This is a genomic window from Akkermansia muciniphila (genome assembly GCF_018709685.1).
Taxonomy (GTDB): domain Bacteria; phylum Verrucomicrobiota; class Verrucomicrobiia; order Verrucomicrobiales; family Akkermansiaceae; genus Akkermansia; species Akkermansia muciniphila_E.
Window position 1 is genome coordinate 115344 of the sequence record NZ_JABDHQ010000003.1, and the last position, 115075, is coordinate 230418.

At 58.3% G+C, this 115075-nt stretch carries 89 protein-coding genes and 2 tRNA genes (1 of these 91 running past the window's edge); 56 read left to right on the forward strand and 35 right to left on the reverse strand.

Going from position 1 to position 115075, the window contains the following annotated elements:
- Positions 1-444, reverse strand: partial view of a 16S rRNA (adenine(1518)-N(6)/adenine(1519)-N(6))-dimethyltransferase RsmA gene (gene rsmA, locus HHJ06_RS03245; RefSeq protein WP_215427543.1) — the 5' portion only. 909 nt of this gene lie to the left of the window's left edge; the window shows 444 of its 1353 coding nt (coding positions 1-444); it begins with the start codon at positions 442-444; its stop codon lies beyond the left edge, outside the window.
- A gap of 321 nt (positions 445-765) precedes the next feature.
- Here rsmA and galE point away from each other — a divergent pair, with 321 nt between their 5' ends.
- From galE to HHJ06_RS03275, 6 genes are all read left to right on the forward strand, one after another.
- Positions 766-1755, forward strand: a complete 990-nt coding sequence (galE, locus tag HHJ06_RS03250; RefSeq protein ID WP_215427544.1) for a UDP-glucose 4-epimerase GalE — start codon at positions 766-768, stop codon at positions 1753-1755.
- Positions 1756-2098: 343 nt separating this feature from the next.
- On the forward strand, positions 2099-3622 hold the full coding sequence (locus HHJ06_RS03255; RefSeq protein WP_215427545.1) for a prenyltransferase/squalene oxidase repeat-containing protein: 1524 nt from the start codon (positions 2099-2101) through the stop codon (positions 3620-3622).
- 150 nt (positions 3623-3772) lie between these two features.
- Entirely contained in the window at positions 3773-5275 is a 1503-nt protein-coding gene (locus tag HHJ06_RS03260; protein ID WP_215427546.1) for a prenyltransferase/squalene oxidase repeat-containing protein, read from the forward strand.
- A 230-nt stretch (positions 5276-5505) separates the two neighbouring features.
- On the forward strand, positions 5506-7032 hold the full coding sequence (locus HHJ06_RS03265; RefSeq protein ID WP_215427547.1) for a prenyltransferase/squalene oxidase repeat-containing protein: 1527 nt from the start codon (positions 5506-5508) through the stop codon (positions 7030-7032).
- A 155-nt stretch (positions 7033-7187) separates the two neighbouring features.
- Positions 7188-7715, forward strand: a complete 528-nt coding sequence (locus HHJ06_RS03270; RefSeq protein ID WP_180972510.1) for an STAS domain-containing protein — start codon at positions 7188-7190, stop codon at positions 7713-7715.
- A 17-nt stretch (positions 7716-7732) separates the two neighbouring features.
- Positions 7733-9103 (forward strand): DUF2851 family protein, encoded by a 1371-nt coding sequence (locus tag HHJ06_RS03275; RefSeq protein WP_215427548.1) that lies wholly within the window; start codon positions 7733-7735, stop codon positions 9101-9103.
- Between the two features lie 151 nt (positions 9104-9254).
- Here HHJ06_RS03275 and HHJ06_RS03280 read toward each other — a convergent pair whose 3' ends face one another.
- On the reverse strand, positions 9255-11609 hold the full coding sequence (locus HHJ06_RS03280; protein WP_215427549.1) for a glycoside hydrolase family 95 protein: 2355 nt from the start codon (positions 11607-11609) through the stop codon (positions 9255-9257).
- 226 nt (positions 11610-11835) lie between these two features.
- Here HHJ06_RS03280 and HHJ06_RS03285 point away from each other — a divergent pair, with 226 nt between their 5' ends.
- Positions 11836-12993: a hypothetical protein gene (locus HHJ06_RS03285; RefSeq protein ID WP_215427550.1), complete on the forward strand. Its 1158-nt coding sequence runs from the start codon at positions 11836-11838 to the stop codon at positions 12991-12993.
- Positions 12994-13056: 63 nt separating this feature from the next.
- Here HHJ06_RS03285 and HHJ06_RS03290 read toward each other — a convergent pair whose 3' ends face one another.
- Together HHJ06_RS03290 and thiH are read right to left on the reverse strand one after the other, a co-directional pair.
- The gene (locus HHJ06_RS03290) at positions 13057-14841 is read right to left on the reverse strand and encodes an LTA synthase family protein (protein ID WP_215427551.1); all 1785 of its coding nucleotides are present in this window, start codon (positions 14839-14841) and stop codon (positions 13057-13059) included.
- Between the two features lie 208 nt (positions 14842-15049).
- On the reverse strand, positions 15050-16156 hold the full coding sequence (gene thiH / locus HHJ06_RS03295; protein ID WP_251841395.1) for a 2-iminoacetate synthase ThiH: 1107 nt from the start codon (positions 16154-16156) through the stop codon (positions 15050-15052).
- A gap of 238 nt (positions 16157-16394) precedes the next feature.
- Between thiH and HHJ06_RS03300 the strand changes: the two genes are divergently transcribed.
- A complete protein-coding gene (locus tag HHJ06_RS03300; RefSeq protein ID WP_215427554.1) occupies positions 16395-17315 on the forward strand; it encodes a uracil-DNA glycosylase in 921 nt (306 codons plus the stop codon).
- A gap of 305 nt (positions 17316-17620) precedes the next feature.
- Here the strand turns inward: HHJ06_RS03300 and HHJ06_RS03305 are convergent, their stop codons facing one another.
- Both HHJ06_RS03305 and ilvD read right to left on the reverse strand, forming a co-directional pair.
- Entirely contained in the window at positions 17621-20134 is a 2514-nt protein-coding gene (locus HHJ06_RS03305) for an alpha-N-acetylglucosaminidase (protein WP_251841396.1), read from the reverse strand.
- Positions 20135-20385: 251 nt separating this feature from the next.
- Positions 20386-22062, reverse strand: a complete 1677-nt coding sequence (ilvD, locus tag HHJ06_RS03310) for a dihydroxy-acid dehydratase (RefSeq protein ID WP_215427557.1) — start codon at positions 22060-22062, stop codon at positions 20386-20388.
- A gap of 215 nt (positions 22063-22277) precedes the next feature.
- Here ilvD and HHJ06_RS03315 point away from each other — a divergent pair, with 215 nt between their 5' ends.
- Positions 22278-22982, forward strand: a complete 705-nt coding sequence (locus HHJ06_RS03315) for a response regulator transcription factor (protein ID WP_215427559.1) — start codon at positions 22278-22280, stop codon at positions 22980-22982.
- 12 nt (positions 22983-22994) lie between these two features.
- Positions 22995-24221, forward strand: a complete 1227-nt coding sequence (locus HHJ06_RS03320; RefSeq protein ID WP_215427561.1) for a sensor histidine kinase — start codon at positions 22995-22997, stop codon at positions 24219-24221.
- 247 nt (positions 24222-24468) lie between these two features.
- On the opposite strand, the gene HHJ06_RS11905 is transcribed toward HHJ06_RS03320, so the two are convergent.
- From HHJ06_RS11905 to HHJ06_RS03330, 3 genes are all read right to left on the reverse strand, one after another.
- Complete coding sequence (locus HHJ06_RS11905) at positions 24469-24573, reverse strand: hypothetical protein (RefSeq protein WP_012420149.1); 105 nt, start codon at positions 24571-24573, stop codon at positions 24469-24471.
- A gap of 41 nt (positions 24574-24614) precedes the next feature.
- On the reverse strand, positions 24615-25490 hold the full coding sequence (gene hisG, locus HHJ06_RS03325) for an ATP phosphoribosyltransferase (RefSeq protein WP_215427562.1): 876 nt from the start codon (positions 25488-25490) through the stop codon (positions 24615-24617).
- 65 nt (positions 25491-25555) lie between these two features.
- A complete protein-coding gene (locus HHJ06_RS03330) occupies positions 25556-26839 on the reverse strand; it encodes an aminopeptidase P N-terminal domain-containing protein (RefSeq protein ID WP_215427564.1) in 1284 nt (427 codons plus the stop codon).
- 118 nt (positions 26840-26957) lie between these two features.
- Between HHJ06_RS03330 and HHJ06_RS03335 the strand changes: the two genes are divergently transcribed.
- Entirely contained in the window at positions 26958-27659 is a 702-nt protein-coding gene (locus HHJ06_RS03335; protein ID WP_215427566.1) for a hypothetical protein, read from the forward strand.
- A 156-nt stretch (positions 27660-27815) separates the two neighbouring features.
- Positions 27816-28475 (forward strand): DUF3313 family protein, encoded by a 660-nt coding sequence (locus HHJ06_RS03340; RefSeq protein WP_215427568.1) that lies wholly within the window; start codon positions 27816-27818, stop codon positions 28473-28475.
- Here the strand turns inward: HHJ06_RS03340 and lgt are convergent.
- Both lgt and HHJ06_RS03350 read right to left on the reverse strand, forming a co-directional pair.
- A complete protein-coding gene (gene lgt / locus HHJ06_RS03345; protein WP_215427570.1) occupies positions 28472-29530 on the reverse strand; it encodes a prolipoprotein diacylglyceryl transferase in 1059 nt (352 codons plus the stop codon). The genes HHJ06_RS03340 and lgt overlap by 4 nt on opposite strands.
- Before the next feature lie 11 nt (positions 29531-29541).
- Positions 29542-30621, reverse strand: coding sequence for a M42 family metallopeptidase (locus HHJ06_RS03350; RefSeq protein ID WP_215427572.1), 1080 nt, complete (start codon positions 30619-30621; stop codon positions 29542-29544).
- A 182-nt stretch (positions 30622-30803) separates the two neighbouring features.
- Here HHJ06_RS03350 and HHJ06_RS03355 point away from each other — a divergent pair, with 182 nt between their 5' ends.
- From HHJ06_RS03355 to rho, 7 genes are all read left to right on the forward strand, one after another.
- Positions 30804-31523 (forward strand): Amuc_1102 family pilus-like protein, encoded by a 720-nt coding sequence (locus HHJ06_RS03355; RefSeq protein WP_215427575.1) that lies wholly within the window; start codon positions 30804-30806, stop codon positions 31521-31523.
- A gap of 49 nt (positions 31524-31572) precedes the next feature.
- Complete coding sequence (locus HHJ06_RS03360) at positions 31573-33411, forward strand: Amuc_1101 family PilM-like pilus complex protein (RefSeq protein WP_215427577.1); 1839 nt, start codon at positions 31573-31575, stop codon at positions 33409-33411.
- A 29-nt stretch (positions 33412-33440) separates the two neighbouring features.
- A complete protein-coding gene (locus HHJ06_RS03365; RefSeq protein ID WP_215427579.1) occupies positions 33441-34400 on the forward strand; it encodes an Amuc_1100 family pilus-like protein in 960 nt (319 codons plus the stop codon).
- Positions 34401-34433: 33 nt separating this feature from the next.
- Entirely contained in the window at positions 34434-35447 is a 1014-nt protein-coding gene (locus tag HHJ06_RS03370) for an Amuc_1099 family pilus-like system protein (protein WP_215427581.1), read from the forward strand.
- Positions 35448-35566: 119 nt separating this feature from the next.
- Positions 35567-38257, forward strand: coding sequence for an Amuc_1098 family type IV pilus outer membrane protein (locus HHJ06_RS03375; protein WP_343206593.1), 2691 nt, complete (start codon positions 35567-35569; stop codon positions 38255-38257).
- Positions 38258-38349: 92 nt separating this feature from the next.
- On the forward strand, positions 38350-38955 hold the full coding sequence (gene coaE, locus HHJ06_RS03380; RefSeq protein WP_215427585.1) for a dephospho-CoA kinase: 606 nt from the start codon (positions 38350-38352) through the stop codon (positions 38953-38955).
- A complete protein-coding gene (rho, locus tag HHJ06_RS03385) occupies positions 38948-40393 on the forward strand; it encodes a transcription termination factor Rho (RefSeq protein WP_215427587.1) in 1446 nt (481 codons plus the stop codon). The genes coaE and rho overlap by 8 nt, the downstream gene beginning before the upstream one ends.
- A 162-nt stretch (positions 40394-40555) precedes the next feature.
- Here the strand turns inward: rho and HHJ06_RS03390 are convergent, their stop codons facing one another.
- Both HHJ06_RS03390 and HHJ06_RS03395 read right to left on the reverse strand, forming a co-directional pair.
- On the reverse strand, positions 40556-42481 hold the full coding sequence (locus HHJ06_RS03390; protein WP_215427589.1) for a heavy metal translocating P-type ATPase: 1926 nt from the start codon (positions 42479-42481) through the stop codon (positions 40556-40558).
- Positions 42482-42539: 58 nt separating this feature from the next.
- The gene (locus tag HHJ06_RS03395) at positions 42540-43538 is read right to left on the reverse strand and encodes an ROK family protein (RefSeq protein ID WP_215427591.1); all 999 of its coding nucleotides are present in this window, start codon (positions 43536-43538) and stop codon (positions 42540-42542) included.
- Between the two features lie 144 nt (positions 43539-43682).
- On the opposite strand from HHJ06_RS03395, the gene tadA reads away from it, so the two are divergent.
- From tadA to HHJ06_RS03430, 7 genes are all read left to right on the forward strand, one after another.
- Positions 43683-44240, forward strand: coding sequence for a tRNA adenosine(34) deaminase TadA (gene tadA, locus HHJ06_RS03400; protein WP_215427593.1), 558 nt, complete (start codon positions 43683-43685; stop codon positions 44238-44240).
- Between the two features lie 50 nt (positions 44241-44290).
- Entirely contained in the window at positions 44291-45229 is a 939-nt protein-coding gene (lipA, locus tag HHJ06_RS03405; RefSeq protein WP_215427595.1) for a lipoyl synthase, read from the forward strand.
- A gap of 66 nt (positions 45230-45295) precedes the next feature.
- Entirely contained in the window at positions 45296-46675 is a 1380-nt protein-coding gene (locus tag HHJ06_RS03410) for a cytochrome c peroxidase (RefSeq protein ID WP_215427597.1), read from the forward strand.
- 267 nt (positions 46676-46942) lie between these two features.
- Positions 46943-47155: a FeoA family protein gene (locus tag HHJ06_RS03415; RefSeq protein ID WP_215427599.1), complete on the forward strand. Its 213-nt coding sequence runs from the start codon at positions 46943-46945 to the stop codon at positions 47153-47155.
- Positions 47156-47181: 26 nt separating this feature from the next.
- Positions 47182-47412, forward strand: a complete 231-nt coding sequence (locus HHJ06_RS03420) for a FeoA family protein (protein WP_012420130.1) — start codon at positions 47182-47184, stop codon at positions 47410-47412.
- A 76-nt stretch (positions 47413-47488) separates the two neighbouring features.
- A complete protein-coding gene (gene feoB, locus HHJ06_RS03425; protein ID WP_215427601.1) occupies positions 47489-49753 on the forward strand; it encodes a ferrous iron transport protein B in 2265 nt (754 codons plus the stop codon).
- Between the two features lie 37 nt (positions 49754-49790).
- Positions 49791-49967 carry a FeoB-associated Cys-rich membrane protein gene (locus HHJ06_RS03430; protein WP_215427603.1) on the forward strand — a complete coding sequence of 59 codons (177 nt, stop codon included), beginning with the start codon at positions 49791-49793 and terminating at the stop codon, positions 49965-49967.
- Positions 49968-50055: 88 nt separating this feature from the next.
- Here HHJ06_RS03430 and HHJ06_RS03435 read toward each other — a convergent pair whose 3' ends face one another.
- The gene (locus tag HHJ06_RS03435; RefSeq protein WP_215427605.1) at positions 50056-50427 is read right to left on the reverse strand and encodes a hypothetical protein; all 372 of its coding nucleotides are present in this window, start codon (positions 50425-50427) and stop codon (positions 50056-50058) included.
- A gap of 291 nt (positions 50428-50718) precedes the next feature.
- Here HHJ06_RS03435 and HHJ06_RS03440 point away from each other — a divergent pair, with 291 nt between their 5' ends.
- A complete protein-coding gene (locus tag HHJ06_RS03440; protein WP_215427606.1) occupies positions 50719-50904 on the forward strand; it encodes a hypothetical protein in 186 nt (61 codons plus the stop codon).
- 169 nt (positions 50905-51073) lie between these two features.
- Here HHJ06_RS03440 and HHJ06_RS03445 read toward each other — a convergent pair whose 3' ends face one another.
- The 5 genes from HHJ06_RS03445 to rlmB all read right to left on the reverse strand — a co-directional run bounded on the left by HHJ06_RS03445 (position 51074) and on the right by rlmB (position 55261).
- Entirely contained in the window at positions 51074-52393 is a 1320-nt protein-coding gene (locus HHJ06_RS03445) for a carbohydrate porin (RefSeq protein ID WP_215427608.1), read from the reverse strand.
- A gap of 42 nt (positions 52394-52435) precedes the next feature.
- On the reverse strand, positions 52436-52636 hold the full coding sequence (locus HHJ06_RS03450) for a hypothetical protein (protein ID WP_215427610.1): 201 nt from the start codon (positions 52634-52636) through the stop codon (positions 52436-52438).
- 342 nt (positions 52637-52978) lie between these two features.
- Positions 52979-53386: a metal-dependent transcriptional regulator gene (locus HHJ06_RS03455; RefSeq protein WP_215427612.1), complete on the reverse strand. Its 408-nt coding sequence runs from the start codon at positions 53384-53386 to the stop codon at positions 52979-52981.
- Positions 53387-53819: 433 nt separating this feature from the next.
- Positions 53820-54641 carry a metallophosphoesterase gene (locus HHJ06_RS03460; protein WP_215427613.1) on the reverse strand — a complete coding sequence of 274 codons (822 nt, stop codon included), beginning with the start codon at positions 54639-54641 and terminating at the stop codon, positions 53820-53822.
- Positions 54642-54673: 32 nt separating this feature from the next.
- Positions 54674-55261 (reverse strand): 23S rRNA (guanosine(2251)-2'-O)-methyltransferase RlmB, encoded by a 588-nt coding sequence (rlmB, locus tag HHJ06_RS03465; RefSeq protein ID WP_215427615.1) that lies wholly within the window; start codon positions 55259-55261, stop codon positions 54674-54676.
- Between the two features lie 106 nt (positions 55262-55367).
- Here rlmB and nadB point away from each other — a divergent pair, with 106 nt between their 5' ends.
- The 3 genes from nadB (at position 55368) to HHJ06_RS03480 (ending at position 60463) form a co-directional block, all read left to right on the forward strand.
- Positions 55368-56972 carry an L-aspartate oxidase gene (nadB, locus tag HHJ06_RS03470; RefSeq protein WP_215427683.1) on the forward strand — a complete coding sequence of 535 codons (1605 nt, stop codon included), beginning with the start codon at positions 55368-55370 and terminating at the stop codon, positions 56970-56972.
- 74 nt (positions 56973-57046) lie between these two features.
- Positions 57047-57997 (forward strand): hypothetical protein, encoded by a 951-nt coding sequence (locus HHJ06_RS03475; RefSeq protein ID WP_215427617.1) that lies wholly within the window; start codon positions 57047-57049, stop codon positions 57995-57997.
- An 18-nt stretch (positions 57998-58015) separates the two neighbouring features.
- A complete protein-coding gene (locus HHJ06_RS03480; protein ID WP_215427618.1) occupies positions 58016-60463 on the forward strand; it encodes a glycosyltransferase family 4 protein in 2448 nt (815 codons plus the stop codon).
- A gap of 3 nt (positions 60464-60466) precedes the next feature.
- Here HHJ06_RS03480 and HHJ06_RS03485 read toward each other — a convergent pair whose 3' ends face one another.
- A complete protein-coding gene (locus HHJ06_RS03485; protein ID WP_215427620.1) occupies positions 60467-62365 on the reverse strand; it encodes a RecQ family ATP-dependent DNA helicase in 1899 nt (632 codons plus the stop codon).
- 88 nt (positions 62366-62453) lie between these two features.
- Between HHJ06_RS03485 and HHJ06_RS03490 the strand changes: the two genes are divergently transcribed.
- Positions 62454-64112: a sulfatase family protein gene (locus HHJ06_RS03490; protein ID WP_215427622.1), complete on the forward strand. Its 1659-nt coding sequence runs from the start codon at positions 62454-62456 to the stop codon at positions 64110-64112.
- 101 nt (positions 64113-64213) lie between these two features.
- On the opposite strand, the gene HHJ06_RS03495 is transcribed toward HHJ06_RS03490, so the two are convergent.
- From HHJ06_RS03495 to metK, 5 genes are all read right to left on the reverse strand, one after another.
- Positions 64214-65104: a hypothetical protein gene (locus HHJ06_RS03495; protein ID WP_215427623.1), complete on the reverse strand. Its 891-nt coding sequence runs from the start codon at positions 65102-65104 to the stop codon at positions 64214-64216.
- A gap of 321 nt (positions 65105-65425) precedes the next feature.
- The gene (locus HHJ06_RS03500) at positions 65426-66685 is read right to left on the reverse strand and encodes a protoporphyrinogen/coproporphyrinogen oxidase (RefSeq protein ID WP_215427625.1); all 1260 of its coding nucleotides are present in this window, start codon (positions 66683-66685) and stop codon (positions 65426-65428) included.
- A gap of 21 nt (positions 66686-66706) precedes the next feature.
- Positions 66707-67702, reverse strand: coding sequence for a hypothetical protein (locus tag HHJ06_RS03505; protein ID WP_215427627.1), 996 nt, complete (start codon positions 67700-67702; stop codon positions 66707-66709).
- A gap of 500 nt (positions 67703-68202) precedes the next feature.
- Entirely contained in the window at positions 68203-69618 is a 1416-nt protein-coding gene (ahcY, locus tag HHJ06_RS03510) for an adenosylhomocysteinase (RefSeq protein ID WP_215427629.1), read from the reverse strand.
- 22 nt (positions 69619-69640) lie between these two features.
- Positions 69641-70825: a methionine adenosyltransferase gene (metK, locus tag HHJ06_RS03515; RefSeq protein WP_215427631.1), complete on the reverse strand. Its 1185-nt coding sequence runs from the start codon at positions 70823-70825 to the stop codon at positions 69641-69643.
- A 37-nt stretch (positions 70826-70862) separates the two neighbouring features.
- Here metK and HHJ06_RS03520 point away from each other — a divergent pair, with 37 nt between their 5' ends.
- Both HHJ06_RS03520 and HHJ06_RS03525 read left to right on the forward strand, forming a co-directional pair.
- Complete coding sequence (locus HHJ06_RS03520; RefSeq protein ID WP_215427633.1) at positions 70863-71780, forward strand: ArsR/SmtB family transcription factor; 918 nt, start codon at positions 70863-70865, stop codon at positions 71778-71780.
- A 100-nt stretch (positions 71781-71880) separates the two neighbouring features.
- Positions 71881-72639: a tetratricopeptide repeat protein gene (locus tag HHJ06_RS03525; RefSeq protein ID WP_215427635.1), complete on the forward strand. Its 759-nt coding sequence runs from the start codon at positions 71881-71883 to the stop codon at positions 72637-72639.
- Positions 72640-72652: 13 nt separating this feature from the next.
- Here HHJ06_RS03525 and HHJ06_RS03530 read toward each other — a convergent pair whose 3' ends face one another.
- Complete coding sequence (locus HHJ06_RS03530; protein WP_215427637.1) at positions 72653-73228, reverse strand: hypothetical protein; 576 nt, start codon at positions 73226-73228, stop codon at positions 72653-72655.
- A 203-nt stretch (positions 73229-73431) separates the two neighbouring features.
- Here HHJ06_RS03530 and HHJ06_RS03535 point away from each other — a divergent pair, with 203 nt between their 5' ends.
- The 3 genes from HHJ06_RS03535 (at position 73432) to HHJ06_RS03545 (ending at position 76726) form a co-directional block, all read left to right on the forward strand.
- Complete coding sequence (locus HHJ06_RS03535) at positions 73432-74076, forward strand: hypothetical protein (RefSeq protein WP_215427639.1); 645 nt, start codon at positions 73432-73434, stop codon at positions 74074-74076.
- A gap of 121 nt (positions 74077-74197) precedes the next feature.
- On the forward strand, positions 74198-75679 hold the full coding sequence (locus HHJ06_RS03540) for an MFS transporter (protein WP_215427641.1): 1482 nt from the start codon (positions 74198-74200) through the stop codon (positions 75677-75679).
- Between the two features lie 12 nt (positions 75680-75691).
- A complete protein-coding gene (locus HHJ06_RS03545; protein WP_215427644.1) occupies positions 75692-76726 on the forward strand; it encodes an ankyrin repeat domain-containing protein in 1035 nt (344 codons plus the stop codon).
- Between the two features lie 129 nt (positions 76727-76855).
- Here HHJ06_RS03545 and HHJ06_RS11830 read toward each other — a convergent pair whose 3' ends face one another.
- The 4 genes from HHJ06_RS11830 to HHJ06_RS03560 form a co-directional block, all read right to left on the reverse strand.
- Positions 76856-76990: a hypothetical protein gene (locus HHJ06_RS11830; RefSeq protein ID WP_286010581.1), complete on the reverse strand. Its 135-nt coding sequence runs from the start codon at positions 76988-76990 to the stop codon at positions 76856-76858.
- A 97-nt stretch (positions 76991-77087) separates the two neighbouring features.
- Positions 77088-77378, reverse strand: coding sequence for a hypothetical protein (locus tag HHJ06_RS03550; protein ID WP_215427646.1), 291 nt, complete (start codon positions 77376-77378; stop codon positions 77088-77090).
- Positions 77379-77530: 152 nt separating this feature from the next.
- Positions 77531-77914 (reverse strand): hypothetical protein, encoded by a 384-nt coding sequence (locus HHJ06_RS03555; RefSeq protein ID WP_215427647.1) that lies wholly within the window; start codon positions 77912-77914, stop codon positions 77531-77533.
- The gene (locus HHJ06_RS03560; RefSeq protein WP_215427649.1) at positions 77905-83559 is read right to left on the reverse strand and encodes an RHS repeat-associated core domain-containing protein; all 5655 of its coding nucleotides are present in this window, start codon (positions 83557-83559) and stop codon (positions 77905-77907) included. Before HHJ06_RS03560 ends, HHJ06_RS03555 begins: the two co-directional genes overlap by 10 nt.
- 226 nt (positions 83560-83785) lie before the next feature.
- Here HHJ06_RS03560 and HHJ06_RS03565 point away from each other — a divergent pair, with 226 nt between their 5' ends.
- From HHJ06_RS03565 to HHJ06_RS03585, 5 genes are all read left to right on the forward strand, one after another.
- Complete coding sequence (locus HHJ06_RS03565; protein WP_215427651.1) at positions 83786-84214, forward strand: hypothetical protein; 429 nt, start codon at positions 83786-83788, stop codon at positions 84212-84214.
- A gap of 145 nt (positions 84215-84359) precedes the next feature.
- Positions 84360-85649, forward strand: a complete 1290-nt coding sequence (locus HHJ06_RS03570; RefSeq protein WP_215427653.1) for a TolC family protein — start codon at positions 84360-84362, stop codon at positions 85647-85649.
- Between the two features lie 22 nt (positions 85650-85671).
- On the forward strand, positions 85672-87090 hold the full coding sequence (locus HHJ06_RS03575) for an efflux RND transporter periplasmic adaptor subunit (RefSeq protein ID WP_215427655.1): 1419 nt from the start codon (positions 85672-85674) through the stop codon (positions 87088-87090).
- Positions 87091-87138: 48 nt separating this feature from the next.
- Positions 87139-90297 (forward strand): efflux RND transporter permease subunit, encoded by a 3159-nt coding sequence (locus HHJ06_RS03580; protein ID WP_215427657.1) that lies wholly within the window; start codon positions 87139-87141, stop codon positions 90295-90297.
- Positions 90298-90420: 123 nt separating this feature from the next.
- Positions 90421-91047 carry a TetR/AcrR family transcriptional regulator gene (locus tag HHJ06_RS03585; RefSeq protein ID WP_215427659.1) on the forward strand — a complete coding sequence of 209 codons (627 nt, stop codon included), beginning with the start codon at positions 90421-90423 and terminating at the stop codon, positions 91045-91047.
- Between the two features lie 29 nt (positions 91048-91076).
- Here the strand turns inward: HHJ06_RS03585 and HHJ06_RS03590 are convergent, their stop codons facing one another.
- From HHJ06_RS03590 to bamA, 5 genes are all read right to left on the reverse strand, one after another.
- Positions 91077-91346 carry a hypothetical protein gene (locus tag HHJ06_RS03590; RefSeq protein WP_215427661.1) on the reverse strand — a complete coding sequence of 90 codons (270 nt, stop codon included), beginning with the start codon at positions 91344-91346 and terminating at the stop codon, positions 91077-91079.
- Positions 91347-91611: 265 nt separating this feature from the next.
- A complete protein-coding gene (locus HHJ06_RS03595) occupies positions 91612-92349 on the reverse strand; it encodes a tetratricopeptide repeat protein (RefSeq protein ID WP_215427663.1) in 738 nt (245 codons plus the stop codon).
- 53 nt (positions 92350-92402) lie between these two features.
- On the reverse strand, positions 92403-93338 hold the full coding sequence (gene metF, locus HHJ06_RS03600) for a methylenetetrahydrofolate reductase [NAD(P)H] (RefSeq protein ID WP_215427665.1): 936 nt from the start codon (positions 93336-93338) through the stop codon (positions 92403-92405).
- A 35-nt stretch (positions 93339-93373) separates the two neighbouring features.
- The gene (locus tag HHJ06_RS03605) at positions 93374-94123 is read right to left on the reverse strand and encodes a hypothetical protein (RefSeq protein ID WP_215427667.1); all 750 of its coding nucleotides are present in this window, start codon (positions 94121-94123) and stop codon (positions 93374-93376) included.
- A 20-nt stretch (positions 94124-94143) separates the two neighbouring features.
- Positions 94144-96462, reverse strand: coding sequence for an outer membrane protein assembly factor BamA (gene bamA / locus HHJ06_RS03610; protein ID WP_251841402.1), 2319 nt, complete (start codon positions 96460-96462; stop codon positions 94144-94146).
- A gap of 364 nt (positions 96463-96826) precedes the next feature.
- Between bamA and tig the strand changes: the two genes are divergently transcribed.
- From tig to rpoC, 15 genes are all read left to right on the forward strand, one after another.
- A complete protein-coding gene (gene tig / locus HHJ06_RS03615) occupies positions 96827-98137 on the forward strand; it encodes a trigger factor (protein WP_215427671.1) in 1311 nt (436 codons plus the stop codon).
- 125 nt (positions 98138-98262) lie between these two features.
- Positions 98263-98919 carry an ATP-dependent Clp protease proteolytic subunit gene (locus tag HHJ06_RS03620; RefSeq protein WP_286010582.1) on the forward strand — a complete coding sequence of 219 codons (657 nt, stop codon included), beginning with the start codon at positions 98263-98265 and terminating at the stop codon, positions 98917-98919.
- A 36-nt stretch (positions 98920-98955) separates the two neighbouring features.
- Positions 98956-100326, forward strand: a complete 1371-nt coding sequence (gene clpX, locus HHJ06_RS03625; RefSeq protein WP_215427673.1) for an ATP-dependent Clp protease ATP-binding subunit ClpX — start codon at positions 98956-98958, stop codon at positions 100324-100326.
- Between the two features lie 16 nt (positions 100327-100342).
- Positions 100343-101425, forward strand: a complete 1083-nt coding sequence (tsaD, locus tag HHJ06_RS03630; protein WP_215427675.1) for a tRNA (adenosine(37)-N6)-threonylcarbamoyltransferase complex transferase subunit TsaD — start codon at positions 100343-100345, stop codon at positions 101423-101425.
- A 205-nt stretch (positions 101426-101630) separates the two neighbouring features.
- A tRNA-Thr gene (locus HHJ06_RS03635) sits at positions 101631-101705 on the forward strand.
- Between the two features lie 44 nt (positions 101706-101749).
- Positions 101750-102934: an elongation factor Tu gene (gene tuf / locus HHJ06_RS03640; protein WP_215427677.1), complete on the forward strand. Its 1185-nt coding sequence runs from the start codon at positions 101750-101752 to the stop codon at positions 102932-102934.
- Between the two features lie 95 nt (positions 102935-103029).
- A tRNA-Trp gene (locus HHJ06_RS03645) sits at positions 103030-103105 on the forward strand.
- 33 nt (positions 103106-103138) lie between these two features.
- Positions 103139-103366 (forward strand): preprotein translocase subunit SecE, encoded by a 228-nt coding sequence (locus HHJ06_RS03650; protein ID WP_012420088.1) that lies wholly within the window; start codon positions 103139-103141, stop codon positions 103364-103366.
- Between the two features lie 27 nt (positions 103367-103393).
- Positions 103394-103963 (forward strand): transcription termination/antitermination protein NusG, encoded by a 570-nt coding sequence (gene nusG / locus HHJ06_RS03655; protein WP_012420087.1) that lies wholly within the window; start codon positions 103394-103396, stop codon positions 103961-103963.
- A gap of 63 nt (positions 103964-104026) precedes the next feature.
- Positions 104027-104455: a 50S ribosomal protein L11 gene (gene rplK / locus HHJ06_RS03660; RefSeq protein ID WP_102715177.1), complete on the forward strand. Its 429-nt coding sequence runs from the start codon at positions 104027-104029 to the stop codon at positions 104453-104455.
- 50 nt (positions 104456-104505) lie between these two features.
- The gene (rplA, locus tag HHJ06_RS03665; RefSeq protein WP_102715175.1) at positions 104506-105207 is read left to right on the forward strand and encodes a 50S ribosomal protein L1; all 702 of its coding nucleotides are present in this window, start codon (positions 104506-104508) and stop codon (positions 105205-105207) included.
- A gap of 21 nt (positions 105208-105228) precedes the next feature.
- A complete protein-coding gene (gene rplJ, locus HHJ06_RS03670) occupies positions 105229-105732 on the forward strand; it encodes a 50S ribosomal protein L10 (RefSeq protein ID WP_102715173.1) in 504 nt (167 codons plus the stop codon).
- A 158-nt stretch (positions 105733-105890) separates the two neighbouring features.
- Positions 105891-106262, forward strand: a complete 372-nt coding sequence (gene rplL, locus HHJ06_RS03675) for a 50S ribosomal protein L7/L12 (protein ID WP_022396951.1) — start codon at positions 105891-105893, stop codon at positions 106260-106262.
- 202 nt (positions 106263-106464) lie between these two features.
- Complete coding sequence (rpoB, locus tag HHJ06_RS03680) at positions 106465-110403, forward strand: DNA-directed RNA polymerase subunit beta (protein WP_215427679.1); 3939 nt, start codon at positions 106465-106467, stop codon at positions 110401-110403.
- A 74-nt stretch (positions 110404-110477) separates the two neighbouring features.
- Positions 110478-114674, forward strand: coding sequence for a DNA-directed RNA polymerase subunit beta' (rpoC, locus tag HHJ06_RS03685; protein ID WP_215427682.1), 4197 nt, complete (start codon positions 110478-110480; stop codon positions 114672-114674).
- The last annotated feature ends 401 nt before the right edge of the window (positions 114675-115075 follow it).

Here is a 115075-nt window from a genome sequence, read left to right on the forward strand (position 1 = left end):
GAACTCCTTCTGGAGCATCACCACGGCGCGTTCCACCGCGCTGGGGCGGGACAGGAAATTCTGAAGAATGGCGCCTCCCGCGGAATAGGGAAGGTTGCCCAGGAATTTGACGGGAGCCTCCGCAAAGAGTCCCCGGGGGTCCCAGGTGGCGCCGTCCGCATGGTGGACTTCCACATGGGGGTCTCCGGCCCAGCGTTCTTTCTGGTATTCCGCCAGGCGGGAGTCAAATTCCACCAGAATCAACTTGCGGCAGAGGGGCGCGGCATGCTCCGTCAGGGCGCCCGTTCCGGGCCCCACCTCCACCACGCAGTCCTGCGGCTGGATTTCAAGCTGGTCCACAATCCAGCGGGCCACATTTTCATCCGTCAGAAAATTCTGGCCCAGGGATTTGCTGGGGCGCACTTCGTGATCTTCCAGAACATTCCTGATCTCGGATGGTTTCATAGGCCCATGCTCTCAAAAATGCACATCCGGAGCCAGTAAAAAGCGGGGCAGTTTCCGGCATCGGAACGGACGCGCCCCATGCGCCGCCTTGCCGGGAGGGGCCAACCGTGACAGAGCCCCGTTCCATGGCCCGGCGCCCTCCGCCTGCCCGGCGGCAGGCGTATCACAAATTGACAAAAAGGGGAAAACATGTCACTTTTACAGGCGTCTGGAACAGTGACACCGCCTGCCGTGAGCCGGAAGCTTCCGCAGGCCCTGGAACGTGCGGACGCCCTTGCCGGTGAAAAGGCTGAACCGGCCCAACAGCAATTTGATAAGATCATGAAAGTACTTGTAACCGGCGGCGCCGGATATATTGGTTCCCACACGGTGCGCCAGCTCGTCAAAATCGGCGCTGACGTGACCGTGCTGGACAACATGGTGTACGGCCACATCGGGGCCCTGGTGGACCCGGAAGTAAAACTGGTCAAGGGAGACCTGGGAGACGCCTCCGTGGTGTATCCGCTCCTGATGCAGGGCAACTTTGACGCCGTGATCCACTTTGCCGCCTTCATCAACGTGGGTGAATCCGTCCAGAATCCCCTGAAGTATTACATGAACAACATCGCCCGGCCCCTCGTCCTTCTGGGCGCCATGCAGGCCGCGGGCGTCAAGCGCTTCGTCTTCTCCTCCACCTGCGCCACCTACGGCGTCCCCACCCAGATACCGATTCCGGAAACGGAAAAGCAGGACCCCATCAACCCTTACGGCAGCTCCAAGTACATGCTGGAGAAAGTCTGCCAGGACTGCGACCGCGCCTGGGGGCTGAAGAGCGTTTTCCTGCGCTATTTCAACGCTTCCGGCTGTAGTGAAGACGGCCTCATCGGCGAAGACCATGATCCGGAAACCCACCTTATCCCCAACATCCTGCTCACGCTGACCGGGGAAAAGGAATACATTGAAGTTTTCGGCACGGATTACGACACGCCGGACGGCACCTGCATCCGCGACTATATCCACGTCAATGACCTGGCGGACGCCCACCTGAGGGCAGTGGACTACCTGATGAAAGGCGGCTCCACGGAATGCTTCAACCTGGGAACCGGCCTGGGACTTTCCGTCCGGGAAATCCTGGAAACGGCAGAAAAAGTTACCGGGAAGAAAATCCCCGTCCGTTACGGCCCCCGCCGTGAAGGGGACCCGCCCCGCCTGATCGCCAATCCGAAGAAGGCGAAGGAAATCCTCGGCTGGGAAGCCCAGTGCAAAGATGCCGGAGCCATCGTGGAGACGGCCTGGAAATGGATGACCGGTCCGCGCAAGGGCCATTATTGATTCCTGCCCCATAAGAAGAATTGTTCCTTTCCGCCCTGCCATGAAATTCATGGCAGGGCATTTTTTCTTCCGTAAAACGCCGCAGGCAGGGAGCTTCCGGAACCGGCCGTCCCCAAACGTATAGAAAAAACGGGGAGCACACACGGTTGGCAAATGCCTCCCCCTGCCTCCGGAAACGTCCCGTTCCAGCCTGAAGGCCACAACAACGGATGTAATTTACTTACCATGAATTATTCCTCCATCTACCTCTGGTCATCATGCAGGCCACCGGAACAATAAAATCTTTGCACTCGTCCCAACCGGAAAAAACGCTATACTGAGTCAGGAACCTCCTAATTACTGCATGAGCCTGCACATTGAAAGTACAGAAGAAGCCCTTACGGAACTGAAGAAGCAGCGCGTCAAGACGCTGGCCGCCGCCTTCTCCGTCTCCTTCCTCGGCGTTGTCCTCATGGGCCTTCTCCTTTATCTGGTTCACATCATCGTCGCCGTTCCGGAAGATCCGCCCATGGTGGCCTATGCCACCCAGGAAGGCGACAATCCGGACATTGACACCCCGGAAGTGACCCAGACCACCCAGCGCCCCAGCAGTTCCTCCACCGCCGCGCAGGTAAAGGTCATTGCCGCCGTGGCGTCAGCGGATGTGGCCGTCGTCAATCCGGACATTGAAGTGGAGGTCCCCTCGGAAGAGCTCTCCATGGGCATCGACATCGGCGACGGCTTCGGCACCGGCACGGGGGACGGCGACGGAGGCGGCATTCCCGGCATCATCTCCAAGCGGTGCGACCTGAACGACCGCATGAAGCGCATCACGGAAAACGGCGGCACCCCCCAGTGCGAGGAAGCCGTGGTCAAATCCCTCAAGTGGCTCCAGAAGCAGCAGAACAAGGACGGCTCCTGGGGCGGAACTCCGCAGAATTACAAGTGCGCCATGACGGGACTCGCCCTGCTCTCCTACCTGGCCCACTGTGAGACCCCCCTTTCCGAAGACTTTGGCGAAACCGTCCTGAAAGGCATTTCCTTCCTCGTGGACCTGGGCGTGAAAAACCCCGTCCTTTCCCTGGTGCCCCAGAGGAATGAGGTCAGCTATGACCACGCCGTGGCCACCTACGCCCTGTGCGAGGCCTACACCTTCTGCAAGCAGATGGACATTCCTTCCATCACCAACCTGGAAAAAGTCGTCATCAAGGCCGTGGACAAGATTCTGGACAACCAGAACGTGGACGGCGGCTGGGCCTATAATTACAATACCAAGGCAGGAGCCCATACGGACCTTTCCGTCACGGGCTGGAACATCCAGGCGCTCAAGGCGGCGGAGCACGGCGGCATCAAGCCCACCAAGGGTGAAATACGCACCGCCCTGCGCAAGGCGGCCTCCTATTGCCGCAAATGCGGCAAGCCCGACGGCCTGTTCACCTACATGCAGGAAGGCCGGGAAGACGCCACGGCCCGCCCCTCCCTGGTGGGCGTGGGCGTGCTCTCCCTGCAAATGTGCGGCAACGGTTCCGACAGCGCGGCGCGCAAAGGCCTGGACTGGATGCTCAAGAATACCAGCCAGCCCTTTAACTGGAAGGCGAACAACACTTCCTCCAACCTCTACCAGCATTATTACGGAGTGCAGGCGGCCATGAACCGCGGCGGGGACGTGTGGAAGGCTTACAACAGGGCCTTCCGGGATTCCACCCTTGGCGCACAGGCTTCCGACGGCAGTTTTGCCCCGAACGGCTTCCCCGGTCCAGGGGGCCTCGTGAATACCAACGGGGGCAGCATCAATGACAAGATTTACCGCCAGTGCCTGGCTACGCTGATGCTGGAGGTATATTACCGCTTCCTCCCCGGGACGGGAGAAGGCACCAAGAATTCCTAATCTGATTGACATACCGGCGCGTCTGGTTTTAGTATGCTGCCAGCCTCGTGAACAGGCAGGCCAGCAGCATTTACCCGTACCCTGGCAATTCTCCTCCATTTTCAAGAATGCGGGAGCATTGGCAGGTACACCAACCAGACACGTCCCTCTATGAGTCTCCATATTGAAAGTACCGATGAAGCCCTTACGGAACTGAAGAAGCAGCGCGTCAAGACGCTGACCGCCGCCTTCTCCGTCTCCTTTCTCGGCGTTGCCCTCATGGGCCTTCTCCTTTATCTGGTACACATCATCGTCGCCATTCCGGAAGACCCGCCCATGGTGGCCTATGCCACCCAGGAAGGGGACAATCCGGACATTGACACTCCGGAAGTGACCCAGACCACTCAGCGCCCCAGCAGTTCCTCCACCGCCGCGCAGGTGAAGGTCATTGCCGCCGTTGCTACGGCGGATGTGGCCGTCGTCAACCCGGACATTGAAGTGGACGTCCCCTCGGAAGAACTCTCCATGGGCATCGACATCGGCGACGGTTTCGGCACCGGCACGGGGGACGGCGACGGAGGCGGCATTCCCGGCATTCTTTCCAAGCGCTGTGACCTGAACGACCGCATGAAGCGCATTGCGGAAAACGGCGGCACTCCCCAGTGCGAGGAAGCCGTGGTCAAATCCCTCCGCTGGCTTAAAAAGCAGCAGAACAAGGACGGCTCCTGGGGTGAAGGCCAGTTCCGCGCTTCCATGACCGGGATTTCCCTGCTGGCCTACCTGGCCCACTGTGAAACTCCTCTTTCCGAGGAATTCGGGGAAAACGTCCTGAAAGGCATTTCCTTCCTGGTGGACCTGGGAATGAAGAATCCCGTGATTTCCGAAAAACCCGCCTTGAAGGAAATCTGCTATGACCACGCCGTGGCCACCTACGCCCTGTGCGAGGCCTACACCTTCTGCAAGCAGATGGACATTCCCTCCATCGCCAACCTGGAAAAAGTCGTGATCAAGGCCGTGGACAGGATCATAGACGCTCAGTGCCCCAACGGGGGCTGGGGCTACAGCTATAACAACAAGATCAATCCGGACATTGACCTTTCCGTCACGGGCTGGAACGTCCAGGCGCTCAAGGCGGCGGAGCACGGCGGCATCAAGCCCACCAAGGGTGAAATACGCTCCACGCTGCGCAAGGCTTCCAGCTACGTGCGCAAGAACGTGATGCCGGACGGCAAATTCGCTTATAAGGAAAACGGCAACATGCCCCGTGCCTCCCTGGTGGGCGTGGGCGTGCTCTCCCTGCAAATGACCGGCAACGGTTCCGACAGCGCGGCCCGCAAAGGTCTGGACTGGATCAAGAACAACGTCAAAACCCTCCAATGGGGACAGGGTTCCGGCACGGAAAACGTCAAGAGCAACCTTTACATGCACTACTACTGCGTCCAGGCGGCCATGAACCGCGGCGGCGATGTATGGGCCTCCTACAACAAGGCATTCCGTGACGCCGTGCTCAGCGGACAAAATGCGGACGGCAGCTTCAGGAAGAATGATGTAGGGTACGTTTCCGGCCTGACCAACAAGTCGGAAAGCATCTACCGGCAGTGCCTGGCTACGCTGATGCTGGAAACCTACTACCGCTTCCTGCCCGGTACAGGGGAAGGCACCAAGAATTCCTGACGCCATTCACCGGCTTTTTTACAGCCCTCTTTTCCTTCCGGGAAAAGAGGGCTTTTCATTTCCCTGACGCCACGTGCGGAAGGCGGCAGCCCCTCTTCTCCGGCAGCCCGGCGCCTCTTAAGTAACAAATTAATAACAACACACTAAATACAAGCATATTATAAATTTCATACTTGCATCTGCACGCGCCTGGAGGGATGGTGAAATCCTAATCAAACCCCATCCCATCCATGAGCCTGCATATTGAAAGTACGGAAGACGCCCTGGCGGAACTGAAAAGACAGCGCGTTAAAAACCTGGCCGCGGCGGTATCCGTTTCCGTCCTCGGCGCCGCCATGATGAGCCTCCTGCTCTATCTGGCCAATATCATCACCTTCATCCCGGAACCTCCGGCCACGATCGTTTATCCGGCGGTTGTGGAAAAAGGAACGGAGGAACCGGAAAGACCGGAGCTCGTCCAGAAGACCCAGCGCCCCAGCAGTCCCGCCATGGAGCAGCAGGTAAGAGCTATCGCCACGGATGCCGCCCTGGATACGGCCATCAGAATCCCGGACACTGAAATGGACGAACCCTCGGAATCGCTCCTGTCAGGCACCGACATCGGCACTGACTTCGGGCCCGACGACAACGAGGGGCCGGGATCAAACGGCCCGGACATCATCATCCTGTCCAAACGCTGTGATCCGAACGACCGCATGAAGCGCATCACGGAGAACGGCGGCATCCCCCAGTGTGAGGAAGCCGTGGTCAAATCCCTCAAGTGGCTCCAGAAGCAGCAAAACAAGGACGGCTCCTGGGGAGACGGCCCACAGAATTACAAGTGCGCCATGACGGGCCTTGCCCTGCTCTCCTACCTGGCCCACTGTGAAACCCCTCTTTCAGAAGATTTTGGAGACACTGTCCTGAAGGGAATCTCCTTCCTGGTGGACCAGGGGATGAAATCTCCCGTCATTTCCCTGGTTCCGCAAATGAATGAGGTCAGCTATGACCACGCCATCGCCACCTACGCCCTGTGCGAGGCCTACACCTTCTGCAAACAGATGGACATCCCCACCATCGCCAACCTGGAAAAAGTAGCCGTGAAAGCGGTGGACCAGATCATGAAGGGGCAGAACTCCAACGGGGGCTGGGCCTATCATTACAACACGCAGCCCGGCGCCCATACGGACCTTTCCGTCACGGGCTGGAACGTCCAGGCGCTCAAGGCGGCGGAGCACGGCGGCATCCAGCCTACCAGGGGCAAAATACGCACCGCGCTGAACAAGGCGGCCATGTACTGCCGCAAGATGTCCCTTTCAAACGGACTCTTCTCCTACCAGGAGAACGGCAATGAACCCAGGGCCTCCCTGGTGGGCGTAGGGGTGCTTTCCCTTCAGATGTGCGGCAGCGGCTCGGACAACGCGGCGCGCAAAGGTTTGGACTGGATGCTGAGGAACACCAATGAGCCCTTTAACTGGAAAGCCGGAAACACCACGTCCAACCTCTACCAGCATTACTACGGAGTACAGGCGGCCATGAACCGCGGCGGCGACGTATGGAAGGCCTATAACCGCGCCTTCCGTGACGCGGTGCTGAAAGCCCAGTCTTCTGACGGCAGTTTCATGCCCAACGGATTCGGAGGCCCCGGCGGCGTTGTCCAGACCAGCCGGAACCGGCATGCCAACGACCGGATTTACCGCCAGTGCCTGGCTACGCTGATGCTGGAGGTATATTACCGCTTCCTCCCCGGAACGGGGGAGGGCACCAGGAATTCCTGAACTGCCCCGCCCCCTTCCGTGAACAGGAGGCAGCCGCCGGAAGAAGGCCCCGCACGCCGGGAGGACTGGCCTTCTTCCGGACCGGCTGCCTGTAAATCCTGACTTGACCGCAGCTCTTTCTCTTGTTATTCATACGGTTTCCATTTTCCAACGACGTGAATAACAATTCTTCCATTCTTTTCGGCCTTTTTGATGAATTTCTTTGGATCCGGTGTTCCGGACGGGGAAGTTTTGCCAACAGCCCCACCGTCAAATCCCTGGGGGATGACTACATCGCTTCCGGAGGGCGCCTGATCGTCATTGACCTGGAAACCTGTTCCGGGATTGACTCCACCTTCATGGGAACTCTTGCGGGGCTGTCGCGCAGGCTGCTTCCCATCGGCGGAGCCGTGCAGATCGCCTCCCCCAGCGAACGCTGCCTGTGCGCGCTGGAAAGCCTAGGGCTGGACGCCCTGCTCAGCATTGAGCCGCCTACGGCTCCCTGGCGGGGGAAAGTGGACCAGATACGCGCCAGCCTGAGTGCGGAGACCGCCCCCACCGTCCATCTGGACGCGAAGGACCAGACACTGCACGTCCTCAATTCCCACCTGACACTGAGCGAATTGAGTGAAGAGAACGAAGAGAAATTCCGCAACGTGACCGACTGCCTGAAGGAGGAACTGGAACGGCAGAAGGACAAATAATCCTTCCCCCATCCCACATGGACATGCGCTCCATGGCCTCCCTGTACGGGGATGCCCTTTCCGCCGCGGAGAAGGAAGAGCCGGACGCCGTAAGGGAGAACGCCTGTTCCCTCCGTTCCGGACTTCCGGACGAACGAACGCTCCAGCTTCTGCTGCTGGAAGGGAGGTTCGGGACTTCATTTACGGATGATCTGGGCAGGGACATCCGCATTCTGGACTTTGGGGACTGGAACAAATCCGCAGGACCGGATTTCCTGAATGCCCGGATACGGATAGACGGCGCGCCGCAGTCCGGTGACATTGAACTGGACCCGGCCCCGGAAGACTGGGAACGCCACGGGCACGGCTCCAATCCGGCCTTTAACGGGGTCATTCTGCACCTGGCCTGCGCGCCCAGCCGCCGGGAATGGTTCACCCGGAATGCCAGGCATGAACGCATACCCCTGGCCGTCATTCCTCCCGCCGCGCTGGCCCTGGCGGGAACACCGCCGGAAAAAGCGCCGGAACGCTGCTGCCGCCATGCCGGCGCGCTGGACGCCATGGCTCCGGAAGTTCTGGAAATCCTCCTTCAATCAGCGGCGGCCTACCGGTTCCGGAACAAGCACCGCCGCCATGCGGAACGCGCCGGATACGCAGGAGAGGAACAAACCCTTTTTGAAAACCTGGCGGAAACGCTGGGCTACCATGCCAACAAAACCGCCATGCGCCACCTGGCCTTGCGCGCGCCCCTGCGCGCCATCCGGGAATGCCCGGAAGCCCTTCTCTTTGGCGCGGCCGGATTCCTGATTCCCGTTCTGCCGGACTCCTGCACGCCGGAGGCAGTAGCCCACCACAAGAAGCTCTGGACGGAATGGTGGCCTCTCCGGGAACAGTTTGAACTGGCTCCGGACCGCACCTTCCCCTGGACGCTCTCCGGCAGCAGGCCGGCCAACCACCCGCAGAGGCGCGTGGGGGCTCTGGCAGTCATCACCGCAGATTTTGACACCTTCAAGCGGCTTTGCCGCCCCGGCCATGGGGATGGCCTGGCGGACTATCTTTCCTCCCTGACGCATCCTTACTGGAGCACCCATGTAACCCTGCCCTCCGCACCTTCCCCGCGCCCCATGGCCCTGATGGGGCGGGACAGAATCCAGGCCTTGATCGTCAACCACCTCCTGCCCGCGGAGGGCGGGGAACGCGCGTGGGAACATTACCTCTCCCTCAGGGCCGGACAGGCGGGAACAAAGGTGCTGGCCGTCCATCAATCCCTGCTGGGCCGCAGGCCGGACGCAAAGGCTTTTCTTGCGAAAGAATGGCACCACCAGGCGCTGCTTCAAATTCATGAAGACCTGTGCTCCCGCCGTTCGTGCCCCCTCTGCACCCTGACCGGGCGGCTGGAAAAGAAATGAGCGCCCTTTATTTCCCCTTTCCCCGAACCAAACGCCGGTTTTTTGCCGCCACGGCGCCAGCGGAATAAAAAGCTTCCAGCTCCCCAAGAGGAAGCTGGAAGCCGTGAGTGTCTTTCCGCGGGAGATCATCCCGAATAATAAAACCGCTTTTTTACCTGGCCGCAGTCTGCCGCGCTTCCGCAACAGGTTTCAGAGGCAGGGTCTTCACGCGAGTCATTTTTCCATTGACGCGCACGGGCACCACCTTGGGCTGGTCGGAATAAAGCTTCAGGTTGCTCACCTTGCCGTTCTTCCAGGTGAAATCCACGGTGACATTGCCGCGGGCTTTCAGCCCCTTCACGGAGCCTTCCGGCCATGCCTCCACGGGAGAAGGCATGATGTCCAGCCCCCCGGCGTGGGACTGCACCAGCATTTCACAAATGCCGCCCACAATGCCGAAGTTGCCGTCCATCTGCATGGGCGGGTGCGTGGTGAGCATGTTCGGCAGGGTGTTATGCTTCAGAAGCCCCTGCACCATTTCATGAGCCTTGTTCCCGTCCCCCAGGCGGGCCCACAGCGCCGTGCGCCACGGCCACGTCCAGGAACGGCGGCTGTCTCCGGTGGTGCCGCGCCATTCCAGGGAAAGGCGGGCGGCCTCCGCCAGCTTGGGTGTCTTGAGCTTGCTGATCTGGTTGCCGGGGAAGACGGCAAACAGGTGGGACGTGTGGCGGTGGTCCGTCTTGGGAATGCGGTCAATCATCCATTCCTGAAGGTTCCCTTCCTTGCCTATCTTGTTGCCGGCCAGCCTCTTCAGTTTGCCTTCCAGGCTCTTGGCCCAGGAGGCATCCTTGCCCAGAATGCGGGCCGCCTTGATCGTATTGGTAAAGAGTTCCGCAATAAGCTGCTGGTCATGCATCACGCCGTCTTCACGGGGGCCGTGTTCCGGAGACCAGCCGTTGGGGGCCACCAGGGTGCCGGCCTTCACGTCCGCCAGGTCCTTCTTCTCCTCTTCGTTCGGGTCCTTGCCGTTCGTCTTGAATCCTTCGCCCCTGGCGCCCAGTTCCTTCAAATGGTCTTCCCAGAAATGGCAAATCTCCTTCATGAGGGGATATGCCTGCTTTTCCAGATATTTCTTGTCACCGGTGAACGCGTAATGCTCCCAGATATGCAGCGCATACCACGCCGCGCCGGGAATGTTCCACTGCCAGCCGTTGCCGCCGAAAATGTTCTGGGAGGTACGCACCGTCCAGCCGCGCACGGGCTTGCCGTCCTTGGTATTGAATCCCTTGTTGGCCTGGGAAACGTCCCGGCAGCCGGGAGCCATGGCTTCCACATAATCGATCAGCGCCTCATGGCATTCGGACAGGTTGGCGGGTTCCGCGCCCCAGTAAGCCATCTGGACATTGATGTTGTTGTGATAGTCACAGGCCCACGGCGGATTGAGATAAACATTCCAGAGCCCCTGGAGGTTGGCCGGAAGCGTGCCGGGCCGGGAACTGGACAGAAGCAGGTAACGGCCATACTGGAAAATGGTTTCTTCCAGATCGGGGTCCACCGGATTCTTCTTGTAGGCTTCCAGACGCTTCGGAATGGGCAGTTTGGCCACGTCCGCATCCGTCTTGCCAAAGTTGACCTTCACCCGGTCAAACATGGACTTGTACTGGGCGATGTGGGCCTGCTTCATGGCGGCATAATCCCCGGCAGCGGCCTTGGCCGCATAACGGTCCAGCTTTTTGGCGGGAGCCTCTCCCTTCCAGTCCTTTTTATAATCCATCAGGTAATCCGTCTCCATGGCGACAACCACCATGCAGGAATCCGCGTTCTTCACGGAAATCTTATCATCTGCCGTGGAAAGCGTACCGCCTTTGGGACGCACCAGGACGCGGCCTTCATAGCTCATGCCGTTTTTCAGGGTTCCCTTCCACGTGATGACGGGGCCCTTGGCGGAGATTGCGGATTCAAGCTGGCTGTTGATGGAAAAGTCCGCGCTGAACTGGCCGGGCTTGCTGGCCTTGTACTCCAGCACCAGCACATTGGCGGGCGTGCTGGCAAAGGCCTCCCGGTCATACGTCACGCCGTCCGACTTGTAATTCACCTTGTGAATACCGTCGCGCAGATCCAGGGCGCGAGTAAAATCCTCCACGGAAACGGAAGCTGGCTGGTCCCCCTTCTTGAAATCCACGAACAGGTCCCCGAAAGGCAGGTAATTGCCGAACTGGTTGGTTCCCGCGTTAAGCCCGTAACCGTACCCGCCGCCGGGATTGGCTCCGCCGGACCAGAGGCTGATTTCATTCAGGGCAAACCGCTCGCGGTTGGGCGCGCTGAAAATCATGGCCCCCACCCGTCCGTTGCCGATCGGATACCCTTCAGCTTCCCAGACGGCGGAAGGTTTCTTGTACTTGCCGAAGTTGCCATCAGGGTTCTTGTCCTCCTGCGGATATACTACCACGGCAGGCTGGTCAGACCAGATCAGGTTGGAGGCGGAAGGCTTGTCCAGAGCGCCCCACCCCAGGGAAATGGCGCTCACGGAGAGAGCAGATAAGAAAAGAGATTGGAGATGCATGCTTTGATAAGGATGTCACAAATATACTGCCGCCGCAATCTCTATCTTTCAGCCTTTCCAAACTTATTGGCATGGCATGGCCCCCCTCTCTCTGCCTTTTTTCTCCCCGGCCCGGGGCCTTTTTCACTAATGGTAGCGAGGACAGTAAATTTCCTTGTCTTTAAGGGGGGCGCCTCTACTTTAGACAACCATGTTTAAACGCCTTCTCTCCGCACTTTTTTCCCTGGCTCTTCTGGGAACTGCCTCCGGAATATCCTCTGCCGGGATCACCGTCCCGGACATCCTGAAAGACCGGATTGCCCTGAAAAAGACAGCCCATCAGCTCAACGTCGTGTACTTCCTGGGCAGTGATACGAAGCCCGTACCGGACTACGAACGCCGCCTCAGTGAACTGCTGCTTTATCTTCAGCAGTTTTACGGCAAGGAAATGCAGCGGCACGGCTACGGCGCGCGCTCCTTCGGCCTGGACATGAAATCCCCCGGCCGCGTGAACATCATTGAATACAAGGCCAGGAACCCGGCGGCGCATTATCCGTATGAAAACGGGGGCGGCTGGAAGGCGGCGCAGGAGCTTGACGAGTTTTTCAAGGCCAATCCGGACAGGAAAAAAGGCCAGCACACCCTGGTCATCATGCCCACCTGGAATGATGAAAAAAACGGTCCGGACAATCCCGGCGGCGTTCCCTTCTACGGCATGGGCCGCAACTGCTTTGCCCTGGATTATCCGGCCTTTGACATCAAGCACCTGGGCCAGAAAACCAGGGAAGGACAACTGCTGACCAAATGGTACGGCGGCATGGCCCATGAGCTGGGGCACGGCCTCAATCTGCCCCACAACCACCAGACCGCCTCCGACGGTAAAAAGTACGGCACGGCCCTGATGGGCGCGGGCAACTACACGTTCGGCACCAGCCCCACCTTCCTTACCCCCGCCAGCTGCGCCCTGCTGGACGCCTGCGAAGTATTCTCCGTCACTCCGGCACAGAAATTCTACGAGGGCAAGCTGGAAGTGGAGGTCAAGGACACGGCCATCTCCTTCAAGGGAGACCAGATTCTCATTTCCGGAAGCTACAAAAGCCCCCAGACGGTCAAAGCGCTGAACGTCTATGTGCAGGACCCGCCCTATGCGGTCAACCAGGACTATGACGCCGTTTCCTTCTCCCAGCGCCTGGGAAAAAAGAGCGGCAAGTTTTCCATGAAGATTGACAAGAAGGAACTGGACGGGCTGACCAACAACGAATTCCGTATTTCCCTCATGTTCATCCTCGCCAACGGACTGCACATGCAGAAGCATGTCACGTTCCACTGGGACGCCCTTCAGGACTACAGGGACGAACCCAAATCCTGAACCGGATTCCCCTTCCATGGGCGGATGCCGCAGAAGCGCCGGCATCCGCATTCCATGAGGCCCTTATTCCTTCAAACTGGTGCGCCAGCCGGAAGCGTGCTGATAATAATAAACCGCCTCCTTTTCCAGCTCCTTCATCCGGTCATCCGGCTTCACAGGTTCTCCGTCACGGAAAAACTCCGCGCCGCGCTGGGGTTTAAGCACCACCATGTCCCTTCCCTTCAAGTAGCCGATGTACTGGTAATTGCTCACAAAATACCGGGACTGGTAGGAGGGTTTCAAGGCGTCCTTTCCGTAAAACGCCGCATCATACGGCCATTTCAACAGGCCGAGCAGGGTGGGCAGCACGTCAATCTGGCTGACGGGCGTCTCAATCCGTGCCGGCTTCAGCAGGGCCGGAGCGTAGAAAATGGAGAAAATGCGGTGCGTTTCCGGATTAAGCGTCTGTTTCCCGGCGCTGCCCGCGCCGTGGTCCGCCACAAACACGAAAAGCGTATGGTCAAACCAAGGTTTGCCCCTGGCTTCCTCCACAAAAGCCCCTACGGCATAATCCGCGTACTTGACGGCGCCCATGCGCCCGGTATGGGAAGGAATGTCTATGCGCCCTTCCGGGTAAGTATAGGGGCGGTGGTTGGACGTGGTAAACACCACCTGTAAAAAAGGAGAGCCGCTTTTGAAGGACTTGTCAGCCTCACGCACGGCACGGCGGAACAAATCCTCGTCACAGACGCCCCAGATGGTGGAATGGGTTACCTCCGAATCATCCATGGAATTGCGGTCCAGAACCTGGAAGCCGTTGTTCCCGAAGAAGTAATTCATGTTGTCAAAATACCCGTACCCTCCGTAAATCCACTTGAGGTCATACCCCTTGTCCCTGAATATGGACCCGATGGTCTGCAAATGCTCGTTCCCTTCCTGGCGGAGAATGGACATGCCGGGCAGCGGGGGCATGGACGTGCTGACAGCTTCCAGCCCGCGCACGGAGCGGGTGCCCGTGGCATAGGTATTCGGGAAGAAAATGCCTTCCCTGCCCAGACGGCTCAGGCACGGAGTGACGTTCGCGCCATCCTCCCGGCACTCATTTAAAAACTCCGCCCCCATGCTCTCCATGACCACGACCACCACGTTAGGACGGAGGGCTTCCCCGGAGGGACGCACCTGCCTCTTCACGCTGCCGGAAGCGGCGTCCGGCACGGACGTGTCGTCCGCCGTGAACTCGCGGGCCAGAAAAGCCGCCGCATCCGCGTCCGGCAGCGTCTTGTAATAGTCGCGGTAATCCAGTTCATTCTTCAGGAAGGCGCTGAACAGGCTGTAAAGGCCGTCCTTGGCCATCTCCGAGTTATAGCGGTTGTTCACGGCGTCCGCATCCTTGATGTCCACCAGCCAGTACCCCCCCGTCATGCACGCCAGCAGGAACAGCACCACGCCGCCCCGCTTCCATCCTGCGGGAGCTTCCCCGCGGCGGGGAATGAGAAACCGCTTCATCCCCCAGACGGCCAGAACGGAGACGGCCAGAACGCCGATGAGAATCGGAATGATGGGGTAGGATTCATAAATGTTCCCGATGACCTCCTTGGTATAAATCAGGTAGTCCACCGCAATGAAATTGAAACTGGCCTCAAACTCATTCCAGAAAAAGGCCTCCGCCACGTCCTCAAACAGGTTGGCGAGCACAAACAGGAAAAACCATGTGCAGGTAATCCACCGGTCCGCCTTTCCACCCACCTTCCCGCGCGGCAGAATCCACAAATACACGGCATAAGGCAGTAGCCAGTAGCACATGGTGATGGAGAACTCCGTTACGAAAATATACGCCGTCTTCAGAAGGGGGATTACCCCGAAATCCATGTTCCGGTATTCAAAAAACACCGTGAACAGATTCTCCAACGCCTCAATACCGAACGCAAACAGAAGGAACGGCCAAAACCTTCCCCAATAATAACGAATCATTGCCCCTGGAAATATGATAGACGGTGCCTGCCGTCAATGCTCCATCATAGCATTACCGCGGTATGGGTGTCATTCCACGTTGCGGCTGCCGGGTACACGGGCGCCTTTACACCACATCCAGGGCGGCGTCCCAGTCTTTCCAGACAGGCTCCAGCCCGGCGTTCCGGATGGCGCCTACCACCTGTTCCGGAGTACGCTGGTCGGAAATCTCAAACTGCTCCGTAGCCTTGCAACGGCCTTTCCTGTCTTCCGGAAGGTCCACCTGGTTGCCCCGCACCGTCAAGTGGGCGGTGGCCGTTCCCACCCCCGTGTAGCCCCCCGGCTCCGTGCGCGCAATGGCGGACATGTGGGTCATGCCCAGATTCATGAGGGCGTTCCTCATGGAAGCGGGTTCACGGGTGCTTACGGACATGCCGATCCTGGGGAAGCAGATGCGGAGGGCGGCCATCAACTGGACAAAGTTCCGGTCATCCAGCATCAGTTCCGGGTCCGGCTCATACTCGTAATTTCCGGCGTAGGGCCGCATGCGCGGGAAGGCCACGGAAAGCGCGGACTTCCAGCAATGCTTCTGCAAATAATCCAGATGGGTGGCCAGCGCCATGGCCTCCCTGCGCCATGGGGACAACCCAAACAGAGCCCCTATCTGGATGCGGCGGAAGCCGCCCTGGTAGGCGCGTTCCGGGCAATCCAGCCTCCAGTTGAAGTTCTTCTTCATGCCCGCCGTGTGCAGGGTTTCGTACACCTCCCGGTTGTAGGTCTCCTGGTACACGGCCAGTTGTTCCGCCCCGTGGTGGACGATCTCCGCATAGCGGTCGTCCGGGAGCGGCCCTATTTCCAGCCCCAGGGACGGAATAAAGGGATGCAGCGCGTCCAGGCATTCCTGCATGTATCCGTCTGAAACGAACTTGGGGTGCTCCCCGGCCACCAGCAGGATGCTGCGCAGCCCCAGCCCGTGCAGGTAGCGGGCTTCCTGCACCACTTCATCCACCGTGAGGGTGGTGCGGATGATGGGATTGTCCCGTGAAAAACCGCAGTACTTGCAGTTGTTAATGCACTCGTTGGACAGGTAAATGGGGGCAAAGAGACGGATGGTCCGGCCAAAATGCAGGCGCGTCAGCCGGCGGCTCTCCTGCGCCATCGCCTCCAGCCGCGCGTCGTCCGCGGGTTCCAGCAATGCCATGAAGCGGCGCACCAGGGGAGAGGGCCGGTCCATCAGACCGTTTAATTCTTCAGAAAAAGACATGGGAGAAATAAGGTAAAAAGTGAGAGAACGGCTGCTGGAAGGCATTACCATGCCTGAACCGGAGGCATTCAATTTGCCCCCTCCTCCGCACGGGATTCCATCTTTTACCGTGTCATTCCCGGGGGAGGCTCTGCGCAGGAAGGAAGGCGTACCCTGCAAATCATCGTGACAGACGGCCTCCCATGGACTAATCTGGCCTTATCCTCCCATGACCGCCACGCCGAAGAGCCTTTTCCGCCATTATCTCGACTCCCTGATTCAACGGGGGACAACGCGCGCCAGCCTGACGGATGAAGCCAGAAATGTTCTGCGGACATGGTACGTAGCCGCCAAACAGGGAGGACGCCCGGCTGTTGCGGCAACACCAGCGGCGGCGGCCGTCACGCCGGCTGTTCCGGAACCGGCGGCACCACCACAGCCTGGCCCGGCGCCCGCGCCTTCCGTAACCGCGGAACTCCTGCCGGAAAACCGGGAACCGGCCTCCACCATCATGCTCCCGGAGGGGACGATGGAAGACAAGCTGCAATACCTCCGGGACCTGGCGCAGAACTGGCAGCCGGCCAGGGAGCTCAACTCCCTGCGGGACACCATGGTCTTTGCTACGGGCAATCCCCATACGGAGCTCATGCTCATCGGGGAAGCTCCCGGCTATTATGAAGAAGTGCAGCAGGAGCCCTTTGTGGGCCGCGCCGGGGAAAAGCTCAACCAGATTTTGAAGGCCATGGGACTCTCCAGGGACATGGTTTACATCTCCAACATCGTCAAATTCCGCCCTGCCCTCCCCAACCAGCGGACCAACAACCGCGCCCCCACGCCGGAAGAAATTGAAGCCTGTCTGCCCATCATCAAGCATGAAATCCAGGTCATCCAGCCGAAGATGATCGTTGCCCTGGGCGGAACCGCCGCCGTGGGTCTGCTGGGCATCCAGGGGTCCGTCAGCTCCATGCGCGGCAGATTCCATGACCTCAACGGCATTCCCGTGCGCGTCACCTACCATCCCAGCTATCTGCTGAGATCAGACAATCCCCGGGAAAAGCGCAAGGTCTGGGAAGACATGCTGGCCGTCATGGAACGGATGGGCATGCCCGTCTCCGAAAAACAGCGCGGCTACTTTCTGCCCAGGGAATAAACCCCGGAGATTCCTGCATGGCAGGAAGCATAAGCACGCCCCGGTGCATTCGGGCTCCATTCTCCCAACGCGGCTATGCGGCCCCTGGCGGGAGCCTCCAACAATCCGCCGGATGAGGGGAACTGCTTGCGGACAAAAAAGGCGTGGTTCTTCATTGCCGTGCGGATACGGCAATGAAGAACCACGGAAAAATGGATATTCCCTTCTGGAAAACCTGCATCGCCCAAGATGCGGCCATGATCCAGCTCCCGGGCCGGAAAGCGCCGGCGAAGGACAGTCCTCAAGAGGTTTCAGGGGCCAGCCGTTTATTCTTTCACCAACTCCAATTTCCCGTTGGAATCTTTTCCTCCCACAGAACGCACCCGGGCTCTGAGGGAACACCCGTTGTTGGCGTGAATTCCTTTGGGAAGAGAGAGCTTGTAGAAAATTCCACGGGAAGGTTTCCCCGCCAATCCGGCATGCTGGTCCCGGACGAGCACTTTGTCGTTTCCCAAGAGCTCGACCCGGTCTATTTCCAGAGCATGGTTTCCGGAAGTGAAGACAAACCGCACCCCGCGGAGCTTCTCAAGATCGGCAGAAGAAACGGGCCATTCCAGGTCACTCCATTCCGTGGATACCGTCGCGGAAGTCCAGTTTCCTATAACTGATTTGGCGGCTTTTCTTTTCAGGGAAGCGGGGAGGGGAGGCGCCTCCCGGACAGCCTGGCGGCAGGCCTTGATAAGGTCCTCAGGCCTGTGTGCGGGACTTATGCCGGTGGAACGAACCCATTTTTCCTCCCATGTGCCCATATCCGGGTTTTTGTCCGAAAGGCGGCTCTGGATAAAATGCTCCCAGCGCGGCAGATAATAGTCACGGATAAGACCGCTCCATATTTTTGCGGCGTAGTCGTCTACGGGAGGGCCCCATCTGCTCACCAGACGCCTGGCGTTTTTTTCATACTCGTCTTTTTCCTTCGTAGAAGCTCCGTGAGACCGGGCGAACGCTATCCAGCGCGACAGCCTCCAGGTAGAGTGCCCTTCCAGAAGGGAATCTGCCTGAAGGGCGTATTTACGGAAATAGTCCATGCACTTTTCCGCGTTTTCCTGATCCTGTTCATCCAGAGCTTCCAGAGCGGCCTGGATAGCTTCATTCATGCGTATCCCTAGGTAATGGACAGCCATCTCGACGGCATCCTGGCGGAACAGGGGAGATTGTTCCAGGCCACGGGTATTGACGAACAGGGCAAGCCCCCGCAGAAAGTCTTCACTTACGTTAACGGAACAACTGCGGGTGCCGGGCTTCATTTGCCAGTTGAAACGGGGATGGTCTTTTAAGTTGGAATAGGCCGTGCGGCGCAGCAGTCCCCAGGCCTCCTTCAAGGTATCCGGATAATTTCCGTACCTGGCCCGGCAATAATTTTCCAGATATTGCTCCACGTCCTCCTGGTGATTCCTCCATGCAGCATCCGTGACCAGTTCGTAAATCACGTCATTGTTTTCTATTCCTTCCGGCGCCATGCCCATCCCTGCGAGACGCCCTTTGGAGGAAGAATTCAAGGCTTCCAGATGACCGTTGGCATAAAAATCCAGTACCCCGGTCATGGCGCATTTGCCGCCCATATTGGGAACTACGCTGTATACCCAGGGCTTGTTGAAAAAGCCCTTAAAAACATCCCAGTTCATGCCGTTGCGCCAAAAGGTTTTGTTATAATCCGCCGCCAGATCCAGAAGGAGCATTTTATTGTCCGGAACTTTGCTGAGCAAAGCCTTCAGGGTATCTGCATTCCAGATGTTGCGCTGGTATCCGAACATCCATCCCTGCATGACCCATACCGCATCCGGATTATTGGAGGAAATGGAACGGTAGATTTGTTCTCCAAGCGAACTGAGCATATTGTCGCGGGCTTCCGCATTCCCTTGGTTCACGGGAAGTTCCATTTCATTGAAGGAATCTGCCAGAAAGTAAGTGTTCTTCCCGAATTCCTTTTGCCATTCCTTCATGTACAGGTTCCCTATCTTGAGAAAAAGAGGCTCCTCCGGAGAAAGAAGATGGGCGTGTTTTTTTTGGGGCCATCCTCCCCACCCCAGGCGGTGAAGCTTTACTTCCGGATAAAGACGGCGTATTCCCTGGGGAACGAAACCGGAAAAAGCCGGGCAGACGGGGGTCATGCCCAGGGATTTCATTCTGTGGAGAATACGGTGCTGCAAGGCGATTTGATCCTTGTGCCAGCTGGCGGGAAGGGTGCCGTCATGATTGACTATGTTTCCCATTCGCTGCCAGGGGAGATGAGCCGGGCCCGTATAAAACTCCTGTATTTCTTTCTCCGTCAGTCCAAGCTGCTTCCATACCCGAACGGCAATCCCCTCCGTGGCGACTAAAGCCAGGGGCATATTGATGCCGTGCAGGGCCATCCAGTCTATTTCCCTTTCCCAGCGTTCCCATGTCCAGTAGGGCATTGTATAACCATAGGTAACCACATTGAAATAATAGTGGTGGCGGAAAGGGGAAACAATGCGGCGCAGCGCAGTATCCGGCAGCTGTTCCGGCCAGCGAATGTCCTTGTTGTCCCAGGATACCATTCCCATATGGTTCTTTTTCAGAAAATCATAGAATCCCCGGCAGAGGGCCGTACCGCTGCTCCCCCGGATCGTCAGGACTTCTCCCGAGGACTTCGTCTCGAAGACATCGTGTCCGTTTTCTTTTTCAATAATTTCCAAATTCAGTTTTTCCGGGGTGCCGGCCAGGGCAGGAACGGCGCGCATCATTACCGCGCGCGCGGCTTCCCGTTCCCTGTTTTTCTCCATATCTCCTGCGAAGGCGTGCAGGCTTGCCAGCAGCATAAGGAATAAAAATTTTGAAAAGGAAAAAATCATAGTTGCGAATATACGCAGGCTAAGGAATTACCCTTTCAGGACATGGAGATATTTATGCCGTGGAATCCGGCAAAGGAAAAGGCCCCTGCATGGTGCAATGCAGGGGCCTTGGCGGGAAAGCTTGATGACTTTTACTCCTCCCTGGGCTCCGCAGCGTTTCTTGCGCGGAGTTTCGGGCCTGGGTGCGGTTTTGTCCTTGGCGTGGAGCAAAGGGGCTCTTATTCCCCCCGCCGGAGGACAGCGCCATTGCTGGCGTTGGTGGCGAGCTGGCGGTAACGGCCCAGCCAGGAGGAGGAAACCTTGTTGTAAGAAGGCTTCCAGTCCGCACGGCGGCGCGCGATCTCATCTTCACTCAGATGGGCGTTCAGCGTACGGTCCGGGATGGAATACTCAATGATGTCCCCGTTCCGCAACAGGCCGATCAGGCCGCCTTCCGCCGCTTCCGGGGAAATATGGCCGATGCAGGCGCCATGGGTGGCGCCGGAAAAACGGCCGTCCGTGATCAGCGCCACTTCCGCGCCGAGGCCCTGCCCCATGATGTAAGAGGTGGGGGCCAGCATCTCCTGCATGCCGGGGCCGCCCTTGGGCCCTTCATTGCGGATGACGACCACGTCCCCGGACTTCACCTTTCCGGCAAGAATGCCTTCGCAGGCTTCCTCCTGGGACTCGAAAATCACGGCGGGGCCGCTGAAGCTCATCATATCCGGATGCACGCCGGCCTTCTTCACCACGGCGCCTTCCCGGGCCAGGTTGCCGAACAGGATAGCCAGGCCGCCGTCACGGGAATAAGCCTTTTCCAGAGGATGGATGACGGTTTCATCCGTAATGCCGCAACCTTCCACGGTTTCACCCAGCGTCTTTCCGCTGACGGTGACGGCATCCAGATGGAGGGCGCCGGGAATGCGGGCGATCTCATGGATGATGGCGCTCACGCCGCCGGCGCGCAGGACGTCCTGCATGTGGAAATGGGAGGAAGGGGCCACCTTGCAGATATTCGGCGTGCGCCGGGAAATATCGTTGATGCGCTGAAGATCATACTCCACCCCCGCTTCCCGGGCGATCGCCAGCGTATGGAGCACGGTGTTGGAACTGCCGCCCATCGCCATGTCGATCGCAAAAGCGTTGTCAATGGCGTCACGGTTCACGATGTCGCGCGGCAGAGGGCCGTCCGCCTTCGCCATTTCCACAGCGCGCCGCGCGGTCAGTTTCCAGAACTCCTTGCGCTCCTCGGACGTAGCCAGCAGGGAGCCGTTGCCGGGGAGGGCCAGGCCGATTACCTCACTCAGGCAATTCATGGAATTGGCCGTAAACATGCCGGAGCAGGAGCCGGCGCCCGGACAGGCGCGGCATTCCAGGGAATGGAGCTCCGCCGCATTGATCTTGCCGGCCTTGAAACGGGCCACGGCTTCAAACACGCTGTTCAGGTCCAGCACGGTGCCGTCCTCCGCCATGCCTGCAGCCATCGGGCCGCCGCTGCAGAAAATGGTGGGAATGTTGCAGCGCAAAGCGCCCATGATCATACCGGGAACAATCTTGTCACAATTCGGAATGCAGATCATGGCGTCAAATGCATGGGCGCTCAACATCGTCTCCACGCTGTCCGCGATCAATTCACGGCTGGGCAGGGAAAACTTCATGCCGCCATGCCCCATGGCAATGCCGTCACAGACGCCGGGCAGGTTGAACTCCACGGGAGTTCCCCCGGCCTTGCGCACTTCCTCCTTGATGAGGGCGGCTACCTTGTTCAGGTGGACGTGGCCCGGAATCACCTCATTAAAGGAATTGCAAATGGCAATGAAAGGACGGCTCAAATCCTCATCCGTCATTCCCGTGGCACGCATCAGACTGCGGTGCGGCGCACGCTCAAAACCTGCTTTAACTCTATCGCTTCGCATAAACAATATATTGTTGCGGACAAGTATATCACATGACGCAGGGAAGAGAAGTTGAATCTAGGCCAGCCTTGCAAAACGGAAACGCCTCCGTTACAGTTTGTTTGCATCAGGAAAGGCCTTATCCGCCCGGGAACGCCCTCCGGACGGGGAAATGTGAACGAATCGTCACATCTAATATCGGGACACGGCCCCTCCCCTCATCGTAAAAAACAGCCATGGCAACCATTCTTATCGCTGAAGACGATCACGCCATCTCAGACCTAGTGGCCTACAACCTGGAACGTGCAGGCCATACGCCCCTGGCGGCTTACGACGGGCTTACCGCGCTGGAAGTGGCGCGCAGGGACAAGCCGGAACTGATCCTGCTGGACCAGATGATGCCCGGCATGGACGGCCACGGCGTGCTGCGGGAACTGCGCCGGGACAGCCGCACGCAGAACATCCCCGTCATCTTCCTGACCGCCAAGGCCCAGGCGGAAGACCGCATCCAGGGATTGGAGCTGGGTGCGGACGACTATGTGACCAAGCCGTTCAGCCCCAAGGAACTTGTACTGCGCGTAGCCAGCGTGCTGAAACGGTGCGAACACACGCCGGGCAGCGTCATTGCGGAATACGGCCCCTTTACCTTTGACAAAAACGCCCTCAAATTCTACATCGACAAGGAGGAAGTGGAACTGACGGCCACGGAATTCAAGCTCATGATCTACATGGTTGAACGGGAAGGCCAGACCCTGAACCGCAACGACCTGCTGAGCTGCGTATGGGGGTACAGCCACCAGGCCCAGAGCCGCACGCTGGACACGCACATGAAACGGCTGCGCCAGAAACTGTCCTCTTATGCGGACTGCATTGAAACCGTCCGCAGCATCGGTTACCGCTTTACTCTGCCGGGGCGCCGACCGCCCAGGGAAAAAGCCTAACGCTCAGGTTCCATGTCGGCCATCGACTACATTCTCATCATTCTGGTTCTGGCCTCCCTGTACCTGAACTGGCATCTGGTCCAGGTATGCCGGTCTGCCATGAAAGCCAGGAAAAAGGCCCTGCGGGACGCACAGCGGCTGCTGAAGCGCGGAGAGGAAGCCCAGGAGCAGGCCATTGCAGATAAACGGCGCTTTCTGGAAGCCCTGGGGGAGGCCTTCCTGCTCATCGGACCTGCCGGACACATTGTGCTGGCCAATACGCTGGCCAGGGAACTCTTTCAGGAAGACCGGCTGGAAGGACGCAAAGCGGACGCCCTGGTCTGCAACCAGGAACTGCTGGGGCACGTTCAGGAAGCCTTTGACACGGACGGCCCCGTCACCAAGGAATTCACGCTGAGCGCCGTCAACTCCCCCGGCGGCGTGCAGAACGGCATCACGGCCTGGCACCTGGACAGCGCCATCACGGACACCCCGATCAGGGAAAAGCGCATCCTGCTGCGCAACGTCACGCAGAACTACCTCACCAACCAGATGCGCCGGGACTTTGTGGCGAACGCCTCCCACGAGCTGCGCACGCCGCTCACCATCATCGTGGGGTATCTGGAAAACCTGATGGAGGACGACCTGGTGGAGGAAAGCCCCGGACTGGCGCGCAAATTCATCGGCGTCATGCACCAGAACAGCCAGCGGCTCATGAACATCATTGAAGACATGCTCATGATCTCCAAACTGGAATCAGGCCACAAGGCCATCCTGAAGGAGCAGTGGTTCCACATCACCTCCTGCGTGGACGACGTCTTCTCCCGCCTGGACTCCATCCGGGAGAAAAAACAGGCCGTCCTTCACATGGACATTCCGCCGGACTGGGAACTCTACGGGGACCCCTTCTACTGGACGCAAGTCCTGTTCAACCTGGTGGAAAACGCCCTCAAGCAAAATACGGCCCCGGACCTCTCCGTCACCGTGGCGGCAGCCAGGACGCCGGAAGCCTGCGTCATCACCGTCACGGACACGGGCGTAGGCATCCCCGCGGAAAGCCTCCCCTTCCTCTTCAACCGCTTTTACCGGGTGGAAACCCACCACTCCTCTGAAATCAAGGGAACGGGCCTGGGCCTTTCCATCGTGAAACGCGCCGTGGAAGCGCACGACGGCGCCATCACCGTCTCCAGCATCCCCCACCGGGAAACCGTCTTCACCATCACCATCCCCCTGAAACGGTTCCGGGAAGAAGCCTCCTGAAATAACGCAGGCGCTAAAACGCCATGGGCATAAACCAGGCTATATTCAGAAGATAAATGATCCGTAGAAATTCCCGGAGCGGATTTAAAACCCTCTTTCATTCCCGTTAATTCGTATTTCCCTTCTTCTCCGGAGTTGCCTTTTAAAAAGGGAAAAAGAAAAACGGCGTCCTTCCATGATTTGGAGGACGCCGGGATTTTCCGGAAATCGGATAGACTGCCAGTTTGAGCAGCGAAGCGCACAAACCTTAGGACTTGTAACGCAAACGCTTCTTGTGACGGTTCTGACGCATGCGCTTGCTGCGCTTATGCTTGTTGATTTTTGCTTTACGGCGTTTTTTGAGCGATCCCATGATTGTGGTTCGTTTGTTGTTTTACTGTGGTGAGAAAAAAGTTAGTAGACCAGCTTGTTGAGCGGGTATTCAATGATGCCTTCCGCGCCCAGGGCCTTGAGCTGGGGAATGATATCCCGCACGACGGATTCGTCAATGACGGTTTCCACGGCCAGCCAGCCTTCTTCCGCCAGATGGGAGATGGTGGGGCGGCGCAGGGACGGCAGGGCTTCCACCAGGCCATTCAGGGAAACCGCGGGGAGGTTCATTTTCAGGCCCACTTTCCGGCGGGCTTCCAGGGCACCCCTGAGCATCATGACCAGGCTTTCCAGCTTCTGCTTCTTCCACTCGTCCTGCATGGTTTCCCGGTTCGCGATGAACTGGGGGTAGGAGGTCATCAGGGTGTCCACGATGCGGAGCTTGTTGGCCTTGATGGAACTGCCCGTTTCCGTGATGTCCACAATGGCGTCCACCAGTTCCGGCACTTTCACTTCCGTGGCGCCCCAGGAGAATTCCACATGGGCCTTGATGCCTTTTTCCTGAAGCCAGCGTTCCGTGATGCCCACGCCTTCCGTGGCGATGCGCTTGCCCTGCAGGTCATCCGCGCAGGTGATGGGGGAGTCTTCCGGAACTACCAGCACCCAGCGGGTGGGCTTGGAGGTGGCTTTGGAGTATTGAAGGTCCGTCAGCACTTCCACGTCCGCGCGGTTTTCATAAATCCAGTCGCGTCCGGTGATGCCGCAGTCGATGAAACCGTCATTGACGTAGCGGCCGATTTCCTGCGCACGGATCAGAAAGAGTTCCAAATCGTCGTCGTCGCAAGTCGGGCGGTATCCGCGGCTGGACACATATACATTGTAGCCGGCCTTGCGGAACAATTCCACGGTGGAGTCCTGCAAACTGCCTTTGGGAAGTGCTATTTTGAGTTTCTTCGACATGATGGGACGGGAATGAAAACCCACGCGGGCCTCATTGTCAAGTTTAGAACCGAATCCGCCCCATTTTACCGGGCCATGAGCCGTTCAATGTCATCGGGCAGCAGGGGCACGTCCCCCAGCAGGTCGATGTTTTCCGTTTCCCCGATCAGGATGTCGTTTTCCAGGCGGATGCCTATGCCTTCTTCCGCAATGTAGATACCCGGCTCAATGGTAAAGACCATGCCCGGGAGCACCACGGGGTTGGGTTCCCCTACGTCGTGCACGTCCAGCCCCAGGAAGTGGGAGCAGCCGTGCATGTAGTATTTCCGGACGATGGGGGGATCAGACGGTTTTTCCGCCACCTGCGCGGGCGTGATGAGCCCCAGCTTGACGAGTTCTCCGGCGGCAAAGACGCGCACCAGCCGTTCGTATTCCGATTTCAGAATGCCGGGCCTCAGGATGCTTTTGGCGTACGTCATCATGTTCAGCACGCTTTCATATACGGCGCGCTGGCGGGGAGTGAATTTTCCGTTCACGGGAACGGTACGGGTCATGTCGGAGTTGTAGTTGCCGTATTCCGTGCCTATGTCCATGAGCACCAGGTCGCCGTCCTCGCACCGCTTGTCATTCTGGATGTAGTGCAGTACGCAGGTGTCCTTTCCGGAGGCGATGATGGGCAGGAAGGAGAATTTGCGCGGTCCCCGGCTGATGAATTCATTCGCCAGAAAACCTTCTATCTGCCATTCCCCCACGCCCGGCTTGATGAAGCCGAGGAGAGCGCGGAAGCCTTCATTGGTGATTTCACAGGCTTTTTTGAGCGCCTTGATTTCTTCCGGCTTTTTGATCTGCCGCATGTCGGACAGAAGTTCATAGACGTTTTTCAGGATCGCGTCCGGGAATTTTTCCTTCAGGTCCTTGGTCATGCGGGCATTGCGCGTTTCCACCGGGCAGGTGCAGCGGGGATGCTGGTTGGCTTCCACAAAGACCATCCTGGCGGCCGGAACCAGGTTGTCCAGCAGCGCATCATATTCCTTGGTCCAGCGCACGTCCCGGATGCTGCTCAATTCTCTCGCCTGGTCCTGCGTGAGGCGGGCACCTTCCCAGATGGCGATTTGTTCATTCGTTTCCCGCAGCAGCAGGATTTCATCCCAGCCGTCTTCCCGGATGGTCATGATCAGGACGGTTTCCTCCTGGTCAATTCCGGTAAGGTAAAAGAGGTTGGCATTCTGGTGCAGGGCAAACGTGCCGTCCGCATTCGTGGGGAATACGTCGTTGGCATGCAGGATCAGCATACTGCCGGCGGGCAGGCGGGAAGCCAGTTCCGCACGATTGCCGGCAAAAAAGGAGGAAGGAAGCGGCTCGTATCTCATACGGACAGCATGCCCCGCTTTTCCATCTTGTCAATCATCCATCCGGACACGGAACGGCCTTCCGGCAGCGCTTGTTAAGTTCTTGCACGCGGGGATTCTTTTGTCCATTCTGGATTTCATGCTCCTCCGTGCAGTTTTTTCCGCCGCGGCCATCCTTTTTCTGGGGGTTTCCTGCTCATCCGGCCCTTACCGTCCCGTTTCACCGCTCATTACACATGCCACGGATATCCAGGAGGTGCACGGCAGCCTCAGCGGCGTCTGGTGCCACCCCTCCGCCGGACAGTTCCTCTGGAAGAAGCAGGAACGGCAGTATGTTTATGTGGCCCCGGTGAATATCCAGGCCGTCCGGCAGCAGTTTCCGGAAGCAGCCCCTTACCTGGCGCGTGAATTCCGGGATTCCATGCAAAAGGAGGTGCGCCTTCTCATTGACCGCAGAAATGCGCAGCCCGGCAACCACCTCCATTGGGTGCTGAGCGACCGCCCGCGCACGCCCGGAGTGAAGATTTCCCTGGCGATCGTCCATCTGAAGCCCACGGACGTGGGCGGAAAAGTAGCGGCCCTGGGCGTGGGCATCGTTTCTCCCATTCCAGGTATTTCCTTTATCATCAACCATCTCGCTTCCGGAGCCGTAGGAGTTGAGGGCAACATTGCTGCCCTGGACAACGGAACTGCCCTGAAGGAGTTTTACGGACGCAACCGGGACCCCATCAATATTTTCTCCTGCAATAGTTTTGAGGAGTTCGCCTGTGACAAGTACAACCTGGACCGCTTTGCCGCGCAGATTGCGGAAATGCTGGCGGAAAACCCGGTAAAGCCCTGATTTTTTCCCTGCCGGAAAAACTCTTGATGACAATCGGGTCATGACTCTAACACCGGGCATCCGGCATCCGTCTTAACCTGCATGTACGGCGCTATTCCAAAGCTCTTGCTGGCATTGGGAACGGGACTGTTTTTTTCCTGTTCCAGCTCCCAGCCCATGCCCACCTCCCCCTTGATTACCCATCCCCTTAAGGCGGATCCCAGGCAGAGCTGTTTTCAAGGCGTCTGGTACAATCCCACGGAACAGTCCATCTGGAATTCCCCACGCCTGAAGGTATACGTAGCGCCCGTCAATATTGATTACATCAAGACCAGGTTTCCGAAGGAAGCTCCGGCCCTGGCGGCACAGTTCAGAACAGAGCTCCAGAAAGACATCCAAAGGGTGCTGGAAGAGAAGGCCAAGCAGACCGGAGGAAAAATCAAGTGGCAATTGGTTGACCGTCCCGCCCCGGGAGGCGTGACCCTTTACATCGCCATGGTGAAGCTGAAGCCCACGGACGTGGGCGGCAATGTCCTGTCAGACCTGGTTTCCCTGGCCTCCCCCCTGCCGGGCACTTCCCTGATCCTGGGCAATTTAATGAGCGGAGACGTGGGCATTGAAGGGCGCCTGTCCGACATGCGCACGGGCGCCAGCATCATGGAGTTCAAGGCTTACAATACGGACCCCATCACCCTGTTTTCCGTGAAGGAGTTTGAACGCTTCGCCTTTGACCAGCGGAACCTGCGGCTTTTCGCCAGCGGGATTTCCTCCATTTTCAAAGGCGGTCCGTCCAGCAGCATTCCCAAGACAGGCAACTTTGACCTGGACCCGTTTTAAGCAGTCTTTCCGGCTGATTCCTCCTTGTTCTTCTTCTCCGGATCATAGAAGGTGCATTCCTGAACCGTCTGCCTTGTTTTAAAGGCATAGATCAAAAAGGCCACGCCCACCAGAACGAGGAAGACGGAGAGGAACTGCCCGCGGGTCAGGCCCATGGAGAAGGGGGAATCCGGCTCCCGGTATTCCTCGCAGACGATTCTACCAATAGCATACAGAATGGCAAAGACGCCGCAGAAGACGCCGTTCCAGGCACGCGGGAATTTCACCCGGATGAACCACAGAACCGCAAAAAGAAGCACCCCTTCCGCAAATGCCTCATATAATTGGGAGGGGTAGCGCGCATGGTCCTGCATCATTTCGCTCACAATTTCCTTGATGGCGGGCGTATCCCTCACCCGGTCAACCACCCAGGCGGCGTTCATGTGCTCCGGAACGGCCACCCCGGAAAGGGAAAGCTTGTCTACCAGGCCGGGCGTTTCATAAATGCGGGAGGCCACGCGGACAAACAGGTCCGGGTCCTGGGAAAGTTCCGCCGGAAAGATCATTCCCTGCGTGGAGCCGGGGGAGACAATGCGCCCATATAGTTCCCCGTTGATAAAGTTGGCCATGCGGCCAAAGAACAACCCCACGGGCGCTACAATAGCCAAGCCGTCCAGCAGGGCCACCCATTTGACGCGGTGCTTCCACGCATAATAGAACGTATATAGCCCCACGCCGATCATTCCCCCGTGGCTGGCCATGCCTCCCTCCCATACCCGCAGGGCCATCAATGGGTCCGCCAGAAACTGGGACCAGCCATGATTGGGTATCTGGTAAAAGAGCACGTATCCCAACCGTCCGCCGATCAGGACGCCGAAGATCGCTACATAGGTGACAAAGTCCGCCAGCTTGTCCTGCGGAACGGGGTACAGCTTCCGGCGGGACAGCCAGGAGAGCAGAAAGTATCCTCCTATGAAGCCCATCAGGTAGGCCAGGCCATACCAGCGCAGGGCGATGGAGTCCGTAACCTGCCAGATGACGGGGTCCAGGTCGTGTACGTAAGCAGTCGGGTTCATAAGCGTTTCTTTCAGGGCAGGTAATGGGTAAGGGCTTCCACGGCTTCATGGTCCAGGGAACGCGCCAGCGCCACCGTCAGTTCCACCGCCGCACGGTAATCCCGCAGGTCCAGCACGCCGTTATGGGCGTGAATGTACCGGGTGGGGATTCCCAGCACAATGCAGGGGACTCCCTTGCCGGAGAGATGAAGGGCGCCCGCATCCGTTCCGCCGGAGCGGCGCACCGTTAACTGGAAGGGAATGCCCGCCTTCACCGCCGCTTCCTCAGCCATGGCGGCCAGCCGCGGGTTGGTGATGGCCGTGGGGTCAAACAGCCTGATCTGCACGCCGCCGCCCAGGACTCCCTGGGAGTCCGGCAATGTAAAGCCGGGGGTATCGTCCGCGGGCGGTCCTTCCAGCACGATGACGCAATCCGGGCGCATGGCGGCTCCGGCCGTCCTGGCGCCCCTGGTCCCCACTTCCTCCTGCACCGTAGCGGCCGCAATCAGGGTATTGGGGTGCCCCTCCCGGCACAGCGTCTTGAACGCTTCTATCATCACGGAAAGCCCGGCGCGGTTGTCAAAGGCCTTGCCCATGACCCGGAAGGGATTTTCCAGAGAGGTGAATTTTACGTCCGGCACCACGGGGTCACCCAGGTGAATGCCGAATTCATTCCGCGCCTGTTCCGCGCTTTCCGCGCCCACGTCCACAAACAAGGCTTCCATGCTCATAACGCTGTTGCGCTGGCCTTCCGGCAGAAAATGGGGAGGTTTGGAACCTATTACCCCCTGAATGCTGCGGCCGGAGCGCGTCTTCACCAAAACACGCTGGCTCAACAAGGTATGCGGCCACCAGCCGCCTATGCCCACCAGTTGCAGAAAGCCGTTCCCGGTAATATTCTGCACCAGGAAGCCAATTTCATCCATGTGGGCGGCCAGCATCACGCGGGGACCGGAATCACCATTGGTGCAGAAGAGGCACCCGGAACCGTCGGTGGAGAATTCCCCGCATCCCGCCAGCTCTCCCGCCACAAGGTTCCGCACTTCATCCTCATGCCCTGAAATGCCATGGGCCTCTGAAAACTTTTCCAGCAGCTCCGAATCAATCGCCATGGGCCGAGCATGTGAAAACACCCCTTCCAGGTCAAGCCCGCAGCCATGCCGCATGATTTTTTCTTGACTGCACCGGGAGAAGCCCCGGACCGCGCCGCACCCGTTCCGGGGAAAGAAACAAGAGATTTTTGCTAGCCACAGTTCGGTTTTTGGTGTAACTAATCAGGGAATCGAATTGTGCTATGAAATCCATCCTTAACACTATCACGGCCATGCTGGCTGCGGTGCTTTTCATTCCTGTGGCATCGGCGCAAACCACCAGCAACCCCAGAATGCAGGTGAAGGTCACGCTGGAGAAGCTGTCCCTGTACATGCGCCAGTCCCCCAACGTCATGACCCAGGACGATCCCCGGCCCCTGCCCAAGCCGAAGAGATGGGCGGATTTTGAGATACCCTTCAAGGTGGACGCCGCACCCGCGCCCAAGTCCGGCTACATTGACTCCCTGACGTTTAAATTTTATATTGCCGTGGTCAATCCGGACCGCGCCCGCCAGTACCTGAAACTTTACAAGGAAGTCAAGTACGTCAACGTTCCCGTAGGGGAAGCCACATATGCCTCCGTCTACCTGTCCCCCTCTTCCGTCAAGCGCATTACCGGTTCCGAAGGCGGCAGGGGCAAATGGGTGAAGTACCAGGGCGTGGTGGTGGAATACAACGGCAAAATAGTCGCTACCTACTCCTCTGAACGCGGCAAGATGGAAAAATGGTGGACCATCCAGTCCCCCAGCATCGTGGAAACCTCCTATTATCCCCTGCTGAACAAGGATGAAACGCCCTTCTCCGTGTACTGGTATGACCGCTATCCGGAAATCATGCGGCCCAACAGCACACAGCCGGCTTCCAGCCCGGCTCCCGCCCCGTTCGGAGCTCCCGCGGAAACCCCGGCGGCGGACGGCGAGTAACGCCTTTCAACATTATTCACCTTTCATTTTTATTTAACAGAAATCACCCATGGCTAATTCACGACAAATCGTCGCATTAAACGTAGGTTCCCAGAGAGTATCCATGGGCGTCTTTTCCAAGACCTCCAAGGACGCCCTCATTCTGGACCGCTATGCTACGCGCCTCGTAGTGCTGGACCCGTCAGCGGAAGGCTTGCGCCTGACGAAAATAGGGGAGGCGATCGCCGACCTCGTCCAGGAACTCAATGTCAAAGGCAGCGTCGCCAACTATTCCGTTTCCGGTCAATCCGTATTCATCCGCTTCGTCAAGCTTCCGGCCCTGGATGATACGGATGTGGAACAGCTCATCCGCTTTGAAGCCCAGCAGCACGTCCCCTTCCCGCTGGATGAAGTGGTGTGGGACTACCACCTTCTTCCGGCCAAGGGCCTGGAACGTGAAGCCGTCCTGGTGGCCATCAAGGCGGAAGACCTGGACACCCTTAATGATGAAATCGTCTCCCACGGCCTTTCCACCGGCAAGGTGGACTGCGCGCTAACTTCCCTGTACAACGCTTATGTGGACAGCTACCCGGAAGAAACGGAGCCGGTGATGCTCATCGACATAGGCGCCAAGTCCACGGACCTCATTTACAGTGAACAGGGCCGCTTCTTCACCCGCAGCATTTCCGCAGGCGGCATTTTCGTCACGTCCGCCATCGCCCGTGAATTCAACGTCCCCTTCATGGAGGCGGAACGCCTGAAGACCACCAGCGGCCTCGTTTCCATGAGCAACGGGCAGACGGAGGGGCTGGACCCCGCCACGGCCAACCTGGCTACCGTCATCCGCACGGCCATGACCCGGCTCGCGTCTGAAATCCAGCGCACCACCAACCATTACCGCGCCCAGATGAACGGAAGCGCGCCCGTCAAGGCCTACCTGTGCGGCGGCGGCGCATCCCTGCCCTACACCAAGGAATTCCTGGAAGACAAGCTCGGCATTCCCATCTCCTTCTTCAACCCCATGCACAACGTGGGCGTGGGCTCCGGCGTGGATGTTAACACCATTTCCCGTGAAGCCTTCATCCTGGGCGGCCTGATCGGCACCGCCGTCAACGCCATCGGCAGGGCTTCCCTCAACATTGACCTGGAACCCACGGCAATTGCCAAAAAGCGGGCCAACCAGAAAAAGATGCCCGCCATTATCGCAGGGGTCGCCATCGCCGTCATCGGCGCCGCGGCCTATGCCGTGACGGGATACATGGGCGTCAAGAAGGCGGAGGAAACCCTGGCAAACGTCCAGCCCACCGTCACTTCCATCAAGTCGGAACAATCCGCCCTGCGCCAGAAGGAGCAGGATCTGAAAAAGCTGGACTCCACCCTGGCTGCCTACCAGCAGCTCACGCTCCAGCGCTACGGTTATGCGGATATTATCAAGCACCTGCTGGAACAGTCGGAACACAAGGATTATCCCTACTGGTTCACGGATTTTGAACCGCTGGCGCACTTCAACCCGGAGGATACTACCCAGATCACGGGCTATTCCGTCATCAAGGACTCCTTCACGTCTGACAAGAACACGTCCCTGGTGGATGACATCAGGACGGAAGCCGCCGCGAATGCCGCCAATGATGACGAGCAAACCGTCTACAGCGTTAACGCCCTGCGCCTGACCGGCTTTGTCCGTCGCAGCCTGGGCGGCCAGAGAATCATCCAGGACCTCCAGGCAAAGATAGACGGGAACAAGGACTCCCTGTTCACCTTCAGGCACGGAGACGTCAAGCTGGAAGCCCGCCAGATCATGGAACTGGGCGCCAAGGACGCCAAGATAGACGCGGCGGCCGGGCCCTTTGTTCCCTTCAAGCTGGTGCTTCCGTTGAAAACGCCCATTCCCGTGCATTTTAACAAATAAGATTACCCAACCCGAACAAGACACATTTTATGAGCAATTGGATTACAGACAACAAGCCCGCCGCCATGGTAGCGGGCGTGGGGCTTCTCTTATTCGTGGGGTTATCCGTGACGGGATACATGGTCAATTCCAAACGCAGTGAGCTGGACAAGAAAATCAGCATCGCCTCCAAGGAAATCAAGTCCGCCAACGCGGCTGAAATCACGCCAAGCCGCGCGTCAAACAACGAGCTGGAAAAGGAATTGAACCGCTATGCCAAGGCAGTCGCCAATCTGGAAACGGCCTACAAGCCCTTCCTGGCTACCTCCGCGCTGGTTCCCACCACGCCCACCGCGTTCCAGAATGAATTGAAAACGTTCAGGGACGCCCTGATCGCGACCTGCAAGAAAAAGAACATCCAGATTACGGATACCTCCTCCTGGCTCGGCTTCCAGGTTTACAGCACCCAGGCCCCCAGCGTGCAGGCAGCCTCCACGCTGGGTTTTGAATTGAAAGCGGTCAACAGCCTCGCCAACAAGCTGACGGATTGCGGACTGACCAAATTCATCAAGGTGTACCGCCCCCAGCTTCCCATTGAAAACCCGGCGAACAACCCGGAAGAGGAAGCTGAGGAGCCCAACCAGGCTCCCTGGTCCCCCATGCCGCTGGAAATCGCCTTCCAGGGTGACCGGGAAAGCGTGCTGAAGGCCATGAACGCCATTACGGACTCCCAGGAGTACCTTTTTACGGTCAACTCCATCAGAATCCGCAATGAACGGATGATGCCCCCCCCCATTGCCGGACCGGCGGCGCCCAAGCCTGCCGCGGCACAGCCTGCGGCGGGAGCGGCGGACCTGAGGCCGGCAGATGAAGCGGCAGCCCAAGCCGCGGCTCCGGCCATCCAGCAAGTCATCAAGCCTTACATGGGCAAGGAGCAGATCTTTGTCCAGGTCTCCCTGAACCTGGTCCACTTCAACCAGCCCAAGGCGCAGGAACCGTCTGAAGATTAATTACGGCAACCAACCGCAGCAAATACTTTCAACATGTCTGAAAAACAAAACTACGACAAAATCCTGCTGGCTTCCGGCATCGTGCTGGGCCTGGGGGTAGCCGCCTACGGTACGCTGACCCTTCTGGGACTGAATGACAAGTACAAGTTCACCACGCAGGTTTCAGAAAAGACGATTGAACCGCCCGCCGGCATTAAAAAGGCCGTGGAGGTCAATCAGGAGCTTTCCGCCTCCCATGAGCTCAAGCCCATTGCACAGGAAACCCAGCAATACGTGGGCTTTGTAGCGCCCAGTCTCTGGATCAAGGAGGGGGGGATGGAACCCTTTGACATCGTCTCCGGTCCTCCCATCCACGGCAATATTCCGAATAAATGGTTCCTGGACAACGGCCTGGAAAATGAATTCGTTTATTCGGACGTCCTCACCCGCGACCCTGACAATGACGGGTTCACGGTGCAGGAGGAATATGAGGCCAAGACTCTTCCCAATGACCCCAACAGCCACCCGCCCCTTGTCAACAAGCTCTTTGTAGATGAAATCAAGCAGTTCGGCTTCTTCCTGGGCTTCACGCAGGCAGACGGCAATGATTTTACTTTCAAGGGATTAAACCGCGCCAGACAGGAGCTCTGGAAAAACGTCGTCCAGGTTAACGGCCAGTTCGGCACCCGGAAAAACACGAAAGACAAGCCCAGGTTTGAGCTTGTCAGCGTCACCAACAAGGAATTCAAGAATCCCAGCCTGGACATGGTGGAAACGGATGAGGAAGCCGTTGTCAAAGACCTGAAGCCGACCAAAAACGGCCAGACCTACACCATCAGGCGCGGCACAAAATACGTCATTCCAATCATTGATAAGAAAGCAAACCTTACTATCGCCGCCGGCCCCGAGAGGGACACCAGCTTCGAAGTGGAAGAAGGAGCCGACTTCCAGATTCCGGGAGACACCAAACAGACCTACACGCTGAAAACCGTTGATAATGCTACGCAGACCGTAACCATTGCCAACAAAACAACTGGAGAACAAACAACACTGAGCAAGAAAAAATAGACCCGGATTTAAACTTTTCTGAAAAAAAAGCTTCACAAATCCGAAAAACATGTAAAAAGAAGAACCTAACTATGGACCACGCACCACTTTATCAACCGAAGCGTTCTCTGATCGCGCTGATGGCCATTGCTGCCTCCTGCCCGTTTGCGCAGGCTGGTGATGGCGGCGCCGTCGGAACCTCCAGTGCTTATGGCTCGTCCTACGCCGGACCGGGGAGTTACTACCAGTCCGATGCAGCGCGCCAAGCCATGGCACGCCGTGAAGCGCAGACCCAGGAAGCCATGCAGCTCCTTGCAGAAGGCCGCAACCTGTACCGCGAAGGCAAGTACAAGGAAGCCCTGGACAAATTCAATGCCGCTTACAACATGCTGCCCGCCGCGCCGATTAATGACCAGCGCAAGGAAGCCATTGCCAACAACATTGGCGACGCCAGCATCGCCGTTGCTCAGGAATACATCAAAGTGGGCCGCTATGACGAAGCTGAGAAGCTTCTTCAGGACGCCATCAAGCTTAATCCCCGGGACGTCAAGCTTGCCAAGCAGACGCTCGAATACATGAAGGACCCGATTCGCACGAATCCGGCGCTCACCCCCGAGCACGTCAAGAACGTGGAAAAGGTGAACACCCTCCTTCACATGGCCTATGGTTACTATGACCTCGGCGACTACGACAAAGCCATCGCCGAATTCAACAAGGTTCTCGTTATTGACCCGTACAACGTGGCAGCCCGCCGCGGACAGGAAACGGTCAACCGCCGCAGGATGGCCTATTACGCCGCCGCCTATGACGAAACCCGCAGCACCATGCTTGCGGAAGTGGACAAGATGTGGGAACGCCCCATTCCGATGGAAGCTCCGACCGGACCCGACGGCCTGGACAACACTCCGATGACCGACGTCAACGGCGCCACCGCCAACCTGATGAAGCTCAAGAGCATCATCATCCCCTCCGTCTCCTTTGAAGACACCACCGTGGAAGACGCCATCGACTACCTGCGCAAGAAGTCCATTGAACTGGACCGCACCGTAGGCCCGAACGGCGAACGCGGCATCAACTTTGTCATCAATGACGCCCAGCCCGCAGCCGTTTCCCCCGCAGCTCCCGCTGCTGAGGACCCCGGCTTCGGCGAAGAATCCACGGAAATTACGGAAGTTGCTCCGGCAGCCGCTCCGCAGGAAAGCATCCGCACCCGCAAGATCGGCCAGCTCAAGCTGACCAACGTTCCCATGCTGGAAGTGCTGCGCTTCATCTGCCGTAACGCGGGTCTGCGCCAGAAGGTGGAAGACTATGCAGTCACCATCCTTCCCGCCGGCGGCAATGACGTGGACCTCTACCAGCGCACCTTCTCCGTGCCTCCGGGCTTCCAGTCCTCCCTCCGCAATACCGTTGGCGACAGCGACGGCGGCGGCACTGAAGATCCCTTCGGCGGTGGCGGTGAAAGCTCCTCCGGCCTCAAGCCCATGCCCTCCATCCGCAGCCTGCTGCAAAAGAGCGGCATCAGCTTCCCGGAAGGCGCCACGGCATTCCTCGTCAACGGCAACTCCTCCCTGGTCGTCCGCAACACTTCCGGCAACCTGGACCTCATCGAAGGCCTCATTGAAAACACCCGCGGTGAATCCCAGCAGGTGCGCATCATGACCAAGTTCGTGGAAGTGACCCAGGAAAACACGGAAGAACTCGGCTTTGACTGGATCGTCACCCCGTTCTCCGTCAGCAACGACCGCAGCACCTTCCTGGGCGGCGGCACGAACTACGGCACCGGCCTCATCCCGGACGACTTCACCCAGTCCCCCGGCGGCGTGAGCGGCTGGCCCGTGAACAACAACAGCTCCAACACGGACGGCAACGGCCTCATCAACGGCCTCGCTACCGGCGGCAACCGCACGGGCGACTATGCCATCTCCAAGAACTCCGTGGACAACCTGCTGAACAGCACCAACCGTTCTGAAGCCACCAAGAAGAACCCGGCTCCCGGCATCATGTCCCTCACGGGCATTTATGACGAAGGCGCCTTCCAGATGCTGATGCGCGGCCTGTCCCAGAAGAAGGGTTCCGACGTTCTCACCGCTCCCAGCGTAACCGCCAAGTCCGGTGAAACCGCCAAGATTGAAATCATCCGCGAATTCTGGTACCCCACCGAATACGAACCCCCGGAACTTCCCAACAACGTGAGCAGCTGGGGCGGCGGCAACTACAACAACCGGAACAACGTTCTGGATGACCTTGTAGGCACCGAAAACCCGGCCCAGGTCACCAGCTTCCCCGTCACTCCCGCCACTCCCGGCGTGTTTGAAATGAAGCCCGTTGGCGTGACCCTGGAAGTTGTGCCCACCATTGGTGACAACAAGTACATCATTGACCTCAACTTCAAGCCCAGCATCGTGGAATTTGAAGGCTTCGTGAACTACGGCAGCCCGATCCAGTCCACCGGCGTTGGTTCCGACGGCAAGCCGATGTCCCTGACTCTGACGGAAAACCGCATTGAGCAGCCCATCTTCTCCAAGCGTTCCGTTGAAACGTCCCTGTTCATCTACGACGGCCACACCGTGGCAATCGGTGGTTTGATCACGGAAAACGTGCAGACGGTGGAAGACAAGGTGCCGATCTTCGGTGACCTGCCTCTCATCGGACGCTTCTTCCGCAGCAACTCTGACAACCATATCAAGAAGAACCTGATGATCTTCGTGACGGGTCAGATCATTGATGCCACCGGCCAGCCCGTACGCGGCAACGCCCTTCCCACCACGGCAAACGCCGCGGCACCGGAAAGCGCCCTGCCTGCTTCCGAAGGCCTGCTGCCCCCCATGTAGGCGGCCTGCATAACGTCCATATTGGAGCGGGTGAAAGGGTGAACCTTTCACCCGCTCTTTTTGTCTCATACATACCCGTTTTCCCTCTCTGCATGAAAACCCTGATCGTGACCGGCGGGATAGCCACCGGAAAATCCACCGCCATTCGCCTGCTGATGGAGGCGGGAGGACCGCGCCTGCGTCTGTTTGACTGTGATGCGGAGGCAGGCAGGCTGCTGGACGGCGGCTGGCTGAAAGAAAGCCTTTCCGCCGCCTTCGGTCCCGCCAGCGTGGATGCCGCCGGACGGGCGGACAGGGGCTTCCTGCGGGAGCTCGTGTTCCGGAACCCGGAAAGCCGCCGGAGGCTGGAGGGAATCATTCATCCCTTGCTGCACCAAGAATGTCTTGCGCAAATGGAAGCGGCGCGTCAGAATGCGGCGGTAGACGGGTTCGTCATTGACGTGCCGCTGTTTTTTGAAACATCGGCATGCTACCGCCAGGACGCCGTATGCGTGGTAGCCGTTTCCCGGGAAACGCAGAAAACCCGCCTGGCTCTCAGGAACGGATTCCGCGAGGATATGATTGAAGCCATTCTGGCGGCCCAGCGTCCTATCATGGAAAAAGTGGCCGCGGCCGATTTCGTTATCTGGAATGAAGGGCCCCCGCCCCTGCTGCGCCGGCAAATCCAAAGACTTCACCAACATTTTTTTCATGACTGAAGAACTCGACAACAAGTCCCTTCCTTCTGGAGAGGACGCACAGGCCGTTCCCCCCAAGGCTCTTCCGGCCCCGGAAGAGGTTTCCGCGGAACAAGCCGCCCCTGCTCCGGAACAGGATGCAGAGGCGCCGGCCTGCGCCCCGGCAACCCAGGACCAGGCCCAGGAATCCGCCGCTCCCGTTCTGGAGCAGATTGACATCAATGAACTGCGTGAACGCCCCCTGAATGACCTTCAGGAGATGGCGGAAGGCCTCCCCATCCGGAACGCGGCCTCCCTCACCAAGTCCCAGTTGATTTTTGAACTGGGGAAACAGCTTCTGGCCAAGGGTCATGAAGTGGTCGTCTCCGGCGTCATGGAACAGGCCAAGGATAACTACGCCATGCTGAGGGACCCCGTCAAAAGCTTCCGCACCTCCCCGGATGACATTTACCTGGGCGGCAACCTCATCAAGCCCATGCGCCTGCGCGTGGGCCAGCAGGTCAAGGTCAGGCTGCGCAAGCTGCGGCCTCATGACAAGTACCTTTCCGCCTCCGCCGTCATCAGCGTGGAAGGCATCCCCGCGGAGGACTACCGGGCAGGCGGCGATTTTGAACGCCTCACCCCCCTGTTCCCGAAGGAACGCCTTCTTCTGGAAAACAAGGAGGTCAATTCCGGCGCCATGCGCGTGCTGGACCTCATGACCCCCTTCGGCAAGGGCCAGCGCGGCCTGATCGTGGCCCCGCCGCGCGGCGGGAAAACCGTTCTGCTGAAAACCATCGCCCGCTCCATCAAGGCCAACTACCCGGATGTGGAGCTGATTGTGCTGCTGCTGGACGAACGCCCGGAAGAAGTGACGGATTTTGAAGAAACTGTGGACGCTCCGGTTTACGCCTCCACCTTTGACGAGCCTTCCCGCCGCCACGCCCAGGTTTCCGACCTGGTGATTGAACGGGCCAAGCGCCTGGTGGAGATGGGCAAGGACGTGGTCATCCTGCTGGATTCCCTGACGCGCCTGGCCCGCGGCTACAATGCCAACCAGACGGGCGGCCGCATCATGTCCGGTGGCCTGGGTTCCAACGCGCTGGAAAAACCGCGCAAGTTCTTTTCCGCCGCGCGCAACGTGGAGGAAGGCGGCAGCCTGACCATCATCGCCACATGCCTGGTGGATACGGAGTCCAGAATGGATGAAGTGATTTTTGAAGAATTCAAGGGAACGGGCAACCTGGAAATCCGCCTGGACCGGGAACTTTCCGAACGGCGCATTTATCCGGCCATCTCCCTTTCCCAGAGCGGCACGCGCAATGACGACAGGCTGTACAATGAACAGGAGTTCGTGAAGATCATGCAGCTCCGCCGCCAACTCGCCATGAAGCCGGGATGGGAAGGACTCCAGGCCCTCCTGCAAAATATCTCCAAGACGCAGAATAATGCGGAACTTCTGCTGACGGGGCTGCGATAGGGATTACTGCTCTTTCCGTTTTCACGCCTCCGTTCCCCTGCCGGGGGGCGGGGGCTTTTTGATGGGAGTAGGCACCGTTATTCATGGCTGGCGCGGCGGGATGATGGGGATGATGGGGATGATGGGCCTCCGGGGCGGAGAAAGGGCGGAGGTATTTTTCCGTTACACGCCCAGCCTTACCCGGAAAATGCGCATGGAGTTGCCCACCGCAAGGAGGCACACGCCCACGTCCGCCATGACGGCGCCCCACATTCCGGCCAGCCCCAGAATGCCCAGCACCATCACCAGAAGCTTGACGCCCAGAATCAGGACGATGTTTTGCACAATGATGCGCTCCGTCGCCCGGGACAGAAGCATTCCCTGCGGAACGGCCACGGGATCGCCCTTCATCACTACCATATCAGCCGCCTGGAGGGCCGTATCAGACCCCACGCCGCCCATGGCTATGCCGATGTCCGCGGCAGCCAGGGAAGGAGCGTCATTCATACCGTCACCCACAAAGGCGAGCAGCCCCGTTTCCGGTTTCAACCTGCGCACATGCTCCAGCTTGTCCGCCGGCATCAGCCCGCTGAACACCTCATCCAGGCCCAGCCTGCGCCCCACCTCCGCCCCGGCGGAAGAGGAGTCCCCCGTCAGCATCACCAGGTTGGAGACGCCCAATTCCCTCAGTTCCCGCACAGCCTGCTCCGCCCCCGGCTTGATCCGGTCGGACAGGCGCAGCCGTCCCAGCAGAACGCCGTCCAGCGCCACGTAAATGGTCACGCCCCGGTCTTCGACATCTCCGGTGCTGATTCCGGCCTCCTGAAGAAAAGCCTTTTTCCCCACCAGTACGGCCTTTCCCTCCACCCGGGCGGAAACGCCGCCTCCGGTCACTTCCACCAGCTCCGCCACGCGGTCCGGGAACAGGCGGCCTTCATACGCTTTCACGATGGAGCGCCCCAGCGGGTGGGAAGCGGAGCTTTCCGCATGCGCCGCCCAGTACAGCAGGTTTTCCGGGGTGATCCCGTCGCAGGGGAGCACTTCATCCACGGTAAAAACACCTTCCGTCAAGGTTCCTGTTTTATCAAACACCACCGTTTTCACCTTCCGCAGGGCATCCAGGTAATTGCTTCCTTTCAGCAGAATCCCCTGCCGCGCCGCCCTTCCTATCCCGGCAAAGAAGCCCAGGGGGATGGACAGCACCAGCGCGCAGGGGCAGGAGATCACCAGCAGCACCAGCGCGCGGAACAGGCCGTCAGACCAGCTTCCGCCCGTCACGAAGGGATAAAGCAGGAACACCAGCACGGCAATGGAGATCACCAGCGGCGTGTAGAGGCGCGAGAACCGGGCCAGCCTTCCCTCCAGCGGGGATTTGCGGCCGGACGCGGCTTCCACCAGCTCCTGGACCCTCGCCAGGGCGGAATGCCGCCAGTCCCGCTCCGTACGAACCTCCAGCACGCCCTGGCCGTTGATGTAGCCCGCCAGCACGGAACTTCCGGCCCCGGTCTCCACCGGCAGGGATTCTCCCGTCATGGCGGAGGTGTCCAGCACGGAATTCCCGCCCGTCACCACGCCGTCCAGAGGAACGCGCTCACCGGGGCGCACCTCAATCAGGGTTCCGGGCCGCACTTCCGCAGGAGGAACGTCACGGATTTCCCCACCCTCTTTCACATGGACAAACTCGGGCCTCAGATTCATCAGTTCACTCACGGACCGGCGGGAACTGCCCACCGCGCGCTCCTGAAGGTATTCCCCCACACGGTAGAAAAGCATCACGCCCACGGCCTCGGAATAATCCCCCAGGAACATCGCGCCCAGGGAGGCAATGCTCATCAGGAAATTTTCATCCATGGCACGGCCGTGCCTCAGCCCCAGAAAAGCCGCCTTCAATACATCCCAGCCTATCAGCAGGTAGGCGCCCGCGTAGGCGGCCCTGCCGCTCCAGGAGTCGCCCCCCAGCACCAGGGCGGCGATGAAAAGGGAAATGCCCAGCACGGCGGGAACCGGCCTGATGGCGTCTCCGGAGCCGCAGCAGCTTCCGGAACAGCACCCTCCGGCGCAGCAGGAAGCCCCTTCTGAAAAATGTTCGTGGGAATGTTCCGTACTCATGACTTGTTCCGCTTGTACGCCTGCCGCCCAGCAATGGCAAGCCCTATGTTAGCCCAATCTAACAAAGAACCCTTGATGTTCCCTGTTTTTTAAAACGTTCCAGAATCCCCAGCCCCATAAGTTCATCCATCGCCATGGCTCCCGCTCCCAGCAGGCCCGCTTCCGCGCCAAACCGGGCGGGCAGGATGTTCATATCCTCCATCAGCAGGGGGAACAACTGCTCCCTGAGGTTCTTCAGCAGGGGCTTCATCAGCAGGTCTCCGGCCTTGGCCACGCCACCGCCAATGATGAAGGCCTCCGGAACCAGGATATACATCAGGTTCATGATCAGGCAGGCAAGCATTTCCGCCGTGTCCTCCCACAATTGGAGGGCTACGGGACACCCCGCGCGGGCGGCTTCATCCAGATGCCTGGGCGTGCATTCGTTCACGGTTTTGACGATTCCGGCCCCGGCATACCTCTTGACCGCTTCCGCCGCCAGTTCGTTGTTGCCGATGTATTCTTCTATAGCCCCCCGGTTGCCGAACGGTCCGGGCTTGCCCTGGTAATGGATGCTCGTCTGGCCCAGCTCCCCGGTGGAAAGCCGCTTTCCGCGCACAATGCGGTCATTCACCACAATGCCGCCGCCAATGCCCGTTCCCATGGTCAGGCACACCAGGCTGGACATGCCGTGCCCGGCGCCCAGCTTCCATTCCGCATACGCCATGCAGTTGGCATCATTGTCCAGCACCACGGGCAGTCCCAGCGCCTGCTCCATCAGCTCCTTCACCGGAACTTCATGGTCCCATACCCGTACATTGGTGAGCTGGTAAAGCACGCCCCGGCGGTAGTCGCACCACCCCGGCATCCCCATGCCCATCACGCAGGCGGTCGGGAATTGCTCGCGCAAGGTGAGCGCCGCCGCAACCATGGCGTCAATGATCGCCTGGGGACTCTCGAACATGGCGGTGGGGATCCGGTCCGCCGTCGCCAGGATGCGGTCCCCCGCCGTCACGCCCATTTTAATGCTGGTTCCGCCAAAGTCCACGGCCAGCGCGCAGGGTTCTGAAAAGCTCATGGTTCATACTTATGCCACGCATCCCCTGGAATCAACGCAAAAACGCATTCACCCCCATTCCTTTTCGCGGCATGCCCTACTTCTTGTATAACTTACAATAAATATCCTCCAGAAAGGGCTTGCCACAGGCGCGCCGTCCGGTCCATGATAACCGGCGTGATGATGGAAATGCCCGGTTCTGACGAGTGGTTCATGCGCCAAGCCATGAAGGAGTCCAGAAAAGCCCTGGTGAAGGGGGAAGTGCCCATTGGGGCCATTGTGGTGAAGGACGGCCGCGTGATTGGCCGGGGATGGAACCAGGTGGAGACCCTCAAGGACGCCACGGCCCATGCGGAGATGATCGCCCTGACGGCGGCCCAGGAGGCGCTGGGGGACTGGCGGCTGGAAGGCTGCACCATGTACGTTACCAAGGAACCGTGCCCCATGTGCGCGGGGGCCATCGTCCATTGCCGTCCGGAACGCGTGGTGTTCGGCTGTCCGGACGCCAAAACCGGAGCTGCGGGCGGCTGGATCAACCTGCTGGATTCCAACCCGCCCCTCAACCACAAATGCGAGGTGCGCCCCGGCGTGCTGGGGGATGAATGCCTGCACCACCTCCAGGAATTTTTCCGGGCGGCGCGGCTGGCGGCCAGGGAACGGAAGAAGCTGTCTGCGGACTCCTCCGCAGCCCCGGATGAAAACGGGGAGGATAGTCCCGAATAAAACACTTTGCATTTGCCAAAGCGGCGGAGTCACGGCAAGCTAGCGGAGCTATGGAACGCCAGAACGACAATGAGACTGCGGAAGGGATGGAACGCAAGCCGTCCTGGATCAAGGTGCGCCTGCCCAACGGCCGGGAATTCTGGGACGTCAAGCAGCTTGTGGAAGGCAAGAACCTCTTCACCGTCTGTGAAGAAGCCCACTGCCCCAACCGCTATGAGTGCTGGAACCAGGGCACGGCCACGTTCATGATTGCCGGGGAACGGTGCACGCGCGCCTGCGGATTCTGCGCCACCCGCACAGCCAGGCCTGATCCCCTGGACCCGGAGGAACCCCGGCACGTGGCGGAAGCCGTCGTGCACATGAAGCTGCGCCACGCCGTCATCACCATGGTCACCCGTGACGACCTTCCGGACGGGGCCGCCGCCCATTTCGCCCAGGTAATCCGGGCCATTAGAAAAGCCAGCCCCTCCACCATCATTGAAGTGCTGGCCTCTGACCTGAATGAAAAGCCCTCCTCCATCCAGACGCTGATGGCGGCGCGGCCGCACATCTTCGGTCATAATCTGGAAACGGTGGAACGCCTTACGCCCATGGTGCGCTTCCGCGCCCAGTACAGGCGTTCCCTGCGCGTCCTCCGGATGGCGCTGGATTGCGTGGACGGCAAGGTGTCCACCAAGAGCGGCATCATGCTGGGCCTGGGGGAAACGGAAGACGAGCTTTTCCGGTCCATGGACGACTTGCTGGAGCACGGCGTCTCCGTGCTGACCCTGGGGCAGTACCTGCGTCCCTCCCGCAAGCACCTGCCGGTGGTCAAGTACATCCACCCGGACGACTTTGCCCGGTATGAGGAAATCGCGCGCGCCAAGGGCTTCAGGCACGTGGCGTCCGGCCCGCTGGTCCGCAGCTCCTACCACGCCGCCAATTTCACCCCGGAAGCGGACGTTCTGGAAGCCATCAATGAAGATTTGAGAAAGGCCGGCGAACTTTAGAATAAATCTTGATTTATTACTCTTCACCTCCTACCATACAGCCAATCCCACGTCATTGAGAATCTCATGAGCAAAACACGTTCCTTCTTTACGGCCGGTGCCATCCTGTGCGGCACGGTCATCGTGACGGCGGCAGTCGCGCCCCTGTTCCTGCCGGACCAGAATGTCAAGCCCCTGACGCCCTCCCAGGCGGCGGAAATCACCGCACAGGCCATGAACTCCAAGTGTGCGGACTGCCACAAGCCCGGCACCCACATTTCCCAACTGGTGAACACCCTTTCCGGCGGCCTGCTCGCGCGCCATATCCGGGACGGCCAGCGCAGCTATAACATGGATGAAGCGCCCACCGCCGTAACCCTTTCCAAGCTGGAACACGTGCTCCAGATCAATTCCATGCCCCCCACCTCCTACACCATGGTGCACTGGGGCAGTACGCTCACCCTCCGGGAGAAGGCCGCCATGCTCCAGTGGATCAAGGATGAACGCCTGAAAATCTTCGGCGACATGGTGGGCAAGGAATACGCCATCACCGCCATCACCCCCATTCCGGACAGCCTCCCCACGGACCCGGCCAAGGTCGCCCTGGGCGACAAGCTGTTCCATGACGTGCGCCTTTCCACGGACAATACCGTTTCCTGCGCCACCTGCCATTCTCTGGAGAAGGCCGGTACGGACAACCTGGCCACTTCCACCGGGGTCCGCGGCCAGAAAGGCGGCATCAACGCCCCCACCGTGTTTAACGCCGCCTTCCACACCAAGCAGTTCTGGGACGGACGCGCCGCCAATCTCCAGGAACAGGCGGGCGGGCCTCCCCTGAACCCGGTGGAAATGGGTTACGAACACCCGGACGACTGGAACCAGATCGCCGCCAAGCTGAACCAGGACACCGCCTTTGCCGCGGAATTCAAGAAGGTCTATCCCCAGGGCTTCACCGGTGAAACCATCACGAACGCCATTGCGGAATATGAAAAGACCCTCATCACGCCGAACAGCCCGTTTGACCGTTATCTGAAGGGTGATGAAAACGCCATCAGCGACAACGCCAAGAAGGGCTACAAGCTCTTCCTGAAGCTCGGCTGCCAGACCTGCCACACCGGCCCCGCCATGGGCGGCCAGTCCTTTGAATACGCCGACCTCAAGGGCGACTTCTTCGCCGGGCGCGCCAAAACCAATGACGACAACGGCCTGATGAACTTCTCCAAGAAGGAATCAGACAGGCACCGTTTCCGCGTTCCCACCCTCCGCAATGTGGAGCTTACCTGGCCGTACATGCATGACGCCTCCGCCCAGACGCTGGAGGAAGCCATTACCAAGATGTACCACTACCAGCTTGGCTACGACAAGCTGGACAAGAAGGAAGTGAGCCTTCTGGTAGCCTTCCTGAAAACCCTGACCGGGGAATACAAGGGCAAGCCCGTCCAGGGCGAAGTCTGCCCCGCTTCCTGAAGTCAGGATAAAATCCTCTTTTCCCCAGCCGCGCCATGGATTCCCATGGCGCGGCTTTTTTGCGTTCCTGCGCCAGGCATCATGAACGGAATGACCGGAAAGCCTTTCCCCTGACCCGCCCCTCTGCGTCATACTTAGATCAAACTAATGCACAATTTATTCATAATGAACAAATACCATTAAAACCAGAAACACAGCCGCATAATATCATTGACTTGTTAGTTTGTTAAAACTAACTTTCTTCCGGACTTGATTCATATATACACCATGCCACTCTCCATGCTCAACATCGGCGACAGCCGTCAGATCAACAACATTCATGGCAAGGATGAAACCCGGCGCTTTCTGGAAAGCCTGGGTTTCGTTTCCGGCAGCACGGTTTCCATCATTTCTGAAAATGGCGGAAACTTCATCGTCAATGTCAAGGGAGCCCGGATCGCGCTCAGCAAGGCGCTTGCCTGCAAGATATTCGTGGCCTGAACCTTTTCATTCACCATCACCAATCTATGACCAAACACCGTACATTAAGAGACGCCCTGATCGGGGAGACCGTCACCGTCGGCAAACTGGCGGGGGAAGGCCCGGTCAGAAGGCGCATCATGGACATGGGAGTCACCAAGGGAACGCAGATCTTTATCCGCAAGGTCGCGCCCCTGGGAGACCCCATTGAAGTCACTGTCCGCGGCTACGAACTCTCCATCCGCAAGTCGGAGGCCGAAAACATCCACATCCACTGATTCCGCCTTTATTACCGCACGTTTCCTGACCTGACAGCAAGACGGCGCACCCATCCATCAAGACAAGGAAACATCCATGAGCAACATCACCATCGCCCTGGCGGGCAATCCCAACTGCGGAAAAACCACACTTTTCAACGCCCTGACGGGCGCCAGCCAGTACGTCGGGAACTGGCCCGGCGTCACCGTGGAAAAAAAGGAAGGCCGCCTGAAAGGCCACAGGAACATCATCATTGAAGACCTTCCGGGCATTTACTCCCTTTCCCCCTACACGCTGGAGGAAGTCGTCAGCCGGAACTACCTGGTCACGGACCATCCGTCCCTCATCCTGAACCTGGTTGACGGCAGCAACCTGGAACGCAACCTTTACCTGACCACCCAGCTTTGCGAGCTGGGCGTTCCGGTCATCATCGCCCTGAACATGATGGACATCGTCCGGAAGCGCGGGGACCGCATTGACACGGAAAAACTTTCACGCGACCTGGGCTGCCAGGTAGTGGAAATAAGTGCCCTGAAAGGAACCGGCGTCCGTGAACTGGTGGATGCCGTGGTAAAAACCGCCGCCGCGGAGGATGCGCAGGCGCCGCGCGCCGTCCACTTCCCTGCCCCCCTGGAAAAAGCCATTGGGGAGATTGGGGAAATCATCACCGGCAAATGCCTGGACCAGCAGAAGAAATGGTTTGCCGTCAAAGTTTTTGAAAGGGACCAGAAGGTCGCGGACCAGCTGGCCCTCACCCCGGACGAGCAATCCCGCATCAGCGGGATTATCGAGTCCATGGAACGGGAGATGGATGACGACAGCGAATCCATCATCACCAACGAACGCTATAATTCCATTTCCCGCATTACCAGGGATTCCGTCGTGAAAGCCCGCGCCGGAAGCCTGACGGGGAGCGACCGGATTGACCGCATCATCACCAGCCGCTGGCTGGGCCTTCCCATCTTCGCCGTGGTCATGTGGGCGGTGTACTACATCTCCATCCAGACGGTGGGCGCGTGGGGAACGGACTGGGCCAATGACACTTTCTTCGGTGAATGGGTTCCGGAATGGGTAGGCGGCCTGCTGGAGAGCGCCAACTGCGCCCCCTGGCTGGAGAGCCTGATCCAGGACGGCGTGATTGCCGGCGTGGGGGCCGTTCTGGGCTTCCTGCCGCAAATGGCGGTGCTGTTCCTCTGCCTGGGGATTCTGGAAGACTGCGGCTACATGGCCCGCGTGGCCTTCATCATGGACCGCGTTTTCCGCAAATTCGGCCTTTCCGGGAAGTCCTTCATCCCCATGCTCGTTTCCATGGGCTGCGGTGTTCCGGGCATCATGGCCACACGCACCATTGAAAATGAAAAGGACAGGCGCATGACCATCATGACCACCACGTTCATTCCGTGCGGGGCAAAGACGCCCATCATCGCCCTGATTGCCGGGGCCTTCTTCCCGGAAAATTCCTGGGTGGCTCCGGGAGCCTATTTCATCGGGGTGGGCGCTATCATCCTTTCCGGCCTTATTCTGAAAAAGACCGCCATGTTCTCCGGGGACCCCTCCCCTTTCGTCATGGAACTGCCCATTTACCACATCCCCGCCTGGAAAAACGTCATCATCCACGCGTGGGACAGGTGCAAGGCCTTCGTGCAAAAGGCCGGGACCGTCATCTTCGTTTCCAGCGCCCTGATCTGGTTCCTTTCCAGCTATAACTGGAAGGCGGATTCCGTGGAGCAGAACGACAGCATGCTGGCCTCCATCGGCAATGTGGCCGCGCCCGTCTTCCAGCCGCTGGGCTGGGGTGAATGGAAACCCGCCATGGCCACCATCACCGGCCTGATCGCCAAGGAGAACGTGGTAAGCACCTTCGGCGTGCTGTATGCGGACGGCGGTTCCGGGGAGGAAGAGGCGGCAGAGGAACCCGCAGCGCCCGCAGACGTGCAGGAGATGTCCGCCGCCGGGCAGGAGCTCCAGGCGTCCCTGGCGGAAACTTCCGGAGAGTCCGCCGCTGAGGCGGAGGAAGAAGAGGATGAAGACGCTGAAATCCGGGAAACCGGAAACCGCCTGGTCCAGGCCGGGGCCTTCACCTTCCTGAGCGCCTTCTCCTTCATGATCTTCAACCTTCTCTGCGCCCCCTGCTTCGCCGCCATGGGCGCCATCAGAAGGGAGATGAACAGCGCCAAATGGACCTTCTTCGCCATCGGCTACATGTGCGCCCTGGCGTACTGCCTGGCCTTCCTGATCTACCAGCTGGGAGCATGGCTTTATGCGGATGCTTCCTTCGGCATCGGGCAGTGGCTCGCCGTACTGCTTCTGATGGGCTTCATTTACCTGGTGGTGAAGAAACCCTCCCGATCCTCCAAATAACCCTCATATCCACCCTTAACCACCCACCTCACTTCATATGGGAACATACATTATTGGCGCCATCCTTTTCCTGGCCCTGGCCTATGCGCTGTATAAAAGCTTCAGCAAGCGCGGCAAGTGCTGCGGCAATTGCGACGGGTGCGGCAACGGCGGCGGAAGCTGCTGCGGCGGCCACGACCACGGCCCGGACGAGGAAAACGAAAAACAGGGCTGACTCCGTCCGCGCCCAATTCCTTCAGAACCTGCACGCCGTCCGCGGTTTGCAGGTTCTTTTTCCTGGCGCATGCAGCGTGCGCGCACCGTTACCCGATCCAGCCGTGCTGGTACGCAGCCATGGCGGCTATTACCATCGCGATGAACAGGAAGATGAACCACATCACATTGTGGCGGTGGCGGTACTCAACGGCCATCAGGGGCTCCCATTCCTTTTCCACAAAGGAGAAGTCATCCCCATCGGCAAAGCGGTCGTACAGCGTTTCCAGTTCCTTGCCCGTCACTCCCTCCGGAGCGGCAAAGACGGGCGGGCAGCATCCCCCCGTCTTGAACACGATCTCACAGTGGTAAACGCCGTCCGCCTCCTTGTAGGACTGGAGGCACGCGCCGTCGCGGGCGCATACCACATGGCCGGTCGTTCCTTCCTGCAAACGGCGCAGAGCAGTATCACGGTCAGTCACTTCATCATTTGAAATTTCCCATTGAACCTTACTCATTCTGTCAGTTTAAGACAGTTCCCATCCAAGTCAACATGGTTTTAAACGTTTCCTGACGCCGGAAATGTCATCCATCGTCATCAATCCCGCAGCGCGCAAGCGGCTGAACTTAACGTCCTTCCCGGTGTTTAATTCACCTAACTTGTTGTTAGTCAAACCAAAGAACTTTCAACGAACGGCCAGGAGTGCTAATCTAACCATCAGCGGCCATAACCAGCCGCACACCATAAGATGATGAACAAGTACACAAGTATCATGATAGGAGCCGCCTGCCTGCTGGCAGCCTCCTGCCATGCGGATACGGTCCGCAGGGAACCGGTGCGGAATACGGCGCCGGCTTCCTCCGTACAGGCCTCTTCCGCAGCGCCCCAGTCCGGTCACCAGAATGACGGGGTTCAGGAACACAGGCGGTTCAAGCGCCTGTCTCTTCCTTTGAGATAAATAAAATAAGCAACGCCGCACCCCCTACCTGATCGAGAATGCGACGTTGCCGCCAGGTCATGCAGACCTCTTCAATGCCCCCCGTACGCAGGATTCCGCTCTCTGCATGCAGAAGGACAGGGAAGACTTGATTGTTATTGCGTTTTCACTGGTACGGAGCTTTTCCCGCCTAGAACGTGACCACGCATTGCACGGAGAGGATATTGGCGGAGTTGACGTCATCCCGCCCGGAAGGATTTTTCACATACTGGTAGGAAGGCTGGATCAGGCAGTACGGCGTAATGGAAAAGCTGTACGTGCATTCCAGAATCATTTCCCGGTCATGCCCGGGCCGCGTTTCCGCCAGCGTGCCGGAATCCGGCTTGCTCACGGAGAAGCCTACGCCCAGAAAGTTGCCGTCCGCCTCTTTCAGGCCGGTCATGATTTCCAGGGGCTTCTTGAAAACCACCCCGGCGGATGCCTGGGCTTCCGCCCCGCAGATGTTGCCTGATTCCGCGCTGCTCCACCCGGCGCGTGCGAACAGGGCGAACGGACTGCTGCCCAAGTCCTGCTCCAGGTTGAACGCCACGCCGCCGTGGTTCCTGCCGTCCGCATGGAACATGAACGGCTGGAGGCGGTACGTGCCCGTGCCGATTCCGAAGGCTTTTTCATGCGTCCAGCCGATTTCACCGAGCAGGTTGAAGGATTTCCCGGTGGTGTTGTGGAACGGGTTGCGGCGCGGTTCATTGTCCATCATGTTGCCGCCCACCTGGATGAACCAGTTATCATTGAACTGGTACTGCCCCACAAACCCGAAGTTGGAGTCCCCCAGCGGAAGCACCTGGTTGTTGACGAAGGGAGCGCTGCCGAACTGCCCGAAGGTGGTGTTGGCGTACGTATTGGCGTCAAAGTAGTTCGTCTGGTTGACCATGCCGCCCATGATGACCAGCCGGCCGTCCATGAATCCCTGGGAAAGGAGCAGTTCCGGCAGGTAGAAATAGCCGTCTTCAAAAACGTCGCAATTGGCGGGGCCGCTCGCGCCCCAGGAATCATCCAGCGTGGTGCGGTGCGTGTGCCTGTTCAGGGCCACGGATCCGGAAAGCTCGCTCTTGATCCAGGTGCCCTGGTTGCGGCTGGATTGGAACAGCTGCAACCCGGCCTGGGCGTGGAACTTGTACCAGCTCTGGCTGGAACCCGCGGTCTCATCGTTCGGGGCGGCATGGTGGCCCCTGGTATACAGGAACGCCTGTTCCACCAGGAACTGGAAACCGGCTTTCTCATAAGCTCCCTTGTGCAGATCCGTCAGGGCCCTGGTCAGCAGGTCGTCCGGAATGGGCGTGCTTTCGTCGCCGTACTCGTCTCCGAACAGGTCGATGTCGTCCAGAATGGAACCTTTGCCTTCAGCCTCTTCCGCGGCCGGAGCGGCGGCGGTAGCGGCTACGGATGCCGTACCGGCCATGCAGAAGCCGGAACAGGCCAGCAGGGCGGGTATCATGTAGCGTTTCTTCATAGTAATGCTGTTTCTTGAGTCTTCCTCGTCAATCGCGGATATTCAGTCCTCCATGGAGGAGCATTCCTGCTCCCGGCCCGCGGGGGGCTGCGTATTCACGGCTTTGCCGCATGCGCCCATACAGAATTCACAGTCTCCGCAAAGCAGGCGGTACCTGGGACGCCGGACGAGCAGCCCGGCCAGTTTCCGGTACCGGGAAACCCGGTGGAAGAAACGGTGAAGTCCTGTATGGGTCAAGTTCATGCAACACGGCAAAGTTAGATAGAACTAACTATTAGGTCAACCTTTTTTCTCCGGGCCCTCCTCTTCTTCCCCAAGCTCCCGCCATGAAGCATGATTTATAGTTTCATTACGATCAATGACTTGAAAAACATCCGGAAATATTTTCCGGCCCAATAAAAAAATTAGTTAAAACTAATTTATCACTCTGAAATCTCGGAAGCACTGCAAAAAAACAGGCGGGAGGGAGGCCATCCGGCTCTTCCGCAAAAGGAGCGGCTGCACACCCCCGGTCCGCTCCTCCAGTAATAACGAAGGGATGGTTCATCCCGCATGAACCATCCCTTCAAAAACGATCCGGCTTTTTTATTGCCCCGCTTTCCGGGACTGCTCCGTGAACAGCTTGAATCTGGAAATTTCTTCCAGCGTCATGATGTGTTCAATGCCGCAGGCCACCTCGTCCGCGCGCTTTTCCTCCATCTTCAGCACCGTAATCAGGAAGTCCTTTACCATGGTGTGGCAGGAGATGACCCGGTCTGCGTAATAACGGCCCTCCCCGGTCAGGACAATGGGAGAATACTGCATATATTCCACCAGCTTCCGTTCCTTCAACTGCTTCATGGCGAGGGAGACCGAGGGCTTCTTCACGTTCAGGGCCTCCGCAATCTCCCCCACGGTGGCGCACCCTTTTTCCAGCTCAATGTTGCGGACGGCCTCAATGTAATCCTCCAGACTGTTGCTCAGTTCCAGGGAGGGAAAGTTTTTGCGTATCATGACTGATGCTTATTAGGTTTAACTAACAAAACAATAACCCAGCCTCAGTCCAAGTCAATCTCTTCCTCAAAAAAATTAGGCTAAACAAACTTTTTTTCTTGCAAATTGAGTTAGTAGATACTAACTTTTACTCATGGTCAGCCCAAACCCGGAAAGAAATCATGAAAGAAAATGCTCCGGCGGCGTTCCCGCCAGAACGGAGTCCTTCTTCTCCCGGTTTTTTTCCTCCTCGCGCCCCTGCCGCTGCCGGGGCTGTGCCCTGAAATGCTCCGGGAAAAACTGTCCCTCCGGCAATAAGGGAAAACAGGCACGACCAAACTCCCTGGGGAACGCGTCCACAAACTGTATGGACTAGTCATCCGGTGCTCTAACACATTATCGCCTAAACACGGGCGCGTTCCCCCACCCCTTTTTTCCGTTCCGCGGAACCTTGTCAGCGGAGATTCTCCTCCGGGCCGTTATAACCCTCCGGGGTATAACTGCGGATGGATACGGCGCCTTCCGCCGTCACGTCCGCCGCATAACATTCCGCATGGCGGAAGCAGGCGCCCAGGTTAACGTACAGCCGTCCGCCCTGTTTTCCGGCAACCGCCCGGCGGTGCAGATGGCCAAAAATGACGACTTTCGCCTCCGGGAAAAAGCGGTCCGTAAATTGCCGCATGCGCCGCATCATCGTCAGCCACGCCAGAAGAATCTGCACGGGCCGCTCCGGCGGCCACGCGGAATGGGCCAGGAAACGCACCAGCTTATTCCCGCTCGTCCCGGAACGCGTATCAATGGGGGGCACCAGCACGCTCATGGCGCGCGCCAGTTCCAGCCGCTGCCGCAAATCCGTGTCCGCCTCCGGAAACGCGGCGATCAGGTTACGGGCGGCCTGCTTGTTCTTCAAATACTCCCAGCCCCACGGGGCCACCTCCTTGAACAGGGCATGGCCGTGCAGGGCGCAAATGCGGCCCCTCTGCAATTTCAGCAGCCCGGCCTCTTCATCCGGATCATGGTTGCCCGCCAGCAGAAGGGGACGGACTCCGGCAGCACGGCACATTTGCAGAAAGCGGGCGCGTTTTTCCAGCCCTTCCTTCCGGTACGGGCTTTCACGGGTTTCACTGAGGTCTCCGCACACCACCAGATGGGTGCACCCTTCCAGCAGGAAGGCCAGTTCCTCCGGCTGCCGGACCAGGGCCTTGGCATGGCCCAAGTGGATGTCTGAAACGAACCGGGCGCGCTCCCCCGGAGCAAGAGCAAGTTCCTGAATCATAAGGGCGGCGGAGGTAGAAAAACAACAGAGCATCAGGAGCGCAGCCGCTGCCGCACCATCTCATACAGGCACACGCCCGTAGCCACGGACACGTTCAGGCACGGAACGCTTCCCCTCATGGGAATCCGCAGCAGGAAGTCACAGTTCTCTTCCGTCAGACGCCTCATGCCTTCCCCTTCCGCGCCCATCACCAGCGCGGCCGGACCCGTGAAATCCGTTTCATACAGGTCGCGGTCCCCCTTGTCCGAGGTGCCGAAAATCCAGATGCCGCGGCTCTGAAGCTGTTTCATGGCGCGCGCCAGGTTGGTCACCTGGATGAAGGGCACTTTTTCCGCGGCCCCCACGGAGACGCGCAGCACGGTTTCCGTAATGCCCACGGACTTGTCCCGGGGGGCAATCACGGCATCCACGCCCGCACCGTCCGCCGTGCGAAGAATGGCCCCCAGGTTGTGGGGGTCCTGCACGCAGTCAAGAATCAGCAGCAGGGGGTTGGGGGCGTTGTCCAGAATCCCGTCCAGAGCGTCTTCTCCCAGCGCCTTGACGGCAATTTTTGCCGGGGCGCTCCGCACGTGCTTGTTCCGCCGCGCCTCCTGTTCGTTCCCTTGGGGTCTCATGCCCATGAATTAGCGTGTTTCACGCCTCTTTTCCAGACAAATATGCCCCGGCGCCCCATCATTGGGCGTGACTTGCGGCCCCCCGGCATGGTACAGTTCCGTACCATTCATGATGAAGACGAGCGACTTTTTAGTCATTGGGGCCGGGGTTGCCGGGTTGAGTTTCGCCCTGAGAGCGGCGGAACACGGCAAGGTTGCAGTCATTACAAAAGGCAAATTTCTGGATTGCAGTTCCGCCAAGGCGCAGGGCGGCATCGCCGCCGTATGGGACCGCAATGATTCCTTTGAAGACCATGTGGCGGACACGCTGGACGCCGGCGCGGGCCTCTGCAATGAGCAGGCCGTACGCACCATCGTGGAGGAAGGCCCCGGCGCCATCCGGGAACTGCTGGAATGGGGCGTGAATTTTGACCCCGGCAACCAGGGGGAGGATTACGAACTGGCCCGGGAGGGCGGCCATACCAAGCGGCGCATCCTGCACGCCAAGGACGCCACCGGGCTGGAGATCACCTCCAAGCTGCTGGAGGCGGCCAAGCTGCACCCCAACATTGAACTGCTGGAAGACCACTTCGCCATCGACCTGATTACGACGACCAAGCTGGGCCTGGTCACGGAAGACCGCGTGCTAGGGGCCTACGTGCTGGACCGCAGCTCCGGGGAAGTGGAAATTTTCCGGTCGGACCGCGTCCTGCTCGCCACGGGCGGCTGCGGGCGGGTGTACCTGTACACCACCAATAATGATTCCGCCACGGGGGACGGCGTAGCCATGGCCTGGCGCGCGGGCGCCACCATTGCCAACATGGAATTCGTGCAGTTCCACCCCACCTGCTTTTTCAACACCCGCGCGGAGGGAGCGGAAGCGCGTTCCTTCCTCATTTCCGAAGCCGTACGCGGCGAAGGCGGTGTGCTGATCGGCGCGGACGGGAAGGAATTCATGCACAAGTACGATCCCCGCAAGTCCCTGGCTCCGCGCGACATCACGGCCCGCGCCGTGGATTCCGAGATGAAGCGGACGGGCAGCATGTGCGTTTACCTGGACATCTCCCACAAGCCGGAGGGCTTCGTCCAGGAACGCTTCCCCCTGATTTACGAGACCTGCAACCGCTACGGCATTGACCCCGCCAGGGAACCCATCCCCGTAGTCCCCGCGGCGCATTTCCAGTGCGGCGGCGTGCTGACGGACGTCAACGGCCAGACGAGCCTGGACGGCCTTTACGCCGCCGGGGAAACCGGCTGCACCGGGCTTCACGGAGCCAACCGCCTGGCCTCCAATTCCCTGCTGGAATGCGTGGTGGTGGCCAAGCGCGCGCTGAACTCCATGCTGGCCCTCCAGCCTCTGCGGAAGGATGCCCCCACTTCCTACGACATCCCCGCGTGGCACCACGGAGACACCGCCCTGCCGGATGAACTTTCCGTCATCTATCACAATTGGGATGAAATCCGCCGCTTGATGTGGGATTATGTTTCCATTGTCCGGACTAACAAAAGGCTGGACCGCGCGGCCACGCGCCTGCGGATGCTGCACCGCGAGGTGAAGGACTTCTACTGGGGGTACCGCATCACGCCGGATATCCTGGAACTCCGCAACCTGGTGGCGGTGGCCTCCCTGATCGTGGACTGCGCCATGCGCCGCAATGAAAGCCGCGGCCTCCACTTCAACACGGATTATCCCGGCAAGCTGGATCACCGCTTCGTCACTCAACTGCACCGATGGTAAACCACTGGCAACGTCAACAGGCATTCCGGAAGGGTTCCCCTGGGAACTCCTTCCTTTCCGCATGCCTGCTTGCCTTGCTGGCGCTGGTCCCCGCGGGGGTTGTCCGGGCGGACATCCAGACAGGCCGGAGCGCCACCCGCGCCCTGGCGGACAGCCCCGCCCGGCCCAAAGGCCCGGTCATCATCACCCCCACGCAGCGGGACCCGCTCCCCAGGGTCATCGTCAAATCCCCCACTACGGCGCCCGGCGGCAAACGCCCCGCTCCCCAGCCCCGCATCCTTCCCCGGACGGCCCCGCAAAGTCCCGGCACCTATCCCTGGCGGCTCAACATCACCGCCACGGTTTTCTGGGTGGGGGAAGATTCCACCGCGCGCAATCCGGTAGCCAACCACAAGAGTTCCTGGGACTCCGCGTGGCGGGAAAACTTCGGCGGATTTGACGATCCCAACCCCGTGTGCCGCACCACGGATTTCCGCCCAAAGACGTTTATCCCCCAGCAGAACCCCTTTTACGTGGCCCTGCCGTACAATGACGTCTCCAAGGGGGAGCACAAGGTGGAGGCCTCACGGGTGATTCCCTGGTTCCGCCGGGAATACACGGAAAAAGGGCAGTCCGTCTGCAAGGGCAGATGGGTGCAGATCGTGTACAATAAGCGCAGCTGCTTTGCCCAATGGGAGGATTGCGGCCCCTTTACCACGGAAGACTGGCCCTACGTCTTTGGAGACAAGCCCCCGGTCAATACCCAGAACAAGGGCGCGGGCATAGACATCTCCCCCGCCGTGCGGGACTACCTGGGCATCACCGGCGGGACGGCCACCGTCCACTGGCGCTTTGTGGAATTTTACCGCATCCCCCGCGGGCCATGGTCCAGGTGGGGGGATAACAACCCCTTTGTCAATCCCGATACGGCCTCCCGAAGAAAGGCCCTCAAATCCCAGGAAGACCGCCTGCGCCTGCAGCAGGAGGCCATCCAGAGGGAGCTGTTGAAGGACCCCCAGAAGCTCAGGAGGGAACTCCAGGGATAGCCCCGTGCCGCCGCGGCCATGCAACGTCCACGCATTCTACATATTTTCAGCCGCTACGGGGAACTGGGCGGGGAGGAAGTCTGCTTCCATGCCATCACGGAGGCGCTGGACGCCGTGGCGGACGTCACCCCCTTTGTCTATTCCACTGGAGAATTGTTCCGCAGCCCCCACGGCGCGCTGACGAAAATGCGCTACATGCTCCACAACCGGGACGTGAAAGAGAAGCTTCGCGAATGCCTGCGTGAAAACCGCTTTGACGCGTGGATCATCCACAACACGTTTCCGGCCATGTCCCCCTGCGTTTACGAGCTGGCCCTGCAGCAGGCCGTTCCCGTCATCCACTACCTGCACAACTACCGCGCCGGGTGCCTTAACGGGGTGTTCTACCGGGACGGCGCGCCCTGTTTCTCCTGTAAAAACGGCAACTATCTTCCCGGCGTCCTGCACGCCTGCTGGCGCGGCAGCGCCGCCTATTCCGCCCTGGCCGCCGCCGCCCTGTACAAGACGCGCCGCATGGGAACCTGGAACCGCCTTTCCTCCTACATCGCCGTCAGCCGGCGGCAGCGGGAGCTTCTCATCCAGTCCGGAATACCGGAGGATAAAATCCGGGTCATTCCCCATTTTATCCGGCAAACGGCCGCCCCCGCCGGACCGCCCCCGCCGGACCGCCCCCGCCGGACCGCCCCCGCCGGACCGCCCCCGCCGGACCGCCCCCGCCGGGACGTTCTTTATGCCGGACGCCTGACGCAGGAAAAAGGAGTCCTCCAACTGGTTCAGGCGTGGGAGCGCCTATCCCCTCCCGGACGCACCCTCTACCTGATGGGGGACGGTCCCATGCGCGGGGAACTGGAACGCTACGTCTCTTCCCGCCGGCTTGAATCCGTCCGCCTGACCGGATTCATTCCCCATGAGGAGCAGGGGGCCATACGCGCCGCCTGCGGCCTGACTGTAGCCCCCTCCCTGTGGGAGGAAACCTTCGGCATGGTGGTTCTGGAAGGCTGGCTCCACGGCACGCCCGTCATCGTGACCCCGTGCGGGGGCCTGCCGGAGCTGGTCACCCACGGGCGGAACGGATGGATTGCGCGGGAACCTTCCGCGGACGCGCTGGCGGAGACGCTGCGCGCCGCGCTGGAGGAAGAGGAACGCTGGCCGGCCATGGGCATGCACGGGCGCCAGCTTCTGGCTTCTGTCTACTCCACCGCCGCGTGGCTCCAGTCCATGGGAAGCCTTCTTGAAGAACTCCGCATTCTCCGCCCACCTTCCACCCCCCACGGCATCATGAAATGGTACACCTGCACGCCCGTTCCCTTCAAAGGGGACCACACTTTCTTTTCCCGTGATTCAGGCGCTTTCTGCAAGGCCTTTCAGCGAATAGGCGTGGAGAGCAGGGCCATCATGCCCATGCCTGCCCAGGACGGGGACGATCCCGACCTCATCCGCACGGAATACGCCAACCTGGAAGACCCTGCCTGGTGGAAATCCCTGGGCATTGACGGGCTGGTCCTGTACGCGTGGGGCACGGGCAAATACCTTCCCATTGCCCGGGCCATCCATGACGCGGGCATTTTCCTGGTGGTGTACATGGATTCCTCCGGACTGTTTTTCCCGTGGCAATACTGGTTCCCCATTGCGGAAAACATGTGGATCAGGGACGTCTTCGCCCGCGGAAAAATCAAGGGTTCCGCCTTCTTCCTGCTGCGCCTGCTGAAGCAGCACACCTGGAACCTGGTCAACCGGGGACGGAGAAAACACCTGGACCAGGGGGACATGGCGGCCTTCCCCATGCCGGCGGCCCTCCAATCCATCCGGGACCGGGAATGGCTTTACGGAAAATCCATCGTCCGGAAACTGGCCCTCATTCCCAACCCCATTTCCTCCACCTGCCGTTATGCCGGGGAGAAACGCAACATCATCATGGCCGTGGGACGCTGGGACGACCTTCTCTACAAACGCCCCTACCTGCTGATGGCCACGCTGGAACACGCCATGCCCCGGGCCCCGCACTGGGAAGCGGAAATCTACGGGAATATTCCCCCTTTTCTGCGGGAATGGCACAGCAACCTTCCGGAAGGCCTCCGTTCCCGCATCCGCCTGGCCGGATATCTGCCCAACGCGGAGCTCCAAAAGAAATATTCCCAAGCCAGGATCAGCCTCTGCACTTCCCGGTCCGAGGGGACGCACGTCGCCTCCGCGGAGGCGCTCTGCGCCGGAGCCTCCGTCGTGGGACCCCGCCTCACTCCCCTGCTGAACTGCCTGCAATGGTACGTTTCCCATGATTCCGGCACGCTCAGCCCGAGGGATACCCCGGAAAGCATCGCCGGAGCGCTTCTGGAAGAAATCCGCGCCTGGGACGATGGGAAACGCAGCCCGGAGGAAATCTCCCGCTACTGGTGCTCCCTGCTGCACGCGGAAAACTCCTGCAGGCGCATCATTGCCGCCTATGAAGCCGCCAAAGGCGGAAACTGACCGCTAATTTCCCGACAGGGCGCGCGCCTCAATCCAGACGTCCTCCCAGCTCCTGTTCCCCAGCACCCCGTAAAGAGGATGGCCCCACAAACGCGCGCGCATGGCCGCCGGAGAGGCCAACCCAAGCAGAAAACGCGTCAACTGGGAAGGGCGGGACAGCGCGGGCTTTCTCTGCGCCGCCAGTTCCATGACGGCGGAACGCAGTTCTTCCGGAACCGGGCCGGGCTCCTCCTCTTCCATCTCCACAGGAACCGCACCGCAGCATGACGGACAGTGCCCGCAGGGGCCGGACGGCTCCCGGAAGCCGAAGTAGGCGTCCAGGCTCCTGTTAAGACAGGCGGCGGCCGTCAGCGTGGAGACGCACGTTTTCCAGCGTTCCAACCCGTTCAGCCGCGACCTGGAAAAATACCGCGCGAATTCCTCCGCGGTTTCCGCCGCATCAAAACCTTCGGAATGCAGATGAAGCGCTATCTGGCGCAACTCCACCTTCCATTCCCCGGAAAGGGCCAGCTCGTCAAGCCAGGCGGCGGCCTCTTCCCATGAAATCCCCCACTCCGCGGCCAGGGCCTCCACTTCCCCCTCCCGGCGCCCGTCCATCCATTGCAGGCGGGCGCTTTCTTCGCCATCACGGCCGCACAGGATTTCCTCCATCCGGAACAGGGGGCGCACCTTGTAATATTTATATCCCCTGCCCTGCTCCCGCACGGAGCCGGAACGCTTCAGGTCAAACAGCATCCGGTCCACCGCCACATCCGGCAAATCATGAACGGCGGAAGCTTCATACAGGGAAACAACGTGCTCCCCCCTCCGGGACAGCAGGGACGCCAGTCCCTTCACGCCGTGGCGGTCCGGTTCCGCCGCATGCAGGCGGTTGACCACGGCCACACCGTCGCGGGCGGACAGCATCACCAGGCTGAAGGAGGGCAGCCCGTCGCGGCCCGCACGGCCGGATTCCTGCACATACGCCTCCAGACTGGCAGGCGGGTGGTAATGCACCACGGAGCGCACGTCCGGCTTGTCTATTCCCATGCCGAAGGCGATCGTCGCCACCAGCACGTCCGCCGCCCCCGTCAGGAATTCATCCTGCACCAGCCCCCGCGTTTCCGGAGGCATGCCTGCATGGTAGGATTTGACGGAAAAACCGGCCTGCCCCAATTCATAGGAGAGCCTTTCCGCATCCTTGCGCGTGCGCGTGTACACCACGGCGGGACGGTGGCCCCCCTCCTTCAAAAACTCAACCAGCCGAGCGGTTTTATTCTCCTCCTTCAGCGTTTCCACCTGGCGGACGATATTCGCGCGGTACGGCGGGGCGCGGAAAATACATTCCTCCTTCACGTTGAAAAGGGAGGCCAGGTCACGGCACACCCGTTCCGTAGCCGTGGCCGTCAGAGCCATGACGCTGCGGAACCCATGCTTTTTGAAAAAACCGGGGAGTCCCAGATAATCCGGGCGGAAACTGTGCCCCCACTCCGAGAGGCAATGCGCCTCATCCACCACGAACAGGCCGGGAGGGACAAGTTCCATGGCCTGCCGCATCCACGGGGATTCCAGAGACTCCGGTGCCGCGAACAGCAGGCGGACGGCTCCGGACTTCAACCTGTCCAGCAGGGCGGCCTTTTCTTCCTCCTCCAGGGAGGAATCATACCGGGCCGCAGCCACGCCCAGTTTTTCCAGCCCGGCCACCTGGTCGCGCATCAGGGCGATCAGCGGGGAAACCACCACCGTCACTCCGTCTCCCAGCACTGCCGGAATCTGGTAGCAAAGGCTCTTGCCGGAACCCGTGGGCAAAATGCCGATGCAGGAATTGCCTGCCAGCGCGCACTCCATCAGTTCCCGCTGCATGGGGCGGAACCGCTCCTTGCCGAATAAACGCAGCGTGTCTTCCAACGGGGAGGAAAGCATGGCAGGAAGGATACCATAACGCAGAATCCCGGCAAAAGGAATCCTATGACATTGACACGGTGGCTTCATCCTATATCCTCCATGCAATATGAGACCCTTGAAAACCATCATCGCCGGAACTCTGGCCCTGCTGGCGGCAGCTCCTCTCACGGCCCAGACCAAGGCTGCCGAGAATAAAAAGCCGAATATCCTTTTCATCATTACGGACGACCACGCCTACCAGACGCTGGGCACCAGCAAGAATGATTCCCCCGTGGCCCTGCCCAACTTCAACAAGCTGGCCCGCCAAGGCATGGTCTTTGACCGCAGCTACTGCGCCAACTCCCTGTGCGGCCCCTCCCGCGCGTGCATCCTGACCGGCAGGCATTCCCACATGAACGGCTTTGTCTTCAACGGCCAGAGGCCGCTGGACGGCTCCCAGCCCACCTATCCCAAAATGCTGCAAAAAGCCGGCTACCAGACGGGGCTTTTCGGCAAATGGCATCTGGAATCAGACCCCACCGGCTTTGACACGTGGGAAATCTTCCCCGGCCAGGGCAGCTACTACAATCCGGACTTCATCAGCCTCAAGCCGAACGGAAAACGCCAGACAAAGCGCTTCCCCGGCTACGCCACGGACGTGGTTACGGACAAATCCATCCAGTGGCTGGAAAACCGGGACAAGGACAAGCCCTTCCTGCTCGTCGTGGGCCACAAGGCCCCCCACCGCGCCTGGTGCCCCGCCCTGCGCCATCTGGGCAAGGTGAACACCTCCAAACTGGCGCCGCCCGCCAACTTCCATGACGACTACGCCAACCGCCCGGAATTCCTGAAGAAAAACCAGCAGACCGTCGCCAGGCACATGGCTATTTATTCCGACCTCAAGGTGCTCAAGGACCAGGTGCCGGAAGAGATGCGCAAGAGCATCGTCTCTCCCGGCTACGGCTGGGACCTGGGGGAAATCAACCGCATGACTCCGGAAGAAAAGAAAACCTGGACGGATTACTATGCCAAGCGCACCAAGTCCCTGGTGGACGGCATGAAATCCGGAAAACTGAAGGACCCGAAAGCCTTTGCGGAATGGAAATGGCACGCCTACATGGAAGACTACCTGGGCTGCCTGCTTTCCGTGGACGACAGCATCGGCCGCCTCATGAATTATCTGGACAAGGAAGGCCTTTCCAAAGACACGCTGGTCATCTACTGCGGCGACCAGGGCTTCTACATGGGCGAACACGGCATGTACGACAAGCGCTGGATTTTTGAAGAATCCCTCCGCATGCCCCTCATCATGAGATGGCCCGGCAAAATTCCCGCGGGCACCCGCAACAACGCCATGGTGCAGAACATCGACTATGCCCCCACCATCGTTTCCGCGGCTGGAGCGGACACCCCGGAAAACATGGACACCTTCCAGGGCGTTTCCCTCCTGCCCACGGCCTCCACAGGCAAAACGCCGGACAATTGGAGAGACGCCATCTACTATTGCTTCTACGAGAACCCCGGCGAACACAATGCCCCGCGCCACGACGGCATCCGGACGGACCGCTACACGCTTTCCTACATCTGGACCAGTGACGAATGGATGCTTTTTGACATGAAGAAGGACCCCATGCAGATGAAGAACGTCATTGACGATCCCGCCTACAAGTCCACCGTGGAAAAACTCAAGAAACGCTATCACGAGCTCCGCAAGGCCTACAAGGTCCCGGAAAACAGCCCCGGCGGAAAAGGGACGCCCATTCCCAAATTTGACGCTTCCTGGTAGGGAGCCGCCGCAACGGAACTTTTCTCAGGCGCCGGAAGATTCCGGCGCTTTTTTATTCCCTGGGGGTGCGCCCGGGAAACGGCTATTCCTCCTCCCCAGCCTTACCCGTAAAAACCTTTGCGGGGCCCCAGCCCGGCGATCTTGGACAGCTTATTCACAGTCTTCTCGCAAAAGGCAAATCCCTGGTGGGCGCAGGAAAGAAAAGTGAGCAAGGGCCTTTCCACCCTCTCCGCTCCCAACTCTCCCAAAAAAAAGTCCGGATCCTTATCGTCAAATCCGGGATGCCGCAAAAAAGGGTGCCTCCCATCAAGGTGGATGACTCCCTTGCCGGAATACAGGCTATCCAGACGGTTCATGGCCGCAACGAGAGACCACAGCGTCTGGTCATGCGTATGGGCCGCAAAATTGTCCCGGCAGCGGCTCTTTTCCTCAGGAGTAGGGGAAGAAACCAGGCTGAACTGCCGGCATAATTCCATCCATTCACGAAGAATCCGGATGCTTTCTTCCGATTTTTTCAGGAAGCACGGGGTCGGCTGAATCAGGGGGCTATGCTCGAAATCCCTGATATCCAGATTCAATGCGTCAAAAACGCTCTGCTTGCACCACCTTGCCAAATCTCCCGTGTAATAGGAGATATTCACTCCCGGCAGAATGTCCTGCCCCTTCTCCTCCAGCCATTGGACAAGGGGCTGTACCGAATGGCGGAAAAGCGTTCCCGGCGGACGCCCTGCATCCGTATAAAGCAAATAGTCACCTTCCTGCATGCTGTCCAGTTCCCTGAGCATGATGAAGGGCTTCCAGCACCAGTAACCAACCCCCTGCAAATGAGGGTCAAACCATGGAATCTCGCACCTGATGCCTGCAGACAGCAAGCGTCCCAGAGTCCAGAAGGACAATTCCACGGAAGGCTCCGCCAACTTTAAACTTTTCATCCGCATCCACTGCCGCCAGCGGTAGCCGCGCGTTGCGAAAGAACAATAACGAATAGCCATACGCGTTGATTCCGGGGTAAGCGCATGACCTGGTAGAACATGGGATCATGCTTTCTGCACGCCCATTCCTAGCGAGTTGTTAATCCGCTTGTTTAAAAAAAAATAAAAGAGGAGTTGTAAAAATATAACCCTGAAAAAGTTATCTGTTCAGGCCATCCTCCGGAAAAGGTAAAAAATTCTTTTCCGTTTCACGCTAAATATGCGGAGTCCCTTCTCCGTTAAAATTTTCCATTGACAGCGGATTAACAATCCACAGCCTTCACCGGAAACTTGCCGGTAAATGCCTTTCCTATATTCCCAAGTCCGCAAGAGCTACGTCTCTTACGGCTGAAACTCCGCGTGCAGCTTCTTGTCCAGGTCCATGGCAGCCCCTATGGCCGCATCCATGTTGTAGTATTCCCACTCCGCAAAACGCCCCAGCAGGTAAATGCCCCTGGGCTCCAGGCGGTCTTTCAGCTCCCGGATAAGGGCCCTGCTGGACGCATCCTGCACGGGATAAGTATATTCCTCCCAATGATGGGCCAGATAGGCGGGGGAAAAGGGGATGAGCTCCAGCTGCGTCCGGATTTCCTCTTCCGTCATTTTCTCGGAGAACTCAATGGTGGCAGTGGTGACGTCTCCGTTATTATTGTTCCTGGAAAAATTCCCCGTGCAGATGATGCGGTGGGAACGGTGGGCCGGGGAGGGCATGTAAATCCAGCTATAGTCGTTGGAGTCAATCCGGCACAACACGGAGGTAGTCCCGTGGGAACGCAATGCCGAAATCCGGGGAAGAAACGGTTGCAGTTCATCCATGCCGGGGAAGCAGTCCGCAAGCTGCCTGGCATTCCCTGTAAAAACCACCCTGTCAAACAACTCTCCCTGCACGCGCCATTTCCCGTTCTCCGGGCGGATGCCCGCGGCCTGCGCCCCATAGACGACCTTCAAGCCATGCGCCAGCGTATCAGCCAGAAACTGGGAACCGCCGCGCTTTGCATAAAAGAAGGAGCTGTGCACCATGGTGCTCTCATTGATCCGCCCGATATTGTTCAGCAGAATTTCCGCCACGGTCGGCATGGGCAGCTTGTCTTCCAGCCAATCCATGGCGATTCCGTTGATGTCCTGCCGCCACACCTTGTTGTTGTAAGGCGTGAAATAAAGGTCGTTCAGGGTTTTTCCGAAACGGTTCAGGAAAAACTCTCCCAGGGAGCGGGGCTCGGAAGGAGGGTTCCTGTAAATCTCCAGCAGTTCATGGACAATGGAGGAACGGGCCTCCTCTGGGAATTGGTCCAAGTGGTTCTCAATGGGATAATCCACCACGTTCCCGCCCTCCAGGGAGATGACGGCACGGCGGCGGGCGGAAACAAAATCGCGTTCCTTGTCAAACCGGGACCAGAACCAGTCCAATACCTCCTGCCGCCGGGAATTGAACACATGACCACCCACCAGGTGGTACAAATGGCCCTGCACTTCCGCGCACTTGATCAGGCCGCCGGGGCGGCTGTCCTTCTCGTAAACCACTGCCTCATGCCCTTTTTTCAACAGCATTCCGGCCATGGACAATCCGGAAACTCCGGCTCCGATCACAGCATATCTCATCATGGAATAAAGAAAATCAATGGATTAAAGGCTCCGGCCGCCGAACTTGGACAATTTCACGGGATGGAGGTACAGGTAGTCCTCCGGAAAGGAGCCAAGCAGTTTGCCGATGTCTCCGGCGGAAGAGGAAACCAGCCCGTCAATGACGCCGCTCATGGCCTCAAAGTGGTCCGGATCCTGCGGGAACCAGACGTTGCCGGACTTGTACTGCGTGTCTTCCAGCGTGGCCAGGCGTGTTTCCGGAAGAAGCTGCAGCGCCGTGGGGATAGCCAGCTCCACAAACATGTTCCACGCGAAAAACACTTCAAGAATCCAGCAAAAGTCGTCAAACTTCCCTTTCGGGATACAGAGAATATCCGAATAGCCAAAGACGACGGGGTAGGAATACGGGTACTTTTTAATCTTGTGCTTCCAATGGTTCAGGAGATGCCAGATTCTGCCCTTCAGCACTTTCCAGTTGGCATGAATGCCGCCCCCGGGATTCCACTTGGGCATGAACATGCGCACGCGGGACAGTTCGTCATGCTGCATGAGGTTTCTGGATTTCAGAATCCGCCGGGCTTCTTCATAGGATGGAACATTTTTATTCACGCTCTCCGCATCAAGACCGGCGGGAGCCATGGAAAAACGGTGGGCTTCCACCGTGCCCCGGTAGCACAGTGGCAGGGAAACGTCCACAAATCCGTCAAGGTAGCACGTGTCGTCCCCCCGGATTCCCAGCAGGGACGCCGTGGAAAACTCGTCAAACTCCGGGTTCAGCAGAAGGTCGTCTCCTATGATGAGGACATGGTCGCCGTCCAACGCCTTGATTCTCTCCCGCGCCTGTAAAATATAATGGTAAAATTGGAAGGAATTGCCGAATACCGGACATACGTCCGGATCATCCCCCTTGTAATAGGGCATTAATTGAAGCAACGCGGAGAAACGCCCTGAATAAATCTCCCTGATGACCGGAATATTGCGGTTATACTGGTGGTTGAACAACACAACGAGAGCCGTTTTCTGGGGAGGGGTGTCCATCGTACTTCAGATAGGGGAAACAATCCGCGCACTCCAACGTAAAGAATTGAAAAAACTAAGATTGCACACTAAAAACATGCGCCATTGAAATGGCTTCAGGGATAACAGTACGGATTTGCAAACCGGCGGCAAGCCATAAATTTGGGAAAGAGCATTTAAGACAAATTCTCCCCGGTATTTCCGGACGCCGGAGGCCTTCAGCGCGGAGGCTGTTTCTGAAAAATATAGCCGGAAATTCCCCCTCACATGCGTTTCAGGGGAATATTTTAAAATCCGGAAGATACTTGTTTCCATAATGTTGCGCCTAGAAGTCCACGGAAGGTATCTGATGGCGTCCCGTTTGGAAACGGTTTCCTTCTCCATGGAACGGATTGCAAATCCGTCCATGAAATACCGCTGCCGCGCCCCGGAAACAAACCCTTTTCCGGACAAATAAAAAAGCTGTTCCACCGGGAGGGCTCTCCCGATGAAACAGCCGGAAAACGCAGAAATCCGCCAGCCTAATATCTGTAAAAGTCGGGCTTGTACGGCCCTTCCACCGGGACGCCGATGTAGTCCGCCTGTTCCGGACGCAGAACCGTGAGCTTGCAGCCGATCTTGCCGAGATGCAGGCGGGCCACTTCCTCATCCAGCACCTTGGGCAGCACTTCCACGCCCGCGGGACGGTTTTCACGGGTATTCCACAGTTCCAGCTGGGCCAGCACCTGGTTGGCGAAGCTGTTAGACATCACGAAGCTGGGATGCCCGGTAGCGCAGCCCAGGTTGACCAGGCGCCCTTCCGCCAGCAGGTACAGGCTGTTGCCGGAGGGGAACGTGTAGCGGTCCACCTGCGGCTTGATGTTGAGGTGCTTGATGCCGGGATAGGTCTGAAGCTTGTGTACCTCTATTTCATTGTCGAAGTGGCCGATGTTGCACACAATAGCCTGGTCCTTCATCTTTTCCATGTGTTCCACCCGGATGATGCCGCAGTTGCCCGTAGTGGTCACGTAAATATCCGCCCAGCCCAGGGTGTCTTCCACCGTCAGCACGCGGTAGCCTTCCATGGCGGCCTGAAGGGCGCAGATGGGGTCTACTTCCGTCACCACCACCTGGGCGCCCATGCCGCGCAGGGACTGGGCACAGCCCTTGCCCACGTCTCCATAGCCGCAGACGACGGCCACCTTCCCGGCGATCATGACGTCCGTGGCGCGCTTGATGCCGTCCACCAGGGATTCACGGCACCCGTACAGGTTGTCAAACTTGGACTTGGTCACGGAATCATTCACGTTAATGGCCGGAATCAGCAGGCGGCCCGCGGCCTGCATCTGGTACAAGCGGTGCACGCCCGTGGTCGTTTCCTCGGAAACGCCCTTCAGCTCAGGCAGCCAGCGGTGGAAAATGCCCGGCGTTTCCGCGGCGATCTTTTTCAGGAGGTCCTTGATGACTTCCTCTTCTTCCGATTCTGACGGGGTATTCACCCAGCCGGAGCCTTCCTCCATCTCATACCCGCGGTGAATGAGCAGGGTGGCGTCCCCGCCATCGTCCACAATCAGCTGCGGGCCCAGGCCGTCCGGAAAGTTCATGGCCTTCCAGGTGCAGTCCCAGTATTCCCGGAGCGTTTCCCCCTTCCAGGCGAACACGGGCGTGCCGGATTCCGCAATGGCGGCGGCGGCATGGTCCTGGGTGGAAAAGATATTGCAGCTGGCCCAGCGGACTGTGGCGCCCAGGGCCGTCAGCGTTTCAATCAGCACAGCCGTCTGCACCGTCATGTGCAGGGAGCCCATGATGCGCACGCCCTCCAGAGGCTTTGCGGCGGCGTACTTTTCACGCACGGCCATCAGGCCGGGCATTTCATGTTCCGCGATGTCCAGTTCCTTGCGTCCGAAATCCGCCAGGCTGATATCGCGCACCTTGTAATGTTCCGTTTCTGAAAACATGTCTGTAAACGTTGTCGTAGGATTAATGAAGAAGTTGTTTCAGGGAGGCCAGGCGCTTTTCGTCCAGTTGTTCCCAGGGAAGCTCCGGATTGGTGAAATGCCCGTAATGCGTCGTCTTCCGGTAAATGGGCCGCAGCAGGTCAAGTTGTTCCACCATGTCTGCGGGCTTGAAGGAGAAAATGCCTTCCAGAGCGTTTTCAATGGCTTTTTCCTCTACCTTCCCGGTACCGAAGGTATCCACCCGGATGGAAACGGGGGTGGGGTAGCCGATGGCGTAGGCCACCTGCAATTCACACTTGTCCGCCAGCCCGGCGGCCACGATATGCTTGGCAACCCAGCGGCACATGTACGCCGCGGAGCGGTCCACCTTGGACGGGTCCTTCCCGGAGAAGGCGCCGCCGCCGTGACGGCCCATGCCGCCGTACGTGTCTACAATGATCTTGCGGCCCGTCAGGCCGGAATCCCCATGGGGACCGCCTACCACGAACTTCCCCGTGGGATTGATGAAGTACTCCGTCCTGTCATCCAGCAGTTCCGCAGGAAGCACGTTTTTAATGAGTTTGACGCAGTAATTGTAAATCGTATCATGGTCCACTTCCTCCGTGTGCTGGGTGGAAATGACCACATTCTCAATATGCACAGGGCGTCCTGCATCGTCATACGCCACGGCCACCTGGGACTTGCAGTCCGGGCGCAGCCAGTCCACATGCCCGCGCTTGCGGCGCTTGGCCAGTTCAATGAGCAGCTTGTGCGCGAACACGATAGGGGCCGGAAGCAATTCCGGAGTTTCATTCGTGGCGAAGCCGAACATGATGCCCTGGTCCCCGGCGCCCTGTTCCGCGTGGCCCTTGCCCTCCGCCTCCCGGGCGTCCACGCCCTGGGCGATATCCGGAGACTGTTCCGTCAGCAGGTTCGTGAAAAAGACGGTATCCGCATGGAAAACGTCGTCGTCCTGCCGGTTGCAGTACCCGATCTCCCGGATGGCCTGGCGGGCGATTTTTTCCGGATTGATCACGGCCTTGGTCGTCAGTTCTCCGGCAATGATGACCATGTTGCTCTTCACCAAAGTTTCGCACGCGACGCGGCTAGTTTTGTCTTGAGCCAGGCAGGCGTCTAAAATAGAGTCGGAAATGTAGTCGGCCACCTTGTCCGGATGGCCTTCTCCAACGGATTCCGACGTGAAGATGTGAGGGCTGTTCTTACTCATATCGATAAATCTCGATGCGTTGATATATTATTCTACCATGAAGTCAATCCTAAAAACGCTCAAACTCCTGACGGACCCCACCCGCCTGCGCATCATCAACGTTCTGAATGAAGAATCCCTGAGCGTTGCGGAGCTTCAGGAAATCCTCGGCATGGGGCAGAGCCGCATCTCCACCCAGCTCGCCCAGCTCCGGCAGGAAGGAGTGGTGGAAGACACACGCTCCGGAAAAAACGTTTTTTACACCCTTTCCCTGGCCAACGACCTGCACAACGTAGCCCTGAAAGCCTGCGAGGAACTACCGGAAGCGGAAACGGACAAAAAGGCCCTCCAGGTCATCCTGGACAAGCGCAAGAACCGCACGCAGGCCTACTTTGACGAAGTGGTGTGCCGTCTGGGCAAAAATTACGCGCCGGGCCGTTCCTGGAAGGCGCTGGCCGGAGCCCTGCTCCGCATCCTGAACTATGACGTGGTGGCGGACCTGGGCGCCGGGGAAGGCTTCGTCTCCCAGCTCATTTCCCCCAGCGCCAAGCAGGTGATTGCCGTGGACAACTCCCCCAGCATGGTGGAACTGGGGCAGGAGCTGGCGCGCAAGCACGGGCTGGACAATCTGGAATACCGCCTGGGCGACATTGAAGCGCCGCCCATTGAGCCCGGCACCGTGGACCTGGCCCTGCTCAGCCAGGCCCTGCACCATGCGCAAAAACCTGTCAGGGCCCTGGAGGCCGCATGGAACATCCTGAAACCGGGCGGATGCCTGGTGGTGCTGGACCTGCTCCAGCACGGGCAGGAGGAAGCGCGGGACCTGTACGCGGACCGCTGGCTGGGGTTCACGCCCGCCGCGCTGGAAAGCATGCTCAAGGAAGCCGGATTCCGGAACATCCATACGGACATTGTGGACCGGGAGCCGGAACCGCCCCACTTCCAGACCCTGATGGCGGCGGCCTGGAAGCCGTGAAAAACAGGCCCCCAATCATTTTCCGGCCTGTAATTACCAATAAAAACGGACAAGCCGTTCAATTTCAGACAAAATGCTGTGGGAAAGCCGCTCAGCAGATATGAGCGTTAAATCCGCACTAATCATTTCAGGCGGCGTTCTTGCATTTGCCCTGGGCGTTTACCGGATAGCCTCCCCGCGGGAACCCTCTCCGGAAGAACTGTACCGGCAATACATGGAGCTTTCCCCCTTTGAACAGTTTGAACAGAAGGAAGAACTGCTGAAAAAAGCGGCGCAGGCCAGCTATGTTCCCGCCATGCGCCAGATGGCGGATCATAATTTCCTCTCCAAAAGCGATCTTAAACCCGATGAATACAATTACTGGATTAAAAAAGCGGCGGACCACGGAAATCCGCAGGCCCAGTATGAAGCTTTCACGGAATGCGTCTCGGAGAACGCTTCTGAAATCTTTTCCTACCTGGTACAGGCTGACAGGCAGTCCTACGCTCCCGCCTCCCTGGAACTGGGACGGTTGCATGCCTGTGGAGCCGAGGAATACGGCATCATGCGGGATGAAGGTAAAGCCATGGAGTTTTATCAGAAAGCCGCTGCCCTGAATCATCCGGAAGCCCTTTATCTGCTTTATCTGATGGAAAAACTGGAAATTCCGTCCAGGGAGGAAGCGAAACGGCACCCGGACGCCTATGCCCGCTATCTTCAACAGGCGCAACAGCAGAAAGCGTTCCCGATCATGCCTCCCTGCATGGACGGGGAAGATCCCCGGAACTGCCAATCCGAGGGGCGTATCAGGGAGGTGCTAAAAACCTACCTGCCGCAGAACCCGAAAGCTGTTGAATGGATTCAAAAAAGCTACAGGTAAAAAATGATAGGTCTTACTCCCGGTCCTCTGGAGTCCTTTCCGCGGGAAAGGGGCGTTTGCCGGATTGCAGGGCCTCCCGCACTTCCCGGACAATGTCCATCATCTGCTCCGGGGACAGTTCCTCCTTGCCTTCCACCTCTTCATCCACCAGCGCTTTCATCTCTTCCAGAAGATGCTCCGGCTCCAGACGGTAATTGAGCAATACCCGGAAAAGCTCCCTTCCGGCCTCCTGCAAGGGAACCGGGGGGAAATCCTTCACGCTTTTCAAATCTTTCTCTTCAAAGGAATTCAGGAGTCCGGCATAACGGCGGAACGCGCGCTTGAATTCCTCCGGGCACCCGGCCATGTCTACCGTGGCAAGATACCGGCGGAAGGAAATCTCCGCCGTCAGGTGAAGGGCGTCCTCCCCCGTGGATTGCGCCAGCCAGGTCTCCTTCTGCTTCAAATGCACGAGCAGAAGGGCCTTCCGCATGGCTTCCCGCTGTTTGCCCTTAGGGCCCTTCTTCAATTTGACCAGGTCCAGGTCCAGCTCCGCGGCATCGGGGCTTGCCACATCCTGGGCCGGAGACACTCCGAGGACCGCTGCCATCAGGACAAACGGCAGCCACTTCCCCATGCATTCCCGGATATGGACCATTGCGGTCAGCAATTACATGAAAAGAGCCGCAAAAGCAATCCAAATCCAACGGCTCCCGGACGCGGAGGCCATCCGTGCCCGGAGAACCGCCAGAGCGCGCTTCATGCCATCCGGGGAGATTGACGGAAAGGCGGCCGTATGAGAAAAAGCGGTCTATGCTATTCGCAGTAGTGATTTTCCTTTCCGTGGTCGTGCTCGGCGTCATTGCCGCGCTACGCTTCACCAAGGGCGTCATTCCGCTGCGCACTTATGAATCGCGCGAGCTGCCGGGCTTCCCCGGCCCCACGGGACTGATCCGGCGCCTGGACGGCGCGGAAAAACGCCAGAGGAAACTGGCGGAGGCCCGTTTTCCCGGCGTGGATGAAAACGGCCTCATCAGCCTGCCCCCCGCGTGGGAGGGCAAGGTGACTGCGGGAAGGCTGGCCTGTGTGGCCCACACCTGGGCCATGAGCAGCCTGGTCAGGGAAGACCCTGCGGCGGCCAAGGTCCGCAAGACCGCCTCCGGCCGCGCCACGATGATCCCCTTCTTCACGGCGCTCATCCTGCTGGGGATGCTGGCAACCGGGCTGTTGAAGTTCCAGGTTGCGCTGGCTATCGGGCTGGCCTGCTGGGCCTTTTTCACCTTCTCCGCCCTTCCCTCCCAGTTCCGTGAATGGAAAGCGGCGGAAATAGCCAAGTCAGGGCTGAAAGAGGCAGGACTGTGGCCCTTGCTGCCCTCTGACGCCATGGCGGTGGACCAATGCCTGAAGGCGCTGTCATGGTGCAATGTGGCGGGATTCCGGCGCATTCTGCCCAGATAGGAAAGAGCCGTGGCGGCGGCGCGCATTTTTCCGGCTAATCCGGCTTTTGAGAGAAAAAAACTTGAAACGGGGGTGCGGGTAACCCACTCTTCCAACGTCGTCAAAATTCACTCTCTTCTGCATGAACGAGTCCGCCAACCCAATCATCAAGTACTTTTCCGAGTTCAAAATCCTAAAAACCGTATCCAAAGATTTCTGGCTCACCAACGTCGTCCAGTTCTTCGACGGCATGGCCTACTTCTCCCTGATTACGGTATTCGTCCTCTACCTGACGGACTATTGCAGCTTCAACGATGCGGACGCGGCCCTGTGGGTGGGGCTGTACACCCTGTTCATCTCCGCCTTCGTCTTTGCGGTGGGCTCCATTTGCGACATCATCGGCATACGGCGCACGTACCTGATCGGATTCATCATCCTCATCGTCGGGCGTCTCATCATGGGCTTCGGGCCGGACCTCAGCCCCACCGTGGACTCCGGGAGGCTGGTGGTCATGACAGGGATTCTGATCATGTCCTTCGGCACGGCGTTCATGTCACCCGTCATCCAGACCTCCATCCGGCGCTTCGCCCCGCTGAATGCGCGCGCCACGGGGTTCAATATCTATTACCTGCTGATGAACATCGCCGCCGTGATCGCGAACGTGTTCCTGATTGAATTCTTCCGCAAGCACTTCGGCGCCGTGGACGGCGGCTACTGGATCATCAACTTCGGCACGCTGATGGTGCTGCTGGGCTGCATCACCACCCGCTTCATTGACGAAGACAACTACGCGGAACCCAGTGAAAAGGAGGCCAACCTGAAAGCGCCCCTCCGGCGGCCCCTGCAGCTTTTCCGGGAAGTGTGGAAGGAATCCGCCTTCCGCAAGCTCATCCTCTTCCTGGTGCTGACCATGGGCGTGCGCATCGTCTTCACGCTGCAATTCCTGGTCATGCCCAAATACTACGTCCGCACCCTGTATGATGACTTTGCCATCGGCTCCATCAATGCCATCAACCCGGCTATCATCGTCTCCGGCCTCATTTTGCTCATTCCGGTGCTGGGACGCTTCTCCACCGTCAGCCTCATGATCGTGGGCATGTCCATCTCCGCCTTTTCCCTCGTCTTCATGGCCATTCCCATTGAATGGTACTATGTGGTGCCCGGCATTGAAACGCGCTCCCAGGCGTATCTGGTAGCCATTGTGACGCAAATTCTGGTATTCGCGTTCGGGGAACTGCTGTTCTCCCCGCGCTTCTCGGAATATGTGGCCCGCGTAGCGCCCAAGGACAAGGTGGCCTCCTACATGTCCCTGGCGGCGCTGCCCATGTTCATCGCCAAGCCCATCAACGGCATCATCGGAGGCCTGCTCGTCGCCTACCTCTGCTATGACGGCATCTGCGCCAAGATGGATACCGGGCACATCGGCTTCTGGGATTCACCCGAATTCATGTGGACCATTTACCTGGCCATGGCCGTCATCAGCCCCATCGCCATCATCCTGACCCGCAAGACCATCACCTCCGACCACCCGGAGGAAGACGCGGACTCCCCGCCCATTGCGGCCATTGAGACGGAAATGGACCCTGCCGTCACGGCGGAAGAACTCACGGAAGCCAACTCCTAACCTCTCAAGACGATGAACCAGCACACGCGCAACATCATTGTGGATTCCCTCATCCTGGTAGCTTTCAGTTCCATTCTGGGCGGCATCAGCCTGGTGGTTTCCAAATCCTTCTCCGGAGACCCCAATCCGGCCCTGGACCTCATCACCGTGATGAAAAAGGCGGAGGCCAAGGAAGTCAATGCCTCCTCTGAACAGGAGGAACAGGAAGCCAGGGTCAAGGGAATGAAGGAGTTCGACCAAACCCTGGAAGAAGGGGAGCAACTGGCGGCGAAGGAAGGAAAAGCCTTCGTCAACATGACGGACCCCCACGGCAGGACGCCCGTCATGTGGGTGTGCTACGCCAACTACAACAACATTGAAACCACGCTGAAGCTGGAAGCCAAGCGCGCGCCCTACCTGGGACGCCTGCTGGAAGACTCCCGCGTGGAAATCGACCAGAAGGACAAGGACGGATGGACCGCCCTGCACTGGGCCTCTTGGAGCGGGCTGGACCGCCTGTCCGACATGCTGATTGAAAAGAAAGCGGACATCAATAACCGGGAAGGCAACGGCTTTACGCCGCTGATGCTGGCGGCCATGCGCGGCAACTTCCAGGTAGCGGCCCTGCTGCTGGAAAAAGGGGCGGACATGAATGCCGTCAACAAATTCGGAAAGAACGCCCTTCAACTGGCGGAGGAAGGGGCTCTGGCCTACCAATCCAGCTTTGACCTGACCAAGACGGAAGTTTCCAAAGCTCCGGTGAACACCTTCACGCAGGCTTATGAAAAAGCCGTTGCAGCCCTCTCGCCCGAACACGCCCCCGAATTCATGGAAGCCATGAGCAAGGCCGTAGGGCGCCAGTCCTTTGTGGAAACGGAGTACGTTCTCCAGCTCATTACGCGCTCCCTGATCTCCAAAAACCTGCTCACGGAAGAACAGGCCGGAAAATTCAAGGAGGAAATTACCGGAGCCGTAGCGGAAAACTCCCAGATCATTGACGTGCGCGGTGTAGCCTTTGAACACACTGTGGATATATTAAAGGAGGCGGCTGATAGAAACCATCGATGATTTCAACAATCAGCCTCCTCCCATCCATTTTTTGAAATATCTATTTCAACTCACTCTTGCGGTTTTTTTCATCGCCTGTAATCCCATTTAGCATCAAAATCTCTCCGATTTATCCATTTCCCTACTTCATCAATCGGTCAATTTTTTTATCCATTCTATAAAATCATCCATCCCGTCGGAGAACACCTTCAGCGCCACCACTTCTTTCGGCCCAGTGTAGGATTTATTGCCCCACACATATCCGTCACCCTGGTCTTCATCCATGAAGATTTCCGTCAAATCATTCAATTTGACTCTCATATCCCATAAAAAGCCCGATTTCATAGGTAACCCAGGAGATAGATCAAGAAGAGCAGTTAGCTCATCCCCAGACAACTTGTGATAGTACAGGCAAAAACTTTTTCACCCGTTTTTCATAAAAATTTCTGAGTTGCTCTAATGATATTCTCTTCTCTTCGTAAGCGGAAATGAATCTTTTTAGGTCCTGCTGCAGTTGCAAAACTTCATTTTTTATCCTTGTAGCTTTTTTAGAAGGACTTTCTTGCATATCCATCATTTCAGTTTGTTTTTCAATGTTCTTTACATCCTCTGCTGCCCAGGCGCCCCATACCAGGAAAGGATACAGGCTGATGGTTATTATTTTCGTTCTCATACCCTTTATTTTCTTGGTTGGTAGGTGGTCAATAGTTTTTATATTAATATTTAGAGGAGGGAAAATTTTCCCTCCTCTAAAGCTCCCATATTTTAATTTATAATCATGGACAACACACAAAGTAATCCATTAGATAAAAATAGGAGAAACAACTATTCATCCATTCCTTTATCATATGATCTAAACAGGTAGAATTCAGTATATCCAACAAGACCTCCAATCACTCCAGCCAGCATGATGAAATAATTATTTTCAGCATTAAGCATACGAGACAATAAAAATCCCATAACCACACCAACAATCAGTCCGGAAAAACAAGAGACTGCACGATTTATTTCACCAGCAAAAATACGCCAGATCACCCAGCTAACAACAGCCAGTAAAAATGTTACTGGAAATGAAAACACTACAATAGCCAATCCCGCCATTGCTGAGAGCTCCGAGTTAGATAAACACATGGAATATCCAGCACCAATAAGCCAAGGAGCCAACGCGCAAATCAATATGAAGTGAACTATATTATATACTATTTGCATTGAGAATCATTAAGTAACATATTCCAACCTACATCAGCGCCTCCTTCGGGGAGCCCCAAAAAAGGAACAAACCCTCGACTGGCGTAACAATTTATATGTGCTTTTAGCCTACAGTTATTTCTTTCTGAACAACATGATATATTTTGGCATTGGCTTTCAGCATTCGCCAAACACATAGCTGTTGAAATCACTGCAATTGAAAATTGGTATCTTTTCAAAAAATCGATGCATATAGATTTTGCTGCTGTAGGATAGGAGTCTGAAACTTCCGAAGAATTTTGACACACACATTTCGGCGCGGGTATTGAATAGTTACAAAATACTGAGGCCATCTCATCTGGAGTAAGAGGCACGGATGGAGGCGTACCGGGCGGAGTGTATTCACCACTCGGCCATACATTACCACCGCCAGGCGTCGGAGTAGGAAATTCTGGATGTGGAACAGGTAATCCAAAACTCAAGCCATACCTGTCCCATCGATTTATTCCGTTATTCCCTACGAATCCATATAGATTCCATCCATCCTGTTCAACAACAGGATCCCGGTTAATCCATCGGCCATCAGCAGGATTATAATGACGATAATTGTAATAAATCATCTCCAATTCTTCGTCGTTCATCTCACTGCTCCACTGTACAGGTTGAGTAAGGTTTCCTGTTGAGGCAACTTGTCCATATGGCGAGTAGTCATAGGCAACTGCCATCGTTCCTTCCTCATCGAACAACTCCGTGACGTTCTTGTTGAAGTCATGACCATAGCAGTACAGGGCGTTGTCCTGCACCAAGGCTAAAGGCCGGGTGGCTATTGATTCCATCGGATCCCATAAAATAGTACGCAGTACATTCTGGTTATTGAGCATGTCAAGAGCGGCTATCTGCAAATAGCCCCGATAGATGTAACGCTTGTGACTTCTGACAATTCCATCAACCATGACCTTTTTCGTGTGCCGGCGGCCCTGATGATCATAATCACATTCCACCGCAATACGACCGTCCAGGCTTGTAAAACTCACCGGACGGCTGGCGGCATTGTAAACTATCGTCCAGATTGCCGTGGATGTTTTCACCAGTGTCTGATTGCCCGCAGCATCAAATTGAGGAATGAAAGGTATTTCTTCATTCTCCGCAATACTCGCGTACTGGTTAAGTTCATTGGCTGTATAAACAAGCTCTTCCTCCAGATTCAAGGCGGTTTTACGATTACCGATGTTGTCATAATCATAACCATAAACCCTTCCTCCCAAAGAAGCGCTGACTAGTTCGTTGCGACCGTTGTAGTTGAAATGATCGCTTCGAGCTTGTTCCGATTCCCGTTGTTGCATGTGAAATGCCGGCCGGCCCAATGCATCATAACTCCGTGTACGGGCAACAAGAACGTTTTCTCCCAAACGAAGACTAATGCCAGTGCTCAAATCACGATGATCTTCATAGTCCAGGTACTTGACGATTCCATTAGGCATCGTCAAGCGGGAGAGCATGTTCGTTCCCTGCAAGTAACCGTACGTAAAGCTCTGTTCCATTCCACCATGTACAATAGTAGCAATTGCAAGTTGCCCATTCGATCCGTAATGCTGCCGGATGTCCTGGATTGTCTGTGTTCCCTTATTGAGAGTGTAACCCGCACTGCGTCCCAGAATATCGTGGGTTTCAGTCAGGAGGTAACTTGTTCCATTGATGGTTATATTTTCCGTTTCCGGTTCAGCGTACTGATTATAGCCGATGGTTCGCGTTCCGGACCCGTCAGTCACTTGAAAAAGCTGGTTGAGCGGATTCCAGAGCATGTTGATTGCCGGCGTTCCGTCGCTGTAAGTAATGGAAGTATTGGTTCCCTTTTTAAAGTTATAGCCCCAGGCGGTAGTAATTCCCCTGGCGTCAGTAAAAGCCGCCTTCATGTTAAGAGCGTTGTAGGTGGTGTCTTCATGTGTCCCGTCCGCATAGGTTTTCTTAATGACCAGTCCTGTGGCTTCATCATAACTCCAAAGGGTAGTGTCGCCGTCAACACGTCCGGATGGATCGTCAGTAATGTTTCCTTCATTCTCCCGGAAAGTCGTCAGGCTCGTCATCCGGTCGGCGTCATCATATTCAAAAAGCACCGGTTGGACGGCTGTGCCATATTCTGCTTTTTTACGTCCTCGGATATCGTAAGTCGAGCAGTTTGTTTTTCCCAGCGCATTGGTGATGCAGGAAGGTTGATCCAAATTCGGATGATAAGTTGTTGCCACGGTGTTCCCTGCCGAATCCGTGACAGAGATGGTGCGGCCGGCAGTGTCCGTCCGGGTGGTAACTACATTGCCACGGGCATCCGTGTGTGTAGAGATAATTCCTGTTTCCGTATAAGTACGGGTGGCGGTTGTCGTCACTCCGGCATTGTTTACCGCACTTGTTACGAAGCCATCCACCGTATGCGAGATGGCCGTCACAGTGGAAGAAGGAATGATACCCTTTCTGTTTCTGATGGCAGATCCGGCATATTCTGTCCATTGCGTTATCGTATTTCCTCTCGGATCAATGGAAAGAGTCTTGCTTTCCAAGGCAGCGGAAAGAGAAGAGATCAATGACTTTTCCGTTTCCTTGTAGGTTGCTCCGTTCCCGTTATTCCTGATCACTGTCATGAAACGATAGGCTCCGTCCTGTCCCTGCTCCACACCATATTCCCATGTGGTAATGCGGGAGTTGGCAAGTGTAGGGCTATCTTCCAGCTTCCATGTTTCTTTTACTACATTGCCGAATCCGTCATATTCCCGTAACGTAGGTGCCATGGTCGTGGCAGCATTTCCGGCATCCACTTGTTCCCTGGTTATCTGCCCCTTGGCATTGTAGGTATAGCGCGTATAAATAACGCCTCCTACCGTGTTGGGCACTCCCGTTCGCAATATTTCTCCAAAGCCGTTAATTATATTTTTCCGGATTTCTGTTTCCGTTTCTGGAGAAACGGCTCTGACGCTGGTGCGGATACCATCATTAACCAGGTCCATGATGGCAAGAGTGTGCCGCTGACCTGTGCCGCTTTGCTCCAGGATCGTACCATCCGAAGCAGAGCGTGTGATGAGTGTAGCTCCTGAAGGCAATGTTTTCGTCACTGTCAGACCGTCGGAGCTGTAGGCATAAGCAGTCGCACGGTCCAATATATCGGAGGAAGAAATAGTCCTGCCTATCAAGTCATAACTTGTAGCTTGGGTAGTTTGCATGGGGCCTGCATACACGGTCGTTGAGAGCGCCCTACCGGCTGCATCGCGTATGTAAGAGGTGATTATTTCCGGGGTAATTACGGTTTCTCCGTCTACGACGGCAGAACGCGAAGTTTCCACCAACTGGCGCGCCGTGTCATACGCGTAGTCAATCCGTACTTCATCTTCATCTTTTTCCCACAACGTGCGGCCGTCACACATGAGGGCACGTTCCGTAATGCGCCCGTTTCCGCGCGTTCTTTTTACCCACCGGTTTTGCGTATCAAATTCATAATCCGCACTATCAGTAAGCGCCCATTCTCCATCGGAAAGCAATACGTAGCTTTCTTCCCGGACACGCTGCCCTTGTGCCGTGATCCAGGTGGTTTTCCGGGTACTTTGCCCTGCGATGGATTCTCCATTGATACGCGTCTCTTCCGTTTCCGTATAGAGAGCCCCGTGTTCATTTGCCGCAGCATAGTCGTACCAAGTCTGTACTCCGTTGACCGCCTGGGTCATCCGGACACGGCCCCGGGCGTATGGGTTAGGAGCACTTGCCAGCCATTGCTCCGTTACTGTCAGGCGCGTTCCCGTTGCTCCAAGAGCAACGGCGCGCTTTTCCATCCTTTTGACGTGGTTGAATACAGTGTATTTATAAGTCTCGCGCACAAGTTGCTTAGCTTTACCTGTCACTGGAAACAACCGCACTACTTTTTCAGCAACTTCCCCGTTGAAGTTGTCCTCCGCCGAATGGGCGTAGGTAATGTCCGTCTTTCTGCGGCCGTTTTCTCCCCAGGGTTCGTCTGTCCTGATGACGCGGCCCTGTGCATCGTAAAGCCATGTCCATAGACTCCCGTCGGGCTTCGTTTCCTTACAGAGACGCCCCGCGGCATCGTATTCATAGTGCGTTGTCAGTTCCTGCTCCGAACCATAGCCTTCTACCCGCGTGAGCAGCAAGTCCCCCACATCCGTCGTCTGGTACACTTCACCAACGCGTGAAGCTGTCATATTGTTTTTACTCTTCTCCGTGACCAACTGCCAAACGGTAGCTTCCAGCTCTGTATGAGTGCGGAAAGTAGTGACTGCTTCCTCCCCGGCCCCTTGCTGCATGTTCCAGGCCAAACCATTCTTCCACCAGGTAACGGCATAAGGCTGCCTCTCCGGCGTTTGTTCCGTAATTGTGAAGCGGCTTTCGTCACGGGAGAGGGAAAGCACGAATGTCTTAAAGGGAGGGCCAGTGACCGTATATAAGCCAAATTCATCCATTTCTCCTATTTGAGCCGGTGTATAAAGGGCGATCACATAACCGATTTCCGTGATGGTTTCCACGTTGAGCAAGCCATCCCACAAGTTCCATATCTGGCGCAGAGAGCCATCTTCCGCACGCTTGATGTTCAGATACGCCGACGTATTGGAGATGGTTTGCTGGTCCGCCGTAGTGTAGGAGAGCAGGCTTCCAGTCATGGAGGAGAATAGGTAGGTTTCCCCCGCAGCGGTCCGCCAGCGCAGGCTGCTTTGTTGTTCTTCCGTAATCAGGGAGGCTTTGCCACCGCCCGACGTATCTATGCCAATGGGAGCAACCGAACCGTCGTTGTAACAGCGCATGGCTATCACACGGTCTCCCCGTACCAGGTCAAACCGGGTTCCGGGAACAATTCCGCCTTCCGGTATGTTCAGATAACTGGCCAGAGGATGGTTATAGGCAAGGGAAACCGGAGTTTCCAAGCCGGAGACATTCTCCTGCGCCCTTAATTCCACACGTCCGGAAGGCATTTCTCCAAGCCCCCTGAAAGAGCCGAAGTTGCATGACCAGTACATGAGCGTTGCCGTACTGTCTGCCTGGACATTGCATCCTGCGGAAGAAAAGTTTTGAGCATTAGCACTGCGTCCCGCCCGGACAGCCGGTCCAGACGGAGAACCGCCATCTCCGTTGCAAGTATCTCCTTCACAAGGGCAAGGTTCAGGTTTTTTTTGACCGCCGGGTTCAATGGGGCGCACATCAAGAGTATAGCGGCATACAGCTACGTTGCCCTTAGGATTGGAATATTTGATGTTTTCATTGCTAGTAACCAGATGATGATTTCCCGATTCCACCTTGCAAGTTCCTGAGAGCGTCCATTCCGTATGGCCGCCTTCCGGCCCGGCCTCCTGCCCGTGTGTAGAGCTTGTCATGTCCACTACCAGGATATCGTCTATTTTGGCATCCCCCCAGTCGTCCTCCGTCAGCTTGACATCACATTTGGCCTGGATAGGAATTTGATTGCCCTGTTCGTCCGTTTCAAAGGGAACTTCAAACTCAAAGGGATAGAGTGCGATTGAGTCGGCGGGACCACTGGGCGGTCCAACTTTCTTTCCGTCCTGGTGGCTGATAGGCCACTGAGGGGCATCATTTGTTCTCATTGCAGCCCGCAACGCAGGGCGTGGCATAAAACGGGAAGGTTCAAACCACTTGGTATAAGAAGATATTTTGTCTTTCATGTTTGTAGAGTCATTAATGTTTTCCAGGCCTGTTTTTGGCCTTCCTTGTCCTGTTATGAAAAATATTCCTGAATATCAACATGATTCTCAGGTTATTTCCAATTCCAATACGTTTTATAGCTCCTATTGAAAATAGTATGAAAAAATCCCTCCTGCTCACGCTTCCGGCATCCGTCACTTTGCTCTTGACGCTTCCCCGGCTCCTTTCTAGGATTCGCGGCATACCATGGTTAGAGCATTGCGCAACGGCATCATGCTGCTCACCCTTCTGCTGGTCGTCGTAGGCGGAACGGGCATGGTTTCCGTATGCCCCTGCCATGAGGAGGTTTTTCTCTTTTCCTGCTCCTGCCATCAGGATGCCGCCCCCTGCGGCTGCCGTGGGGACCATGGTTCCGGCGCCGGCACTTCCACCCCTCTGGCCGGGCACCTCTGCGAACACCAGCGCCTGGAGATTGACGACCTGACGCTGCCCGTTCTTCATGCGTCGCTTCCACAACCCTGCATCATCTGGCAGACGTTACCGGATTTCCACCATCTGGCGCAGCCTCTTCTTTTAACAAGCCAAACATCGGATTCCGCGATACCGGCTCCCCCTGACCCCTTCAGGGACGATGGCCCGGTACATAAAGGCTTTCAGCTTCCCCTGCTGATTTAACGGCCCCCTTTTCAGGAACGTCCCGGGACGCTTCCGGCTGAACGCTGCTTTTTTAATTGCGTCCGGCCCTGTTTGTTTCCGCAGAATGATCTGCCGCATTGTCCAAACCTGATTGAGACGAACTGTCTCCATTTCCTTTTTCATCATGAAATCCATACCATTTTTCGCTGGGCTCGGCCTGACCGCCTTCCTCAGCTCATGCAGCGTCTACCATAGCGCACCCATCGACCTGAACGCGGAGGAAGCCTCCTGGAAAGAGGCGTCCCGCGTGGACGCACACACCTCCGTCACCCGGAACCAGGCGCGCCAGATCGGCCTGGTCATGAATCCGGACCTGAACAAGGCACGCCTGAAACTGGCGTCCAGCAATGAAGTAGCCAAGCAATCGGGCTGGTGGAATGACCCGTCCTTTTCCTGGGACATCGAACAAGTTCTTCAGGAGAACACGCTCAACATGGCCGGCAGCCTGGGCTTCACCATTCCCGTAACCGGCCTCCCGGCCCTGGAAAAGAAGGTGGCGGAACAGTACAAGGAAGCGGATTTCTGGACCCTCCGCCAGGCGGAGCTGGATTTTCTCAGTTCCCTGGACCAGGCCTGGAGCAAGCTGGCCGTAACCCAGCGCCGCAAGGCGGTCATCCGGGAACGCCTGGAGGCGGTCAGGAACGAAAACGGCATGATTGAAAAGCTCATCGGAGCGGGGGAAGTGGAATTTTCCTCCCGCCAGGTGGCTTCCCAGCGCATGAATGACGCCATCCGGGAACTTCAGACCGTAACGGAAACGGAACTGGAACAGAAGATGGAACTGGTCAAGCTGATGGGGCTGCATCCCTCCGCAGTGCGGAAGCTCGGCTTCCGCACGGAACAGGGCTTCCAGCTTCCCGCCGCCGTTCCGGCGCCCGGCCCCGCCGCCCTGACGGCAGCCCCCAAAATCAAGGCCCAGCTGGCAGCCTACGCCACCACGGAAACGCTGTTCAAGACGGAAATCCGCCGCCAGTATCCGGAACTGGAACTGGGGCCCTCCTTCACCCGTGACGACGGTGAAAAGGAAGTGGGCGGGGAAATAGGGTTCAATCTCCCCCTTTGGAACCGCAACCGCAAGGCCATTGCGGAATCCCGCGGAACACGGGATATGTCCAGGCAGGAAACCATCCAGCTCTGGAAGACGGAATTGTTCAACGCGCGCCAGCTTGACGCCAGCCAGCAGATGGTGCTGCGCCACTGCCGGACGGAGCTTCAGCGCATGGACTCCTTCGCCTCCTCCGTCCGGACCATGGAAAAACTGCACGGCATCGGGGAAGCCTCCCTGCTGGAACTGGCGGAGAACCGCCACCAGCTTTACGAAAGCCGCCTGGCCTTCCTGGATAATCTGGACAAGCTGCTGGCCATTCAGGCCCAGCTCCGCTACCTCACCCACGCCAACCTTCAATCCAAATAAATTTCTCACCATGTTAACGAATATGAAACGTCTCTATTTTTCCATCATCCTGGGCCTCGCTTCCGTTTTTGGCCTCAATCCCGCACGCGGAGAACAGCAGGTTCCCGCGGAACACAAGCACGAGGACGGCACTGCCTGCACGGAGGACCATGGCCATGAAGAACACCAGCACGCGGAAGGGGAAACCTGCACCGAAGGCCACGCCCATGAGGAACACAAGCATGCGGACGGCTCCGTCTGCACGGGCGGCCATGAGCAGGAAGGCCACCAGCACAAGGAAGGGGAAGCATGCACGGGGGATCACGAACATGAAGAAGGTGAGGGGAAAGCTTCCGGCCAGCAGGGGGATATGATTCCCGTGCATGTGGATGAAAAGGCGCGCCATTCCCTGGACATGCGCTTTGAGAAGGTGACGGAAGCCCCCCACGGCGCGGAAAAAACCCTTCACGGCCAAATGGTGATTCCTCCCCATGCGGTGACGACGTACGCCCTGCCCGCCGCAGGGCGCGTGACGTTCAACGTCAAGTCCGCCCAGAAGGTACGGAAAGGGGAACTGCTGTACACGCTGGCCTCTCCGGATATTGTGGAGATGGAAGGGAACGCCGCCCAGGCGCAGGCCGCCCTGGACCGCGCCGCAGCGGAACTCAACACCCTCAAGGAACGCCGCTCCCAACTGGAAAAAATCGGCACGCGGAACAGTGAACTGAATACCTCCATCCAGTTCAAGGAAGCGGAAATCCACAGCCTACGGGCCACCCTGGACGCCAGCAATAATAAATTGAAGCTGGTGACGGATTCCGGAGCGCTGAAAAACAACCTCCTTTACGTGTACGCCGCGGCGGACGGCTCCGTCCAGTCCGTGAACATGACCCAGGGCTCCTGGGGGGAACAGGGAGCCCCGGCCCTCGTCATGACCAACAAGGGGGAACTGGAATTCGCCACTACCATTTACGGGGCGGACCCCGTCCATTACGCGAAGGCCCAACTGGCCCTGACCAGCGGGAAAAACACGGAAGTGCTGAACGGCACCCTGCGGGTGGCGGACCAGGTGGACCCCGCCACGCAGTCCCGCGCCCTGTACTTCGTTCCGGACCATATGCCGGAAGGGACGCACGCCGGGCAGCTTGCCCGGCTGGACCTTTATTCCCATGACACCGCCACGGACGGCTTCATTCCCGTTCCCAACAGCGCCGTCGTCAAGGTGGGGGTGAACGACGTGGTTTTCATCAAGGCGGCAGACGATACCTTTGTCATGAAGAAGGTGGAGACACTGCCCGCCCGGCAGGGGAAAACGCCTGTGAAGGGACTGACGCCGGGACAAACCATCGTGACCAAGGGCGGGTATGAATTGAAATACATCCTGCCCACGGGGGATGCCGGGAGCAAGAAGGCGGCCGGGCACTTCCACGCGGACGGCCAGTTCCACGAAGGAGAACACTGATGTTCAGCTGACAGTGATTAGAGAAAAGTTAATAGAAACAAGAATTCGATGAATTTTCTAATTTCATTCTGTCTGAATAACAGGATTACCGTGATTCTGCTGACGATTGCGCTGGCAATTATCAGCATTTTCGTGGTGAAGAATATTCCTGTGGATGTGTTTCCGGAACTGAAGGTTCCGCGCGTCACCATCCAGACGGAAGCCCCCGGCCTTACCGCGGAGGAAGTGGAGCAGTATATCACCATTCCCATTGAGTCCGCCATGAACGGCACCGCCGGAGTCAAGGGCGTACGCTCCTCTTCCGGCAGCGGGCTTTCCTTCGTATGGGTGGACTTTGACTGGGACAAGGATATCTACCAGGCCCGCCAGATCGTGACGGAACGCCTGGGCGCGGTCCGGGAGTCCCTGCCGGAAGGCACGTCACCGGAGCTGGCGCCCATCGTCTCCGTCACGGGGGAAATCATGCTGATCGCCCTGACGGGGGACAAGGACACCTCCACGCTGGACATGCGGCAATTGGCGGAATACAAGCTGCGCACACGCCTGCTGGCCATCCCCGGAGTAGGACAGGTCACGGTGTTGGGCGGGCGCCTGCCTGAATACCAGGTGGTTTACGATCCCAACAAGCTCAAGCTGGCCGGAGTGGACCTTTCCAGCCTGAAAACGGCCATTGAGGAATCCCAGTCCTCCGTGCCCGCCGGGTATCTGGAGGACGTGGCCGGGCAGGAGCTCCCCATCCAGCAGGATACCCGCACCGCCAACATTGAACAGCTCAACCGCGCCCTGGTTCCGGACCACGCTTCCGGCATCCTGCGGCTTCAGGACGTGGCGGACGTCAAGATAGACGGCGCGCCGCGCCGGGGCGATGCCGGGTTCATGGGGGAAGACGCCGTGGTGCTCTCCGTGCAGAAGGTGCCGGGAGCCAATACGCTGGCTCTGACGAAGGCCGTGGACGCAGCCGTGAAGGAATTTAGCCAAAGCCAGCTTCCCAAGGGCATGAAGCTGCACACCAGCGCCTACCGCCAGGCGGATTTCATTGAAATGTCCCTGGACAACGGCACGGAAACCCTGCTCATTGCGGGGGCGGTGGTCATGATCGTCATCTTCCTGACGCTGCTGAATCTGCGCACGGCCATCATTACGCTGATTTCCATGCCTCTGTCCGTCCTGTTCGGGATGATGATGTTCCCCGTTTTCGGGCTGGCTATCAACATCATGACCCTGGGGGGCCTGGCCGTAGCCGTGGGGGACGTGGTGGACAATGCCATCATCTTTGTGGAAATAGCGTGGCGGCACCTGAACCGGAACGCCGCCCTGCCGGAAGACAAGCGCAAGAGCAAGTATGAGGTGCTGATGAAGGCCAAGGGGGAAATCGTGGGTTCCATTTCCTTCTCTTCCGTCATCATCCTGCTGGTGTTCACGCCGGTGCTCTTTCTGTCCGGGCTGGAAGGCCAGTTCTTCCGCCCCCTGGGCATCTCCTACATGCTGGCCCTGCTCTCCTCCTTGATTGTGGCCGTCACCATCACCCCGGTGCTCTGCTACATGTGGTTCAAGAAGAGCAAAAACGCCGCCACCCTGGAAAGCGGGGACTCCTTCAGCTCCCGCCTCATCAAGCGCATTTATGCGCCCATCCTTGAGCTGTGCATGCGCTTTTCTAAGACGGTCTGCGCCATCATGGCGGCCATCACCCTGCTGGCCCTGTGGCTGGGCTCCACCTTCGGGACGAGCTTCCTGCCCCCGTTCAACGAGGATTGCTATACGGTCTTCGTCAGCACCGTGCCCGGTACGTCCCTGGATGAAACGGAGCGCATTTCCCGAACCGTAATGAAGGATATTGAACACATTCCGGGCGTCCTCAGCGTCACCCAGCGCACGGGACGCGCGGAAAACGACGAACACGCGGAACCCGTCAGCGCCTCCGAACTGCTTGTGCGGGTGGACTTGAAGAAGGACCAGAAAGAGCTGCGCGCCGCCATCAAGAAGTGCATTGACGGCATCCCCGGCACCAGCTCCATGATCGGCTACCCGCTGGCGCACCGCATCAGCTCCGCCCTGTCCGGCTCCAACTCGGAAATCGCCATCAACATTTACGGTACGGAGCTGCCCCAGCTTCGCCTGGCGGCCCAGAAGGCCAAGGAGATTCTGGCGAACATGCCGGAAGTGGCGGACGCGCGCGCCAACCGGGAGATCATGGTGGACACCATCCGCGTGCAGTACAACCAGGAAGCCCTGGCCTCCCACGGCCTGACCATGGCGAATGCCGCGGAACAGGTTTCCACGGCCATGAACGGCCAGAAGCTGGGAGAAGTGATCAAGAACCAGGACCACTGGAACATTGTCCTGCGCATTGACCCGAAGCTGAAGACGTCCATGGAAGACATCAAGAACCTGGAACTGATCTCCCCCAATAAAAAGACCGTTCGCCTGGACGACGTGGCGCAGGTGTACCGGGAGGAGGTTTCCAACCTTATCCTGAGGGACAACACCATGCGGAAGGCCATGATTTCCTGCAACCCCTCCCCCAATTCCAACCTGGGGGACCTGGCGAAGGCCTGCCGGGAACAATTGGACCCCGTGATGAACGCCATGGGCTGCACAGTGGACTATGACGGCACCATCAAGGCGCGGGAATCCGCCTCCGAGCGGCTTTACGTGCTGGGCGCCATCGTCATGGTGCTCATTGTGCTGCTGCTTTCCTCCGCGCTGGGGAGCGTCCGCCGCGCCATGCTGACGCTGGTGAACATTCCGCTGTGCCTGGTGGGCGGCATCGTAGCCGTCTTCCTGGCCTCCCCCGGCACGCTGTCCTCCCTGTTCGGGGACACGTACATTCCGCCCATCCTTTCCGTGGCCTCCATCGTGGGCTTCGTGACGGTCATCGGCTTTGCCATCCGCAGCGGCCTGATCCTGCTCAACAGGTACCGGGCCCTGGAGCACAAGGGGCTGGCACCGGCAGAAGCCATCCGGGAAGGTTCCCTGGAGCGCGTGGTTCCCATCATCATGACCTCCCTGACAACGGTGCTGGGGCTGCTCCCGCTGATCTGGGCCATTGACAAGCCGGGCGGCGAACTGCTCGGCCCGCTGGCCATCGTCCAGTTCGGCGGCCTGGTCTCAGCCACCATCCTGAACCTGCTCATCATTCCGGCCACGGCCAAACTCTTCTCCCGCTGGATTTCCTCCCGGCGGAAAGAACTGGAAGCAACATCCTGATTCCAGCGGCGGAACCGGGGAAAGGACGAGGCCCCGGTTCCGCTTTTTACAATAACAGACGTAACAAGTCCTTGCCTTACGGACGGAGAAGGAGCACACATTGGGTGCTTAAGCTTCACTTTCATGCCCAAACGGAAATCCACCAGAGAGCACCTGCTTAACACGGGAGCCATGATCATCGGAGAATCCGGACTACGCGCTCTCACTGTCCGCGGCCTTTCCCTGCGCGCGGGCACCAATACGGGGAGCTTTGTCTACCACTTCGGCAACCGGGAAGCTTTTCTGACCGAACTGCTGGAACGCTGGTATGAACCGCTGTTTACCGGTGTCAGAACCCACGCGAATATCCATCTTCCGGCTTTTGAAAAGCTGGAGGCCATCCTCGGGGACGTCATGGAGTTCCTGCTGCGCCACGGCCAGTTCATCGCCCATCTGGTGCTGGATGCCCTGGCGGGGGAGCAGGCGGCCATCCGCTTTATATCGGGAATCCATACGCGCCACCCCCTTGTCCTGCTGGAAACCATCAGGGAAGCCCAGCAGGAAGGGTCCGTGCTCCCGGGAGCCCCCATGAACATTCTGATTTACCTGGTTTGCTGCGGAGGAGCCCCTTTCATCCTTTCCGGCCAGCTCCAGGTGCACGACCCGAAGGCCGTCCGCCCGGTGCTGGACCTGCTGGGGACCATGCTCAATGACCCGGAAAGCGCCAGGCAGCGCATGACCTGGGCGCTCCGCGGCATCCGGCAGAGCTGAAACCGCCTGGCAATGCCCACGGCCTTTCCCTACCGGCGCCAATGGGGACGATGGCGCGGCGGCGGAGGAGGGCTGTGGTGGTGATGGTGCGAGTCATAGCGGTACCTGTCCTTGTCCCGGTCATGCTGTACCGCGGCGCCGATGGCGGCTCCTGCGGCCAGCGCGCCCACTCCTATGGCGGCAGCGCCTCCGGGCGTCACGGCGCTGTTCCCGTAACTGTCCGTCGTGCAGGACGGCAGGAGGGAAAGAGCGAGCCCCGCGAGGGGAAGAAGCCAGAGGGATTTGATGGATCTGTTCATGGTCTGAAAAATGTGGTTGGTACCGGCGGCCCGGTTTACATCCAGTAAGCGCGCACGTTCCTCATTTTTTGTTTAAGCATGTCACAACCCCGCAGGAAATTCCGGCATCACCGATCCCCATGCGCGTGAACACTCCCGAGCAGCCTTTCCAGGCTGGAACACCTTGCCCCATAGGCCTGAATACGAACATACGCATGCCGCAAAGAGCAGGCATGCGTATGTGGAAAGCGTTTATTTTCCGGTGTCCCGGAAAAGCGCGCACGGATTATTTTTTCTCCGTGACGGGTTCAATGCGCACGGGGCTCTGAATATCAAACAGGCTCTTGCGCAGCAGATAGCCTCCACGCTGAAGGACGAATGCGCTGGACGGGAACTTTTCCGCAAGTTCACGGTAAAAGGCGCCGGCGGCGGCATTGTCCTTTTTGGCCCGGGCAATATCCCCCAGGCACATGGTGGCGAAGCCGGAGAACGTGGGGTCCCCCGCATCCACCACGGAACGGAACAGGCCTTCCGCCTCATCCGCCTTCCCACGGTTCATCAGGCGGCATGCCAGAGTAACGGAAGCCTGGGCTTTCCATTCTTCCGTGGGAGCGGAATCAATAAAGGACTTCATCCGGGCTACGCCCTCGTCTTCCTTGCCGGCGTTCCACAGGGCAACCGCCTGAAGATAGGTAGCGGTAACGGCGGCGCGGGAATCGTCAAAGTCAGCCACTACCTGCTGAAGCCCCTGTTCATTCAGGGAGATTTCCCCGGTGGCGGGGGATTCCGGCATGGCGGCTACCAGGGCGGCGCCGGCTTTTCTTTCCATGGAATCCTGCATACCGTTGTAAATGATCCAGCCGGCAGCGCCAAGAACGCACAGCAGCACGACCAGGGCAACCTTGCCGTAGTGTTCATCCAAAAATTGTTCATGCTTGGCCGGTCCGACGGAAATTTCCGCAAACGCGCTTCCATCACCCATGGGCATGTTGTCCATAGCCCGTTTAATATCCTTGATATCCATAATATTGTTGAAGAGGTTTCTACCGTGTTGTCCAGGTCAAATCAATCAGCTTTTTACTTATCTTCGCCATGTTCCAGAAGCTGAAGTGAATCCTTCAGGCCCAGGTTCCTGTAGATTTCCCGGGTGGCGCGGCTCTGGTTGAGCGTATAGAAATGAATGCCAGCCACGCCGGAATCCAGCAGCTCCGCGCACTGGCTGGAGGCGTACTGGATACCTACTTCCTGAATGGCGTCCGGATTGGAGCCGGCGCGCTTCAGCGCCTTGAGCAGCCGGGCCGGGAAACACGTGCCACCGGAGAGCTCCGCCATGCGGTTCATGCCGGAGAGGCTGGTCACGGGCATGATGCCGGCCAGAATGGGGGCCTTGATGCCGGCCAGGAGGCAGCGCTCCCGGTAGTCCAGAAAAGCGTGGTTGTCAAAAAACAGCTGGGTGCAGATGTAATCCGCCCCGGCGTCCACCTTCGCTTTCAGGAAGTCCATTTCACGCAGGCGGTTGGGAGTGGCCGGATGACCCTCCGGGAAACCTGCCACGCCTATGGCAAACCCGTCCGGGTCCGGATGGCGTCCGGATTCATTATATTCACGGATAAAAGCCACCAGGTCCGCCGCATGGCGGAAGGCGTCCGCATCACGATTGTAATCCGCCGCGCCGCGCGGAGGGTCCCCCCGCAGGGCCAGAACAGCCCTCACCTCCGCCTGGGCGTACCGGTCCAGGATGTTCCATACTTCATCCCGGCTGTGTCCCACGCAGGTGAGGTGGGGCACCGTGGGAATGCGGGATTCATGCTGGATGCGCAGCACCACCTCGCGGGTAAGTTCCCGGGTGGAACCGCCCGCTCCATACGTTACGCTGACAAAGCTGGGGTGGTATGGCTCCAGTTCACGGATGGTCCGGTACAGGGCCGCCGCGGCCTGCTCGTTTTTAGGCGGGAAGAATTCAAAGGACAGGCTGGGGCCCGCGGCCGACTGCAATCTTTCTCTCAGATGCACTTCTTTTTACTTGGCTTGGCTCTATCCGTATCCGCTTACGGCTCCATGGGAATCATCACCGGCTGGGGTGCGGGAGAGGGGGCGGCGGACGGAGCCGCTCCGGCACCACCTTCTGAAGACATGTTTTCCTGCCAGCTGGCTGGCGGGACAATCACTTCATCCCCCGGCTTGATGGTTTCCTTGTCATTGTTGTCAAAAAGCGTGTTGCGCTTCACATAGGACTGGAACACCTTGCCGTCAGGATCAACCCCGTCGATAATCAGGGATACAAAAATGCTTCCGCGCCTCCGGATGCCCAGTTCCTGCCCCACTTTCAGATCGGGCTGGCCGATGGCCTGGAACAGGACCAGGTTGGCGTCACGGTAGTATTCCGTCACGCGGCCCACCTGCTCCGCATCCTTGATCTCATTGAGCCATTGCAGGCGCGGATCACCCTTTTCAATGCTCCGGCGGTCCAGCAGGGCGCGTTCCTCCTCCGCCATGGCGTGGCGCTTTTTCAAGTCTTCATTTTCCTTCTTCATCCGTTCCAGCTCAGCCGTGGCATGAGCCAGTTCCTCGCTCACCACGGGGTCCGCCACCACCACCGGCTGGGCGGCCGTGCTGGGAACCTGGGTAGGCATGGGCAGATAAGGGGTGGGGCTGGCGGGCGCCGCAGCAGGCGCGGGGGCCAGCTGCTGCTGTTGCTGGATCGCGTCCATTCTTGAGGAAATGTTCACATAGATGATCCCCAGAACGCCCAGGACCACCACCAGGAATGCCAGAATCAGAATGCGGAAGCTGCTCATGTCGTCGAAGGGTAGAGAGATTAATAGGAGTAGTTGAGATAGAACTGGAATTGTCCGCCACGGTCAATGGCGTTGTTCTTCTGGATCGGGATGGCGTAGTCTACCGCCAGGGGGCCGATGGGAAGGTTCAGGCGCAGGCCGATCCCGTAGTCGGAAACGATCTTGGACGCGCTGAAGTCAAAGGAATCTCCGTTAACGAAGCCGATGTCATAGAACACGGCGACGCGCACTTCTTCAATCACGGGAATGGAGTATTCAAACTGGCAGAAGAAGGAGGACCGGCCGCCCATCGTTTCATCACCGCTCAAAGCCGGATTGTACGGAGCCACGTCCCGGAAGCGGAAGCCGCGCATGTTGTACGGACCGCCCAGGTAGAGGCGTTCAAAAATGGGCACGTCATGGTCGCCGTAGGAATCCACGGTGGCGGCGCCGGCATTAATGCTGAAAATGGTGTCTCCGCGCAGGTTCCAGTAATAGGAGCCGTTGATGCCGAAGTTGTAAGTCTTCACATCGCCGCCCAGGCCGGAATAGCCGGCCAGCACCTCAAACTTGCCGCCCTTGCGGGGGAATATCTGCGCGTCACGGGTATCAATGGTGTAGGAAAGTTCCACGTGGCTGCGCAGGTAATCGCCGTCCTGCATCCAGAAGAAGATGGGGGCGTTCCCCTTGGCGTCAATCTGGTACTGTTCCAGGCGGTATTCCAGCTTTACGTAATCCAGTTCGCCGATCGGCTTGCGCAGGGAAACGGCAAAGCCGTAATTCTGCTGGTCGTAATAGTCGGAGAAATACGTGGAGTTGCTGTAGAAGATTTCCGTACCGAAGGCCAGCTTGCGGTGCAGGAACCACGGGTCCACCCAGGAGATGCTGGCGTCCTGCGTTTCAAAACCCACGCGGGTGTTGATGGCGAAGCGCTGGCCGCCCCCCACGAAGGAGGACCAGTCATACATGTCAAAGTTGGACTGGGTGATGCCCGCGAAGAGGTACACGCTTTCAATGGAGGAGAACGCCACGCCGATGTTCAGGGACCCGGTGCGTTTTTCCGCCACTTCAATGTTGATGTCTCGGTAGCCCGGCCGAGTGGACCCCACCTGCGCCACGTCCACCATGTCAAAATAGTTCAGGTTCTGGAGACGCTTCTGGGCCGTATCCAGGTCCACGGAGTTCATGGGATCGTTGGACTGGAGGGGAAGTTCCTGGCGGATCACGTAATCCTTCGTGCGGTTGTTCCCAATCAGGCGGATGTTGCCCACGCGGTAGGGGCTGCCTTCCGTCACATGGTAAACGATGTTGATCTGTCCATAGCCGGTCCTGGGGTCAATGCCCACTTCCTGGATGTCCGGGCGCACGGCGGCGTCCGCATACCCGCGGGAGCCGTAATAGCGGCGGATCATCGTCACATCGTCAGCCACCTTCTGGGCGGAATAGGTATCCCCGTTGTACATGCTCAGACCGGGAATCAGCTCCTGGGCCGTGAACACCTTGGTGGGGCCGAAGGCGACCTGGTTCACCTTGTAGCGGCGGCCTTCAGTAAGGGTGACCTTCATGGTGAGCTTCTGCTCGTTGCCCTTGCCGGCGTCGAAGTACTCCACCTTGTCCAGCTTGACGCGCAGGTAACCCTTGTTGCGGTAGTAGGTCACTACTTCAGCCAGATCGTCCTCCACCTGTTCGCGGTCAATGCGTCCGGATTTGGTAATCCACGTCAGCCAGCCCTTTTCCTTGGTCTTCATCACCTGGCGGAGGTCCTTGGAGCTGATGTGGTCGTTGCCGACAAAGTCAATGTTGATGATGTTGGCTTTCTTGCCTTCGTTGATGTCAAAGACCACGTCCACAAAGCCGGGGCGTTCCGTTTTCTGGTAAAAATAGGATACGCGCACATCCGGATACCGGGCTTCCTGATAATAGGTGCGCAGCTTGGAGATGGCACTGCTGAGCGCCTTGTCGCTGAGGGCTTCCCCCCCTTTCAGGCCGCATTCCTCGGAAAGGTCCCGGTTGTCAAAGGCTGTGTTGCCGCGGAAGCCCACGCCGCCCAGCAGGTTCTGGGCCGCCATTTCAAACACCACGGAGACGCCGTCACCGGAGGGTTCCACGGCCACCGTCGTATTGCCGCCCACCAGGCCGCTTTCCAGCAGGCGTTCCAAATCCTTGTTCACCACTTCCGGGGAATAGCTGGTGCCCGGCTGCGTAGCCAGCAGGTTTTTCAGGCGGTCTTCAGACACGGTCTTGCCGGTACTCCTGTAACGCACGGAAACGCTCTTCACGGGACGGCCTTCATACGCCTGGTCCCCGGACAGAAGCCCCGTTTCCGGGCCCAGTTCCTTCACCACCTGGTCCGGCGTCATCACGGAACCATAGCCGCCTCTGTTAAGGGAAGTCTTATCCTGGGCCAAAGCAGCCGAACATGCCATCAGGGGGAAGGAAACACACAAAAAAACGGGTCGAATCATGAGAGCTGAACTTAATGCTTGGGATATAAAGGACTTTTCCTCCTGCATAGTCAAGACGTGATTCCGCGTAGAACGCAGTTGCCCTGCATTTTTACCTTGCGCGCGCAGGCGCCCGGGAAAGGCAATTGTGTCATTCCTGTGCAATAGCTTGCACTCCATATACCCTCTCATTACATTTACCGCCGCCCGTGTTTTGACCGCTGCTGTCATCCCGGAGCCGAGACAGAACCACTTTCAATTAACACTGACCGTATTATTTATGGAAATCAACGTTGATATTCAACCGGACTGCACAGCCACGCTGAAAGCTTCCATCCCCGCAGAAACCACGGCTGCACGCCGCGCCTCCATTGTGGACTCCTACGCCGGCAAAGCCAAGCTGCCCGGCTTCCGTCCCGGCAAAACGCCCAAGTCCATCATTGAAAAGCGCTTCAAGAAGGAAATTGAGGAAGAATTGCTGGACAACCTTTTTGAAACGGCCTGCTCCGCCGCCCTGGAAGAAAACCCCAAATTGAAAGTGCTTAACTTCGGCAAGCCGGAACAGTCCCTGGATGACAAGGGCAACTACACCGCCACCAGCACGATGACCGTGGTTCCCGAGTTCGAACTGCCGGAGTACAAGGGCATTGAAGTCAAGGTTCCCTCCTCCGAGGTGACGGAAGCGGACGTGGAGGAAGCCCTGAAGTCCCTGGCCGAGCAGATCGCGGAGTTCACTCCCGTGGACCGCGCCGCCAAGAAGGACGACGTGGCGATCATTGATTTCAAAACCACGCTGGAAGACAAGCCCGTGGCGGAAGCCGTCGGCAAGCCCGTAGGCTTCCTGGAAGGCCGTGAAGGCCAGTGGATGAAAGTGGAAGACGATCAGTTCCTGCCCGGCTTCGCCTCCGCCCTGGAAGGCCTGAAAGCCGGCGAAAGCAAGGACATCACCGTCACCATTCCGGATACCTTCCCGATTGAAGACCTGCGCGGCAAGGAACTTGTGTTCCACACTACCGTCAAGGAAGTTCGTGAAAAGGAACTCCCGGCCATGGATGACGCCTTTGCGGAAAAAGTGCTTCCCGGCAAGAACCTGGAAGACCTGAAAACCGCCCTGAAGGAAAACCTGGCCCAGCGCAAGACTGCGCAGATTGACGAAGCGAAGGCTGACCAGATCACGGAAAAGCTGGCGGACCTGCTGAACTTCAACCTGCCGGAAGCCGTCGTGGAACGCGAAGTGTACGGCATCCTTCAGCAAAAGATGCAGCAGGCCATGTACAGCGGAAACGCCCCGGCGGACATGGACAAGTTTGTGGAAGAGGCCCGTGAAGAAGCCAGAAAGGAAGCCAAGCGCAATCTCAAGGTATTCTTCATGCTTCAGGAAGTGGCCCAGGTGGAAAAAATCGCCGTCACGGAAATGGAACTTTACAATGAAGTGGCACGCCAGGCGCGCCAGCAGAAAAAGAACCTCAAGTCCTACATCCGCGAACTCCAGCGCGAAGGCCGCGTGCATGGCATCAGAATGAGCCTGCTGACAGCCAAGGTACTGGACTTCCTGACAAAAGAAGCCAAAGTAACGGTAGACGAGCAATAACCCTCCTCTGCACAAGACACCTTACCAGGGGGAGTTGGCGCGCACATGCCCGACTCCCCCGTTTTGTATCCGGCAGGCGGGGAAAATACATTGAACAAGACAACACCAGCATCTTTAACAACACTATGTTTCAAGACCAATCTTCCAAATCAGGCCCCATGAACGCCTACTACGTCCCCATGGTGGTGGAGCAGGACGGCCGCGGCGAACGCGCCTTTGACATCTACTCCCGCCTCCTGAAGGACCGCGTCATCTTCATCGGCTCCGCCATTGACGATGATGTGGCGAACTCCGTCATCGCCCAGCTTCTGTTCCTCCAGATGGCCGATCCGAAAAAGGACATTCATGTCTACATCAACTCCCCCGGCGGCTCCGTCACGGCGGGCTTGGCGATTTACGACACGATGCAGTTCGTTTCCTGCGACGTGAACACGTACTGCCTGGGCATCGCCGCTTCCATGGGCTCCGTCCTGCTGGCCGCGGGCACGCCCGGCAAGCGGTTCTGCCTGCCGAACTCCCATGTGATGATCCACCAGGTTTCCGGCGGCGCCCAGGGCACCGCCTCCGACGTGGAACGCACCATCGGCTTCATGTTCAACCTCAAAAAGCGCCTCAACGGCATTCTGGCCAAGCACACCGGAAAAACGGAAAAGCAGATTGAAAAGGATGCCGACCGCGACAACTACATGACCGCTGAGGAAGCCGCCGCCTACGGCCTGGTGGACAAGGTGCTGACCCATCATTCCGAGAGCCAGGACGACAAAAAGAAGGGCAAGGCCTAAGCCTCCCCCGGCGTATTTCTCTCTACCTGCAAAACCATGTCCGGTTCCAGCCCCCATATTCCTGCCTGTTCCTGCTGCGGCAAGCCCGGGAACAAGGTGGACAAGCTCATCCAGATTGCGGAAGACTTCTACATCTGCAACAATTGCGTTGAAATTTGCGTCAACATGATTGTGAAGGATACCGGCCTTCCGCTGGCAACCCGTTTCATCCAGGGCATCCTGAACATGGAGCCCTCCGCCTATGCCATGTGCCAGGCGGAGGCCCGCAAGGCCGCGGCCGCGGACATGCTCAAGGACACCGCCGGCGGGACAGCCGCCTACGAAGGCCCGCTGCCCACGCCGGAAGAAATGTGCGCCACGCTCAACCAGTACGTCATTGGCCAGGATTACGCCAAAAAAGTGCTCTCCGTAGCCGTGTACAACCACTACATGCGCCTGCGCCAGAGCGCCGTGATGCTGGAAGACGAATCCCTGGACGACGTGGAAATTGAAAAATCCAACATTCTGCTGGCCGGCCCCACCGGCTCCGGAAAAACCCTGCTGGCAAAAACGCTGGCAAAAATGCTCAACGTCCCCTTCTGCATTGTGGACGCCACCACGCTGACGGAAGCCGGCTACGTGGGGGAAGACGTGGAAAACATCATCCTGCGCCTTCTCCAGGCCGCCAACTTTGACGTGGCCAAGGCGGAACAGGGCATCATCTATGTGGATGAAATCGACAAAATAGGCCGCAAGACCCAGAACGTCTCCGTCACGCGGGACGTCTCCGGGGAAGGCGTGCAGCAGGCCCTGCTGAAAATCATTGAAGGCACCATCTGCAACGTTCCGCCCACCGGGGGCCGCAAGCACCCGCAGCAGGAATACATCCGCGTCAACACGGAAAAAATCCTCTTCATCGTGGGGGGGGCCTTCGTCGGACTGGAAGACATCATCCGCAAGCGTCTCGGCTCCGCCCAGATGGGCTTTGGCGCTATCACGGAACAGCGCGACCGCAAGGAATACTCGGAAGAGGAAATCCTGGCCCAGGCCATGCCGGAAGACCTCTTCTCCTTCGGCATGATTCCGGAACTGGTGGGGCGCCTGCCTATCTTCTGCCCGCTTGCCAAGCTGGATGAAGGCCAGCTTGTGCGCCTGCTTACGGAACCCAAAAACGCCCTGGTCAAGCAATACTCCAAGCTGCTCGCCATGTACGGCACCAGGCTGGACGTGAAACCGGACGCCCTGAAAGCCATGGCCGCGGAAGCCATGGAACGCGGCACCGGCGCCCGCGCCCTGCGTTCCATCTTTGAAACCCTCATGCTGGACGTCATGTACAAGGTGCCCAGCATGGATGATGCGGACTCCGTCACCATCACCAGGGAAACGGTTACTGACAAAAAACCGGCGCAAATCCGCCAGGCCTCCTAACTCCACCCGCTCCGCCATGCCGGAATCCTTAACCGTTCTGGGAATAGAATCCTCCTGCGATGAAACGGCAGTAGCCATCCTGCGTTCCGCCGGAGAGGAAGAAGCGCCGGAAATACTCTCCTCCATCATCTCCTCCCAGATCGCCATTCACCGCCGCCACGGCGGCGTGGTGCCGGAGCTGGCTTCCCGCAACCACTCGGCGAACCTTCCCGGCGTCATCCGGGCCGCATGCCGGGAGGCCGGCCTCACCCCGGCGGACATTGACGTCTTCGGCGCCACGGGAGGCCCCGGACTGGTAGCCGCCCTGCTGGTGGGCAACAGCACGGCCAAGGCGCTGGCGCTGGCGACGGGCAGGCCCTTCGTCTCCGTCAACCATCTGGAAGGCCACCTCCTCTCCCCCTTCGTCAAACGTCCCGGAGGCCCCGTGCCCCATCTGGGCATGGTCGTCTCCGGCGGCCACACCCTCTTTGTGGACGTCCGCGGCGTGGGAGACTACCGCCTGCTGGGCCGTTCCCTGGACGACGCCGCGGGGGAAGCCTTTGACAAGGTAGGAAAAATGCTCGGCCTTCCGTACCCCGGCGGTCCGGAAATAGACCGCATGGCGGCGGGAGGAGACCCGGAGGCCTTCTCCTTCCCCCGCGCCCTGATGAAGGAGCACACGGCCAACGTCTCCTTCTCCGGCCTGAAAACCGCCGTCCTCTACACGCTCCCCAAGCTGACGGAAAGCGGCAACCCGCATGACCTGCCGGAGCAAACCCTGCGGGATATATGCGCCTCCTTCCAGCGCGCCGTGACGGACGTTCTGATTCACAAGGCGCTGCATGCCCTGCGCGTCTCCGGCCACCGCACCCTTTCCGTTTCCGGCGGCGTCTCCTGCAACGGGGAGCTGCGTACCAGGCTGAAGACCGCCTGCGCCCGTGAAAAGGTGGAACTGGTGCTGCCGGACTTCGACCTGACGACGGACAATGCCGCCATGATCGCCTATGTCACCTGCCTCAAAGCACGCAGGGGATTGTTCCACTCTCTGGATGAAGACGTTGACCCCAATCTCAAATTGACGGAAGATCTGAACAGGTCTAAATATTCAACGCATTCCTGATAAAGATATTATACATGAACACCCCGTATTTGCGGCATAAAGATAAAAAAATGTTCATGTTTTCATTGACATCCTGCATTAAAAAACGTAACCTAGCGTCCGCTTTTCGTCAGGCAACACGGGAGGATGCTATTTATCCGCTAGAACCGCAGGTTTGGGCGGATTTACAACTCTCTAAGAGCAGCGAAAGGCGGAAGAAGTCTATGCTTCTGTAGCTCAGGGGTAGAGCGCATCCTTGGTAAGGATGAGGTCGCGGGTTCAATTCCCGCCAGAAGCTCCATCTTCAAGCTAGACCCATAGCAGCCCAAACCTAAATAAAACATTATGGCTAAAGAGCAATTCCAGCGCAACAAGCCCCACGTGAACGTGGGCACCATCGGTCACGTTGACCACGGCAAAACCTCCCTTACCGCCGCCATTACTTCAGTGCTCGCTAAGAAGGGTTTCGCCGAAGCACGCGGCTATGACCAGATCGACGCCGCTCCCGAAGAACGCGAACGCGGCATTACCATCTCCACGGCCCACGTTGAATACGAAACGGAAAACCGTCACTATGCCCACGTTGACTGCCCCGGCCACGCCGACTATGTGAAGAACATGATCACCGGCGCTGCTCAGATGGACGGCGCCATCCTCGTGGTTGCCGCCTCCGACGGTCCGATGCCGCAGACCCGTGAACACATCCTCCTTGCCCGCCAGGTGGGCGTCCCCGCCATCGTCGTTTACATGAACAAGTGCGACCTGGTTGACGATCCCGACCTCATCGAACTCGTGGAAATGGAAATCCGCGAACTCCTCAACGAATACGAATTCCCGGGCGACGACACCCCCATCATCAAGGGGTCTGCCGTTAAGGCTCTGGAAGGCGACACCGCCGCTGAAGACTCCATCATGGAACTCATGGCCGCTGTTGACTCCTACATCCCGCAGCCTGAACGCCCCGTTGACCAGCCCTTCCTCATGCCTGTGGAAGACGTATTCTCCATCTCCGGCCGCGGCACCGTGGCTACCGGACGTATCGAACGCGGTATCGTCAAGAAGATGGAAGAAGTGGAAATCATCGGCATCAAGGACACCCAGAAGACCGCCGTTACGGACATTGAAATGTTCCGCAAGCTGCTTGACGAAGGTCAGGCCGGTGACAACGTTGGCCTGCTCCTCCGCGGCCTGAAGAAGGAAGACATTGAACGCGGCCAGGTGATCATCAAGCCCGGCACCGTGAAGCCCCACAAGAACTTCAAGGCTGAAGTTTACGTCCTGACCAAGGAAGAAGGCGGCCGTCACACCCCGTTCTTCAACAACTACCGCCCGCAGTTCTACTTCCGCACGACGGACGTGACCGGTTGCTGCACCCTTCCCGAAGGCGTGGAAATGGTGATGCCTGGTGACAACGTCAACCTGGAAGTCCAGCTCATCACTCCGATCGCCATGGAAAAGGCCATGCGATTCGCTATCCGCGAAGGCGGCCGCACCGTTGGTGCCGGTCGTATCAGCGAAATCCTTGACTAAGTTCCTCCGGGAACTTGTAGAGGAATCTACATCAGGTTTAATGAGGGGGTCTCCCCGGAGGCCCCCTCATTTCCCACGAAAGAAGAGACTTCAACAGGTCAGTAGTTCAATTGGTAGAGCGTTGGTCTCCAAAACCAAATGTTGGGGGTTCGAGTCCCTCCTGACCTGCCACTTCTTTCCAAATACATCACCCCACCTTGAAGCATGTTTCGCAAGATTTCTCAATTCATCGCCGAAGTTAAGGGCGAACTTAAGAAGACCACCTGGCCCTGGGAAAGCGACCCCAAGGTGAAAGGTTTTAAAAAATTCCGCGAACTCTGGGGTTCCACTCTCGTCGTACTGATTGCCATGGTCTTCCTTGGCGCGTTTGTTGCATCGTTCGACATCTTTCTTCACAGCGTGGTCAACTACCTCATTCAGTTGGCTATCTAGTTTTACTCCCACTTTCTTTCTCCGATCATGCCCAGTACCCCAGAGCCTCACGAACAATGGTATGTTCTTCACGTCCTCTCCGGACAGGAAAACAGCGTTCGTGACCGCATCATCCGCAAGGCAAAGGACGCCGAACTTTCCGACTTCATCTACCGCGTTGAAGTCCCCACGGAACTCATCTCCGAAGTGCGCAACGGCAAAAAGACGGAACGCCACAGCAAACTCTTCCCCGGCTACGTCTATGCCAACATGTACCTGCTGGAAGCGGACGGCACCCTGAACAAGGACCTCTGGTACTTCATTCAGCAGATTGACGGCGTCATCAGCATCGCCGGTTCCCGCAACGCCCCCCTCCCCATGCGCAAGCGCGAGGTGGAAGACCTTCTGCCCCTGCTGGACGCGGAAGCCGTAGCCGCCCGCCCCAAGGTGGAATTCGCCGTCGGGGATCCCGTGCGCGTCTGCGAAGGCCCGTTCCAGAGCCAGGAAGGCACCATCGAAGAAATCGACCCCGAAAAAGGCAAGCTGCGCGTCAGCGTCTCCATCTTTGGCCGCGCTACCCCGGTGGACCTGGAATACTGGCAGGTTGAAAAAGCCTGAGCTGCCCCATCCGGAAAACCGCAGGCTTCTCCCGTTCATTTTCTCCGCTAACAAAGCAAAACCATGGCAAAAGAAATAACCAAAATCATTAAGCTCCAGATTAATGCCGGAGCTGCTAACCCCTCCCCGCCCGTGGGTCCGGCACTTGGTCAGGCCGGTGTAAACATCATGGCATTCTGCAAGGAGTTCAACGCCGCCACGCAAAAGCAGGCCGGCGACCTCCTGCCGACCGTCATCACGGTTTACAAGGACAAGTCATTCTCTTTCATCACCAAGCAGCCCCCGGGCAGCGTGCTTCTCAAGAAGGCCGCCGGCATTCCTTCCGGCTCCGGCGAACCGAACAAAAAGAAGGTCGCCACTCTTTCCAAGGCCAAGCTGATGGAAGTCGTCAACACCAAACTCCCGGACCTCAACACGAAGGACCCCGAACGCGCCGCCCGCATCCTTGCCGGCCAGGCCCGCCAGATGGGCATCGAAGTTGAAGGTATGTAACACTCACCGCAGGAGGATTAACCAATCCGAACGCACTGCCAAATACACACATGTCTACCAAACGCAGCAAGCGATATCAAGAAGCAGCCAAGCTTGTTACCCCTAACAAGAACTACAGCATCACGGAAGCCGTGGAAACCATGAAGTCTTTCCCGGCCCCGAAATTTGACCCGACTGTCACCGTTTCCTTCCACCTGACCGTGGACCCCCGCAAATCCGACCAGATGGTCCGCGGCAGCGTCTCCCTGCCCAACGGCACGGGTAAAAACGTCCGCGTCCTCGTCTTCGCCCAGGGTGATGCCGCCAAGGCCGCCCAGGAAGCCGGAGCCGAATTCGTGGGCTTTGAAGACCTGATCAAGAAGGTCCAGGACGGTTTCGTTGACTTTGACACGGCCATTGCCACCCCCGACGCCATGACGGAGGTCCGCAAGGTTGCCCGTGTGCTGGGTCCGCGCGGCCTGATGCCCAACCCGAAAACCGGCACCGTTACGGATGACACGGCCAAGGCCGTGAAGGAAGTGAAGGCCGGCCGCGTTGACTACAAGGTTGACAAGAACGCCAACATCTCCGCCGCTGTAGGCAAGCTGTCCTTCTCCAATGAAGGCATCACTGAAAACATCGCTGCCCTGATTGATTCCGTCGTCAAGGCCCGCCCGGCTTCCGCCAAGGGCGCCTACATCGAATCCGTCACCGTTTCATGCGCCATGTGCCCCGGTCTCCCGGTTGACACCGCTTCCATCGCCAAACTGTAACCCGAACCGATTTAGCACATCATGAATCCTGACAAGCGTATCATCATTGACGACCTGACCGCCCGCGTCAACGCCTCCCCGTTCCTGATCGTCGTGGATTACACCTCGATCACCGTGCCTGAGTTCACCAACCTGCGTTCCGCCCTGGCCGCCTGCGGCGCCCAGTGCCACGTAGCCAAGAACAACTTCATGCGTACGGCCCTGACGGACGCCGGCCTTCCCGACATCGGCGAACACCTCGTCGGCCAGACCGCCTTCGTGACCGGCGCGTCCGACGTGGCTGCCGCCGCCAAGGCCATCAACACCTTCGCCAAGGCCTCCAAGAAGGCTGAATACAAGGTGGCGATCCTGGACGGCGACGTCCTCTCCGCGGACCAGATCCGCGCCATCGGTGAACTGCCCCCCCGCGATCAGCTGCTGGCCAAGCTCCTTGGCACCATCAATGCGGCCGGTTCCGCTCTTGCCCGAGTTATTCAGGCATATGTGGACAAAGAAAACGGCGGCAGCGAAGAACCCGCCGCCTAATACTAACCCCTTGACCGGACGGCCCGGTTGCACTCTAGCCAAATGTGTGAAAACCGGGCCTGACTCTCCTACAGGTTCCTTGTCGGAACTCCAGCCGGAGAACTGAAATGCCAAGTTGGCTCTTGGCGCGACTCGAAACCAAACTAGAAAACAATACAATGGCTGATATTAACAAAATCGCTGAAGAACTCGGCACCCTCACCATCCTGGAAGCTGCCGACCTCGTCAAGCTCCTGGAAGAAAAGTGGGGCGTTTCCGCCGCTGCTCCCGTAGCCGCCGCTGCCGCCGCCGCTCCTGCCGAAGCTGAAGAAGAAAAGACCGAATTCAACGTCGTCCTGACGGAAGCCGGCGCCAACAAGATCGCCGTGATTAAGGCCGTCCGCGAAGTGAAGACCGGTCTCGGCCTGGTGGACGCCAAGAAACTGGTTGAAGGCACCCCCGCCGTCATCCTGGAAGCCGTCTCCAAGGACGAAGCTAACGCCGCCAAGGCCAAGCTCGAAGAAGCTGGCGCCAAGGTTGACGTCAAGTAAGCTTTTTACTTCCCGCGCAACAGGAGAAAACCCGTTTTTCTCCTGTTGCGCTTCCTCGTCTTCACATCCCGCGTGACCGACTAGAGGCTTTTTACCCGTCAAAACGCTTCCAGTCGGTTCCGTCTCCCAAGGAAGGAACCAATCAGCCCAGCATCCGGGTTTTTCAGGATGCAAACCCATAACATCTCCGCCACAGCAGCCCATGTCAAAGCGACTCTACTTCGGGAATATCAAGGAAGTCATCGAACCTCCGAACCTTATTGAGATTCAACTTCAATCATACTTCGATTTTCTACAACAGGACACCCCGGCCGCGGCCAGGAAAAACATCGGGTTACACGGCGTTCTGAAGGAAATCTTTCCTATCAAGAGCTATGACGAAAACATTGAGCTCGACTTCGTCTCCTACGACATCGAACAGCCGAAGATGAGCGATTACGAGGCTATCCGCGCCGGGGAAACCTACAGCGCCGCCCTCCAGGTCACCTTCAAGCTCAAGTCCGACAACGAATCCAAGGAAGAAACGGTCTACATGGGTGAACTCCCCATGATGACCAACCGCGGCACCTTTGTGATCAATGGCGCCGAACGCGTGATCGTGTCCCAGCTCCACCGTTCCCCGGGCATCTGCTTTGAAAGCGCCCAGCACCTGAACGGCAAGCTCCTCCACTCCTTCCGCATCATTCCGGACCGCGGCTCCTGGCTGGAAGTCCAGTTTGACACCAACGACCTCCTCTACGTCTACCTTGACCGCCGCCGCCGCCGCCGCAAGTTCCTTGCGACGACGTTCATGCGTTATCTGGGCTTCAAGACGGACCGCGACATCGTCAGCCAGTTCTATGATATCCGCACGCTTCCCCTGAGCGAAGACATGACGGAGGAAGACCTGCACAACCTCGTGGCCGTGGACACCATCAAGGACAAGGACCTGGTCCTCGCCAAGGCCTTTGAACAGCTCAACATGGGCGTGGTGCGCCAGCTCCTCCAGTTCGGCATCAAGGAAATTGACGTCATTGACCAGACTGAAGACGACGTGCTGATCAAGACCCTGAAGAAGGACCCCGCCCATGACGAGGAATCCGCCCTCAAGGAAATCTACAAGCGCCTCCGTCCCGGCGACCCCGCCACGGCCGCCCAGGCTCGCACCCTGCTCAAAAGGCTCTTTGACGATCCCAAGAAGTACGACCTCACCCGCGTGGGCCGCTACAAGATCAACCAGAAGCTCGGGCTGGACACCAGCCTGGACCAGCGCCTGATGACTGCGGACGACTTCCTGGCCGCCCTCAAGTACCTTCTGCGCCTCAAGAAGGGCGAAGGCATGGTGGACGACATTGACCACCTGGGCAGCCGCCGCGTGCGCGCTGTGGGAGAACTCATGGCCAACCAGTGCCGCGTGGGCCTCGCCCGCACGGAACGCCTGGTCAAGGAACGCATGACCCTCATTGACCAGAACATTGAAGGCGTCACGCCCAGCAAACTCATCAATCCGAAGGCCCTCAGCGCCGTCGTGCGCGACTTCTTCGGCCGCTCCCAGCTCTCCCAATTCATGGACCAGATCAACCCCCTCGCGGAATTGACGCACAAGCGCCGTCTTTCCGCCCTGGGGCCCGGCGGCCTGAACCGTGACCGGGCCGGATTCGAAGTCCGGGACGTACACCCCTCCCACTACGGGCGCATTTGCCCCATTGAAACGCCGGAAGGTCCCAACATCGGCCTGATCAACTCCATGTGTACCTACGCCCGCATCAATGAATTCGGATTCATTGAAACGCCTTACCGCAAGGTGGAAAATGGCAGGGTCACCAATACCATCGAATACGTCACCGCCGATCAGGAAGAAGGCTATCTCATCGCCCAGGCCAATAACCCGCTGGACGAACAGGGCAACTTCACGACCTCCCGCGTAACCGCCCGTGAAAAAGGCGAATTCATCGAAGTGGATCCGGCAGACGTGCATTACATGGACGTTTCTCCCAAGCAGCTCGTTTCCATCGCCGCCGGTCTTATCCCCTTCCTGGAACATGACGATGCCAACCGCGCCCTGATGGGCTCCAACATGCAGCGCCAGGGCGTGCCTCTGATGGTAGCGGAATCTCCATACGTGGGAACCGGCATCGAAGGAAAGTGCGCCAGGGACTCCCGTTCCGTCGTTCTGGCGGAAGCGGACGGCATAGTAGCCGCCGCCTCGGCGGAAGTCATCATCACGACGAAGGACGGGGAACTGCCCGTACGTCCGGAAGTGTTCCTGTCCGATCCGGACAGCGTGCGCACTGACCGCGACAACGGCGTTTACGTCTATCCCCTGCGCAAGTTCATGCGTTCCAACGCCGGAACCTGCATCAACCAGCGTCCGATCGTGCGCCGCGGCGAGAAGATCAAGACCGGCGACGTGCTGGCCGACGGCCCGAACACGGACCAGGGCGAACTGGCCCTCGGCCGCAACGTGCTGGTGGCATATATGCCGTGGAACGGCTACAACTTCGAAGACGCCATCGTCATCTCCGAAAAGACCGTGAAGGAAGACACCTTCACCTCCATCCACATCTCCGAGTTTGAAGTGCAGGCCCGCGACACCAAGCTGGGCCCGGAAGAAATCACCCGCGACATTCCGAACGCCGGTGACGAAGCCCTGAAAAACCTGGACCATGACGGCGTCATCCGCATCGGCGCGGAAGTGAAGCCCGGCGACATCCTCGTGGGCAAGATCACTCCCAAGTCTGAAACGGAACTGGCTCCGGAAGAACGCCTCCTGCGCGCCATCTTCGGTGAAAAGGCTGCGGAAGTGAAAGACACCTCCCTCCGTGTTCCCTCCGGTTGCACCGGCATCGTGATGGATGTGCGCATCTCTTCCACGGGCTCCGGCCATCACCGCGGCGACCTCGTCGTGGACAGCGCGGAAAAGAAGAAGCAGTTCAAGAAGATCAATGACGAGCACAAGAAGAAGAAGGAACAGCTCATTGACCAGCTGACCAAGAAGCTTTCCGACATTCTTCTAGGCGAAAAAATCCCGCTGGACGTGGTCAACGAACAGACCGGTGAAATCATCATCCCGGCCAACCGCAAGATCACCAAGACCCTGCTGCGCAAGCTGGCCCTGGTGCACGACCACATCGAAATCGAACCCAGCCCGATCCGCAACAAGATTCTGGAAATCATCACCTCCTTTGAAGGCCGCTTCACGGAACTGGATGACGAACGTGAGCACAGGCTGGACCAGATGGAATCCGGTGACGAATCCGAACCCGGCGGACTGAAGGAAGTCAAGGTGTACATCGCCGCCAAGCGCAAGCTCGGCGTGGGCGACAAGATGGCCGGCCGCCACGGCAACAAGGGCGTGGTAGCCAAGATCGTTCCTGAACAGGACATGCCCTTCCTCGCGGACGGCACTCCGGTGGACATCGTTCTGAACCCCCTGGGCGTGCCTTCCCGAATGAACGTAGGGCAGGTGCTTGAAGCCCACCTCGGCATCGCTGCCAGGGCCCTCGGCTTCAAGGTGGCCACCCCGGTGTTCGACGGCATCAGTGAAGACACCATCTGGAACTACATGTCCGAAGCCAAGAAAGTGGACGGCTTCACCTGGATCGGCGACGGCAAGGACGGCACCGTGGGCGGCAAGAGCACCCTCTATGACGGCCTGACCGGCGAACCCTTCCACAACCCGGTAGTGGTAGGCCAGACCTACATGCTCAAGCTGAACCACCTGGTGGCGGACAAGATTCACGCCCGCGCCGTGGGTCCGTACAGCCTGGTCACGCAGCAGCCCCTGGGCGGCAAGGCCCAGTACGGCGGCCAGCGTTTCGGGGAAATGGAAGTGTGGGCGCTGGAAGCCTATGGCGCCGCCTACACCCTCCAGGAACTCCTCACCGTGAAGTCTGACGACGTGCAGGGCCGCACCCGCATTTACGAATCCATCGTGAAGGGGGACAACACCCTGGAAGCCGGAACTCCGGAATCCTTCAACGTTCTGATGAAGGAAATGCAGTCCCTGGGCCTGAACGTGCGCCCCGGCAGCAAGGATGACCAACCCTCCCTGCAGCTTGGCGATACGGACCTCACCCCCGTGGACGGCATGACGGAAGGCTTTGACAGCGACGACATGGCCGGCCTGGCGGACGTCGACTTCTCCGACCTTAAATTCTAAACATCCACCGTATTCCACTCCCGTGCCGCAAGACGCGGGAGTGGGCATCAAACATTCTTCAAAACTTTTATTATATGTCTGATACCCCCACCATCAGGGAAATGCACGGTCTGAGCGACAAACCCCGGACCTTTGACCAGGTTGCCATCACCGTGGCGGACCCGGATACCATCCGCAGCTGGTCCTTCGGTGAAGTCGTCAACCCGGAAACCATCAACTACCGCACGTTCAAGCCGGAAAAAGGCGGCTTGTTCTGCGAACGCATCTTCGGGCCCACCCGTGACATGGAGTGCGCCTGCGGCAAGTACAAGCGCATCAAGCACAAGGGCATCACCTGTGACCGCTGCGGCGTGGAAGTAACCAACGCGCGCGTCCGCCGTGAACGCATGGGCCACATTGAACTGGCCGTTCCGGTCTCCCACATCTGGTTCTACAAGTGCATGCCCAGCCGCATCGGCCTCATGCTTGACATGACCGCCCGCCATCTGGAACGCGTGATCTACTATGAAGACTACATCGTGGTAGACCCCGGCAGCACTCCCCTGGAAAAGGGAGCCATCCTGACGGAAGAAGAATTCCGCAATGCGGAAGACGAATACGGCTATGACAGCTTTGAAGCCGGCATGGGCGCGGAAGCCATCCAGAAGATGCTTTCCTCCATTGACCTGGCCACCCTCGTCACGGACCTGCAGGAACAGCTGGACAACACCAACTCCAAGCAGAACAAGCGCAAGATCGCCAAGCGCCTGAAGCTGGCCCAGGGCTTCCTTCAGTCCAACACGCGCCCGGAATGGATGATCCTGAACGTGCTGCCCGTGATTCCCCCGGACCTGCGCCCGCTGGTTCCGCTGGAAGGCGGCCGCTTCGCCACGTCTGACCTGAATGACCTGTACCGCCGCGTCATCAACCGCAACAACCGCTTGAAGACCCTCCTGAGCCTCAAGACTCCGGAAGTCATCATCCGCAATGAAAAGCGCATGCTCCAGGAAGCCGTGGACGCCCTGTTCGACAACGGCCGCCATGGTCGCGCCGTCACGGGCGCCGGCAACCGCCCCCTTAAATCCCTCTCCGACATGCTGAAGGGCAAGGGAGGCCGTTTCCGCCAGAACCTGCTCGGCAAGCGCGTGGACTACTCCGGCCGTTCCGTCATCGTGATCGGCCCGGAACTGAAGCTCAACCAGTGCGGCCTCCCCAAGAAGATGGCCCTTATCCTGTTTGAACCCTTCATCATCCACCGCCTGAAAGAGCTGGGCTACGTGCACACCGTGCGCTCCGCCAAAAAGCTCATTGACCGCAAGACGCCGGAAGTGTGGGACATCCTGGAAGAAGTCACCAAGGGCCACCCGGTGATGCTCAACCGCGCCCCCACCCTGCACCGCCTCTCTATCCAGGCCTTTGAACCGGTCCTGATTGAAGGCTCCGCCATCCGTCTGCACCCGCTCGTCTGTAACGCGTACAACGCTGACTTCGACGGTGACCAGATGGCCGTGCACGTGCCGCTGTCCGTAGAAGCCCAGATGGAAGCCCGTCAGCTCATGCTGGCGCCCAACAACATCTTCTCCCCGGCCTCCGGCAAACCCATCGCCACGCCTACGCAGGATATTATTCTGGGCGCGTACTTCCTGACGCACACCCGTGCAGCGGAAGTGCAGAACAACCAGGACAACCATCATCACCTCCCCCTCTTCGAATCCATCGATGAAGTGGAATACGCCATTGCCGCCCGCAAGATCGGCTACCATGACTGGATCCGCCTGCACAACCCGGACTACGGCAAAAAGCCTTCCGACGTCGTGTACGGGGACGTGACCAAGAAAGTCCTTGTCACCACCGCCGGACGCGTCCGCTTCAATGAAATCTGGCCCCGGGAACTCGGTTACATCAACCGCAACGTGGGCAAGAAGCAGATGGGCGACATCATCTGGCGCTGCTACCAGACCGTGGGCAAGGAACGCACTGTGAAGACCCTGGACTCCCTGAAAAACCTGGGCTTCAAGGAAGCTACCCGTTCCGGCTGCTCCATCGGCATTGTGGACATGGTCGTTCCGTCCCAGAAAAAGACGGAAATCGAGAAGGCTTATGCGGAACTGGACAAGGTGACCCGCCAGTACAAGAACGGCATCATCACGGACGGTGAACGCTACCAGAAGGTGGTGGACATCTGGACCCAGACCACGGACGTGATCCAGGCGGCCCTGTACCGCAAGCTGGAACACAACGAAGGCTCCAAGATGGCCAGCCCGCTCTTCATGATGGTGGACTCCGGCGCCCGAGGCAACAAGGCGCAGATCAAGCAGCTCTCCGGCATGCGCGGCCTGATGGCCAAGCCCAGCGGTGAAATTATTGAACAGCCCATTACGGCCAACTTCCGTGAAGGCCTGTCCGTACTGGAATACTTCATCTCCACCCACGGCGCCCGCAAGGGTCTGGCAGACACCGCCCTGAAGACGGCTGACTCCGGCTACATGACCCGCAAGCTGGTGGACGTGGCCCAGGACGTCATCGTCCATGCGGAAGACTGCGGCACCAGCAACGGCATCACCGTTCACGCCATCTATGACGGTGATGAAGAAGTGGCGTCCCTGGCCTCCCGCATCTATGGCCGCACCTCCTGCGAACGCATTGTTGACCCCGTCAACGGTGAAATCATCGTGGACATCAACGACCTCATCAATGAAAAGCAGGCGGAACAACTGGAAAAGATCGGCATTGAACAGCTGAAGATCCGTTCCGTGCTCACCTGCGAACTCAAGAAGGGCTGCTGCGCCAAGTGCTACGGCCTGAACCTGGCCACCGGCCAGGAAGTGAAGATCGGGGAAGCGGTCGGCATCATCGCCGCCCAGTCCATCGGTGAACCCGGCACGCAGCTTACCATGCGTACGTTCCACGTGGGCGGCACTGCTACTACGGCGTTCAAGCAGCCCATCGTGAAAGCGAAGAACGACGGCCGCGTCATCTACACGGAAGACCTCCGCACGGTGGAAAACGCAGACGGCAACTTCGTCGTCCTGAACAAGAACTGCTCCGTCCGCATTGAAAACGAACAGGGCCGCGAACTGGAATCCTACCAGCCCGTCATCGGTACCATCCTGTACGTGCCCAACGGCGGCGCCATCAAGAAGGATGAGACCCTGGCCACCTGGGACCCGTACAACGTGCCCGTCATCGCTGAAAAGGGCGGTGTGGTCGAATTCAAGGACATGATCGTCGGCATCACCGTCTCCAAGGAAACGGACCGTGAAACCGGCACCTCCTCCCTCGTCGTGATGGAACACAAGCAGGAACTTCACCCGCAGGTCGTCATCCGTGACGCCAAGACCCGTGAAGTCCTGGCCCACCACGCCATTCCCGCAGGCGCCAACCTCACCGTGGAAGACGGAGAAAACATCTCCGCCGGCACAATGGTGGCCAAGACGCCCCGCAAGGTGGCCAAGACGAAGGACATCACCGGCGGTCTGCCCCGCGTGGCGGAACTGTTTGAAGCCCGCAAGCCCAAGGACGCCTGCACCATTGCACGCGTGGAAGGCATTGTGCGCCTCAGCAGCAAGAACACCTCCCGCGGCAAGAAGGTCATCACCATTGAAACCCCCACGGGTGAACTGGTGGACCACCTGGTGCCGATGAACAAGCACGTCATCGTTCACGAAGACGACCATGTGCATCTGGGCGACCAGCTTACGGAAGGCCCCGTTTCTCCGGAAGAAATCCTGGACGTCTGCGGCAAGGACAGCCTGCAGGAACACCTCGTCAACGAGGTGCAGGAAGTCTACCGCCTCCAGGGGGTGGAAATCAATGACAAGCACGTGGAAATCATCGTGCGCCAGATGCTCCGCAAGGTAGTCATCACGGAACCCGGCAACACCGAATTCCTGTGGGGCGACCAGGTGGACAAAACCACCTTCGACCGCATCAACGAACAGACCGTAGCCCAGGGCGGCCAGCCTGCCGCCGCCAAGCCCGTTCTGCTCGGCATCACGAAGGCCTCTCTGGAAACGGAATCCTTCATCTCCGCCGCATCCTTCCAGGATACCACGCGCGTGCTGACGGAAGCCTCCACCCTCGGCAAGACCGACATGCTGGAAGGCTTCAAGGAAAACGTCATCATGGGCCACCTCATCCCTGCCGGTACCGGGTTCCCCCTGTACAGCAAGATTGAAGTGGAGCCCGCGGAAGGCGCGGAAGAAATCGCTCTGGCCGGGGAAGATGAGGAAGCGGCCGAGTTTGCCGAAGACGTATTGAACGATACCATCAACTTCGACAACGAGCGCTAAGCCGTTCCCGGCAACACCTCAACCTGCGGGGCCTTCTGAATGAAGGCCCCGCATTTTTTATGCCAGGGGAAAAGCAGCCGCACCGGGTTTCCAGGCCGGGCGCCTTTCTTTCATCTTCCTCCGGAACAAAACCTCCGGATGAATGAACATTCCGTTTTCCGCCATTTCCACCCCCGGAAAGGGGCGGAAATGCGGCACCGCACGATCGTCCTGCCTGGCGGGGGACACCGGGTCCAGGCCCTTTTTCCATATAACCGCTGGGCCCACGCGGAACTTACCGCTACATCTGATAAAAGCTCCCCTTTTTTAGAAAAAACGCGGTTGCTTGAAAATAGATAAAGATGCAAGATTTTTACATAGAATGCCTTGCATTCCTATCTAACCAAAAATAGAGTCTTCAC

Bases quoted from the DNA above. Each gene is read 5' to 3' on its own strand.
- galE (WP_215427544.1), top strand. From the start codon at position 766: ATGAAAGTACTTGTAACCGGCGGCGCCGGATATATTGGTTCCCACACG.
- HHJ06_RS03255 (WP_215427545.1), top strand. From the start codon at position 2,099: ATGAGCCTGCACATTGAAAGTACAGAAGAAGCCCTTACGGAACTGAAG.
- HHJ06_RS03260 (WP_215427546.1), top strand. From the start codon at position 3,773: ATGAGTCTCCATATTGAAAGTACCGATGAAGCCCTTACGGAACTGAAG.
- HHJ06_RS03265 (WP_215427547.1), top strand. From the start codon at position 5,506: ATGAGCCTGCATATTGAAAGTACGGAAGACGCCCTGGCGGAACTGAAA.
- HHJ06_RS03275 (WP_215427548.1), top strand. From the start codon at position 7,733: ATGGACATGCGCTCCATGGCCTCCCTGTACGGGGATGCCCTTTCCGCC.
- HHJ06_RS03285 (WP_215427550.1), top strand. From the start codon at position 11,836: ATGTTTAAACGCCTTCTCTCCGCACTTTTTTCCCTGGCTCTTCTGGGA.
- HHJ06_RS03290 (WP_215427551.1), bottom strand. From the start codon at position 14,841: ATGGATTTCGGGGTAATCCCCCTTCTGAAGACGGCGTATATTTTCGTA.
- thiH (WP_251841395.1), bottom strand. From the start codon at position 16,156: ATGGACCGGCCCTCTCCCCTGGTGCGCCGCTTCATGGCATTGCTGGAA.
- HHJ06_RS03300 (WP_215427554.1), top strand. From the start codon at position 16,395: ATGACCGCCACGCCGAAGAGCCTTTTCCGCCATTATCTCGACTCCCTG.
- HHJ06_RS03305 (WP_251841396.1), bottom strand. From the start codon at position 20,134: ATGCTGCTGGCAAGCCTGCACGCCTTCGCAGGAGATATGGAGAAAAAC.
- ilvD (WP_215427557.1), bottom strand. From the start codon at position 22,062: ATGCGAAGCGATAGAGTTAAAGCAGGTTTTGAGCGTGCGCCGCACCGC.
- HHJ06_RS03315 (WP_215427559.1), top strand. From the start codon at position 22,278: ATGGCAACCATTCTTATCGCTGAAGACGATCACGCCATCTCAGACCTA.
- HHJ06_RS03320 (WP_215427561.1), top strand. From the start codon at position 22,995: ATGTCGGCCATCGACTACATTCTCATCATTCTGGTTCTGGCCTCCCTG.
- HHJ06_RS11905 (WP_012420149.1), bottom strand. From the start codon at position 24,573: ATGGGATCGCTCAAAAAACGCCGTAAAGCAAAAATCAACAAGCATAAG.
- hisG (WP_215427562.1), bottom strand. From the start codon at position 25,490: ATGTCGAAGAAACTCAAAATAGCACTTCCCAAAGGCAGTTTGCAGGAC.
- HHJ06_RS03330 (WP_215427564.1), bottom strand. From the start codon at position 26,839: ATGAGATACGAGCCGCTTCCTTCCTCCTTTTTTGCCGGCAATCGTGCG.
- HHJ06_RS03335 (WP_215427566.1), top strand. From the start codon at position 26,958: ATGCTCCTCCGTGCAGTTTTTTCCGCCGCGGCCATCCTTTTTCTGGGG.
- HHJ06_RS03340 (WP_215427568.1), top strand. From the start codon at position 27,816: ATGCCCACCTCCCCCTTGATTACCCATCCCCTTAAGGCGGATCCCAGG.
- lgt (WP_215427570.1), bottom strand. From the start codon at position 29,530: ATGAACCCGACTGCTTACGTACACGACCTGGACCCCGTCATCTGGCAG.
- HHJ06_RS03350 (WP_215427572.1), bottom strand. From the start codon at position 30,621: ATGGCGATTGATTCGGAGCTGCTGGAAAAGTTTTCAGAGGCCCATGGC.
- HHJ06_RS03355 (WP_215427575.1), top strand. From the start codon at position 30,804: ATGAAATCCATCCTTAACACTATCACGGCCATGCTGGCTGCGGTGCTT.
- HHJ06_RS03360 (WP_215427577.1), top strand. From the start codon at position 31,573: ATGGCTAATTCACGACAAATCGTCGCATTAAACGTAGGTTCCCAGAGA.
- HHJ06_RS03365 (WP_215427579.1), top strand. From the start codon at position 33,441: ATGAGCAATTGGATTACAGACAACAAGCCCGCCGCCATGGTAGCGGGC.
- HHJ06_RS03370 (WP_215427581.1), top strand. From the start codon at position 34,434: ATGTCTGAAAAACAAAACTACGACAAAATCCTGCTGGCTTCCGGCATC.
- HHJ06_RS03375 (WP_343206593.1), top strand. From the start codon at position 35,567: ATGGCCATTGCTGCCTCCTGCCCGTTTGCGCAGGCTGGTGATGGCGGC.
- coaE (WP_215427585.1), top strand. From the start codon at position 38,350: ATGAAAACCCTGATCGTGACCGGCGGGATAGCCACCGGAAAATCCACC.
- rho (WP_215427587.1), top strand. From the start codon at position 38,948: ATGACTGAAGAACTCGACAACAAGTCCCTTCCTTCTGGAGAGGACGCA.
- HHJ06_RS03390 (WP_215427589.1), bottom strand. From the start codon at position 42,481: ATGAGTACGGAACATTCCCACGAACATTTTTCAGAAGGGGCTTCCTGC.
- HHJ06_RS03395 (WP_215427591.1), bottom strand. From the start codon at position 43,538: ATGAGCTTTTCAGAACCCTGCGCGCTGGCCGTGGACTTTGGCGGAACC.
- tadA (WP_215427593.1), top strand. From the start codon at position 43,683: ATGATAACCGGCGTGATGATGGAAATGCCCGGTTCTGACGAGTGGTTC.
- lipA (WP_215427595.1), top strand. From the start codon at position 44,291: ATGGAACGCCAGAACGACAATGAGACTGCGGAAGGGATGGAACGCAAG.
- HHJ06_RS03410 (WP_215427597.1), top strand. From the start codon at position 45,296: ATGAGCAAAACACGTTCCTTCTTTACGGCCGGTGCCATCCTGTGCGGC.
- HHJ06_RS03415 (WP_215427599.1), top strand. From the start codon at position 46,943: ATGCCACTCTCCATGCTCAACATCGGCGACAGCCGTCAGATCAACAAC.
- HHJ06_RS03420 (WP_012420130.1), top strand. From the start codon at position 47,182: ATGACCAAACACCGTACATTAAGAGACGCCCTGATCGGGGAGACCGTC.
- feoB (WP_215427601.1), top strand. From the start codon at position 47,489: ATGAGCAACATCACCATCGCCCTGGCGGGCAATCCCAACTGCGGAAAA.
- HHJ06_RS03430 (WP_215427603.1), top strand. From the start codon at position 49,791: ATGGGAACATACATTATTGGCGCCATCCTTTTCCTGGCCCTGGCCTAT.
- HHJ06_RS03440 (WP_215427606.1), top strand. From the start codon at position 50,719: ATGATAGGAGCCGCCTGCCTGCTGGCAGCCTCCTGCCATGCGGATACG.
- HHJ06_RS03445 (WP_215427608.1), bottom strand. From the start codon at position 52,393: ATGAAGAAACGCTACATGATACCCGCCCTGCTGGCCTGTTCCGGCTTC.
- HHJ06_RS03450 (WP_215427610.1), bottom strand. From the start codon at position 52,636: ATGAACTTGACCCATACAGGACTTCACCGTTTCTTCCACCGGGTTTCC.
- HHJ06_RS03455 (WP_215427612.1), bottom strand. From the start codon at position 53,386: ATGATACGCAAAAACTTTCCCTCCCTGGAACTGAGCAACAGTCTGGAG.
- HHJ06_RS03460 (WP_215427613.1), bottom strand. From the start codon at position 54,641: ATGATTCAGGAACTTGCTCTTGCTCCGGGGGAGCGCGCCCGGTTCGTT.
- rlmB (WP_215427615.1), bottom strand. From the start codon at position 55,261: ATGGGCATGAGACCCCAAGGGAACGAACAGGAGGCGCGGCGGAACAAG.
- nadB (WP_215427683.1), top strand. From the start codon at position 55,368: ATGAAGACGAGCGACTTTTTAGTCATTGGGGCCGGGGTTGCCGGGTTG.
- HHJ06_RS03480 (WP_215427618.1), top strand. From the start codon at position 58,016: ATGCAACGTCCACGCATTCTACATATTTTCAGCCGCTACGGGGAACTG.
- HHJ06_RS03485 (WP_215427620.1), bottom strand. From the start codon at position 62,365: ATGCTTTCCTCCCCGTTGGAAGACACGCTGCGTTTATTCGGCAAGGAG.
- HHJ06_RS03490 (WP_215427622.1), top strand. From the start codon at position 62,454: ATGAGACCCTTGAAAACCATCATCGCCGGAACTCTGGCCCTGCTGGCG.
- HHJ06_RS03495 (WP_215427623.1), bottom strand. From the start codon at position 65,104: ATGGCTATTCGTTATTGTTCTTTCGCAACGCGCGGCTACCGCTGGCGG.
- HHJ06_RS03500 (WP_215427625.1), bottom strand. From the start codon at position 66,685: ATGATGAGATATGCTGTGATCGGAGCCGGAGTTTCCGGATTGTCCATG.
- HHJ06_RS03505 (WP_215427627.1), bottom strand. From the start codon at position 67,702: ATGGACACCCCTCCCCAGAAAACGGCTCTCGTTGTGTTGTTCAACCAC.
- ahcY (WP_215427629.1), bottom strand. From the start codon at position 69,618: ATGTTTTCAGAAACGGAACATTACAAGGTGCGCGATATCAGCCTGGCG.
- metK (WP_215427631.1), bottom strand. From the start codon at position 70,825: ATGAGTAAGAACAGCCCTCACATCTTCACGTCGGAATCCGTTGGAGAA.
- HHJ06_RS03520 (WP_215427633.1), top strand. From the start codon at position 70,863: ATGAAGTCAATCCTAAAAACGCTCAAACTCCTGACGGACCCCACCCGC.
- HHJ06_RS03525 (WP_215427635.1), top strand. From the start codon at position 71,881: ATGAGCGTTAAATCCGCACTAATCATTTCAGGCGGCGTTCTTGCATTT.
- HHJ06_RS03530 (WP_215427637.1), bottom strand. From the start codon at position 73,228: ATGGCAGCGGTCCTCGGAGTGTCTCCGGCCCAGGATGTGGCAAGCCCC.
- HHJ06_RS03535 (WP_215427639.1), top strand. From the start codon at position 73,432: ATGCTATTCGCAGTAGTGATTTTCCTTTCCGTGGTCGTGCTCGGCGTC.
- HHJ06_RS03540 (WP_215427641.1), top strand. From the start codon at position 74,198: ATGAACGAGTCCGCCAACCCAATCATCAAGTACTTTTCCGAGTTCAAA.
- HHJ06_RS03545 (WP_215427644.1), top strand. From the start codon at position 75,692: ATGAACCAGCACACGCGCAACATCATTGTGGATTCCCTCATCCTGGTA.
- HHJ06_RS11830 (WP_286010581.1), bottom strand. From the start codon at position 76,990: ATGGATGAAGACCAGGGTGACGGATATGTGTGGGGCAATAAATCCTAC.
- HHJ06_RS03550 (WP_215427646.1), bottom strand. From the start codon at position 77,378: ATGAGAACGAAAATAATAACCATCAGCCTGTATCCTTTCCTGGTATGG.
- HHJ06_RS03555 (WP_215427647.1), bottom strand. From the start codon at position 77,914: ATGCAAATAGTATATAATATAGTTCACTTCATATTGATTTGCGCGTTG.
- HHJ06_RS03560 (WP_215427649.1), bottom strand. From the start codon at position 83,559: ATGAAAGACAAAATATCTTCTTATACCAAGTGGTTTGAACCTTCCCGT.
- HHJ06_RS03565 (WP_215427651.1), top strand. From the start codon at position 83,786: ATGGTTAGAGCATTGCGCAACGGCATCATGCTGCTCACCCTTCTGCTG.
- HHJ06_RS03570 (WP_215427653.1), top strand. From the start codon at position 84,360: ATGAAATCCATACCATTTTTCGCTGGGCTCGGCCTGACCGCCTTCCTC.
- HHJ06_RS03575 (WP_215427655.1), top strand. From the start codon at position 85,672: ATGAAACGTCTCTATTTTTCCATCATCCTGGGCCTCGCTTCCGTTTTT.
- HHJ06_RS03580 (WP_215427657.1), top strand. From the start codon at position 87,139: ATGAATTTTCTAATTTCATTCTGTCTGAATAACAGGATTACCGTGATT.
- HHJ06_RS03585 (WP_215427659.1), top strand. From the start codon at position 90,421: ATGCCCAAACGGAAATCCACCAGAGAGCACCTGCTTAACACGGGAGCC.
- HHJ06_RS03590 (WP_215427661.1), bottom strand. From the start codon at position 91,346: ATGAACAGATCCATCAAATCCCTCTGGCTTCTTCCCCTCGCGGGGCTC.
- HHJ06_RS03595 (WP_215427663.1), bottom strand. From the start codon at position 92,349: ATGGATATCAAGGATATTAAACGGGCTATGGACAACATGCCCATGGGT.
- HHJ06_RS03605 (WP_215427667.1), bottom strand. From the start codon at position 94,123: ATGAGCAGCTTCCGCATTCTGATTCTGGCATTCCTGGTGGTGGTCCTG.
- bamA (WP_251841402.1), bottom strand. From the start codon at position 96,462: ATGACGCCGGACCAGGTGGTGAAGGAACTGGGCCCGGAAACGGGGCTT.
- tig (WP_215427671.1), top strand. From the start codon at position 96,827: ATGGAAATCAACGTTGATATTCAACCGGACTGCACAGCCACGCTGAAA.
- HHJ06_RS03620 (WP_286010582.1), top strand. From the start codon at position 98,263: ATGTTTCAAGACCAATCTTCCAAATCAGGCCCCATGAACGCCTACTAC.
- clpX (WP_215427673.1), top strand. From the start codon at position 98,956: ATGTCCGGTTCCAGCCCCCATATTCCTGCCTGTTCCTGCTGCGGCAAG.
- tsaD (WP_215427675.1), top strand. From the start codon at position 100,343: ATGCCGGAATCCTTAACCGTTCTGGGAATAGAATCCTCCTGCGATGAA.
- tuf (WP_215427677.1), top strand. From the start codon at position 101,750: ATGGCTAAAGAGCAATTCCAGCGCAACAAGCCCCACGTGAACGTGGGC.
- HHJ06_RS03650 (WP_012420088.1), top strand. From the start codon at position 103,139: ATGTTTCGCAAGATTTCTCAATTCATCGCCGAAGTTAAGGGCGAACTT.
- nusG (WP_012420087.1), top strand. From the start codon at position 103,394: ATGCCCAGTACCCCAGAGCCTCACGAACAATGGTATGTTCTTCACGTC.
- rplK (WP_102715177.1), top strand. From the start codon at position 104,027: ATGGCAAAAGAAATAACCAAAATCATTAAGCTCCAGATTAATGCCGGA.
- rplA (WP_102715175.1), top strand. From the start codon at position 104,506: ATGTCTACCAAACGCAGCAAGCGATATCAAGAAGCAGCCAAGCTTGTT.
- rplJ (WP_102715173.1), top strand. From the start codon at position 105,229: ATGAATCCTGACAAGCGTATCATCATTGACGACCTGACCGCCCGCGTC.
- rplL (WP_022396951.1), top strand. From the start codon at position 105,891: ATGGCTGATATTAACAAAATCGCTGAAGAACTCGGCACCCTCACCATC.
- rpoB (WP_215427679.1), top strand. From the start codon at position 106,465: ATGTCAAAGCGACTCTACTTCGGGAATATCAAGGAAGTCATCGAACCT.
- rpoC (WP_215427682.1), top strand. From the start codon at position 110,478: ATGTCTGATACCCCCACCATCAGGGAAATGCACGGTCTGAGCGACAAA.